Below are 115343 nucleotides of genomic sequence, written 5' to 3' on the forward strand. Positions count from 1 at the left end.
GGGTCAAGTCTGACATTTGGACACGGCCTCTGCCGTAAGCGCGCTTACGGCAGAGGCCGTGTCCAAATGTCAGACTTGACCCCGTACTAAGAGATACAAAATAAATGGAATCGTGGAGTTACATTCAATAGACGAGAAACCACTTTAATGTTATCTTCTATCCTCAGGAAATATTGCCGCATAGCTAGATTAGCACTGCGCTGTGTCAGCCTCTGACACCCGATACACTCCTCTCTCCCTAGAATACCTAACATGCTCAAGAAAATTGTCGCTGTATTGCTGAGTTCGTTTACCGTGGCTGCGCTCGCGGTACCGCTCGGCTCGCAGTCGGTGCTGGTCGTCGAAGACGGCACCGGCAAAGTGCTGCTCGAAAAGAATTCCAACGTTCAAGTACCGATCGCCTCGCTGACCAAGCTGATGACCGCGATGGTGGTGCTCGATTCCAAGCCGGACATGGATGCGCCCATCAGCATCGAAAAAACCGACGTGGACATGCTCAAGCACAGCACCTCCCGCCTGCCGGTCGGCGCCGAACTGGCCCGCCGCGACGTGCTGCAACTGGCCTTGATGTCGTCAGACAACCGCGCCGCTGCATCGCTGGCGCGCACCTTCCCGGGCGGCCCTGCCGCGTTCAAAACGGCGGTCAACGCCAAGATCAAAGCGCTGGGCCTGAGCCAGACCGTGATCGAAGAACCAACCGGTTTGTCGCCGAACAACCGCTCGACCGCGACTGACCTGGTTAAAATGGCAACCGCCGCCTCGACCTACCCGGACATCCGCCGCATCACCACCGACACCAAGGATGTGATCAATATCAAAGGCCGCCAGGTCGAATATCACAACACCAACCGCTTGGTCGGCGCCAAGGGTTGGGATGTCGGCCTGTCCAAAACCGGCTACACCGAAGAGGCTGGCCGTTGCCTCATCATGCGCTTCAAGTCGGCAGGCAAAAACGCCACTCTGGTGTTGCTCAACGCCAAAGCCAACTCGGCCCGTCTGATGGATGCGTTCAATATCCGCCGCTTCGTCGCCGGCCCGGATGGGGAACCAAAAGTCATGAAGGCTTCGGTCACCCGTCACAAAAAAGCCGCCAAGTCGGCCAAGCGCCACCGCCGCGCCGCCTGATTTTTTCAGCGCTGCGCAGCAACAGCCGGACCCGAGGGTCCGGTTTTTTTTGCCCCTGCAAGCCAGATTCTGGTGTTTTTAAGCCAATTTTTAGCTTGATTTAGCTATGACGATGCCTTGAGAAGACATCGTACAGAGGGAAGCGAAGGAGGTTAGTTGCCGAGCAGCGTACGCAGTCCGCTGGCGCGCTGGGTGCGCTGGGCGATGGCGTCGAGCAGCACCTGGCCGTTCGGCGTCAGTAACGTGAAGTAGTCGCGCGCGCGCGTGATGCCGGTGTAAATGAGCTCCCGTGCCAGCATGCCGCCGCTGTCCCGGGGCAACACCAACACCGTGTGCTGGAACTCGGAACCTTGTGATTTATGCACCGTCATCGCAAACGCGGTTTCGACGTTTCTTAGCCGTGTGGCAAGAACACTGCGCACTTTGTCACCTTCCGAGAAGTACACCCGCAAGGCTCCCGGACGCGCCGGATCCGGCAAAGTCAGGCCAATATCGCCATTGAAAACGCCGCTGCCGTAATCGTTGCGCGTCACCATCACCGGCCGGCCGACGTACCATTCGCCGCTACGGCGCAGCAAACCGGCCGTCTGCAATCTTTGTTCGATGACATCATTCAATCCAGCAACACCCCACTCGCCTTCACGCACCGCGCACAAAATCCGGAAGGTTTCGAAGCTGTTCAGTACGGATTTCACCCAGGCAAGATGTACGATCTCATCGCCTTCCGGGGCACCGGATTTGATCATTTTCAGATAAGCCTGATAGCCGCCGGGTGCCGTCGCACGACCCGCCAAAGCCAGTTGCAACAGATCGGAAGACTGCGCCGGATCGATCCAGGCGACCTTGCCATCCGTACCGTCACGCAATACTTGTAGCGATGCAGCAGCATTTCCAGCATTCACAGCCAGCGCCAGCGCGCCGATCGGGCCACCGAAACGACGACTTTCGCGCAGCATGACGGTCTGCTGGGCGATGGGTCCGCCGTTGCCGGCGTAGCTTTCCGGAATCTGCTGGCCGGTGCTGGATTGCACATACGACAAGGTTTCCGACTCGTAGCCGCCCGCCTCGGCGTTGTGGCACAGGTCGCCCAACACGGCGCCCGCCTCCACCGAAGCCAGTTGATCCTTATCACCAAGCAAGATCAGCGTAGCCGTACTCGGCAAGGCGGCGAGCAGCGCGGACATCATTTCCAGGTGGATCATTGATGCCTCATCAACAATCAACACATCGACCTCCAGCTGATTGCCGGCATTGTGCTGGAAGGCACGCGTGCCAGGACGCGCGCCAAGCAGGCTGTGCAGCGTGCGCGCCGCGCCCATGCGGGCGGCCAGTTCGTGCAGCGGCAACGCCGCGCCGACTTTTTCCGCCAGATCGTCGAGCGCCGAATCAATCGATTGCTTGAGTCGGGCCGCCGCCTTGCCGGTCGGCGCGGCCAGCGCCACGCGCAAGCCGGACTGGCGCGCGCCGGCGGTGGCGAACAGCAAAGCCAGCAATCGTGCCACCGTGTAAGTCTTGCCGGTGCCGGGGCCGCCGGTGATGATGCCGAGCTTGCCGCGCATGGCGACCGCGCAGGCGATCTTTTGCCAATCGGTGCCGCCGCCGCGCGCGGCATGCGGGAACAGCACATCGAGCCAATGCCGCACATCGGCTGTGCTGGCGTCCTCGTCGGACGCGATCACCCCGCCCAGCGCACGGCCGCGCACGGCTTCGGCGACCAAAGTTTCATCGCGCCAATAGCGCCGCAGATAGAGCCGCTCGCCGTCCAAGACCAGCGGCTGCTGGAAATCCAGGTCGCCCACCGGCCAGACCTGGTCGCAGCCCGCCAGCAGCGCCCGCCAGGCAGAGGCGTTCTTCGGCCAGACGCCGGCGGCGGCACGCAGCGCGCGCCATTCCTCGCCGGTCCAGCCCAGTTGGCCGGACGGATCGTCGGCCAGCTCATCGAGCATCAAACAGCTGTGGCCGCGCCCTTCAAGTTCGGACAACAGCACGCAAGCCACCATCAATTGCGGCGAACTGGCGCCAACCGAGGCGATAAAGCGCGCAAACGCACCGCTCAGGCGGCGCAGCTGGCCGTTTTCGGTCAAGGCATCGACCTGCTCGAACAGGGCTGCGGACGTTTCAATACTCATGCGGTGCCTCTGCTTGTGCTACGCCGGACTCATCCAGCAACCGGTCCAGCCCGTCCAGCAGCTCGGGATCGGGTTCTATCAGGTAACAACCGCGCGTTTGCGGATTCGCAATACCGCGCAGGAACAGGAAAATCGCGCCGCCCAGGTGCTCGGCCGGATCGTACTGCTCGCCCAGGCGGCTTTGCAGCAAGCGATGCAACGCCAGCATGTAGATCGCGCCCTGGATGTCGTAGCGGTGCTCGGCCATGGCCGCCACCAACGCCGGCTGGTGATAGGCCGCGTCGCCCGCGCCCAGCGCGTTCGATTTGTAGTCCAGCACCCAGAACCGGCCCTCGTGCTCGAACACCAGGTCGGCGAAGCCTTTCAGCATGCCGTGCAGCTGGCGTTCCGGCAACGCAGGCCGCGCCGCGCCGCCCAGCAGGAAGCGCGCGCAGAGGGCATCCAGCGCGCCGGTGCTCAGGCGCTCGCTCGGGAACCAGAACTCCATCTCCGGCAGCGGCGAAGCGATAGCGCTCAGTGGCGCATCCAGATACGGCAAGGTGGTGCCGGCGATCTCGCGCAGCCACGCCAGCGTGTCCTCCAGGCGATTGCCCCAGCCGGCGCGCTCCACCCGCCGCGTCAGCCGCGATTCGAAGTGCTCGTGATCGACGACGGCAAAGCCCTCCTGCCCCATCCACTCCAGCTGCTCGTGCAGGAAGTTACCCGGCACCGAGCCGCGCGGGAAACGATGCCACGGCGCGTCTTCCACGCGTGTCGGCAGCGCGAGCGTCGGCATGCCGGCTCCTTCCAGCAGGTTTTCCTGCAGACCGTCGCGCGGCACAGGCAAGGCGGGACCACCACTGCCGATGGTGCCGGTCGGCCCGGTGCGCCGCGCCAGCGAGCTGAAACTGCCCACCGACCAATCGCGTTCGAAACGGCCCGCATAATGCTGGGGCTCCAGCAACGGCGGGCGATCTTCGATGCGGCTCAGGCGCGTGAGCTGCTGCATCGCCATGTCCAGCGTCTCGATGCTGATGCCGTCGCAGCCTTTGCACGCATGCTCCCAGCGCTCCATCATCAAGTCCGACGGCAGCGCTTCGCCGCCGGTCAGCAGATAGCCGAGCGCCGATTCATGCAGCGTATTGTCGCCCGCCTTGCGCGCGGCCAGCGCCGTCACGCCCAGCCACAGGAAGTGGCGCGCACGGGTCAGCGCCACGTACAGCAGACGCAGGTCTTCCTGCAGCCGCGCGCGTTCCACCAGTTCCATCGCGGTGTCGGTCAGCGCCATGTCGATCTGGCGCACGCCGTCTTCGTCGCTGAATTCGAAGAAGCTGCGGTTGCGGCGCTCCACCTTGCGCGCCGTGACGGCAAACGGCAGGTACACCAGCGGATACTCCAGGCCTTTCGATTTGTGGACGGTGACGACCTTCACCAGTTCCGCATCGCTTTCCAAACGCAGCACGCGTTCATCGCCAGCGCCCTCGCCTCCTTCGATCTGCTCGGCGAGCCAGCGTATCAAGGCCTGTTCGCCGTCCAGCTGACGGCTGGCCGATTGCAGCAGTTCCGCCAGATGCAGCAGATTGGTCAGGCGCCGTTCGCCGCCCGGCTGCTGCAGCAAGGCCGCCGGCAGTTTCAGTTCGTGGATGAAGCGGCGCAGCATGGCCAGCACGCCCTGCCTCTGCCACACGATGTGCAGCGCCTTCAGTTGTTCGACGCGCTCCTCCCACGCCAGTTCGTCCGACGACAGCAGCGCCAGTTCCGCCAGCGGCAGGCCGGTGGTGCGGGTGGCGAAGGCGGCGCGCGCCAGCGCACCGTCCAGCGGACTGGCGACGGCCGACAGCCAGCGCAGCACATCGGCTGCTTCCTCGCTGTCGGTGACGGAATCCTTGTCCGACAAATAGACGCTGGCCACCTGGCGCCGTTGCAGCGCGCGGCGAATGGCGGCGGCTTCCTTGCGGTCGCGTACCAGCACGGCGATGTCGGCCGGTTGCAAGCGCACGAAACCTTTCGGGCCGTCGAAGCCCGCACGCTCGTCGTTGAGCTGCGCGACGATATGCTCGGCGCAGTGCCAGGCGAAGAATTCGCGGTAGCTGTCCGCCTTCAGATCCTGCGCGGCGCTGCATGCGATGACCAGCGCCGGCACGTCGCCCGCCGCGTTGACCATGCGTTCATTGCGTCCCTTGGCGCCTACCGCCTCGAACGGCAGCGGGTTCTCGCGTGTGCCGGGGTCGCGGAAGCGGAAGGCGCCGCGTCCGAAGCCGCCTTGCGCAGGCTCGCCCTCCGCGTACATGAACAGGTGATTGACGGCGTCCACCACCGGCTTGGTCGAGCGGTAGTTGGTGCCCAGCTGGTAGTGGCGGCCGGTGGTCGCCTTGCGCGCAGACAGGTAGCTGTGGATGTCGGCGCCACGGAAGCCGTAAATCGATTGTTTGGGATCGCCGATCAGGAACAGGCCCGTCTCGGGGTCGTTGTCTGCCACGCGGTACAGCAGGTTGAAGATCTGGTACTGGTTGGGCGCCGTGTCCTGGAACTCGTCGACCATCGCCACCGGATACTGGTCGGTGATGCGCTTGCGCAGCGCAGCGGCGTTCTCGCCTTGCAGCGCTGCGTTCAGGCGGTCCAGCATGTCGGCGAAGCCGAACTGGCGGCTGCGTTTTTTCAGCTCGTCCATGCGGTTGGCGACGGCGCCGGCTGCGTGGCGGTACAGCGCGTGCGACAGGGGTTCGATGTCCTCCAGCGCTTTCTTCAGCGGTTCTATGGTGTCGAAGTCGTCGGGGATCGTGGCGGTATAGCCTTTCGCGTAAGCGTCTTCAAGGCCGTACGGCGTCAGGCGCTTCCAGGCGGTGTCCGAGATGTCGGGCATGACCATGCTGGCGTCTTGCGCCCAGGCGCGCAGGCCGTTGAACCACGCCACCAACGAATCAGCGCGCATCTTGTTCCCGTTGAAGCACTTGGGCGAGAGCTCGCGTTCCTTGGCGATCCATTGTTCCATGCGGTTGGCGCGATCGACCCAGCCGGCCTTCAGGCCTGTCAGTTGCACCTGCTGCTCGCGCTGGACGGCGGCGATCAGCTCGGCCAGCGATCCGGCGCCGGGCGCGCTGCCGTCGCCGATGATGTCGGCGCGTTTGACCAGCTCCCGTATGGACTTCTTTAACGCGCCCACGTCACCCCAACACGACAGCAGCGCTTCCAGCGACACGGCGTTGAGCGGATAGACCTGCTGACGCCAGTAATCATGCGCGGCGTCTTCGAACAGTGCCTGCTCGTCGCTGACCAGTTCCTCGTCGAACAGGCTGCCGCTGTCGAACGCGTGCTCGCGCAGCATGCGCTGGCACCAGGCGTCGATGGTGAAGATCGCCGCTTCGTCCATCGTCTCCGCCGCCAGCATCAGGCGGTGCGCGGCCTGCTGCTGCTCGCTGTGGCCCGGATAAGATTCGAGGATGGCGTCCAGATAATCGTCGCGCTGCACGCCGCTGCCTGCGCCCAGCCCCATCGCCGAATAGCCGCGGAAGTAAGCAGCCGCCTCCACCAGCCGTTCGCGCACGCGGTTCGACAGCTCGCGCGTGGCGGCGCGGGTGAAGGTCATCACCAGGATATCGGCCGGCAGCAAGGGGCGGCGGTAAGCGTTGTCTTCGCCGTGGCCCAGCACCAGCCGTACGTACAGCGCGGCGATGGTCCAGGTCTTGCCGGTGCCGGCGCTGGCCTCGATCAGGCGCGAGCCGTGCAGCGGAAAGCTCAGCGGATCGAGCGAATTGGCGGCGTTCGTGTTCATGCTGTGTCCTCGCCGTCGATGGTGTCTATCGTGATGCAGTGTTCCAGCCAGTCCGCCAGCGGGCCATACAGCGCCTGCGACACATCGGCAAAATCCGGCTCGGCGCTCAGCGCCGCAAAGTCCGGCCACAGACGGGCCAGACACAGATCGTCGTTCTCGCCGGAGACTTCGAAGCCGCCGTTGTACACGGCGCCCGGATCGCCGCCCTGGGCCAGCGCCAGCGCGGTTTTGCAGGCCGTCGGCAGCGGACGGTTCATGCCGTCGCGCCACAGGCAGACCAGTTCCCGCAAGGCTTCCTGCGCCTCGGCCTGCGCCAGCGGCTTCATGCTGACGATGGCGTCGCGCGCCACCAGAAAGCCAGCGACCGGCATGCCGACCGCCGCCACCGCCAGTTGGCGCAGCCACATGGCGATCAATTTGTCGCCACGCGGCTTGCCCTGCTTGTCCGTCACCTTGGACGACATCTGCGCCAGCCACACGGTCTCGCTGCCGTTGCTGCGCAGCTGGTCGATCCAGTCGTCGATCTGCACGCCGGCCAGCTGGAGATTCAGCGCTACCTTGGACGCCGACTGCGGATAGCCTTCTCGCAACGTCAGCCAGGCGCAGCGCACCGGCACCAGTGCCTGCACCAGTTGGTGCTGATACTGCTGGCCGATCAAGCCTATCGGCAGATCGCCTTTCCGCGCCAGGCGTTCGGCGCTTTCGGTCATCTTGTCGGAGACCTGATGGAGTTCTTCCACCTCGGCGCCGTCCTCCAGCATCCTGTCTTCGAGCAGATAGCGTTCCAACGCGTTGAGCGAAAACGGTTCCTCGTCCTCGCCCACCAGCGCGGCGTCGCCGAACATCACGCCGAGGCGTTGGCGGAAGAAGAAACGTACCGGCTGGCGCATGAAATTGGTCAGCGTCGACAGCTTGAGGCGGTACTTGTCGTCGATTTCGTATGGCGGCAGTTCGGTGGCGGCGGCATCGCCGGCTTCCTCGCCATGCGCCTCGCGCCATTCGCGTGCATAGGTCAGCAGGCCGCCGTCTTCGAAATAGCGGCGGCTGAACGGTTGCAAGGCGTGCTCCGTGGTGCGCGCATGGGGATCCAGCTGCCAGCCATTGACCAGGTAATCGCGCAACTGCGACACCAGCACCGACGGCGGCTGCTCACTGTTGTCGCGCACATTGCGTCCGACCCAGCTGATATACAGCTTGTCGCGCGCGGCCAGCAACGCTTCCAGCATCAGGTAGCGGTCGTCATCGCGGCGCGAACGGTCGCCGGGACGCGCCATGCCCGGCTGCGCCAGCAAGTCGAAGTCGGCCTTGGGCGCGCGGCGCGGGAAGTCGCCGTCGTTCATGCCCAGCAGGCAGACCACGCGGAACGGCACTGCGCGCATCGGCATCAGCGTACAGAAGGTCACGCCGCCGGAGACGAATTGGTGGTTCAGCGTCGGCTCATCCAGAAGTCCGAGCCAGGCCTCGCGCAGCACGGCCAGCGGCACGGCCTCGTCATACTGCGCGCCTTCGCAGGTTTCCAGCCAGTTGTTGAGCGCATCGTCCAGCTGCGCCAGCGTCAGTCGATCCCCCTCCTCGCCCGCCTTGAAGAAGGCCGCCAGCAGCGCGCGCGCCTGCACGCCCCATTCGGCCGGCGAGCGCGATTGCGCCAGCACCTCGCGCCAGTGCAGCAACGCTTCGACCAGCTGCGCCAGCGATCCGGCCAGCGCCGCATCCAGCCCGCCCACTTCACCGTACGCCTCGATGCCGGCAAAGGCCGCATCCTCGCCGCTGGCGTAGCCCAACAACATGCGGCGCACGCCGAACAGCCAGGAATTCTGCTCGCCCGCCGCGCCCAGGCCGAGACCTGCGCGGTGCTCGGTGTCCAGCCCCCAGCGCACGCCGGCGCCTTCGATCCACAGGCCCAGCGTCGGCAGGTCGTCCTCGCCCAGGCCGAAACGCGCGGCCAGCGCCGGCACGTCGAGCAGGTCGCGCACCTCGCTCTGGCGGCAGCGCTGCTGCGGCAATCGCAGCAGCCACTCCAGCGCCACCAGCAGCGGATTGACGCTGCGGTCGTTGACGTCGCCGATTTCAAACGGAATGTAGCGCGGGTCGCTGCGGCGGTGCTGCGCGAACACGGCGTGGATGGCGGCCGTGAAGGTGTCGATGTCCGGCACCATCACCACCACGTCGCGCGGACGCAGGCCGCTGCCATCGGCGAACATCGCCAGCAGCTGGTCGTGCAGCACTTCCACCTCGCGCTGCACGCTGTGGGTGATGTGGAATTCGATGGAACGGTCGTCGTTCGGCGGCGCTATCTGCGGATGCTCGGACAGCGGCAGCAGGTCGCGGATGGCAGCCTGCACTTGCGACAGCAGCGTATCGCCCTCGCCGTCGCTGAACAGGTCGATGCGCAGCGGCGCCATGTCCCCGCCGTCGCTGGCGGCGGCTGCGGCGGCCGAGGCCTCGTCGAATTCGTCCAGCATGCGAATGAAGTCCCGGCCCTGCCGCCCCCAGCTGGCCAGCAGCGGGTGGCTGTGCGCGTGCAGCTCCTCCAGCGGTATCGCACCCAGATCCTGGCCGTTGCGCAGCTGCTGGCGGCGGTGCGCGGAGCGCAGCAGGTCGCGGCCTTCGATGATGTCGCCCCAATAAAACTGGCAGGGATTGGGCACGGCCAGCAGCACCTGCGTGTAGCGCGACAGCGACGCCAGCGCCTGCAGGCTTTGATACGGCAGCGCGGAAACGCCGAAGATGACGATGCGGCGCGGCAGTCGGCCCAGCGGCTGCTCGCCGGCGGCGCAGACGCGCACGAATTCGGTGTGGACGGTGGCGCGACCCAGCTCCCGCTCGTGCGGCTCGACGTCGGCGATCACCGCGCGCCACAACTGGCCCTGCCAGCGCTGGTCTTCGGGCAGCGGCTGCACTTCGCTGCGGGCGTTGCGCAGCTGGTCGCGGCCTTGCGCCCAATCGTCCAGCCAATCGGCGCGATAAACCTGGTATTGATCGAACAAGTCGGCCAGGCGCTCGGCCAGTTGCAGTCGGCGTTCGGCCTCGCCGTCGGCCAGGAAGTGGCGCAGCGGCGTGAAGACGGGATCGGCCAGCAAGGTAGGCAACAGGCGCATCAAACGCCAGGTCAGCGGGCCCTTGTCGAAGGCCGAGCGCACCGGCACCCGGTCGCGCCCCAGCATGCCACGGTAGGTCTCCCACAAAAAGCGCGCCGGCAGCGCCACGCGGGTGGCGGCGCAGACGCGCATTTCCTCGGCCAGCGCGATCTTCAGCCATTCGGCCACGCCGTTCGACTGCACCAGGATCGTCTCCGATTCCAGCGCGCCCAGCGGATGATTGCGCAGCCATTGGAACACCGCCGCGCGCAGCTGCTCCATTTGATTACCGTGCAAGATCAACAAGCCGGGGGTGATGCTCGAATGCATAGGGCTCTTCGTGGGATGGAAGCCCGTATTATCGCTCTAGCCGGGATCGTAGGCCAGCAGTTCCTGCTCCATGCGCTCGTTCAGCACTTCCAGCATGGCGTGCATCTGCGCCACCAGCTGGCGCGCGTTGGCGCAGTCGGCGTCGTGGCGCACCTTTTCCAGCGCCAGGCACAGGTTCCCGAAGCGCATCGCGCCGACCGCGCGCGCCGAGGACTTGATGCGGTGTCCCAGTTCGGACAGCTGGACCAGGTCTTCCCGCGCCAGCGCGGCATCGACTTCCAGCAATCCGTCACGGGCCGACTCCAGGAACAGCAGCGCGTACTTGCGCATCTTGTCGGCCTTGCCGCCGAAGGTCTGGGCCAGCGCGGCAACGTCGAACAGCTCCGCTTCTTCCGGCTCGGCCAAAGCTGCCGGCGCCGTGTGCGTTGCGGGCGCCGATGCCTCGACGCGCACGGTCAGCGGCGGCAGTCCCGACACCATCGTCTGCATCTGCGGCTGCAGCGGCGCGGTGACGGCGGCGCCGTCGGCCATCGTGAAGTAGGACGGCGGCGGTGGCGCCAGCGGCCGCGCCAGGCCGGCGGCGCGCGCCCGCTGGCTCATCCACTTGGACAGCATGTTGAACAACAGCTTGGGCGCGATCGGCTTGGTGACAAATTCGTCCATGCCCGCGCTCAGGCAGCGCTCCTGGTCGTCGCGGCCGGCGTTGGCCGTCATCGCGATAATCAGCGTGGCCGACAGCTTCGGATGGGCGCGGATCAGGCGCGTGGTTTCGTAACCGTCCATCACCGGCATCTGCACGTCCATCAGCACGCAGTCGAAGCGCTCCTTGAGCAGCAGGTCGATCGCTTCCTTGCCGTTGTTGGCCACGCAGACGGTGGCGCCGGCATCCTCCAGCAGTTCCTGGCCCACCTGCTGGCTGAAGATATTGTCCTCGACCAGCAGGATGGAAGCGCCGCGTATGCTGTCCAGCACATCCGGCTGCACCGAATCGTCGCTGGGCTGCAGCATGCTGACGCCCTTGTCCAGCCGCGCCGTGAACCAGAAGGTGCTGCCGGCGCCCGGCCGGCTGTCGACGCCGACGCCGCCGCCCATCAGCTCCGCCAGCTGCTTGCTGATGACCAGCCCCAGGCCCGTGCCGCCGTAGCGGCGCGTGGTCGAGGTGTCGGCCTGATGGAAGGACTGGAACAGCTGCTCCAGCTGTTCCGGCGACATGCCGATGCCGCTGTCTTCGACTTCGAAGCGCACCACGATATGGCCGTCGCGCTCTTCCAGCGGCCGCGCGCGCACAAACACCTTGCCGTTCTCGGAGAACTTGATGGCGTTGCTGGTGAAGTTGAGCAGCACCTGCTCCAGCCGCAGCGGATCGCCGCGCAGCTGCTGCGACAGGCCCGGCCAGATTTCATACACCAGCTCCAGCCCCTTGGCCGCCGCGCTTTCGCCCAACTGGCTGGACATATTCGACAGCAGCACATCCAGCGAAAAGTCCAGCACCTCCAGATCCATCTTGCCCGCTTCGATCTTGGAGAAGTCGAGGATGTCGTTGATGATGCCCAGCAGGTGCTGGCCCGAATGGTAGATCTTCTGCAGATAATCGCGCTGCTTCGGATGCGTGACCGATTTCAGCGCCAGGTGGGCCATGCCGATGATGCTGTTCATCGGCGTGCGGATCTCGTGGCTCATATTCGACAGGAAGTCGCTCTTGGCCTGGTTGGCGGTATCGGCTTCTTCCTTCAGCCTATGCAGCTCGGTGACATCGGTCGACAGGCCGATGACGGCCGTGACGGCGCGGTCCATCTCCACCGGCACCTTGACGGTCCACTGATGCTGCACCACGCCGTCGCGGCCCACGTACTGGGTCTCGCCGGAGCGCTTGACGTTGTCGGCGAATACCGGCCGCTCCTGCGCCCACGCGGCGTCGGCGACGGCGGTCGGCATCAGCTCGCGATCGAGTTTGCCGACGATGTCCTCCACCGGCAATCCCATCGAATCGGCCATCTTGGCGTTGACGTAGATGTAGCGGCGCTTCTGGTCCTTCATGTAGACGTGGGCGTCGACGTTGTTCAGCACCGTATCGAGCAGCACGCCCTGCTTGAGCGCGCGCCGGCGCGAGGAGTACAGCACGAAGAAGTAACCGTACAACAGCATGGTGCCGGCAAAACCGGTCAGCCCCGCGATCCACGGGAAATAGAGATCGAAGCCGGTCAGCAGTTCGGACTTCCTGACCTGGAACTGCGCCTTCCACAAGCTGCCGTTGAAATCGAGCGGCAGCACCGATTCAAAATAGTCGGCGCGCAGCGATACCGGAATGGCTTCCGCCTTCATCGTGCCGTTATCGTTGAACAGCAAGCGGTCGTTATGCTCGATCACCAGGCGGCGCTGCTCGACCTCCTTGCTGCCGTCGGCGTACAGCATCAGGTGCACCTGGCGCACCGTCATCTCGTCGATCGCGCCCTGCACCAGCTTGGGCACGCTGAAACCGATGCCCACCGATCCCAGATAGGCGGCGCGGCGGCCCGCCACGTCGGCCACCGGCATGTTGCGGCGGTAGACCGGCAGGCGGATGCCCAGGCCGATGTGCGGCGTCGGCCGCTGGATCACGATGGGCTGGCCGGACGCGCTGACCTGGCCACTGTCGCGCGAGGCCGCCACCAGCTTGTCGATCACCGGATTGACGACCACGTCGACGCCCATTTTTTCGTCCACCATCGACGCCGGTTCCAGATACGTCAGCACCGCGTAGTGCGGGCGCCGGCCCGGCGGCTTGATGTCGAAATTCGGATAGCCCTGCGGCGACAGGCTGCGGTCGGCGCGCACGCGGGCGACGAAGGCGTCGCGCTGTTCATCCGTCACCAGCGGCGCCCACGTCACGGCTTCGATGGCCGGGAAGTGGCGCGGAATCTCCAGGCTGGCCACGTACTGGTGAAATTGCAGACGCGTCAAATCGTCGCTGGTCTGGAACAGCGCCACCAGGCCGCGCGTCACATCGGAATACGATTTGATGCGGGCCGAAATACCGTATTGCGTGCTGCGCGCCAGGTTCTCGAAACGCTGGCGGGCATCGTCGTCGACGGCCTTGGCGGCGACGCCATACAGCGCCGCGCCGACGGCCAGCGCCAATGCGCCGCCCGCCAGCCAGAACAGCAGGCGGGGCTTGCGGACTGCTTGCGTCGCATTACCCGATTTGAGCATTCGCCATCACTTTAGGTCTATATATTCGCGGAAAAATTTGCATCACAGCAGCATACTATTAATGCCGCCCCGGAACCAGTGAAACAATTGGAGAGATTTCGCCACGATACGGCGCGAAATTCAAGGGAACCATATACAGCAAGGCGCGCTCTAAATGATGAGTCCGAAAACTACCGGCATTGCCGGAGGCCATCATGCGTGCATTGTCTATCATAACGGTATTTGCCTTCAGCATCATCTGCATGCCAACCAGCGGTCATGCGACGACTGTTGACCACCACGAATTCGAAGCCTGGCTGGAGGCGCCCTTCGTCGCCGGCAAGGACGGCACGCGCGCGCTGACGCTGCACTTTTCCGCACCCGATGCACGGCCGGGCCACACGCTGCATTGGCGGCTGGACTTGCTGGCGCCGAACGGGCGCGCGCTGCGCATGTGGCGCCGAACCCAGCCTTTGGAAGAGCCGGGGCGGAACGTGACGATACGCTGGCATGCGCCACCGACATTGCGCCAAGGCGTCTACCGGCTGCGGCTGCGCGCCCGCGCCGGCAACAATCCGGAAGTCGAGCAGGACTGGAACGTGGCGGTCGGCGCCCTGCCGGCGGCTCCGGCCGCGTCGCTGCAGGCAACCGATGCGGTGGAGGCGCTGCCCTACGCCATCTACCTGGGCAATCTGCACAGCCAGACCAACCACAGCGACGGCGGCGGCGCGCTCGACCACTGCACCGGCGCGCAAGCGCCGCAGAGCGCGGCGCTGGGGCCGGCGGATGCCTACGCCTACGCCCGGCAACACGGCCTGGATTTCCTGATGACTTCCGAGCACAACCACATGTACGACGGCTCGGACGGCACCAACATCGAGGCCGACCCGGCCGCCGCCACGGCCCTGTACCGCAGCGGCCTGCAAGCGGCGGCGCAGTGGAACCGAACCCATTCCGGCTTCCTCGCCATCTACGGCCAGGAATGGGGCGTCATCAGCCACGGCGGCCACCTCAATATTCTCAACAGCGGCGAACTGCTGGGCTGGGAACGCAACGCGCTGGGCGAGCTGCTGGCCGATACGGAAAGCCCCCGGAACGACTACGCCGCGCTGTACCGGCTGATGCGCGAACGGGGCTGGGCCGGCCAGTTCAACCATCCGCAACGCCATCAGTTCGCCATCGGCGGCAAGCCTCTGGCCTGGACCGAGGACGGCGACCAGGCCATGCTGCTATGCGAAGTCATGAACAGCAATGCCTTTTCAGCCCATACCGACGAGGCCGAACCGCGCCTGAGCACCTACGAAGCCGCCTGCAACCAGTTGCTGGAAGCCGGCTACCACCTGGCCTTCAGCAGCGACCAGGACAACCACTGCGCCAACTGGGGCGCCTCCTACAGCAACCGCACGGGCGTGCTGGTCGAGCGCGGCGCGCCGCTGGACGCCGCCAGCCTGCTGGCCGCCCTGCGCGCCCGTCGCGTGTTTGCCACGATGGATAAAAATGCCCGCCTGATCCTGACCGCCAACGGCCACCTGATGGGCGAACGCTTCGTCAATCGCGGCAAGCTGACCCTGCGGGCCAGTTACGCCAGCCTGAGCGGCCACCGCGCCGCCGCCATCGACATCTTCCACGGCGTGCCCGGGCGCAACGGGGCGGTCGCCGCGCTGGGCGGCACAGCCCGCACCGTCGTCACCCCGGCCGCCGGCGAGCATTTCTACTACGCCCGCGTGACCCAGGATGACGGAAAAATGCTGTGGAGCGCGCCAATTTGGGTCAGCCAGCAGCCCCGCAATCGTGCGCTGCGGAAAATTGAACTCCGATAATCTTATTGCTGGTAAAAAATATTCCACATATCGATTATCAGATTGATAAAATGAGGGTTTTCGCCATCTTGTAGCCGATTGCAATTTTACTTGACTACCAGATATTCAAGAGTATCTTTTACCTTCCAGACACAGTGCGACCGTCCGATACCTTAACTGATCAGCCAGCCGTGCCTATCCCAAAAGTCCTCCTCGTCAACGACGATCCAGCCAGCCTGTACGCGCTGGAGAGTCTGCTGTCCGAAGCTGCCGACCAGCATGTGTATGAGCTGATCACCGCAGGTTCCGGCAAGGAAGCACTGCGCCAGGTGCTGCTGCACGAATTCGCCGTCATCCTGCTCGATGTCAGCATGCCCGGCATGGACGGCTTTGAGACGGCCGAAGCCATTCATTCCCATCCGCGTTCGGCGGGCGTGCCCATCATTTTCATCACCGCGCATTACGCGGACGAAATCAACCGCCTCAAGGCCTATCAGAAAGGCGCGGCGGATTATCTGTTCACGCCCGTGATCCCGCAAATCCTGCAGGCCAAGGTGGCGGTGTTCGTCGAGATGACCAAGAAGAATATCCTGCTGCGCAAAAAGAGCGAGCAGCTGGCGCGCCTGAACCAGGACTTGCGCGTGCAGCGCCTGCAGGACCTGGAGCGCATCAACGGCGAGCTGGAGCAGGAAATCAAGGACCGCAAGCAGGCCGAGTTGCGCGCCCATGAGCTATCCACGCGCGACGCGCTGACCAACCTGGTCAACCGCCGCGCGCTGATCCAGCAGCTGGAGCACGCGGTGGCCACGTCGGACCGCAGCGGCGCCGGCTTCGCGCTGCTGTTCCTCGACCTCGACAAATTCAAGCAGATCAACGACAGCTACGGCCACGAAGCCGGCGACGAGCTGCTGCGCCAGGTCTCGGCGCGGCTGACGGCGGCCGTGCGCGTGGCCGACGTGGTGGCGCGGCTGGGCGGCGATGAATTCGTCGTGCTGATCGAAGGCCGGGCGGCGGCGGCCAACGCCGCGCGCGTGGCGCGCAAGATCGAACTGGCCTGCGCCCTGCCCTTCGACATCGGCAGCCATCGCCTGAAGACGGCGGCCAGCATCGGCATCGCCATCTATCCACAGGACGGCAACAACGCCCAGGCGCTGATGAAGAACGCCGACACCGCCATGTACCACGCCAAACAGAACGACGCCGGCCCGGTGCAGTTCTTCCACGAAGAGCTCAACGTGCGCGAGCGCGAACGCGAACAATGGACGCTGGAGCTGCGCAAGGCGCTGGCCTCCGGCCAGTTGGAGCTGCGCTACCAGCCGCAGGTCGATATCGCCACCGGCCGCACGTCCGGCGCCGAGGCGCAGCTGTACTGGCACCATCCAGTCAAAGGCATGCTCGATGCGTCGGTGTTCCTGCCGCAGGTGCAGGAACGCGGACTGCTGGACCGCATCGACGCCTGGGTGATAACGCAGGCCTGCGCCCAGGCCGCCCTGTGGCAGCGGGTGGCGTCGGCCGGCGCCAGCGCGCGCCATGGCACGCCGCTGTGCATCTGGATCAACCTGGCGACGCCGCAGCTGACGCCGGACCTGCTGCAAACGCTGCTGCCGGCGATCCGCAAGCAGCACCTGGCGCCAGGCAGCATCGGCGTGGAGCTGAACGAAAAACTGCTGCTGGGCGCGACAGAACCGCTGGCCCAGCTGCTGCAGCAACTGCAAAGCGGCGGCGTGCTGGCAGCGCTGGACGATTTCGGCAGCGCGCGTTCCTCGCTGGCCGCCTGCAAGCGCTGGCAGCTCGACGTGCTGAAGATAGACCGCAGCTTCATCCAGTCCATCGGCAACGACGAAGGCGGCAGCGATATCGTCGCCGCCGTCATCCACCTGGCGCGCGCCTTGTCCATGAAGGTCGTGGCGCTGGGCGTGGACGACCGCGAACAGCTCGAAGCGCTGCGCGCGCTGGGCTGCGACAGCTGCCAGGGCGAACTGTTTTTCACGCCGCTGCCCGCGGCGGGCCTGCTTGAACATGCCGGCGCCAAGCCGGTAGTATCCACCACCGAACCCCATCCCTCCTAAATAACGAGGACTAAGCCGATGAATAACATGACCGACATGGGCGAGCAGATCGACGCAAAAAAACTGCTCGCCACGCTGATGGCACTGAAAAAAGGCGACTTCACCGCCCGCATGCCATCCGACTGGACCGGCATGGCCGGCAAGATCGCCGATACGCTGAACGACATCATCGAGACCAAGGAAAAAATGGTGCAGGTGGTGACGGACGTGAGCCGCGTGGTGGGCCGCGAAGGCCGCCTGACGCAGCGCGCACAGGTGCCGAATATGTCCGGCGGCTGGGCCACCATCGTCAGCGCCGTCAACGCGCTGATCGACGATCTGGTGCGCCCGACCACCGAGATGGCGCGCGTGATCGGCGCCGTGGCGAAAGGCGACCTGTCGCAGACCATGGCGCTGGAAGTGGACGGCGTGCCGCTGAAGGGCCAGTACCTGCGGGCGGCAACCACCGCCAACACCATGGTGGAACAGCTGTCGTCGTTCTCCTCCGAGGTGACGCGGGTGGCGCGGGAGGTGGGTACCGAGGGTAAGCTGGGCGGCCAGGCGCAGGTGAAAGGCGTGGCCGGCACCTGGAAGGACTTGACCGACTCGGTGAACTCGATGGCGGGTAACTTGACGTCGCAGGTGCGTAACATCGCCGAGGTAACGACGGCGGTGGCCAACGGCGACTTGTCCAAGAAAATCACGGTGGACGTGCGCGGCGAGATTCTGCAACTGAAGGACACCATCAACGTGATGGTGGACCAGCTGCGTTCCTTCGCATCGGAAGTGACGCGGGTGGCGCGTGAGGTGGGCACCGAGGGTAAGCTGGGCGGACAGGCTTATGTGCCGGGCGTCGGCGGCACCTGGAAGGACTTGACCGACAACGTGAACTTCATGGCGTCCAATTTGACGGGCCAGGTGCGTAACATCGCGGCGGTGACAACGGCGGTGGCGAACGGCGACTTGTCCAAGAAGATCACTGTGGACGTGAAGGGCGAGATTCTCGAACTGAAAAACACCATCAACGTGATGGTGGACCAATTGTCCTCCTTCGCATCCGAAGTGACGCGGGTGGCGCGTGAAGTGGGTACCGAGGGTAAGCTCGGCGGCCAGGCGCAGGTAAAAGGCGTGGCCGGTACGTGGAAGGACTTGACCGACTCGGTGAACTCGATGGCGGGTAACTTGACCGGCCAGGTACGTAACATCGCCGACGTGACCACCGCCGTGGCCAACGGCGACTTGTCGAAGAAGATCACGGTGGACGTGAAGGGCGAGATTCTCGAACTGAAAAACACCATCAACGTGATGGTCGACCAATTGAACTCCTTCGCCTCCGAGGTGACGCGGGTGGCGCGGGAAGTGGGTACCGAAGGTAAGCTGGGCGGCCAGGCCAACGTGCCCGGCGTGGCCGGCACATGGAAAGACTTGACCGACGGCGTGAACTCGATGGCGGGTAACTTGACCGGCCAGGTGCGTAACATCGCCGACGTGACCACCGCCGTGGCCAACGGCGACCTGTCGAAAAAGATCACGGTGGACGTGAAGGGCGAGATTCTCGAACTGAAAAACACCATCAACGTGATGGTGGACCAATTGTCCTCCTTCGCATCGGAAGTGACGCGGGTGGCGCGTGAGGTGGGCACCGAGGGTAAGCTGGGCGGACAGGCATATGTGCCGGGCGTCGGCGGCACCTGGAAGGACTTGACCGATAACGTGAACTTCATGGCGTCCAACTTGACGGGCCAGGTGCGTAACATTGCGGCGGTGACCACCGCCGTTGCGCGTGGCGACTTGTCCAAGAAAATCACGGTGGACGTGAAGGGCGAGATTCTCGAACTGAAAGACACCATCAACGTGATGGTGGACCAACTGTCCTCCTTCGCATCCGAGGTGACGCGGGTGGCGCGTGAAGTGGGTACCGAGGGTAAGCTGGGCGGCCAGGCCAACGTGTCCGGCGTGGCCGGTACGTGGAAAGACTTGACCGAGAACGTCAACCAGCTGGCGGCAAACCTGACCAACCAGGTGCGGGCGATCGCGGAGGTGGCGACCGCCGTGACGCGAGGCGATTTGTCCCGTTCCATTCAGGTGGAGGCACGCGGCGAGGTGTCCTACCTGAAGGACAACATCAACGAGATGATCCGTAACCTGAAGGACACCACGCTGAAGAACGCGCAGCAGGATTGGCTGAAGACCAACCTGGCGCGCTTCACCCGCCTGCTGCAAGGCCAGCGCGATTTGCAGGCCGTGACCAAGCTAATTCTGTCCGAGCTGGCGCCACTGGTGTCGGCCCACCACGGCGTGTTCTACATGATGGACTCGCAGGAATCCGACGCCCGCCTGCGCATGATCGCCAGCTACGGCTACCGTTCCAGCCGCAAGCTGCCGACCTCCTTCCTGCCGGGCGAAGGCCTGGTGGGCCAGTGCGCGTTGGAGAAGGTCCGCATCTGGCTGACCGACGTGCCGCGCGATTATATCGTCGTCTCGTCCGGCCTGGGCGCGGCGCCGCCGACCAACATCGTCGTGCTGCCGATTCTGTTCGAGCAGCAGGTCAAGGCGGTGATCGAGATCGCCTCGCTGGACCGCTTCACCGAAACCCACCTGTCCTTCCTCGACCAGCTGATGGAATCGATCGGCGTGGTGCTGAACACCATCGAGGCCAACAGCCGTACCGAATCGCTGCTGACGCAATCGCAATCGCTGGCGCAGGAACTGCAACAGACCAACCAGGAGCTGGCTGAAAAAGCCCGCCTGCTGTCCGAGCAGAACATCGAGGTGGAACGTAAAAACCGCGAGGTGGAGCAAGCCAAGCTGGCGCTGGAAGAGAAAGCCACCCAGCTGGCGCTGTCCTCCAAATACAAATCCGAATTCCTGGCGAATATGTCGCACGAGCTGCGCACGCCTCTGAATTCGCTGCTGATCCTGGCGCAGCAGCTGGGCGACAACCCGGATGGCAACCTGTCCGGCAAACAGGTGGAATTCGCCAAGACCATCCACGGCTCCGGCTCCGACTTGCTGACGCTGATTAACGACATTCTGGATCTGTCGAAAATCGAATCCGGTACCGTCACGCTGGACGTGTCCGAGTACCGCTTCCAGAATCTGCGCAACTACGTCGACCGCACCTTCCGCCACATGGCCGAGGCCAAGCACCTGGGCTTCTCCGTGGAGCTGAAGGAAAACCTGCCGACCGCGATGATGACCGACACCACGCGCCTGCAGCAGGTGCTGAAAAACCTGCTGTCGAACGCGTTCAAGTTCACCACCCACGGCCAGGTCTCGCTCAGTATCAGCCTGGTGAGCAGCGGTTTCTCCAGCGACCACCCCAACCTGCTGCATGCGGACGCGGTGCTGGCCTTCGCCGTCTGCGACACCGGCGTCGGCATCGCCGCCGACAAGCTGCAGCTGATCTTCGAAGCATTCCAGCAGGCCGACGGCTCCACCGCCCGCAAATACGGCGGCACCGGCCTTGGCCTGTCGATCTCGCGCGAGCTGGCGCGCCTGCTGGGCGGCGAGATCCGCGTCGAATCGGCGGTCGGCAACGGCTCCACCTTCACGCTGTTCCTGCCGTATAACCGCGCAGGCTTCATCAACTACGACATGGGCCGCCAGCCGCAGGTGCGCCTGCCGTCGCCGGCCCCGCAGGTGGTGTACACGCCGCCGCACTACAGCGAACTGGCCCAGCCCGACCACGAGAACGGCACCGCCATCACCGACATCGACGCCGACATGGCCGATTACGGCAGCAGCGACGACCGCGGCCTGGTGGCGCCGGGCGATCCGTCGGTACTCATCATCGAGGACGACGAACGCTTCTCCAAGATCGTGCTGGACTTCGCCCGCGAGAAGAACTTCAAGGGCATCGTCACCATGCAGGGCGATTCGGCACTGAGCCTGGCGCGCGACTACCTGCCGTCCGCCATCCTGCTCGACCTCGACCTGCCGGACATCGACGGCTTCACGGTGCTGGACCGCCTGAAGCGCGACCCGAGCACCCGCCACATTCCGGTGCACGTGATGTCCAGCCTGCGCGAACGCGAACGCGCGCTGCGCCTGGGCGCGATCTCCTACCTGAACAAACCGGTCAGCAAGGCCGCGCTGCAGGAAGAGTTCAGCCGCATCCAGAAGTTCCTGTTGGGCGGCAAACGCAGCCTGCTGGTGGTGGACGATGAGCAGATGCAGCGCGACGCCATCGTCGCCCTGATCGGCGACGCCGACCTGCACATCGTCGCCGTCGACACCGGCCAGGCGGCGCTGGACGCGCTGCGCGAAGCCCGCTTCGACTGCATGGTGCTGGACCTGACGCTGCCCGACATCAGCGGCTTCGATCTGCTCGACATCATCGGCAAGGACGAATCGCTGCGCGACCTGCCTATCGTAATCAACACCGCCAAGGAGTTGAACCGCAAGGAAGTGGCCAAGCTGAAGCGCTACGCCAAGACCATCGTCATCAAGGACGCCCGCTCGCCGGAACGCCTGCTGGACGAAACCGCGCTGTTCCTGCACCGCTCGCAGGCCAGCCTGCCGGAGGCGCAGCGCCGCATGCTGGAAGAGATCCACGCGGCCGATGGCGGCCTGGCCGGCCGCAAGGTGCTGATCGTCGATGATGACTTGCGCAACATCTTCGCGCTGTCGTCGCTGCTGGAGCGCCAGCAGATGCAGGTGTCGTTCGCCGAGAACGGCCGCGACGGCATCGAGGTGCTGGAAAAAGATCCGACCATCGAGATCGTCCTGATGGACATCATGATGCCGGAGATGGACGGCTACGACACCATGCGCGCGATCCGCCGCATCCCCAAATTCAAATCGCTGCCCATCATCACGCTGACGGCGAAGGCGATGAAGGGCGACCGCGATAAATGTATCGCGGCCGGCGCGTCGGACTACATCACCAAGCCGGTGGACGTGGCGCAGCTGCTGTCGCTGATGCGGGTATGGCTGCACTGATGGCGGGCATGAACTCGTTATTTGCCTCGTTGCGGGCGGCCTTGCGGCCTGCGGATGCGGGCGGTTCGGACCATGTTACGCCGCCGGACCAGCACTCCCCGCCGGCCGCCGGGCCGCGCCGGCAGCCGCCGTCCACCGTCGAGGAACTGGAGCAGGAGCTGCTGTTGGAAGCCGTGTTCCAGGTCTACGGCTACGACTTCCGCGGCTACCAGCGCGATGTGGTGTCGCGCCGGCTGCAAGCGGCGATGTCGCAGAAGTCCGTCGCCACCATCTCGGCCATGCAGGCGCTGGTGCTGCACGATCCGCAAGCCTGGAACGCGCTGCTGCGCGAGCTGTCGGTGGAACCGGCGCTGATGTTCGACGATGCCTCCGAAGTGGCGCTGCTGCGCATGTCGCTGGGCGTGTGCCTGCACGGGGCCGCGCTGCCGCGCGTGTGGCTGGCCGACTGCGCCGGTGCGCAGCAGGCGTGGACGCTGGCCATTCTGCTGGAACAGGAACAGCTGGGCGCGCGCACCGAGATCTACGCCACCGTCTCCAGCGATGCGCTGCTGGCGGAAGCGCAGGCCGCCAGCCTGCCGATGGCGCGGCTGGGCGAGCTGCAAGCGAACTATGTGCGCAGCGGCGGTGTCGGCAAGCTGCTCGATTATTTCGAAGTCAGCGGCGATGGTCTGCATGCGGTGCTGATGCCGCAGCTGCGCAGCCGCATCACCTGGGCCCAGTACAACCTGGTGACGGATGCTTCGTTCAATGAATTCCAGATGATCGTGGGCCGACGCGCCCTGCCCGACTTCGGGCCGGCACTGCGCCAGCGCGTGCTGCAGCTGTTCGACGACAGCCTGGCGCAATCGGGCCTGCTGGTGCTGGACCGTCCGCTGGAAGCGGGCGATCCCTTGGCCAGCCATTACAAGCCGGTGTTTCCGCACCAGCCCTGGTACAAGCGGGTGGCTTAAGCGCGGCGTTAGTAAGGCGCGGCGGCGCTCGGCCGTTCGGCGATGCGGTCGCGCCAGGCCTGCAGGTGCTCCATGCCTTCCGCGCCGGGACGGAACTTCATCAAGCCACGGCCGAACTCCAGCGCGCAGAACGCCGTGATGTCGGCGATGGTGAAGCGCTGCCCGGCCACGAACGGCTGGGTCGCCAGCACGCCGTCCAGCCAGCGCGCGGTCTCGCGCATCTTCTCGCCCTGCGACGCGCCGAAGTCGGCAAACTGCGGCTGCTCCAGCATCGCCAGGCCCGGATGCGTATGGCGCACGCAGTTGGCGATGCCGAGGAACAGGTGCAGCTCGACGCGGCGGTCGGTCATCTCGATGAAGGCGCGCTCGTCGAAGCCGTCGCCCATCAGGTTGGGCTCCGGCGCATAGCCTTCCAGCCAGGTGCAGATGGCGCGCGTTTCGCACAAGACGCGACCGTCGTCCAGCTCCAGCGCGGGCAGGCGGCCGAAGGGATTCTTCTGCAGGTACTCGGCGCTGCGGTGCGCGCCGCTGAGCAGGTCGATCGACACATGCTCGATACCGCTCAGGCCCTTCTCAGCCATGAACATGGCGACCCGGCGCGGATTAGGCGTGCGCGGCGACGTGAAAAACTTCATATCCAACTCCTTTTTTCGCATGATGGGCATAGCGCATGATAGCCGCATTGGCGCCGTTGCGGCATCCCCGCGCTAGCGACTATCAAGATTGACATTCCAACCAGATCGCCGTAGATTGCTCGTTGGCCCACGAAGCCAATAACGGTTTATATCGTATGCCTATCGGCTCACCCTACTGAAGGACATTGCATGCAACGCAGTTTGATTTCGCTCGCCGTGATGGCGCTGCTCGGCCTCTCTTCCGGCCTGGCTCCAATGGCTATAGCTGCCACCTCCGCCGCGCCGGCCGCCAAGGCCGCCAAAGTCACCACCCAGCTTCCCCGCAACGCCGTGCCGACGCACTACGCCGTGTCGCTGGTGCCGGACGCCGCCAACAGCAGTTTCAGCGCCAGCGTCACCATCGCGCTCGATATCAAGCAAGCCAGCAGCAGCATCACCCTCAACGCCTCGGAGCTGAAGTTCAGCGCCGCCGCGATCAGCGCCGGTCCGGGCAAGCCGGTGCAGGCCGCCAGCAAGATCACGGTCGACGACGACAAGCAGACCGCCACCTTCCAGTTCGCCCAGCCGCTGGCCGTGGGCAGCCACCAGCTCAAGCTGGACTACACCGGCGTGATCGGCACCCAGCCGACCGGTATGTTCTCGCTGGACTACCAGAACGGCGGCGAAAAGAAGCGCGCCCTGTACACGCAATTTGAAAACTCCGAAGCGCGCCGCGTGATCCCGTCGTGGGACGAGCCCTTCTACAAAGCCACCTTCGCGCTGGAGGCCACCGTGCCGGCCGGCCAGATGGCGGTATCGAACATGCCTGTCACCGCCACCAGCAAGCTGGCCGACGGCCGCGAGCTGGTGCGCTTTGGCACCTCGCCTAAGATGTCGACCTATCTGCTGTTCTTCGGCCTGGGCGAGTTCGAACGCGCCACGGCGGTCGAAGGCGGCACCGAGTTGGGCGTCGTCACGCAAAAGGGTTCGATCGCGCAGGCGCAGTTCGCGCTCGATTCGTCGGTCGCCGTGCTGAAGGAGTACAACGACTACTTCGGCGTCAGATATCCGCTGCCTAAGCTGGACAACATCGCCGCGCCGGGCCGCAGCCAGTTCTTCAGCGCGATGGAAAACTGGGGCGCGATCTTCACCTTCGAATCCGCGATCCTGCTCGATCCGCGCACCGCCACGCAGTCGGACAAGGAAACCTCCTTCCTGGTGGCCGCGCACGAAATGGCGCACCAATGGTTCGGCGACCTGGTGACGATGGCATGGTGGGACGACCTGTGGCTCAATGAAGGCTTCGCCTCGTGGATGGAGTCGCGCACCACCACCCGTTTGCACCCTGAGTGGAAATGGGAACTGCGCGCCGTCGGCACCCGCGAGCAGGCCATGAACCGCGACGCGCTGGCCACCACCCATCCGGTGGTGCAGCACATCGGCACCGTCGAACAAGCCAGCCAGGCCTTCGACAGCATCACCTACCAGAAGGGCGAGTCGGTCATCCGCATGCTGGAGAACTACGTCGGCGACGACGCCTGGCGCGCCGGCGTACGCAGCTACATGGCCAAGCATGCTTACGGCAACACGGTGTCCGACGACCTGTGGCGCGAAGTGGAAAAGGCCGCGCACAAGCCGGTGACGGCGATCGCCCACGACTTCACGCTGAAGCCGGGCGTGCCGATGATACGCGTGGCCGACGCGGTCTGCAAAAACGGCCAGACCACCATCGCGCTGACGCAGGGTGAGTTCAGCAAGGACCAGACCAACAAGAAGCCGCTGAGCTGGCGCGTGCCTGTGATCGCCCAGACCGTGGGCGGCGCCACCGCCAGCACCATCGTCGCCGGCGGCAAGGCCAGCATGACGCTGCAAGGCTGCGGCGCGGTACTGGTCAACGCCGGCCAGAGCGGCTACTACCGCACGCTGTACGCACCGAAGGCCTTCGCCGCGCTGGCCGACCGCTTTGCCGGCCTGCAGACCATCGACCAACTGGGCCTGCTGTCGGACAGCTGGTCGCTGGGCATGGCGGGTTTGATGCCGGCCTCCAGCTTCCTCGACCTGGCCAGCCGCGCGCCGCTGGACGCCGCGCCGCAGGTGTGGGACCAGATCGCCGATTCGCTGGTCACCCTGCACTACAGCTACGAAGGCAAGCCTGAACAGCAGGCGGCGCTGGACCGCTACGCGCGCAAGCGCCTGGCGCCGGTGCTGGCCCGCATCGGCTGGAACAAGGCCGCCGATGAAGCGGCGCCGGTCGCCAATCTGCGCGAGACGCTGATCCACGTGCTGGGCGCCGTCGGCGACGAAGGCGTGGTGGCCGAAGCGCGCCGCCGTTACGCGGCCTCCGCCACCGACAAGGATGCGATGCCGGCAGCGCTGCGCCGCCCTATCCTGGGCGTGATCGCCGACAACGCCGACGCCGCCACCTGGGACAAGCTGCACGCCGCCGCACAGGAAGAGAAGTCGTCGATGATCAAGAGCGAGCTGTATGACCTGCTGGGCACCGCCAAGGACAAGGCCCTGGCCCAGCGCGCGCTGGAACTGGCGCTGACCGATGAAGGCGGCGCGACCGAAGGCGCGTCCATCCTGAACCACGTGGCCGGCCATCATCCGGACCTGGCTTACGATTTCGCCGTCAGCCACCACACGCAGATCGAGAAGAAGATCGACGCCAGCTCGCGCAGCCGCTACTTCCCGGGCCTGGGCGGGCGTTCGTCCGATCCGGCGATGATAGACAAGCTGCGCGCCTACGCCAAACAGTACCTCGCGGCAGACGCGCAGGGCGACACCAAGACCGCGATCGCTTCGATCCAGTACCGCGTGAAACTGCGCACCGCCCGCCTGCCGGAAATCGACGCCTGGCTGTCCAAGCACGGCTGATAGCAAAAAAAAACCAGCGTCATCGCGAGATGATGCTGGTTACGAAAACGCTCGAAAGCGTGGGGATGGCCGCTTGCCCGGCGGCGATAGTGCCGCCTGGGCGAATTCTGTGCCGGGCTTGATGGAGTCCGGCAACCGGGCGCGAGGCTTAAACCTCGCGCTACAGGTGTTACTTTGCCAGCTAACGCCTTGCATAGGCTTAGGGATTCATTAAGGTGAAACTTAAGGGGGGAAAGAGGCGGTGGTGCCGGTGTTTCAGGCCACCGGCGAGCCTGCTGAGTCATGCTTTGTGAAATCCCGTACCAGCTTGGGCACGGAGACCAGCTGGAGCACGCTGGGACCAGCGAGACGCATCATAATGGGGCATTATGACGGCCAAATGACCACACGCGCGGCTATGACAAAAATCTACAGGTATCAAAAAATCATCGCACTGGCGGCCTTGCTGGCCGCTTGTTCCCCGCTGCCGACCAGCTCGCCGCCTGCCCGGCCCGCGGCGCAGCCGCCCGTCGTGGAACCGGCCCAGTCCCCTGCCGCCAACGCCCTGACGATAGACGGCGCGCAATCGCTGATCGCCGTCACCGTGCGGCGCGGCGGGCTGCTGGCGCGGCTGGGACACGATCATCTGGTGGCCAGCCGGCACGTCAGCGGCACCGTGTCGCCGGCGCAGAACCGTGCCGACTTCCAGTTCCGCCTCGACCAGCTGACGGTCGACGACGCCGACCTGCGCACCGCCGCCGGCCTGGAAAAGCAGCCTTCGGCCGACGCCATCGACGGCACCCGCAACAATATGCTGACCCGCGTGCTGGACGCCGAGCGCTATCCGGTGGTGAGTGTGCACGCCGAGCGCGGCGCCGCCGGCCAGCCGCTGCAGGTGGCGATCACGCTGCACGGCGTCACCCGCATCATGGCGATCCCGGCGGACATCCGCGAAAACAACGGCGTCATGACCGTCACCGGCAGCGTCAACCTGAAACAAAGCGATTTCGGCATCACGCCGTTTTCCGTGATGGCGGGCGCGCTGGCCGTGCAAGACCAGCTGGAACTGCGCTTCACGCTGGCGGCAAAGTAAGCCTTTCTTGCAAATCGCCTCATTTGAGCTAAACTATCGTCTCAAAGGAGGCATACATGTCAGATTTCAAAACTCTTGAAAAACCAGCTCCAGTTCGGAAAGAACGCGGATCGATGACAAACTTCTATCAAGATGATCCACAAACGCGCATCGCCACGATCCGCTCAGGTATCCCAGCCTCGATAGTCGGTGAGCTGTCATCGACGATGGGGATGAGTAAAGAGCTGCTGCTTGGCAGCCTCGGCCTGTCCCGCGCAACCATCAGCCGCAAGGAGAAGGACGAGACGGCATTGTCGAAAGACGAATCCGAGCGTGTACTGGGCATAGCGACCTTGATCGGCAAAGTGCAGGCAATGGTGGAGGAGTCCGGCGATCCGACCGGTTTTAACGCGGCACATTGGGTTGCGGACTGGTTAGCCAAACCACTGCCGGCGCTTGGCGGCGCAACGCCGGCAAGCTACATGGACACGTTCGAAGGGCAGAAGCTTGTGACTGAATTGCTGTCCATGAGCCAGAGCGGAGCCTATGCATGACCATGGCCTTGTGGCGTATTGCCGTCGAGGCGCCAGCCTATACGGCCAACGACCTTAGCGGTACCGGCGCCAAGATTTCGGGCGGGCGCTGGAACAGCATCGGCACGCCGCTCATCTACAGCACGCCAAACATCGCCCTGGCGACAATAGAAACGGTCCTGCACATCCGCACTGGCGGCCTGCCATTCAACCGCTTCCTGGTGCGGATCGACGTTCCCGACGACGCCTGGAACGCGCGCATCGTGCTCGACCCGCTGCCCGGAGGCTGGGACGCCGTGCCGTCAGGAATGACCAGCCGGACGACTGGCGACGCCTGGGTTGCGTCATGCAGTTCCGCGTTGTTGCTTGTGCCATCGGTGAGTGTCCCCGATGAATACAATGTGCTGATTAATCCCCTGCACCCGGACGTCGCCACCATGACAGCGACAACCATTAAACGGTGGATTTACGATCCCCGCTTCTTTTCTTGAGCGCAAAAAAAAAGCCCGCAGCACAAAGAGGCGCGGGCCGAAAGTTTTCAAATCGGGAGAGACTTGAAAGAGCAAAGCCAGTATCGCAGTGCAGCATTACGTCCTGATGACATACGCACCCCGAACGGACTTTTTTTTGCTCTTTAGCGGGAAATAATCAATTTCAGGCCCAGACCGACGAAAATCGCGCCGGCCACGCGGTCCATCCACATGCCGGCACCCGGATGACGGTTGATCCACGCGCCCACGGCGCCGGAGAAATAACCCAGCAAACCAAACAGCAGCACGCCCTGCGCCGTGAACAGCAAACCCAGCTGCGCGGTCTGCCAGCTGACCTCGCCACGCTCGGCCACCACGAACTGCGGCAGGAAGGACAGGAAAAACAGCACGACCTTGGGATTGACGGCATTGGCGAACAGCCCCTTGGCAAACAATTTGCGCAGGCTTTCATCCGGCAAGGCCGAGCCGTCGACGCGGGCGCCGCCACGGCTGCGCAGCGCGCCTATGCCCAGCCAGATCAGATACGCCCCGCCCAGCAGTTTCAGCGCGCCGAACGCCAGCGGCGACGCCTTGATCAGCGCGCTCACGCCCAGCGTGGCCAGCAAAGTGTGGCTCAGGCAGCCCAGCGCGCAGCCCAGGCCGAACACCATGCCCTGGCGCCGCCCGCGCGACATGCCGACGCTGAGCACCATCAGATTGTCCGGCCCCGGCGATATCGTAATCAGCAAGGCGGCGCTGAGAAAACCTATGAATTGTTCTGGAGAAATAAGCACGGCGGCATTCCTGTGGCGCAAAGGCGCCATCTTACCCGTCCCGGCCACCATGCGCCAAGCATCGGTCTGTGCCATAGGTCAATTTTTGGATAAAAGAATAAGTTCTCGTTTAAAATGGAAAAAATCACTAATCGAGACCGGCGGCCATCGGAACACTAATGAGTAAAGCTTGCAAGATGTCTTACGGTCTGCCACGTGGTGCCATCCTCGTGCTGCTGGCGATGCTGGCATGGTGGCAACTGTTGTTTACTCCCGTCGCCGCCGCCGAGACGCTGCCAGCTGCGATCAGCGTCAATACCGCCAGTATCGATCTGATGACTACCGGCAAGCTCTATCTGGACGAAGGCCAGCCCTTTCCGGTCGACGCCACCGGCTTGCCCAAGCTGCTGGCCGGGCTCAAACCGGCCACCAAGGTCGACCTGCTGGGCGGCGGCTACTGGCTGTACGCCGAGCTGCGCAACGATAGCCACCAGCCGGCCTGGGTCATCGATCCCAACGATACGCTGATCGACATGGTCGACATCCAGGTGTTCGGCCCGGACGGCAGCGCGCGCCAGATGCTGACCGGCTACCGCCAGCCGCACGCCTACCTGCTGCACTACGGTAAAGACGTCGACCTGCAGCCGGGCCAGCGCTACCAGGTGCTGATACGCTTCGCCAGCCCCTACTATGCGCGCACGCCGGTGATGTCGGTGCTGCCGCGCACCGCCTACCAGCAGCTGGTGGCGCGCGAGAACGTGCTCATCATCGGCTCCATCGGCGCCCTGCTGGCGCTGACGGTGTTCAACTTCTTCATCTACTCGATCACCCGCGACAACTCCTCGCTGTACTACTCGCTGTACGTGCTGTGCTACGCCATCGCCTGGGGCATGACCTTCCACATGACGGCCGACCTGTTCGGCTGGCACAACCTGCAGTGGCATTACGTGCCCTTCTTCCTGCTGCCGGTGCTGAGCACGCAGTTCTACACCAACTTCCTGCGGCTCAAGGAGCATTCGCCGCTGCTGCACAAGCTCAGCCGCATCAACATCGTGCTGCCGCTGCTCACGCTGCCAAGCTGCTTCCTCTACCTCAGCTACGCCCACACCATCGCCACCATCGTCATCTCGATCTGGATGGCGATGGCGCTCACCAGCGGCATCGTGGTCTGGCGGCGCGGCTATTATCCGGCCCGTTTCTTCGTGCTCGGCTTCGTCGCGCTGATGGTGCCGGGCCTGTTCATCCTGCCCGCCAACCTCGGCCTGATCCCGGCCATGGTGACCAATGCCCAGCTGTTCACGCTGCTGGGCGGCACGCTGGACGGCGTGCTGCTGGCGTTCGCGCTGGCCGACCAGATCCGCCTGCTGCGCAACACGCTGGAGCAGCGCGTGCAGGAACGCACCGCCCAGCTGACCGAAGCCAAGGAGCATGCGGAAGTGGTCAGCCGCCACCGCATCGACTTCCTGTCGGCGATGAGCCACGATATCCGCACCCCGCTGGCCGGCGTGATCGGCATGATCAAGTTCGCCATGCGCGACCAGTCGGTACGCGGCCGCACCGAGGAATACCTGCGCATCGGCCTGCAGAACAGCGAATCGCTGCTGGCCATCCTCAACGACATCCTCGACTTCTCCAAGATCGACGCCGGCCGCCTGTCGATCGAGACGGTGGACTTCGACCTGATCGAACTGGTGGACGACGCCATCGGCATCCTGCAAGGCCAGGCCGACGCCAAGAGCCTGCTGCTGCGCTGCGACCTGGCGCTGGACATGCCGCGCTACGTGCGCGGCGACCCGACCCGTCTGCGCCAGATCCTGCTCAACCTGCTGGGCAACGCCATCAAGTTCACCGACCGCGGCGAAGTGCGGCTCGACGCTTCGGCGCTGCTGACCATAGACGGCCGCACCAGCGTCAGCTTCGACATCACCGACACCGGCCCCGGCATCCCGGCCGAAACGCTGCCACGGCTGTTCCAGAAATTCGAACAGGCCGACCACTCGACCACGCGCCGCTACGGCGGCACCGGCCTGGGTCTGGCGATCTGCAAGGAGCTGGTCGAACTGATGGGCGGCTCGATCGCCGCCGAAAGCCGGGTCGGCGTCGGCTCCACCTTCAGCTTCACGCTGCCGCTGGCGCTGGGCGCGGCGCCGGAGATCGATCCATCCAGCCTGCCGCGCAAGGAGCACCACGCCTACCGCCTGCGCGTGCTGTGCGCCGAGGATGTGCGCACCAACCAGATCATCGTCAGCACGCTGCTGGAGAACATGGGCCACGACATCCGCGTGGTGGAAAACGGCTTGCAGGCGCTGCATGCGCTGAGCAGCGCCGCCTACGACCTGGTGCTGATGGACGGCCGCATGCCGATGATGGACGGCGAACAGGCCGCGCGCCTGATCCGCAGCGGCGGCAGCGAAGACTACCGCGTGCTCGATCCGGGCATCCCGATCATCGCGCTGACCGCCAACGCCAGCGACCATGACCGCGCGCGCTACCTGGCGGTGGGCATGGACGGCTTCCTCAGCAAGCCGGTCGACGAGCGCCTGCTGTACGACCAGATCGAGAAGACCATCGCCCAGCACCTGAGCCGCGGCCGGCCGCTGCGGCCTACCGACGCCGCGCGCCTGACCGCCGTTCGCGCCGAATCGCTGGACGAGCAGTTCGGCGTGGCGCCGGCCGTCGAGAAGCGCATCGATCCGGCCACCGTGCAGATCATGCCGCTGGCCGGGCTGTCGCACTCGCATATGCAGCGCATCACCCAGGCCTTCCTCGACGAAGCGCCGCGCCGGCTGGAAAGCGCGCGCGCCGCCGTGGTGGCCGGCAACGCCAACGCGGCGGCGGCGGCGATCCACGCGCTCAAGGGCAGCGCCGGCTATCTGAGTTCGACCCATCTGCACACGCTGTGCCATGAGATGGAAGCGGCGGCCAGCGCCGGCAATCTGAACGAAGTGACCGACCGCTTGCCCGGCGTGGCGGCCGCGCTGGACCAGGCCTGCAACGACCTGCGCCGCGCCGCCAGCAATGACGTCAACATGTCGCAGCCCGCCTCCACCACCTGATCTGCCAGCCGTGAGCCACGCCGGCGCGGACGCTGCTACACTCTGGGCACACCATCCAGGAGCAGACAGCATGTCCAACCGCACCCTCAACCTGACCGATACGCTGTACGACTACGTGCTATCGCATTCGCTGCGCGAGCATCCGGCGCAGACCGCCTTGCGGGAAGCAACCCGCAGCCATGAACGCGCCACCATGCAGATCTCGCCCGAGCAGGGCCAGCTCATGGCCATGCTGGTCAAGCTGACCGGCGCCCGCAACACCATCGAGATCGGCGTGTTCACCGGCTACAGCGCGTTGAGCGTGGCGCTGGCGCTGCCGGCCGAGGGCCGCATCCTGGCCTGCGATATCAGCGACGACTACACCCGCATCGGCAAGCCGTTCTGGGCGCAGGCCGGCATCGCCGACAAGATCGACCTGCAACTGGGCCCGGCCCTGGCCACGCTGGACGCGCGCCTCAAGGATGGCGAAGCGGGCCTCTACGACTTCGCCTTCATCGACGCCGACAAGGTCAATTACGACGGCTACTACGAGCGCTGCCTGCAACTGGTGCGCCCCGGCGGCTTGATCGCCATCGACAACACGCTGTGGAGCGGCCGCGTGACCGAACGCGCCGACAGCGACGACACCGCCGCACTGCAGGCGCTGAACATCAAGCTGCACCACGACGAACGCATCGACCTGTCGCTGCTGCCGCTGGGCGACGGCCTGACATTGGCGCGCCGCCGCTAGCGCAGGCCGGCATGGGATTCCGTGCGCTGCCTTGCTTACGCAGTCCGACAGCGGCGCGGCGTGTACGCCTACTTTCAGCGCCGCCGGGCTGGCTTACGATAGGGGTTCGGAGCGGCCTCACGCTCCGCCCTATCAAAGGAGAGCGATCATGACCCATCCCAGCGACAAAGGCTTCAAACCCGGCGCCAACATGCCCCATGACGACTACGATCCGGAACACGAAGGCATGAGCGAGAGCGGCAACCATGCCACCGGCCATCCGGCCAACGACACGCCGCACGCCAGCCAGCAGCAGGGCCGCCAGCCGGCGCGCTCGGAACAGAGCATCCGCCAGGGGAACCTGAGCCGCAGCATGCCGCGCAGCCGCTGACGGCCCGCCCCCGCGCTAGAAGTCCGTCTCGCCCTCGATGACGGCCGGGTGGCCGCTGATCGCGCGCGAGGTCTGCATGCCGGCCATCGTCGCCGCCTCCACGCAGCCGGCGTTCAAACCGGTCTTGATCCAGTCGCCCGTCAGGTACAGATTGGAGTAGCCCGATTGGTCGGTTTGCAAGCGGTACTTGGTGCTGTTCACCACCGACATCACATACCGCTCCGACGGATCGACATTGGCCCGCCAGTACTGGCTGTCGAAGCGCGCCACGCCGGTGGCCTCGCTGCCATCGACCAGCCATTGCCACGGGAACGCGCCGGCCGGTCCCGCCGCCGGCCACAGCGCGGCGATCTGCCCGCTCAGTTGGCCGATCGCGCCCTGCTTCGCCAGCGCCGCCATGCGCGCCGGGAAGCCGGTGTCGCTCACCGGCGGGTAGCTGTCCACCGTCAGCGCGCTGCAGAAATAGGACACGTTGCGCGGCGCCAGCGGCGGCGCCCAGTCCTCGCGGCACAACAGCTGGTCCATCGGCGCCCAGGTGTCGTAAGGCTCGCTGAACCCGCTCAGCACCGGCTGCTGGCCATCGGGCTGATAGCTCCAGCCCATCTGCGCCAGATCCTTGTTCAGCCAGACCTGGTAAGCCTGCGTCGCCACCGTCTGCACCTTTTCGTAGGTGGTGTTGAGCGCGGGGCTGTGCGCCAGCAGCTGCGGGCACACAGCCTTCAGCGAGCCGACCGAAATGCCGAACACCACCTGGTCGAAATCGATGCCGCGCTTGAGCGTCAATACCGGCAGTTCCTTGTCGAAGTGCTGGTGGTACAGCCTGGGCCAGTCGCTCCAGCTGGATTCCAGGTTGACGTCGTGAGCCTGCAGCAGCGCGGCCTGCGCCGGATCGATCTGCTCGTAGTTGGGCGTGCCGGGCCAGCAGGCCAGGTTCTTCACGTCCACCAGCGGATCGTAGTCCGCGCCGGCCAGCGCCACCTGCTGCGTCATGCGGATGCTGCCGATCTGGCGGCCGTCCGGCACCAGCTCCTCGACCTTGTGGAAGAATTTGAATTTGACGCCACGCGCCAGCAAGGCCTGGTACAGCGGCGTAAACACCGTGTCGCCCATCCCGGCCTGCATCTTGAACATGATGCCGCCCTTGTAGGCCAGGCCGATACGCGCCATCGCGCGCAGCAGCGTGCCGGCTTCGATGTTCGGCTTGTCGAAGTCGCCGCCCTCGTAGGCGAACACCAGGTCGTAGAAGCCGCGCACCGGCGCCGAGTCCACGCACAGCACGTCGTCGCCGCCGTGCTTGCGCAGCCAGTCCTTGAAGTCGATATCGTTGATGACGTCGAAGCCGTTGCGGATCACGCCATCTTCAAACACGCCCTTCATCACCGTCACGCCGAGATCGAGGCAGATGAACAGGCGGCGGATGTCGTCGCTGGCGTCGCCCTCGCCGCTATCGACCAGGGCGCGGTAGCGCGCATGCAGCTTGCCGCGCACGCCCACCAGCGCGCCGGCCAGCGCCAGGTGCTGGCCTTCGGTGTGCTTGCCGACGTCGGGCGACATATTGGCCAGCATGCCGTACAAGGCGCTGCCCAGCAGCGACATGTCCTCCAGCAGCTCGTGCACCGACGACGTCACGCCTTCGGCCAGATGGTACAGCCAATCCGGGATGATGCCGGTGTGGTGCGGATGCGGCGGCAGGTTCATCGCGCGGGTCAGCTTGTCCAGGCCGTCGATCCATTTTTTAATCCAGGAGAACATGGCCTCGGCCATGGTCCACAGCGTGATCTGTTCGTCGCCCTCGCCCGGCTCACCCGGCAGCGGCGGGAATACGATGGACCAGTTGTGCCACTGCTCGCCGACCTGCTCGGACAGCGCCACATAATCGTGCTGCTTGAAGGCGTCGCGCCAGGTCGCCAGCGGTGCGCCGGGCGGGCGATCCAGGCTGGCGTAGGCCGCCTTGATCATCTTGAAGGCGTTGGCGTAGAAGCCGAACCAGATGTGCAGGCCGTGTTCCTCGATGCGCTGGCCGTACCTGGCATTGCGGCCGCTGGCGCCCTTGCCGCCCAGTCGCCAGCCCTGCTGGTAGACGGTGATGTCGTAGTTGTTCTGCCAGCCCGGCAGGTCGCTCAGGTACCAGGCCGCCGTCATCGAGCCGACGCCGCCGCCGAGGATGGCGATCTTCTGCGGCGCGATGGACGAGTTGTCGATCAATTCCTCGCCCGGCTGCGCGGTGAAGTCGAAGTGCAGCTTGTACGGCAGGATGGCTTGCTGCGCGCCCAGCTTCAGACCCAGCGTCTGCTGCAGCGGGAAGCTGTCGAAGGCGTGCAGCACGCACTCGTATTCATAGCCCAGCAGTGTGCCGCTGTGTATGCGGTCGATGGTGGCCGGCGCGGCCAGGATGGCCTGGTACACGGCCTTCAGGCCGGCGCTGTCGGGGAACTGCTTGAGGAAGATCTGGTCGATGCGCGGATTGCGCAGCAGCGAGATGATGTCGTCCCACCCCGCCACGTCGAGGTTGAAAAAATCGGGGATGGAGAGGAACAGCTCGATCGCCTGTTCGATCAGATCGAGCACGCTGGTGATGGGCTTTTCGATGCCGGTCTTCCGGGTCGCGTTCACCTCCAGCAGCGGGTGCATGGCGATCCTGGTTTCCGGCGCAAACGGCTGGAAGCCCTTGGCCGCGACCGCGCAGCGCAGCGGCTCGGCGTCGGCTTGCGGGATCTCGTACTCGCACAGGTATTTGGGATAGCCGAACAGCTCGCGGCCGTTAATCAGCGCCATCGCGTCGTCGACGAAGATGTGCGCGGGGTAGTAGTAGATGTGGGCCAGCTCGCCCTCGTCGTCCATGGCGCCGACCATGATCCAGGTGACGATGTCGATCTCGGTGATCCAGCCCTTGGCATGGTCGACCGGGGCCGCCGAATCGGCGTGGTTGACGCGGGTGAAGGTCAGCAGCACATACGGCGAAATCGCCTTGAAGCGCATGCGCTGGCCGGCCACCTGGTTCAGCGTGCCGTCCAGCGTGGCCTGCAAATTGGACAGCTCGCCCTTGACGAAGAAGCCGTACATCTCGGCGTTCTTCAATTGCAGCGGCGAGTGCATCATCACCGAGCCGCCCTGGTAGATGTATGAAGGTCTTGTCGCCATGAACTCATCCGTATCCGCAGTTCAACAATCGTCCAGTGTATTGCAAATCGACAGATAGTTGCCGAAAAAATCTGCGGCCGTGGGTGTACGATGTCGATTACGCCACAGAGAAGGAAAACCGCATGGGCCGCGACCATCACGAAAACCGCGCCTGGGTCCGCATGCCGTCGGAGCGCCGGCTGGATTTGCTCGATCCGACACCGTTCGACTGGGAAGACAGCGACCTCGCGCTGGGCCTGGCGCGCACCTATCGCTGGGGCGGGCATTCGGCATGGCCGCTGCCGCTGTCGGTGGCGCAGCATTCGCTGACGGTGATGCACCTGCGCGTCGCGGCCTGCAAGGCGGTCGGCCTGGAACTGGCGCCGCTGGCGGCGCTGCGCGAGCTGCTGCACGATGCCGAGGAAGGCTTGCTGGGATTCGATTGCGTCTCGCCGCTGAAGCCGTTTCTGGGCGAAGGCTTCAAGGCCCTGACGGTGCGGCTGGAGAGCGCCGTCTTCCTGCGCTACGGCCTGCCCCGCTGGACGCCGAAGGAACACGCCGCGCACAAGATGGCCGACCGTCTGGCGGCCGCCAGCGAGGCGGTGCATGTGGTGGGCTGGTCGGCCAGGGAAGTGCTGCACACGCTCAAGATCAGCGTGCCGCCATTGAACGACGATCCGCTGCAGGCGGTCTACGGCGGCACCGCGTGGGAACCATGGCCGCCCGCCGTCGCCAGCGACCGCTTCCTGGCCGAGCTCGACCGGTTGAAGGCGCTCAGCGCTTAAACCTTGGGGTCAAGTCTGACATTTGGACACGACCACGGCTGTAGGGTTCGATACGCTCCAGTTCGTGTCCAAATGTCAGACTTGACCCCACCTTTTAGCGCATGGCGACCCGCTCACGGGGGCGCTACACTAGAGCCTGAATTTCAACCCTGGAGAATTTATGGCATCAGCCGACAACGAACTGGCCAACAACGCCAAACTGACCGCGCTGGCGCGCGCGCTGCGCGACCTGCACAAGCAGCTGATCCACGTGGAGACCCAGTACTTCGGCGCGGTCGGCAGCGCGCTGGAACACTTGCAACTGGTGGCCAACCATCCGCATTTCGCCTGGCTGCAAAAGCTGTCCGGCCTGATGGCGCAGATGGATGAACGCCTGGACGAACCGGAAGCCGTCACGCTGGCCGAGGCGCGCACCTTCCGCAAGGCGATCGAAGCGCTGATCGGCCCGTCCGAAACCGGCGACATGGAGTTCCGCACCAAGTACAACACGCTGCTGCACGACGGCACGGACATCGTCATGGCCCACGGCGCCGTGCGCAAGCTGCTGGCCGCTATCGACGGCTGAGCGCCGCTAGGCAGTCTCCGCCGGCCCCGAGCCGATCAGGGTGGCGCCGCATGAAGTCTTCATGCCCTCCACCGCCACCTTCACGCCCATCATGGTGACGCTCACCATGCCCTCGGCGATCACCGGCGAGCCGGAACAGCGCGGACAGCTGACCCGATGGCCGACGCCGGCCACCGGCTTGCCATGGATGGTCAGCAGCGGGAAGCCTTCGAGGACGCGGCCGCCGTGCGAGGTGCGGTCGCCGAGGCGGATGATCGCTTTACCGGGCATGCCTGGTCCCCGCACTTATTGACGAAACAGGACGGACAGCTTGGCGTCCGTCTTCTTGCCGCAGCTGCCGCGCAGTTGCGCGTCGCTCAGCTCGTCGTCGAAGGACACTTGCTGCAACGCGCCCTTCAGCGGCAAGACCAGCGTGACGGCTTCGTCATAGAACATCAGGATCGGCGGCATGGCCTTGCCCTTGCCGTCCTCGGGATTGAAGACTTCCAGCACCGCCTTGCCGCCCTTTTCTTCGAAACCGGCAATCGCGTGGCCCGCCACCTTGAAGCGGCAGGCGCCGGCCTGCTGTTCATAGACGTAATCGAAAGAAGGCACGCCCTTGGCGTCGACCTTCCATTGGCTGAGCTTGAGCGTGTGCTCGACGCCGGCGCGCTTGGTGGTGAACGACGGCGCACCGTCGAAGGCTTGGCTCAGGCTGGAACACAGCAGCAGTGCCGCGAACAATACTTTATTGCGCATACATAAATCCTGTCTAGTGAGTGGAACTGGCGGTCATCGGGGCGTGGTCGCTTTCCACGTCGTGCAGCACATAATCGTCGTCGTAGTGCGGGTAGTCGGACGGATAGCGATAGACTACCACCATCGTCTTCGGACAGCGGCTGTGGCTGACTTCATGGTTCTCGCCCTGGTTGCCGCCCAGCGTGGCGATCTGGCGGCCGTTCGGACTGATGCCCGCCACAAAGGTGACGTGGTGGCCGCCGGTGGGGAATTTGATCAGCGCCACCGCGCCCAGCGCCGGCTTGTTGTCCTTGGTCGGCCGGCCCCATTTGGCGAACGACGCCGCCAGCGCGCTGCCGTTGCCCTTGTAGCCGGTGCGGCCCAGGCACCAGTTGACGAAGGCCGCGCAATACGGGGTTTCGTCGACCGAGGCCGAGCGTTTGTCCAGCGAGGGTGTCGCGGTGAAGTATTCGAGGATGCGGGCGTCGTTCTTCCCCTTGCCGGTGCGGCGCTTGACGCCTTTTTCGAATTCTTCCTGCGCGAACTTCATCCATGGCGCGCGGCTGGAGTGCATCAGGTCGGTCTGCGGACGCTCCTCCGCGTTGCGGAAGAACACCGTATGCAGACCGGTCGTCCCTCTCGACAAAGCCTGTCCCAGCGACGCCAGCGTGATGCCGCCGCTGCCGCCGTCGTGATCGTTGGCGGCCGGGGCAGCGGGCTGCTGCGGCTTGGCGGCGGGCTTGTCGTGCGCACCCTGCGCGGCGCCTTTGCCCGCGGCCGTGCCGTGGGCCGCAGGAGCGCCATGCGCGGCGGCCGGCGGCGCGGCATGACGTTTTTCCTGCTCGGCCAGCTGCGTCTTCACATCGGGCACGCGCAGGATCTGGTCGGGGCGGATGATGTACGGCGAGCTGATGCCGTTGGCTTCGGCAATCGCCTGGTAGCTGGTCTGGTGCGCGCTGGCGATCGAGGCCAGGCTGTCGCCCTTGAGGACTTTGTAGTCCTTGAACTTGGTGACGGCCGATGCCCCGGTCGCAGCCGGCTTGGCCGCAGGCGGCGCGGTGGCAGCCGGCGCAGCCGATGGCGCGGCGGCCGGCTTGGGCGACGCTTTCTTTTCATGCTCGCGCGTACTGGTCTGCGCGGTAAAGGTCGGCGCGATCAGGGTCGCGGTCTTGTCGGTGACGAGCTTGTCCAGCTTGACCGGGTCCACGTTGACCCAGGCGTTCTGATCCTTGTCGAACACCTTGAGCTGGATGTTGACGCTCTTGGGAGCAATGCGGATCACGAAACGGCCATGTCCATCGGTCACGACCTCGGCCTGCTTACCGTCCAGCAGCACCTGCACCTTGCTGTTCTTGATCGGCAGCTTGGCGCCATCGAGCAGGAATACTTCAACCATCGGCAGCACCGGGCCGCAGCCGCGCTCTTGCGCGCGGGCGATACCGCGCCGCATTGTCGGCCCTGAAAACACAGTCGCCAGCTGGTCCACGTAATCGGTCTCGGTGGCGTAGCCGGCTTTTTTCAACGCCTGCGCCTCCAGCATGAAGTTGCCTTTGACCTCGGGCTTGAACAGACCGCTCTTGGTGTAGATGGGATTTTCTCTTAAAAACTTGGTCCGGTCGCTCAGGCTCTCAAGCTTGGAAGCATACACGCGGAAAGGCGCATCCACCCACTCCGTCTTTTTATGGATCGTTTCCCGCACATGAAAGACCTTGGATTCGCCTTTCCAGCTGCTGTCCGCCTTGATGTTGAAGACATTGTTCGTGCCGGGCAAAACCTTCTCACCCCAACCAGTCTCCTGTGCCGCCTGAGCCAGAATCAGCTCCCACGAGCAACCCGTCTGATCGGCCACCACGCGTGCCGGACAATACAAGTCGGCGATGAAATTCAGTTTGTCTTCGTATGTGTATGCCATCATTGGGCTCCGTTCTCGGAGGAGTAGAAAAACAACTTGCCAGCCTGGTTTTTTGCGATCGCCGACCATAGCCGTCCAGCAGTCGCGACCTGGACAACCTGATCATCCATCCATTTCAATTCGATTTCCTTGCCGCTGAAAGGGTCAATTTCCAGCAGCGCCATTGTTGCCTTTCCGGCGTTGTCGTCACACGTTTCGCGCAACGCAATCAAGCTCCTCCCATACGCAGCAATCGCATGAGTGTCGCAATAGCGGCTTGGGTAGGTTCGCATTGGCAACGGCTTGCCGTCGGGCGACACGGTCAACAGCGTTGTGCTTCGACCAGCATTGCCAAGCACATGGATGGTGCCGTCTGCGGCCACGCCGGCACTCACAGCCGGGCGCGCATCCAACTGCGGGTGCGCACTCCACGCATAGCCGCCTGACAGCCGTATCCGCGACGCGGCGAAGTCGTCAATCACCTGGTTTTTCGCTATCTTGGCGGGTGCGAACATGCCAGCGGCATACACGCTGTCGCCAACGATGCGGACGCCGCGGTGGGACGTGTAGGCGCCAGTCTTGCGTATCACTGGCTCACCCTGTACTTGCAGCGCCAGATTGAGAACAGTCGTGTAGACCGAATAGTACTCAAAATCCTGATCCTCGCTTTTCAGATAGCCAGCGACCTTGATACCGTCCGAAGCCAGGTCCATCGCATAGCCATATTGGCCGCGGGCCGGATTGACCAAGCGGCGTCTGGCAAGCTGGAGGCCCTGGGCGTCGAAGCTGTACACATAGGTCAGCGTCTGCGTGATCGGGGGTGAACTCTTCGTATCCACGTTGGCCAGCAGATAGACCCTGTCGTTCGTGGGCAGGCACTGAACGGGGAACAGTCCCGCATAACCATCCGGAACCGGGAAGGTCTTTTGCCAGCGGATCGCATTCCTCCCACGGTCTATCGCGATCAGCCGGCCGGTCGAAGCGCCCAGGTCGTCGCTGTCGACACCGGCGATACAGACCTGTTCGCCATCGGCAGAGAACTCCATGCTATAAACGCTGAAGCTCTTGTCGCGCAACGCCAGTGCGAGCTTCTGCGGCGCCGCCTGCGAGCAGGCGCACAGCGTCCAACCTAGCGCTGCCCAGAAAAATTTCTTACGGCTCATTCAGCGGCCTTCACGGCGCCGGTGTACAAGACCGGCTTGCCGGACTTGTCCTTGCCCACCACCGCCCAGGAGTCCGGATCGGCGGTCAGGTACAGCGGTTCCTCGGCTAACCAGTCGAGCAACTTTTCAGTCTTGCTCTCCGGATTGATCGACACCATCACCGAGCGTCCGCCTATGCTGTTGCAGGGCTTGCGGATGGCAAGGTAGTCGTTGCCATATTCAACCAGCGCCCGTGTTTCGCAATATTTGCTGGCATAGCTGACTTCCGGCCCAAACTTGCCGTCCGGCGTCACCTGCAACAACGACGACGTCTCTTTTTGGTAAGCCAAGCGGAATACGCTGCCATTGGCGCCGACGCCGGTGTATCCCGAAAGAGAGTTCGCGGTAGGAGGACGCTGGCTCCACAGATAGCTGCCGTTCAAACGCAATTTCGACACCGCGTAATCGCCATCGCCCTCCTTCTTGGAGAGTTTGTATGGATAGAAATTCCCGGCGATGTGCAAGCTGTCGCCGACTATCCGCCCGCTCGGGAACGGCGCAAACGCTCCGGTCTTTTTGATCGAAGGCTTATCGGCTTTCAATGCCGCATCCATCCCCTGCGTGAACACAGAGTAGTATTCGAAGTCGTCGTCCTCGTCCTTGATATAGCCGGCCACCTTGATGCCGCCTGGCGTAGCCGCCATGGCATAGGCAAAGTGGTCGCTCCCTGGAAGGTCCAGCACTTTGTAGCCGGTCTGCTTGCCTTGCAAGTTAAAGCTGTACACATAGGCCAAGGTGTGCCGCAGCGATTTGACGCTATCCGTATCGACATTGGCCAGCAGATAAACCGCGCCGCCATCCTTCACGCACTGCACCGGATAGATGTCGGAATGGCCGTCCGGCGCAGGCAGCCGTTTCTGCCAGCGCACCGTACTGCTTGTGCGGTCGATCAGCAGAAGCTGGGCGGTCGCACGGCCGTTCTCATCCGTATTGGTGCCGGCCAGACACAGGTCTTTTCCATCGGCAGAAAATCCTATGTTGTGCGGCAAAAAGCGGGTGCCTGCCACAGGCAAAGGCAGTTGCAGGCGGACCGGCTGCGCCGCGTTCGCCACCGTCAAAAAGTTCAGTCCAGCCACCACTACGCACAAGCATTTTTTCATGTCATTTCTCATTTCGGTAAGAGCATCTCAAGCAGTCAGCGTATCGTCCTGACCTTCGATGGAAGCCTCGTCGACCGCACCTTCGGCATAGTGATCGAACACCACCTCGGGCGCATCCAGCGGCACGCTGATGGATGGATGACGGTCGAAGATCATCTGTTCCCACTTGCCGCCGTTGACGTCGATCTCGATGCGCGCCGGCTCGCCGGTGTCGGTGAACAGCGGCGTCGACTTGCCCTTGCCGTCGAGCGTGCCGCGTCCCAGCACCTGGTTGGTGCGCGACAGGAAGGTGTACTTCAGCGCCTTGACGCCGCTCGGCAAATTCCACAGCGCCTGATCGACAAACACCTGCTGGCTGAATTTCTTCGGTTCCGCTTTTTCAAACTCGGCCTGCTTGACCGCATTCATATTCTTCGGCCCCTCCATCGTGTGTTGGCCTGCCTGCGACAGCCACTGGCCGCCCGTGCCCTGCTCGATGCCCTGGGCGTTGATACGGATGAAGCTGCCGCCGGCGTTGAGCACGATTTCCTTGGCCGCCGTGATCTCGATATTCATCTTCGTGCTGATCAGCTTGAGCACCTGCTCGGCGATGATTTCCACATTGTCGCTCTGGGCCTGGATCTCGACCTTGCCCTTGGCGGCGAACAGCTTCATGCCGGCCTTGGAGACGAACAGGCTGATCTTCTCGCTCACGCTGGCGAACAGGCTCTTGCCCGCCGCGATGGACACGTGGCCGCCGCTGCTGATGGCGGCGTGCTGGCCGCTCTGGATATGCGTGCTTTCCGGCGTGCTGCTGGCGATGCCTGCCGGGCTGGACAATACCAGATGCGGCGCCGCGAACTCGCCCTGCGCCTTGCCGTCGCCGCGCACCGCCGCGTTCTGCGCGCGCACCGCGTCGCCGGCCTCGGTCTGGTCGACGCCGGTCTTCTGCGCCTCCTGATGCTGGGCCGCGTCCGCCATTTGCTGGTGCAGCGCCGCGCCCGAGCTCAGGCGCGCCACGGTCTCGCCCATGTCCTTGATGTGCGAGGCCGCCTGCGGCCGCGCCTCGGTGGTCAGCAGCATGCCCTTGCCGGCGCGCAGCGCGCCCCAGGCCTCGGTGGCCAGCTCGAAGCCTTCGCCACGCTCATCCTTGCGTCCGCTGTTGTCCTCGATGCGCGTGATATGGCCCAGCGACAGCTGGCTGTGCGCGTGGTCGCTCTTGAGCTGCGCCTGGATGGCGGCGTTGGTGTCGTCGAGGATCAGATGGTTGCTGCGTCCCGACGCGACATTGCCGCCGTTCGGCGTCAGCTCGCGGCTGCGCAGGCCGGTCAGCGCCTGCTGGCTGGGCAAGGCCCAGGGCGGCTGGTGCAGCTCGTTGAACACGGTGCCGGTGACGATGGGCCGGTCCGGCGATCCATCCAGCCATTGCACGATGACCTCGGTGCCGACGCGCGGCACCGCCGATGCGCCCAGCTCGCCGCCGCCCCAGGCGCTGGCCACGCGCACCCAGGCCGAACTCTGCTCGTCGTTGCGGCCGACGCGGTCCCAGTGGAACTGCACGCGCACGCGGCCGTACTGCTCGGTGTGGATGCTGTCCGGCCCGTTCGGGCCGACCACGGTGGCCGTCTGCGGCGCGGTGATGCGGGTGTCGACGCTGTTGTAGCCCCGTCCCGGCCGCCACGGCACGGCCTTGCGGATGCAGCTCACGCGGTTGCTGTACTGCGCGCCCTGGTCGTCGCCGGCCTGGCGCTGCAGATAATTGTTGGTCGCCAGGTGGCTGACGCCGACGACCAGGAACGTGTTTTTATCGGCATCGCCGGCATCGTCGAAGTGGCCGCTGAGCTCGAACGCGCGGCCCGGCTGCAGCAGCCTGCAATTGCCGAGGCCGTCGAAATGCTTGCCGGCCGCTTCCAGCTCCTCGATGCGCAGGCGCGCCAGCCGGGCCGCGCCGTCGCCATCGCTGAAGCCGTAGGCGCCCGCATATTCATAGCTTTCGACGTTCAGCACCGCGCCCTGCTGGTTGAGGGTGGGCAGGTTGAACTGGGCCGGAACCGGCTGCTTGAAATTGAAGGCGCTCAGCGCGACGCTGGCCGCGACGATCTGGCGCGCCGGCGACCATTCGCCCATGCCCTCTTCTTCGATCGCGCCGCCGTGGCGCTGGAACGGCACCGGCCGGCCGCCGTCGATGGCTTGCGAGGCCGTGCTGTCGTCGCTCAGCACCAGCGTGTGGCCGCTGGCCGTGTGCTCGTACCAGTAGCTCCAGCCCGCTTCTTCCCAGCGCCGATGCAGATAGTTGTGGTCGCTTTCGCCGAACTGGCAGGCGTCGGTCATCGGCGTTTCCTCGCCGGCGATGCGGCAATCCCACACCGGCAGCGGCGAGTAATCGGCAAAGATGCTGGCGCTCTGTTCGCGCAGCGTCTTGTTGTGGAACAGGTAGTTATCCTTGCGCAGCTTCAGGTAGGCCAGCCAGGGCGCCAGCGCCGCCTCGTAGTACGCCACGCCGCCATCGGTTTTGAGCAGGCGGAAACGGAACACATAGCCGGTGAAGTAGCGCAGGCTGCCGTCGCCGCGCACCAATTCCACGCACATCAGCTTGCCTTGCAGGTCTTTCAGCGACAGCGAGGCATTGTCGGACAGCAGCTCGACCCGGTAATCGAAGTCGCGCGACAGCGCTTCGTCCGCCTCCAGCTTGTTGGGCAGCAGCTGGGCGTCTGGACCGTCGCCCTGGGGGAACGACAGGCGTAAAATCCGCTTGTTCTGCCGTTGCGCGATCAAATCCTGCAAAAATTCACCTGCACCCAACATTGCCACCGCCATGTAAAAATTTATTGGCGAGAATGTTATCATGCAGATAAAGTTGACGACGTTCAATTGAATTTGCCGGCGGCGCCAATCCGCGTTGTTGCAATTCCTGAAGAAAAGCGGCTAAGCAGGTGGATTTAAAGCGCTTTTCACAGATATCCACACCAACTGTGGATAAGGTTGTGAATAACCGCCACTTGACAGCCGAGAACGCCTTTAACGGCGCGGGTTTCAACAAAATGCCTAATCCACAGGCAAAATTTTTACCTAATAAAATCAAATACTTACAGCAGCTAAAATTCAAGCCTCAAGCGCTTTTGAGGCCGCTTGAAAAATATTTTTCTGTGCATAAGTAGGTGTGGAGACACGCCGGCGGGGAATCCTTTGACAAAAGTACTGGCAAGGAATAGTGTCACTGTGAAGGTCCGCAATTCCCTTCTCCGACTCACCGTGGGATTGATGCATGAACCAGAACGACGACGACACCGATTGGATGATAGAAGACGAAGCACCGCCGGCCAGCCAGCCACAGGCAGGCAAACCGGGCGCTGCACAGGCGCCGCCGCCGTGGCGCGTGCTGATCGTGGACGACGACGTCGACGTTCACGTCGTCACCAAATTTTCGCTGAGCAACGCGTGCTTCCAGGGCCGCCGGCTCAGCTTCCTGCACGCCTACAGTGGCGAGGAAGCGCTGCACACGCTGCGCACCACGCCCGATATCGCGCTGGTGCTGCTGGACGTCATCATGGAAACCAGCGACGCCGGCCTGAACGTGGCCCGCCAGATCCGCGACACGCTGCACAACCAGCTGGTGCGCATCGTGCTGCGCACCGGCCAGCCGGGCCAGGCGCTGGAACACAGCATCATCCTCGATTACGACATCAACGATTTCTGGTGCAAGACCGACCTGACCACGCGCAAGCTGTTCACCACGGTGATCTCGTCGCTGCGCGCCTATTCCGGGCTGGAGCAGGCGCACCGCCACGCGCAGGCGCTGCAGCTGGAGCTGGACCAGGCCAGGCAGCTGCTGGCCGCCGTCGACCAGCATGCGGTGATGATGACGCTGGACCAGCGCGGCCGCATCGCCAGCGTCAACGATAAATTCTGCGCCGTCTTCCAGTACAGCCGGGAGGAACTGCAAGGGGCCGATCCGCGCCTGCTGCACGCCCCGCCCTATCCGCAGGACCAGCTGAGCGACGCGCTGCAAGCCTTGAAGGAAGGCGAAGCCTGGACCGACGTGGTCAGCGCCTGGCGCCGCGACGGCCAGGAAGTGCGGCTGCGCGCCACGGTGACGGCCAGCGCGGACACCCCGCCGCGCTACATCGTCGTCGCCAGCGTCCTGCAGGCATTGAAAGTTCCGCTCTAAGTCGCGGATTGTTAAAGCACTTTTCCGGATATCCACAGAGGCTGTGGATATCTATGTGGATATCACCCTCTTGACACCGCAGGGAGGCTTTACCTATGCGGTTTTCAACAAACTGCCCATCCAACAGGCAAAATAAACCCATTGAAAAATCAATGACTTAGCGCGTCAAGCATTGAGACAAGAAAATTTTTAAAGAAAATTCTTGTCAACATGATTTGTGCATAAGTAAACACCGGGGCGGTATAAGCTGGCGCGTCAATGAGGGGATTTTCGACGCTGTTCGGGGTGTAATAGCACCCGTTCGATCACCTGTGGCGCAACGTTGTGGGATTTCATGTATTCGATCGCGCAAACGGTGTTGAAGCTGGATTGCACCAGGATGCCGCGGTTGACTGCGGCACTGCATTGCTCATCACTGCGCTGCTGTAATAGCGAAACGTTCATCATGATCCTTGGCAAAGGTTGGAGGTGTAAACCCTGATCTGCGACATGCTAAAGGAGTATCGGCTAGCCTCCGCCAAAGTCAATGTCAGCTTCCTATCATTTCTGTATTTAAAGTGTTTGTGCGCGATAATAGTGCATGACTACCGATCAACCACGCTCCCGCCCCTCTTCGCAGTTCGATCTTTTCCTGTCCTTCACCATTTTGGCGCTGCAAGGTTTTGGCGGCGTGCTGGCGGTCGTGCAGCGCGAAATGGTCGAGCGCAAGCGCTGGCTGACGCAGGAAGAATTCATCGAGGAATGGGCGGTCGCGCAGATCATGCCCGGCCCCAACGTGGTCAACCTGGCGCTGATGATCGGCAGCCGCTACTACGGCTTGCGCGGCGGCCTGGTGGCGCTAGCCGGCATGCTGACCGTGCCGCTGCTGGTGGTGCTGGTGCTGGCCGTGCTGCACTCGCACTACGCGCAGCATCCCGGCGTGGCCGGCGCCTTGCGCGGCATGGCGGCGGTGTCGGCCGGCATGATCGCCGCGACCGGCCTCAAGCTCGCCTCCGCGCTCGGCAAGCATCCGCTGCCGATGTGGCTGACCGGCGCCATCGCGCTGCTGTGCGTGGTGTTCGTGGTGCTGCTGCATCTGCCGCTGGCCTACACCCTGCTGATACTGGGCAGCATCGGCGTCACGCTCACCTACCGCAAGCTGAAGGGAGGCCAGCCATGAACGACGCCCCGCTGCATCTCGTGCTGAGCCTGGCCGACTGGCTCAACCTGTTCGGCCATTACCTGCTGCTGTCGCTGATGTCGATAGGCGGCGCGATTTCCACCACGTCCGAGATGCACCGCTTCCTGGTCGAGGAGCACCATTGGCTGACGCAATCGCAGTTCAACGATTCGATCGCCATCGCCCAGGCCGCGCCGGGGCCGAACGTGCTGTTCGTGGCATTGATGGGTTGGAATGTGGGCCTCAACGCGGGCAGCTACGCGGCGGCGCTGGCCGGCGTGCTGGTGACGATGACAGGCATCATGCTGCCGAGTACCACGCTGACCTATCTGGCGGCGCGCTGGGGCCATCAGAACCGCGAGCTGCTGGGCGTGCGCGCCTTCAAGCAGGGCATGGCGCCGGTGGTGGTCGGGCTGATGGTGTCGGTCGGGATCATCCTCGGCAGCGCCCACCACAGCTGGGCTACCGACTGGCCCTTGTGGACGCTGTCGGTGGCGGCCGGCCTGGTGATCTGGCGCACCCGCATCCACCTGCTGTGGCTGCTGGCCGCGGGTGCGCTGGTCGGCTGGTTCCAGCTGGTCTGACTTATTTGTTCTGGTAGCCGCCGTAGTATTTCACGGGGCTCCAGTCCGGCTGCACCTCAGGCAAGGCCGGCGCGTACTGCTTGAACTCGCGCGTCGCATACACCACCTTGCCGTTGACGATGGTCAGGCTGCTTTCCAGGTTCTTGATCTGCTCGGCCGCCATCGAGAAATAATCCTGCGGCAGTATCACCAGATCGGCGTACTGGCCGGCGGCCAGCGTGCCCTTGAGCTTTTCCTCGCCGCTCATCCACGCGCTGCCCTGCGTCATCAGCTTGAGCGCCTGGTAGCGGCTCAGCACATCTTTGGGCTGCCATACGCTGAGCCCGCCCGCAGTCTTGCCCGTCACCGCCCAGTAGATCGACGGCCACGGGCCGTAGCTGCTGACGCGTGTGCCGTCCGTACCCAGGCCGACCGGGATTTTCATCTCCAGCATTTTTTTAATCGGCGGCATCTGGCGGGTTTGCGCGCCGTACTGCTTCCAGTACAGCTCGCCCTGGAAGTACATGCGGTTCTGCACCGCGATGCCGCCGCCCAGCGCCTTCACGCGCGCCAGTTGCTTGTCGCTGATGGTCTCGGCATGGTCGAAGAACCAGCGCAGGCCGCTCAGCGGCGTGTCCTTGTTGACCTTCTCGATCACGGCCAGGTCGCGGTCTATGCTCTCGTCATAGGTGGCGTGGATGCGGAACGGCCAGCGGTTCTTGATCAGCAGCCGCAGCACGGGTTCCAGTTCGCTCTCCATCTGCGGCGGCATGTCCGGGCGCGGTTCGAGGAAGTTCTCGAAGTCGGCCGCGCTCCACACCAGGTTCTCGCCGCCGCCTTCGGTGTTGTAGCCGTTGGCGTAGAACAGGTGGTCGTTGTGATCCGGCTTGGCCATGGCGAGCCAGCGCTGATAGTCTTCCAATTCCTTGCCCGGCTTTTGCGCGAACAGATAGTAGGAGGTGCGCACCGTCAGCTTGCCGCTCTTGGCCAGCTCCAGGCTGACGGCGTAATCGTCCGGATACGCCTGCCCGCCGCCGCCGGCGTCGATGGCGCTGGTCAGGCCCAGGCGGTTCAGTTCGGTGTAGTACTGCTGCGTGGAGTTGAGCTGCTGCGCGCGCGGCAGCACCGTGGTCTTGCCCAGCGTGGTGTAGAGGATCATTGCGTTGGGCTTGGCGATCAGCAGGCCGGTCGGCTTGCCATCCGCGCCCAGCTGCACTTCGCCATCCTTGAAGCGGGTGTTGGCGTCGTAGCCCAGCGTGGCGATGCCCTTCTGGTTGAGGAAGCCCAAGCCGTACAAGTAGAGCAGGAACACCGGCTTGTCCGGCACCGCCTCATTGATTTCCGCCAGCGTCGGCAAGCGTTTTTCTTCGAACTGGAATTCGTTCCAGCCGCCGACCACCTTGACCCACGCGCCCTCCGGCGTGCGCGCCGCCTGCTCCTTGAGCATTTGCAGCGCCGTCTTCAGCGAAGTCACGCCATCCCAGCGCAGCTCGGCGTTGTAGTTCAAGCCTTCGCGGATGATGTGCAGGTGGGAGTCGTTGAGGCCGGGGATGACGGTCTTGCCGCCGGCATCGATCAGCCGGGTGCCGGCCGATTTGAGTTGGAGTATGCGGGCATTGCTGCCGACGGCCTGGACCTTGCCGTCCTTGATGGCGATGGCCTGGGCGAATTCGCCCTCCTTGCTCATCGTGGCGATCTTGCCGTTGCTGATGATGAGGTCCGGCGCGGCCTGCGCGAGACCGGCGCAGGCCAAGGCGGCTGCGAGTGCGAACTGGTTCATTCTCATTGTCTGCTGCTCCTAAAAAAAATCGGGCCGGCGCGATGCATGCACCGCGCCGGCCCACATCAGAGACCAGGGAATTGAGCCAGGCTCAGTCCGATTAGTCCTTGATGGATTCGACTGCGAAAGTCAGGGTCACGTCGTCGCCGACGTAGGGTGCGTATTTACCGGCGTTGAATTCGGTGCGCTTGATGGTGGCGGTGGCGTTGGCGCCGCAAGCCAGTTTTTTCAGCATCGGGTGATCCATGCACTGCAGATGGGTCACGGTCAGCTTGACTGGCTTGGTCACGCCCTTGATGGTCAGGTTGCCGTCGATCGAAGCCAGCTTGTCGCCATCGAAGTTGAACTTGGTCGACTTGTAGGTGATGGTCGGGAACTTGGCGGTGTCGAGGAAGTCTTCGCCCTGGATGTGGCCGTCGAACAGTTTCGAACCGGTGTCCACCGATTTGGTGTCGATGGTCGCTTCAACCGAGCCGGTCTTGGCGGCGCGGTCCAGCACGATCTTCGCGGTCGTGTTGTTGAAGCGGCTTTGCTGGGTCGAGTAGCCGAAGTGGCTGTATTCGAAACGGGCAAAGGTGTGGTTCGCGTCGGAGGTGAAGTTTTCCGGCGCGGCGAAGGCGGACAGGGAAATACCGGCAGCAACCAGCAGGGCGAAGATTTTTTTCATTTGTAAGACTCCAGGATGTGGGAACAATATGTAAGAACTCGACCCGGCAAGCTGGTGCCTGCCCGGCGCATGTCTTCGAGTGAAGCGATTATGCTCGCCACATCTACCGTTGTAAAACGAAAAATTTACCGCGTTATTATCGATAAAATCGATCATAAAACCGGCTACTCATGTTGCAATGATAGAGCAGCGGCGATCGGATGGGCATCTGCCTAAAGGCCGAGGGGGGATGTCAGGCTGCGGAGGCGAGCGCCGCCGGCGGCTGCAGCATGCGTTGCTGCAAGCGTTGTTCCAATGAGGCAAACGCCGCGCCGCTGCGCACGCGCGGACGCGGCAAGTCCACCTGTACGTCCAGCGCGATGCGGCCGTGCTCGATCAGCACGACGCGGTCGGCCAGCGCCAGCGCTTCCTGCACATCGTGCGTGGCCAGCACGGCGGTGAAGCCGCGCGACTGCCACAGCGCCTCGATCAGTTGCTGCATCTCGGCGCGGCTCGGCGAATCGAGCGCGGACAGCGGTTCGTCCAGCAACAGCAGTTGCGGCTCGTGCAGCAGCGCACGCGCCAGCGCGGCGCGCTGCTGCTGGCCGTCCGACAACTGCCCCGGCCAATCGTCGGCGCGGCCGGCCAGGCCGACGATGGACAAGGTGGCCGCCGCCGCATTCAGCGAGCGCGGCTTGCCGATCGCCACATTCTCCAGCACCGACTTCCATGGCAGCAGCCGGGGTTCCTGGAACATGATGCGCACGCTGGGGTCCAGGCTGCCGTTGCCGACCGCGATGCTGCCGGCATCGGCGCCGTCCAGCCCGGCGATGGTGCGCAACAGCGTGGTCTTGCCGCAGCCGCTGCGTCCCAGCACGGCGACGAATTCACCGGCGCGCAGCGACAGCCGCAGTTCGTTCAGCACCGGACGGGCGCCGAAAGCCACGCTGACGTCTTCCAGCGCCAGCGCCACGCCCTGGCGCGGGAGCGGCGGCTTCGGCGCTGCGCGGCGGACGGTATCGCTAATGTCGAACAAGGCGGTCGAAATATACATACGGTTTACTCCATTAACGGTAGGCGGGATGCCAGCTCAGGAAATGCCGTGCCATCGCGCGCACCAGCAGGTCGGCCACGCCGCCCAGAACAAGGTACAGCAGGATGCGCGTGCCGGATTGCGCAGAGACGGCCTCGGCAACGATCAATAGCAGCCAGACCAGCCCGAGGCCGACGCGTGCCGTTCGCAGGATCGAAGGCAGCGCCGCCGGCAAGGTCACGTCGCGAAACAGCGGCCAGCCCGAAAGGCCGTAGCTGCGCGCCATCTCGATCAGGGCCGGGTCGGCAGCTGTAGTTGTCCGATGCTTAATATTTCCCATTGCCGGCTCCACGAATATTCATGCCGGCCAGATTAATTCCGCAACAACGAAATCAGAACGAATAGTTTTACGTTTTGATATGCACTTTCTTCTTTATAGGTTTTTGATATATAGAAAGGAAAAAATAGTCGTTTGCCGCATGAAGCGCCGATGAGATACTTGCATTACTGCATCTCCCAAGCTTATTCCCCATGACTACACCCCTGATTCGCATTACCCATGCGAGCAAAACCTTTGCGCTGCCGGACGGCGGCCACTTTCACGCGGTGCGCGACGTATCGCTGGAAGTCAACAAAGGCGATATCTTTGGCCTGATCGGCAAGAGCGGCGCCGGCAAATCCACGCTGCTGCGCCTGTTCAACCTGCTGGAACAGCCGGACAGCGGCGCCGTCTTCGTCGACGGCCGCGAACTGACCGCGCTGTCGAAACGCGACCTGCGCGATGCGCGCCGCAATATCGGCATGATCTTCCAGCAGTTCAACCTGCTGCAAAACGCCACCGTGTTCGACAACGTCGCCTTCCCGCTGCGCATCCACGGCGGCCTGACGGCGGCGCAGATCACCGCGCGCGTCAACGAATGCCTGGAACTGGTGGAGTTGGGCGGCAAGACGGCCAGCTACCCTGCCCAGCTGTCCGGCGGCCAGAAACAGCGCGTCGCCATCGCCCGCGCATTGGCCAGCGGCCCGGCCGTGCTGCTGTGCGACGAACCGACCTCCGCGCTGGACGCCGAAACGACGCGCGCGCTGCTGGCCACGCTGCGCGACATCAACCGCCGCCTCAACGTCACCATCGTCATCGTCAGCCATGAGCTGTCGGTGCTGGGCGAGATCTGCAACCGCGTGGCCGTGATCGAAGACGGCGCCATCGCCGAACAATTCGCGCTCGACGACGCCGCCAGCCTGGCCGAACCGCGCAAGACCGCGCTGGGCCGCGAACTGGCGCAGCACGGCGCCGCCAGCATCCTCGCTGCGCGCCCCACCCCAAGCAACGCCAACACGGAGGCCGCCCATGTCTGAATACCTCGCCTCCCTCGACGCCATCCTCGCCATGCTGCCAGAGATGTGGACCGCGCTCGGCCAGACCCTGACCATGCTCGGCATCGGCCTGACCGCCGCCGTGGTGCTTGGCGGCCCGCTGGGCATCCTGCTGTTCCTGGTGGCCGACGGCCAGTCGCTGCAAAACCGTCCCGCCGCGCTGGTGCTGGGCTGGCTGGTGAACACGGTGCGCTCCTTCCCGTTCATCATCCTGCTGGTGGCGCTGGTGCCGTTCACGCGCATCATCGCCGGCACTTCGATCGGCCCGCTGGCCGCCGCCGTGCCGCTGTCGTTCGCGGCCGTGCCCTACTTCGCCCGCATGGTCGAGCAGAACCTGCGTGAAGTGCCGCGCGGCGTGATCGAAGCCGCCCACGCCATCGGCGCCTCGGAACTGCAGATCGTGCTGCGCGTGCTGCTGGTGGAGGCCCGCTCCGGCCTGGTGCTGGCGCTGACGGTACTGTCGATCAGCTTCCTATCCTATTCCGCCGTGGCCGGCGTGGTGGGCGGCGGCGGCATCGGCGACCTCGCCATCCGCTACGGCTACTACCGCTTCGAAACCGACATCATGGTCGCCACCGTCGCCATCCTGATCGCCATGGTGCAACTGATCCAGTTCACCGGCAACCGCATCGCCAAACGCCTCGACAAACGCTAAACTAAGGACTACACATGCAAGCACCTCGCCGCAACCTGCTGCTGGCCGCACTGGCCCTCGCCCTCGGCATCGCCGCTCCAAGCTACGCCAAGGATCCGAAAGAACTGGTGATCGGCACCAGCGCCGGCCCGTACGCGGACCAGATCAAGCTGGGCATCAAGCCTATCCTGGAAAAACAGGGTTACAAGATCAAACTGGTGGAGTTCAACGACTACATCCAGCCGAACTTCGCGCTGGCCGAAGGTTCGCTGGACGCCAACGTATTCCAGCATATCGTTTATCTGAATGAGTTCGCGGCCAAGAACAAGCTGCCGCTGGCCGATCTGGTGAAGATCCCGACCGCGCCTATCGCCATCTACAGCAAGAAGCACAAGGCACTGAGCGAAGTGAAGGAAGGCGCGACAGTCGCCATGCCGAACGACCCGACCAACCAGGCGCGCGCGCTGGTGCTGCTGGACCAGCTGGGCTGGATCAAGCTGCGCGACAAGTTCGATCCGGTGAAGGCGTCGGAGCGTGACATCGCCGTCAACGTCAAGAAGATCAAGCTGATCTCGCTGGAAGCGGCGCAGCTGCCGCGTTCGCTGCAGGACACCGACTACTCCTTCGTCAACGGCAACTACGCGCTGGCGGCGGGCATGAAGCTGAAAGAGGCGTTGTTGACCGAGAAGATCTCGGCCAACTACATCAACCTGGTGGCGATCCGCAGCGCGGACAAGGACAAGCAGTTCGCCAAGGATCTCGCGGCCGCTTATCGTTCGCGCGAGTTCCTGGCGGTGACCAACAAATACTTCCCGGACTACTCGAAGACCGAAGACCAGCTGGCGCTGGAAGCGGCCGGCGCGAGCAAGCCGGGCAAATAAGGCTACAGAATCAGCCGCGCTGCTGTTTCCTGCGCGCGGCGATTCCCGCTACCAGTCCGAGGCCGGCCAGCAGCATGGCGTAGGACTCGGGCTCCGGCACGGCCGATACCCGGTTCACGCTGGTCAGCATGCCGGTCATGTCGATGTATCCGCTACCGGTGTTCCAAAGTAAGGTGGCTTCAGCCGAATACCAATCGGCCACATTGAAACTGGTCGGAATTGCCAGATTGCTCAAGTTTCCCTTACCAGAGAAATTAAAACCAATGTTTTGGTAGCTTGAGTCACGGGTGCCATACGAGACGCCAGCGTCAATGGACACATAATCGGAAGTGCCATCATGGCTTACATAAACTCTGCCTGCGGCATAAGGCGAGGAGGCGGTGGTGCCGCTCTTGTCAAAAGTGATGCTGGTAGTCCCTGGCATTCCCGCCCAATTGTAGTATATCGTAGTCGTTGCACTCGACATGGCCACTGCGGAGTTCGTGTCGATAGAGTATGTGCCATGGAAATCATTACCTACACGGACACCTCCAGGTATCTTGTTGCTCGACACAACAGCACGGCTATCGCCATTGCCGATGGTTTCGCGCAAAGTGTTGATCACCCCCGTATATTCGAACGTAATGATTTCGGCTGAGGCCGAGGCGCTCAGAAAGAGGCTGACTAAAACGAGTGCAATGCGGCGCATGGAAATTTCCGTTAAGTTATGGAAATAACATTATATTGCGGAAATATCAATTGCGCCACAGATGTTTTAAATAATGCAACCCATTTAATCAAGGTCTTTCGCGTCGTGCCGCTCGGGCACCTGCTCTTCCGGCTCGCCGAACGTGCGGTTGACCTTGCGGCCACGGATCACTGCGGGCCGCGCCGCGATGTCGTCGGCCCAGCGCTTGACGTTCTTGTACTCGTGCACCGACAGGAACTCGCCTGCGCCGTAAATCTTCCCCAGCACCAGAACGCCGTACCACGGCCAGATCGCCATGTCGGCGATGGTGTATTCATCGCCCGCGATATAGCGGTGCTCGGCCAGCTGGCGATCGAGCACATCGAGCTGGCGCTTGGCTTCCATCGCATAGCGGTTGATCGCGTATTCGATTTTTTCCGGCGCGTAGGCGTAGAAGTGGCCGAAGCCCCCGCCCAGGAACGGCGCGGAACCCATCTGCCAGAACAGCCAGTTCAAGGTCTCGGTGCGCGCCGCCAGCTCCTTGGGCAGGAAGGCATCGAACTTCTCGGCCAGATAAACGAGGATGGAACCGGATTCGAACACGCGCAACGGCTTCTCGCCGCTGCGGTCGACCAGCGCCGGAATCTTCGAATTCGGATTGATGCCGACAAAGCCGCTGGAGAACTGGTCGCCGTCGTTGATGCGGATGAGCCATGCATCGTATTCGGCGCCGCTATGGCCGAGCGCCAGCAGTTCTTCCAGCAGGATCGTCACCTTGACGCCATTCGGCGTTCCCAGCGAATACAGCTGCAGCGGATGCTTGCCGACCGGGAGTTCCTTGTCGTGCGTGGCGCCCGCCACCGGACGGTTGATGCTTGCGAACGTGCCGCCCGAAGGAGCCGCGGCAGTCCAGACTTTAGGTGGTACGTACTTCGATTGATCCGTCATTCAAAACTCCATGCATATTCAGTAAAACGTCATTCAGAATATCACGGGCGACGCAAACGCGTTGCCCGCCCCCCACGCCGCGATCAGGGCTTGCTGGCACGCGTCGCCAGGAAGGTTGGCAGATAGCGGTCGATCACAAAGCGCGGCTGCGGTTGATGGTCTTCATGGAAGCCGGTTAGCACGAAGCCCGCCTCCATCTGGCCGCCGATTTGCTCGCCCAGGCTATGGCCGAACACCAGCGCATCGCCGCGCCGGCGCTTCTCCGCCAGCGCCTCCGCACTCAGATGATCGACATCGGAATACGGCAGCACGAAGCGCGGACATATCAAACCCTGCTCCGCATAACGCGGGGCGCGGTCGCCGACAAACACCACCGGGTTGTAGAAACTGCTCAGCAAACTTCCGCCGCTGCGCAGCACGCGGAAGCACTCGCGCCAGACCGGCCGGACGTCCGGCACATACAGGTTGGAGATCGGATGAAAAATCAGATCGAAGGACGCATCGTCAAACACCGACAGATCGCGCATATCGCCTTGCACCACATGGAGTTCCAGGCCGTCGCGCTGCGCCACCATGCGGTCCTGCTGCAATTGCAGATCTGAGGCATCGAATACTGTGACGATGGCGCCGGCCGCCGCCAGCACCGGCGCCTGTTGCCCGCCGCCCGAGGCCAGGCACAATAAGCGCAGGCCGCGCACATCGCCCAGCCAGCCGGCGGGCAAAGGCCCCGGTGTCAGCCTGACTTGCCAGCTGCCGTTGCGGGCTGCGGCGATTTCATCCGCCCCGACAGGCTGCGACCACTCGCAGTGCTGCGCCGCCTGGCGGTCCCACGAAGCGCGATTGTGGCTGAATACATCGATAGAATTGTTAACGGTATGAGGCATGAGTTTTCCTTGAACAGATGGAGAAACTGCCCTCGATACTGCGACCGCAGGATGGCGTAACGAACTGGCGCGGCCCGATGGAACGGGCGCGCGCGGAGGCAACGCTGGAAATGAACGTACAGTAAGCGGCAGGCAGATCGCGTATAGGCAGCGATAAGTCAGTTGGCATTACTTGTTCATGTCGGCGCGCTCCGGTGGAATGGAAGAGCGCCGATTCTAGCATGGTTAATCGTTGCGCATCTGCGCTTGGGACACGTTGCTCCCCGCCGGCACGCTCTGCGTCAGCCAGACATTGCCGCCGATGGTGGAGCCGGCGCCGATGGTGATGCGGCCCAGGATGGTGGCGCCGGCGTAGATCACCACGTCGTCCTCCACCACCGGATGGCGCGGCACGCCTTTGATTAGCGTGCCCTTCTCGTCCGCCGGGAAGCGCTTGGCGCCCAGCGTCACGTGCTGGTACAGGCGCACGCCCTGGCCGATGATGGCCGTCTCGCCGATCACCACGCCGGTGCCGTGGTCGATGAAGAAGCTGCCGCCGATCTGCGCGCCGGGGTGGATGTCGATCCCGGTCAGCGAATGGCCGATGTCCGAAATCAGCCGCGCCAGGAACGGAGAGCCCAGGCGGTGCAGGCTGTGCGCCAGCCGGTAGTACAAGATGGCGATGGTGCCCGGATAGCACAGCATGATCTCGGCCACCGAGGTCGCCGCCGGATCGCCGGAGAACGCCGCCTGCACATCGGACACCAGCAGGCCGCGTATGGCCGGCAGGCCCGCCGCGAACTCGCGCGTGATGGCGTTGGCCTGGCGCGTCAGCTCATCGTCATCCGGCACGGCGTCCGCCAGCGAGAACTGCAACCCTCGCCGCACCTGCTCCGTCAACCGGTTCAGGGTAGTGTTGAGGGTGTCGCCGACGAAGTAGTCGATGCTCTCGTCGGTCAGGTTGGGACGGCCGTAGTGCGTGGGGAACAGCGCCGCCGACAGGCCGTTGACGATGATCGTCAGCGCCTCGCGCGACGGCAGCTCGCGTACTTTGCCATGGTGGCGGATATTGTGCGTGGCCTCGCGCGACACGCGCAGCTGCTCGATCACGCTGCCCAGGTTCCAGTGCGACGGCTTGACGCTGGTGCCGTCATAGGTATCGATAGTCATAATGTCTCGAATAATTAAAAACGCGGGCAGCATCTGCCCATCGTCGCAGCATAATCGTCCATCAGCACCGGGCGAAGGAATGATTTCGCCCTTGGATATGCGATGACCGCATATCGCGTAAAATGCCGGCTCCACCGAACAATACGCCTCAAATGAATATTTTGCTGACACTGCTGCTGGCCGGCCTTTCCATGGTCGGGCCGCTGGCCATCGACACCTACCTGCCGTCGTTCCCGGCGATCGCCCAGAACTTTGACGCCAGCCCGATGCTGATCCAGCAGACACTGAGCATGTTCCTGTTCTGCTTCGCCTTCATGATGCTGTTCTACGGCACGCTGTCGGACTCCTTCGGCCGCCGTCCGGTGATCCTGGTATCGCTGGTGGCCTACATCGCCGCCTCCATCGTCGGCGCGATGGCGCCGTCCATTGGCGTGCTGCTGGCCTGCCGCATCGTGCAGGGCCTGGCGGCCGGCGCGGGTTCGGTGGTCGGCCGCGCCATCGTGCAGGACCGCTTCTCCGGCGCCGCCGCGCAGAAGATCCTGTCGCACATCATGATGGTGTTCGGCCTGGCGCCGGCCATCGCGCCCGTATTGGGCGGCTGGCTGCAGGTCAGCTTCGGCTGGCGTTCGATCTTCTGGTTCCTGAGCGGCTTCGGCATCCTGATGTTCATCGCCGTCCAGCGCGCGCTGCCGGAAAGCCTGGCCGTCAAGGACCGCCACCCATTCCACCTGGGCGTCATCGCCTCCAACTACTGGAAAGTGCTGTGCCACCACCACTTCCTGCTGCTGTCGATCGCGGTCGGCATGAGCTTTGCGGGCGTGGCGCTGTATATCGGCTCGGCCGCCTACTTCGTGATGAACATCCTGCATCTGCCGGAGACCGCGTTCGCATGGATGTTCGTACCGCTCATCAGCGGCATGGTGGTCGGCTCGGCGCTGTCGGGCAAGTTCGCCCACAAGTTCGCGCGCACCACGCAGGTGTGGATGGGTTTTGCGGTCATGATCGCGGCCGGCATCATCAACGTCGCCTACAACAGCGTCTTCGTCGCCGCCGTGCCTTATGCCGTGATGCCGCTGTTTATCTACTCCTTCGGCCTGGCGCTGGCGATGACGCCGTTGTCGCTGATCGCGCTGGAGTACTTCCCGAACAACAGCGGGCTGGCGTCGTCGATGCAGTCGTTTATTCAGATGCTGCTGTTCGCGCTGGTGTCCGGCCTGGTGGCGCCGCTGCTGTTCGACAGCGCGCTGAAGCTGGCCTGGGGCGTGCTCGCCAGCCTGGTCGTCAGCCTGATCGCCTGGCTGCTGGCCTTGACCGGCAAGCCGGTCACGCACTAACCATACATTCAGGGCCAGGGCGTGGGATTCACATCCACGTACTGCGCCCCGCCCTGCTCCGGTTCGCGGGCATCGCCCTGGGCGGCCGACGATGCAGGCCGGCCCGGCGCCTGCGCCGGATTGCGCAGGCCCAGAAGCTCCTTGCGTGTCTCGACAAAATCTGCGCTGGACAAGGGGTGCTCCCGGTCCGGCCAATTCTCTTCCGCCCATTGCTGCAATTGTTCATAGCGTTGCCAGAGTTCGTTGACGAACTGGCGGCGCGCGGCTTCCTTATCCATGCTTCCCCCTGTGTGTCATGCCAGTCTGTGGCAAACTGCCGGTATCGTCCGTTAGGCGCCGCACCAACACACCATGGAACTCCACATCGTCATCGAAGGCAGGAAGGATTTAAGCGGGCAGCTGTACCGTCAGCTGAGCGACTCGATCCGCAGCGGAAGGCTGGCCGACGGCCAGCAGCTGCCGCCCACCCGCCTGCTGGCCGAACAGCTGGGCCTCTCCCGCAAGACCGTCTCCGATGTCTACACCCGCCTGACGCAGGAACGGCTGGTGCTGGGCCAGGTCGGCAAGGGCAGCTTCGTCAGCGCGCCGGCCGAGGCCAGGCCGCGCCGGCAAGCGGCCAACAACCTGGCCAGCGCCGCCATCGTCGCCCGCTGGGACGCCATGCACACGCCGCTGCGCAACCCGTTCCCCGAAGGCCGCTCGCGCTATGAGTTCATCGGCGGCTGCATCACGCCCAGCCTGTTCCCGGTCGACGAATGGCGCCGCTGCGTGATGCACGGCCTGCGCCAGGACGTCAAGGGCAGCGGCATGTACCGCCAGGCGGAAGGCATCGCCGAACTGCGCGCCGCCATCGCCCACCATGCGGCCTTTGCGCGCGGCGTGGTCTGCACCGCCAACAATGTCGTGGTGACCAACGGCGCCCAGCAGGCGCTGGACCTGCTGGGCCGCGTGCTGCTGGAACCGGGCTGCGTGGTGGCGGTCGAAGAACCGGGCTATCCGGCGGCGCGCATGCTGTTCGCCAGCCAGGGCGCGCACATCGTCGGCATCGGCGTCGACCACGAGGGCATGCTGGTCGACCAGATCCCGCAAGGCACGCGGCTGATCTACACCACGCCGGCCCACCAGTTCCCGCTGGGGATGCCGATGAGCGTGGCCCGCCGCGAGGCCCTGCTGGCGCGGGCGCTGGAGATCGGCGCCATCATCATCGAGGACGACTACGACAGCGAGTTCCGCTACGAAGGCCGCCCCACCGATTCGCTGCAAAGCATGGACAGGCACGGCGTCGTGGCCTTCGTCGGCAGCTTCTCCAAGGTGATGCTGCCGGAACTGCGGCTGGGCTACGCGATCCTGCCGGAGGCGGTGCTGAACGCCGTCCTCACGGTCAAGCACCTGAACGACTGGCATACCGCCACCGCCAGCCAGCACGCGCTGGCGAAGTTCATCGGCGACGGCTACCTGTCGCGCCACATCCGTCGCTGCGCCGCCATCTACGCGACGCGCCGCCAGCGCCTGCAAGCGCTGTTTGCCGACGCGCTGTCGCCGTGGTTCGAGCTGGTGCCGGCCAGCGCCGGCTTCCACCTGGCGGCGCTGTGCAAAAAGCCGCTCGACCTGGACCTGCTGCTGCGGCTGGCGCGGCGCGCCGACGTCGGCCTTTACCCGCTGTCGAACTTCTACGCTTCCACGCCGCCCAAGGCCGGCCTGTTCCTCGGCTACGGCGGTATCGAGACGCTGGATATCGATGTCGCCCTGCTGCGCGTGCGCGACATCCTTCAGCAAATGGAGTAAAGCCGGATCAGCATGTAGAATAGTGGACGAACCGTAACGACGACCTCCAGCTATGCGCCTCACATCATTTACCGATTACTCCCTGCGTACCCTGCTCTACCTGTGCGCGCACCGGGACCAGCTGGTGACGATCCAGGACATCGCCGACATGCACTCGATCTCGAAGAACCACCTGATGAAGGTGGTGTACCAGCTGGGCCAGTCCGGCCTGGTGGAGACTGTGCGAGGCCGCAACGGCGGCCTGCGTCTGGCCAAGGATCCCAAGGACATCAACATCGGCGCCCTGGTGCGGATGACCGAGACCGACTTCTTCATGGCCGAATGCTTCGACCGCGAGCACGACACCTGCCCGTTGACGCCCAACTGCGCGCTGAAGCACACGCTGAACGACGCCACCCGCGCCTTCCTGTCCGTGCTGGATCAGCAAACGCTGCAAGACATGCTGCCGCAGCAGGCCGAAGCCGGCGCCGCCAAGCCGGTACGCATCGTCCGCGGCGCGGCCGCCTAGCAGCCTGGCGCTATGCCGCGCCCTGCCGCAACTGCGGCAGCGACGCCATCAAATCCGAGAAACGCTGCCCCTGTATCATCACATGCTCGCGCAGCAGATGCGCGGCCAGCTCGCCGTCGCCATTGACGATGGCCTGCACCACGCCGTCGTGCTCATGATAGGAATTGTGCAGACGGTCGCGCACCCGCAGTTGCAAGCGGCGGTAAGGCCGCAGGCGCCGGTACAGATTGCGCGTCTGCTCGATCAGGAACTGGTTATGGCTGCCGGCGTAGATCGCCTCGTGGAATAACTCATTCTTGTAGTAGTAGACGTCCGGCTCCTGCGCATCCCGCGCATCCTGGCAGGCCTGGTGCGCCACCAGCAGCGACTGCTGCTCCTCGCGCGTCATGCGCCGCGCCGCCAGCCGGCCGCAGGTCGCCTCCAGCTCCGACATCACCTCGAACATCTCCACCAACTGCTGCGGCCCCAGCTCGGCGACGATGGCGCCCCGCCGCGGCCGTATCACCACCAGCCCCATGGACGCCAGCTGTATCAACGTCTCGCGCACCGGCGTGCGGGAGACGCCGAAGCGGGCGGCCAGTTCGGTCTCGTCCAGATGCTGGCCGGGCTTGAGCTCACCGACGGCAATCATCTCTTCTATTTCTTCGCGCAACGTGGCGGAATGGGTGGTCATGGTGTTTGTAGCCTTGTTGGATCAGAGCTTATGTATAACAAGCTTCATTATAAGCAGTGAATATAGCTTGACAATGTATTCGAACGAGATATTCTTGTATACACAAAAAAGATCGTTGCATATTTGACCCACCTTGGAGGAATTATGAGCGTTATCACCCGCAGGACCGTCCTGGCCGCCCTGGCCGCCAGCCCTTTGCTGCTGCAACCGGCGTGGGCGCAGAACGCCACCCTGAAGATTTCGCACCAATTCCCCGGCGGCACCGTCACCGAAGGCGATTTCCGCGACCGCCTGACCCGCATGTTCGCCGCCGAGGTGGAAAAACGCAGCAAGGGCAGCCTCAAATTCGAGATCTACCCCGGCTCTTCGCTGATGAAGACCAACGCCCAGTTCTCCGCCATGCGCAAGGGCGCGCTGGACATGTCGCTGGTGCCGCTGTCGTACGCGGGCGGCGAAGTCCCGGAAGTGAACATCGGCCTGATGCCCGGCCTGGTCACGTCCTACGAGCAGGCCTACGGCTGGAAGAACGCCGAAGTGGGCAAGGAGTTGAGCCGCATCCTGAATGAAAAAGGCATCGTGCTGATTAGCTGGATCTGGCAGGCCGGCGGCGTGGCTTCACGCACCAAGCCGGTGATCGATCCGGACGACGCCAAGGGCATGAAGATACGCGGCGGCTCGCGCGAGATGGACCTGATCCTCAAGGCCGCCGGCGCCGCCGTGGTCTCGCTGCCGTCGAACGAAATCTACGCCGCCATGCAGACCGGCGCCATGGAAGCGGCGCTGACCTCCTCCACCTCGCTGATCTCGTTCCGGCTGGAGGAAGTGTCGAAGGCGCTGACCACCGGCCGCGCCGGCGCCTACTGGTTCATGTTCGAGCCGCTGATGATGTCCAAGGCCGTCTTCGACCGCTTGAGCAAGGACCAGCAGGCCACTATCATGGCGGTCGGCGCCGAGATGGAAGCCTTCGCGCTGAACTCCGCCAAGGCCGACGACCAGGCCGTGGCCGATGTCTACGCCAAAGCCAAGGCCAAGGTGGTGGACCTGAATCCGGCCGCGCTGAAGAAATGGCAGACCATCGCCCGCGCCACCGCATGGAAGGACTATGGCGAACGCAATGAAAACTGCGCCAAGCTGCTGAAACTGGCGGAGAAGACGCTGTGAGCCACGGCATAGAGCTGGAGCCGCCGCGTGCAGCCGCTCCGCCGGACAACGCCGTCGTCGCGGCGGCGACCGCACTGCTGAACAAGCTCAATCACGGGCTGATGATGGCGTCCATGGTGGCGCTGGTGCTGACGGCCTTCGTGCTGACCTACTCCGTGGTGTCGCGCTACTTCTTCCACGCGCCCACCGACTGGCAGGACGAGGCCTCGGTGTTCATGCTGGTCGGCGTCACCTTCTTCTGCACCGCCTACGTGCAGTCGCAGCGCGGCCATATCGGCATCGAGGCGCTGGCCACGCTGCTGCCGCCACGCGTGAATGCGGCGCGGCTGTTCATGGTGGACCTGGTGTCGGCGCTGTTCTGCGCCTTCTTCTCGTGGAAATCGTGGACGCTGTTCCATGAAGCCTGGGTCGACGGCCAAACCACCTCGTCGACCTTCGCGCCGCCGCTGTGGATCCCCTACGCCATGATGGCCGCCGGGATGACCATCCTGACGCTGCAAATCGTGCTGCAAACGCTGGCACGCATGACCAACAAAACGGAGCGCGCAGCATGAGCGACCTGACTCTTGGCGCCCTGTACGGCGCCGTCACCCTGGTGGTGATGTTCTCCGGGATGCCGATCGCCTTCGCGCTGGGCGTGGTGGCCACCGGCTTCATGTACTTCTGCATGCCGCCCTCCTCGCTCGACACCATCACCCAGAACGTGTACGAGGAAATGGCGTCGATCACGCTGCTGTCCATCCCCCTGTTCATCCTGAAGGGCGCGGCCATCGGCAAATCCCCCGCCGGCAAAGACCTGTACTCGGCGATACACACATGGATGCACAAGATACCGGGCGGCCTGGGGATCGCCAACGTGTTCGCCTGCGCGCTGTTCGCGGCGATGGCCGGTTCCTCGCCCGCCACCTGCTCGGCCATCGGCTCGGCCGGCATCCCCGAGATGCGCCGCCGCGGCTACTCGCCCGGTTTCGCGGCGGGTATCATCGCCGCCGGCGGCACGCTGGGCATCCTGCTGCCGCCATCGATCACCATGATCCTGTACGCGGTCGCCGCCGAGCAGTCGCTGGGCCGTCTGTTCCTGGCCGGCATAGGCCCGGGCGTGCTGCTGGTGCTGCTGTTTGCCGGCTACGCCGTCTACCGCGCACACAAGGAATACAAGGCCGCGCTGGTCATCTACGAACAGGGTGGCGCCAAGTCGGCCTACCTCGAAGACGAGCATTTCACGCTGGCGCAAAAGGTCGAGATGCTGCCGCGCGTGCTGCCCTTCCTGGTCCTGCTGATCGGCGTGATGATCGCGCTGTACGGCGGCTTCGCCACCCCGTCCGAAACGGCGGGCCTGGGTGCGCTGCTGGCGCTGGTGCTGCTGGCCGTGATCTACGGCGCGTGGAAGCCCAAGGACTTGTCGCCCATCCTCAGCTCCTCGATCAAGGAATCGACGATGCTGCTGCTGATTATCGGCATGTCGCTGTTCTATTCGTATGTGATGAGCTATCTGCACATCAGCCAATCGGCCGCCGCGTGGGTGGTGAGCCTGCACCTGTCGAAATGGCTGCTGCTGGCGGTGATCCTGCTGATGGTGATCGTATTCGGCTTCTTCCTGCCGCCGGTTTCGATTATCCTGATGACCGCGCCCATCATCCTGCCGCCGCTGAAGGCCGCCGGTTTCGATCTGATCTGGTTCGGCATCGTCATGACGGTGGTGATGGAGATGGGCCTGATCCATCCGCCGGTGGGACTGAACATCTTCGTCATCAAGAACATCGCACCCGATATCCCGCTCAAGGATGTGGTGTGGGGCGTGTTCCCGTTCCTGATCCTGATGTTCGTGGCGGTGCTGTTGTTGTGCGTCTTCCCGTCCATCTCGACCGGACTGCCAGACATGATAATGGGAGCAAAATAAATGAACTGGAATACCCTGCAGCAGAACCGCGCCGCGCGCTTGCAGCGGGCCAGCGCCGCCCTGGGCAATCAGCTGGACGGCAAAAGCCTGCCGGCTGCGCGCATCGCGGACCTGCTGCATTCGGTGCTGGAGTGCGGCGATCGCGTCTGCCTCGAAGGGAACAACCAGAAGCAGGCCGACTTCCTCGGCCATGCGCTGGCCCACCTGAATCCGGAGCGCGTCAACAACCTGCACATGCTGCAATCGGTGCTGGCGCTGCCGGAGCACCTGGACGTGTTCGAGCGCGGCGTCGCTTCAAAGCTGGACTTCTCGTTCTCCGGCCCTCAGGCGACGCGGGTGGCGCGGCTGGCTTCCGCCGGCAAACTGAATATCGGCGCCATCCACACCTACCTTGAGCTGTTCAGCCGCTACTTCATCGACCTGCCGCCGCGCGTCTGCCTGATCGCGGCGGAGGCGGCCGACCGCCACGGCAACCTGTACACCGGCCCGAACACCGAGGACACACCGGCCATCGTCGAAGCCACGGCGTTCAAACAAGGCATCGTCATCGTGCAGGTCAACCGCATCGTCGACACCGTGCCGCGTGTGGACGTGCCGGGCGACTGGGTCGATTTCGTCGTGCAGTCGCCGCGCCCCTACTACATCGAGCCGCTGTTCACACGCGATCCGGCGCAGATCTCCGAGATCCAAGTGCTGATGGCGATGATGGCGATCAAGGGCATCTACGCCGAATACGAAGTGCAGCGGCTGAACCACGGCATCGGCTTCGACACCGCCGCCATCGAGCTGCTGCTGCCGACCTACGCCGAGTCGCTGGGCCTGCGCGGCAAGATCGGCAAGCACTGGGCGCTCAATCCACATCCGGCGCTGATACCGGCGATCGAGGCCGGCTTCGTGCAGTCGGTGCACTCCTTCGGTTCGGAACTGGGCATGGAGGACTACATCCATGCGCGGCCGGACGTCTTCGCCATCGGCCCGGACGGCACCATGCGCAGCAACCGCGCCATGTGCCAGGCCGCCGGCCACTATGCCTGCGACATGTTCATCGGCTCGACGCTGCAAATCGATTTGCAGGGCAATTCGTCGACCGCCACCGCCGGCCGCATTTCTGGCTTCGGCGGCGCCTCCAACATGGGCGCCGATGCACGCGGGCGGCGCCACGCCAGCCCTGCGTGGCTGAAGGCAGGCCAGCAGGCACGCGAAGGCCGCAACACCATCCCGCGTGGCCAGAAGCTGGTGGTGCAGATGGTGGAGACCTTCCGCGAGCATATGCAGCCGGCCTTCGTCGAGAAGCTCGACGCCTGGGAGCTGATGGAACAGGCGAAGATGGCGATCCCGCCGGTGATGATCTACGGCGACGACGTCAGCCACATCCTGACCGAGGAAGGCATCGCCAACCTGCTGCTGTGCCGCACAGACGAGGAACGCGAGCAGGCCATACGCGGCGTGGCGGGCTACACGCCGGTCGGTTTGGCGCGGGACCGGAGGATGGTTGAGAACCTGCGGGATCGCGGTATCATCCAGCGCGCCGAGGATCTCGGCATCGACAAGCGCATGGCCACGCGCGATCTGCTGGCCGCCCGCAATATGAAAGACCTGGTGCGCGCATCGGGCGGCTTGTACCAGCCGCCCAAGCGTTTCCGCAACTGGTAAGGAGCCTCAAGATGGAAACACTGAACTACCGATTCGAACAAGGCACGCAGAGGCTGAAGGCCTCGCCGCAAGTGGTGGGCGTGGTCGGTTCCGGCAACCTGGAAGTGCTGATCGAAGCGGCCGACCTGGCCGGCGCCTGCGCCATCGAGATCACCACCGCAGCCGTCGGCTTCGGGCCGATCTGGGAAGCGGTGATGCGCGATTTCCACCAGCGCTGGCTGCTGGCCGACACCCGCATCTCCATCAACGACATGGGCGCCACGCCCGCCGTGGTCAGCCTGCGCATGGACCAGGCGGTGCAGACCATGCTGGGAGAGCCGCGATGAGCCGTCCCGCAAGCTACCAGGAAGCGACCGCGCGCGAACGCCTGCAACAGCTGTTCGACCCTGACAGTTTTGAAGAATTCCTGCCGCCGTCGGAGCGCGTCGTCAGCCCTCACCTGGGTCAGTTGAACGCGCCGGTGGCTTTCGATGACGGCGTCGCCGTCGGCAGGGCGAAGCTGGGCGGCGTCACCATCTACGCGGCGGCGCAGGAAGGTGGCTTCATGGGCGGCGCGGTCGGCGAGGTGCACGGCGCCAAGCTGGTCGGCCTGTTGCGGCGCGCCGTGCGCGACCAGGCCACGGCCGTGGTGCTGCTGGTCGAATCGGGCGGTGTGCGTCTGCACGAGGCCAATGCCGGATTGATCGCCGTGTCGGAAGTGATGCGCGCCCTGCTCGATGCGCGCGCCGCAGGCATACCGGTGATCGTGCTGGTGGGCGGTTCGAACGGCGCCTTTGGCGGCATGGGCATCGTCTCGCGCTGCGCCAACGTGGTGGTGATGTCGGAGGAAGGACGGCTGGCGATGTCCGGCCCGGAGGTGATCGAAACCGCCAGCGGCGTCGAGGAATTCGATTCGCGCGACCGGGCGCTGGTCTGGCGCACCAGCGGCGGCAAGCACCGTTATCTGATGGGCGATTGCCAGCGCATCGTGGCCGACGATATCGCCGCCTTCCGCGCAGCCGCGCGCGATGCGGTGGCCGCGCTGACCGGCAAGCAGGTAGAGCTGACGCTGGAGGCGCTGGAAGCCGAGCAGCAGATGCTGGACGAGCGCATCGCCCGCTTCGGCACGCTGCAGGATCCGGTCGATATCTGGAGCGCGATGCAGATCGCCGATGCGGCCAATATTCCGATGCTGGATGTGGACAGTTTTATCGCGGCCGCCGCCAAGCACCGCATGGGAGCCTGAGGTGGAGCGTCAACACATGGACTGGAAAAAACTGGCGGACACGCTGTTCCCGCAAGGGCATGCCATCGTCGAGCAGAACGATTTCCTGTGCGGTAGCGCGCAGGTGGATGGACAGGCGCTGGCGGTGATCGGCACCACCGGCCATACGCCGATCGGCGTGGAGATCGCGCTGGCGCAGGCCAAGGCGATCCTGCGCACGGTGCGCGAATTTCCCGGCATGCCGATACTGATGCTGATCGATACGCAGGGCCAGCGCCTGCGCCATCGCGATGAGATGTTGGGCATCAACAGCTACATGGCGCACTTGGGCAAATGCGTGGATCTGGCGCGGCGCAAGGGTCACAAGATTATCGGTCTGGTGTACGACCAGGCGCTGTCCGGCGGCTTTATCACCAGCGGCCTGATGGCGGACGCCTGCTATGCCCTGCCCGATGCGACCATCCGCGTGATGGGTTTGCCGGCGATGGCGCGCATCACCAAGGTGTCGGAAGAGAGATTGACGGAGCTGGCGCAGAGTAATCCGGTGTTTGCGCCGGGGCCGGAAAACTATCTGCGCATGGGTGGCCTGGAGGCGATCTGGGAAGGCGATCTGGCGGCGCATCTGTGTACCGCGCTTGCTGCTGCGCCGGATGGCGATCAGCGCAGCGCGCTGGGTTTGCAGCGTGGCGGGCGGCGTTGGGCGCAGCCGGTGATCGAGGCTGTGATGACGGATGGTCATGTCCGCGTCGACTAAATCGGCGCCTGTGCCGCAGCCGGGGATCGCCGTGCGCGGTCTTGAGCGGCATATGCTGGCCTGGCTTTCCGAGCAGGGATGGCTGGCAGTGCTGCGCGCGGCGCAGCCGCAACATCGGGCCGCGCTGACGCTGTGGCAGGGCCAGGATTGGCCGGCTGTGGTGCGGCGCTTCGATGTCGGCGCGCAGCCGAGCGACGTTTGCCTCGGCCTGCCGCTGCCGCCGGACGAGCGCACCGGCGGAAAAGTGCGCATCTCCCTGTCCGCACCGGCGCTGGAGATCAGCCGGACATCGGCTGCGGTGGAACTGCGCTCGGCATTGCGCTACGCCGGGCCGTGGCGCGAGGCGCTGACGGCGCTGGAGAAGGAGGCCAAGCATCTGCATCTGCGCATCTATGGATCGTTGGCGATGCAGGTGCTGACTGGGCTGCTGTATCTGACGCCCGCTTCCGATATCGATATCCTGTTCCATCCACGCAGCCCCAAGCAGCTGGAGGACGGCGTGACGCTGCTGTCGCGGCATGGCGCGCATTTGCCGCTTGATGGCGAGATCGTCTTTCCCGGTGGTTTGGCGGTGTCGTGGAAGGAGTGGCAGATGGCGATGACCAATCCGGCCCGTGTGATCGTCAAGGAGCTGCATGCGGTGCGGCTGATGGATACCGCGTCGCTGCTGGCGACATTGGAGCAGGCATGATGCGTACCACGTCCCGCCTGATCGCAACCCCTGCCCGCGCCGCGATGCGTATGCGGGCAGGCGTTCCCGCCGCCTTGGGGCGCGCAGCACAGCGGGACTTCGCCTGCGAGGTCGCTCGGCTTGCGGTTCGCAGCCTGTACGCGGAGCTTTGCCTGTACCCCAAGCCTGGGCTGGTGTCGCTGGTGGATACAGGCAGTCATGACGACATGAACGCGCTGACCTTCATGCGCAGCCTGTTCTCGTTGCGGCACTACTTCAAGAAAATCTGTCTGGCAGGATGGCATGATGCGCCGTTCGCGCGGCTCAAGCAGCTGGGCATTGAAGCGGAGGCCTCGATGCTTGAGGCGACGTGTGGCATCAACACGCATCGCGGTGCGATCTTCAGCCTGGGTCTGTTGTGCGCAACCGCCGGCCGCGCCCGCGCGCAAGGCACACCCATGACGCCAGTCGCCCTGCGCGCAGCCATGCTGATACGCTGGGGCGAGGAACTGGCCATGCATGCCGCGCCAACCGATGCACGGGCCGATGCGCCAGCGGCGGGCCTCAGCAACGGCCTGCGGGTCGCGGCGCGCTATGCCGTCAGCGGTGCGCGGGAAGAAGGTGCGCTTGGCTTGCCTTCGGTGTTCGAGATCGGCGTGCCGGCGCTGCTGGCCGCGCGCGCTCGCGGCGCCAGCATGACGCATGCCCGCATCGACACCCTGTTCACGCTGATGGCCCGCATCAACGACAGCAACGTCTACCACCGCGCCGGCCCGCAAGGCGCGCAGACCGTGCGCGCACACGCCCAGCGCTTTATCGACCTTGGCGGTACAGCCAACGCCGACTGGTGCACAGAGGCGCTGGACAGTCACCAGGCATTCGTCCAACAGCGCCTTTCGCCAGGCGGTGCGGCCGACCTGCTGGCCGCCAGCTGCCTGGTGCAAGCCATTACCGCGATGGACTGCGGCCAGCGATGACGATGTCCTATGGCGTCCAATCCCGCCTGCTGCTGCTCTGCCCCGGCCAGGGCGGACAGCACGCCGCGATGTTCGACCTGGCGCGCAGCAGCCCGGCAGGTCACGACGCCAGCGCGCAGCTGGCCAGCCTCGCGTTGGCCGCCCCGGCGCGGCCCGACAGGCCGTCGGCCAACCAGCCGCCAACAGACCTGACGCTGGCCAGCGGCGTGGACATCTACGCCAACCGCAACGCCCAGCCGCTGATCGTAGCGGCCACGCTGTCGATGTGGGCGGCGATACGCGAGTTCGCGCCGACACCGGCGCTGGTGGCAGGCTACAGTATCGGCGAGCTGTCCGCATACGGCATCGCAGGCGCCTGGACGCCCGAGACGGCAGTGCGGCTAGCCGCAGAACGCGCACAACTGATGGACGACTGCGCACAAGCGCTGCCAGGTCAAACGCTGACGGCAATCTCCGGCCTGGCGCTATCCCGCACCGCATCCCTCCTTGCCGAACACGCCTTTTACATGAGCATAGAAAACGGCGACGACACCTGCATCGCCGGCGGCCCGGCCAACCGCGTACAAGCGCTTGAGCAAGCGGTGCACGCAGCCGGCGGCCGCAGCACCCGCCTGCCGGTGGAGGTGGCCTCGCACACGCCGTACATGCAGGCCGCAGTCGCGCCCTTCGCCGCAGCCTTGCAACGAACAGAATTCCAAACCATGAGCGCGCCCGTACTGGCAGGCATAGCCGCGATAACCGTCAACACCAAAACGCAAGCGGTGGACCAGCTCTCGCGCCAACTGGCCGAAACCATCCACTGGTCCGCCTGCATGGACGCCGCCGCCGAAGCCGGCATCACCTACGCGCTGGAAATGGGCCCCGGCGCCGCGCTATCGCGCATGCTGCAAAGCCGCCACCCGCATATCAACACCCGCTCCGTGGCCGACTTCCGCACGCTGGACGGCATCCGCAAATGGCTGGAACGCGCAGCCGAATAACGAACGGCGATAGAACTCAAGCGCGATTATTCTGCATCGCCCAGGCGACGATATTGGACGCATCCATCGCGCCCGGTTGCCGCGCCACCTCGCGCCCGCCCTTGAACAAGGCCAGCGTCGGAATGCTGCGGATCGCATAGCGCGCCGCCAGTTCCTGCGCTTCCTCCGTGTTCAGTTTCACCACACGGAACTGCGGCTCCAGCCGCTGCGTCGCCTGCGCGTAGAACGGCGCCATCGTCCTGCACGGCCCGCACCATGGCGCCCAAAAATCCACCAGCACAGGAATATCGCTGCGTTCGATATGCTTGAGGAAGCGCGCGGCCGACAAATCCAGCGGCTGCCCGGTGAACAGCTCCTTCTGGCACTTGCCGCACACAGGCTGTTGCGCCAGCTTGGCGGCAGGCACCCGGTTCACGGCGTCGCAATGAGGGCAAACAATGTGCAGCGACTCAGGCTGCGCGGCGGTGGTATTCGTCATCTTTATCTCCAGACAGCATCAAACCGCCCATGATAAAGCAAGGACAAAAAAAATGCCGCCCACCGCGAGTCGAATCGCGGCGGCGGCGAAGATCACATGCTATCGGCTTCGTTGCCCGGTTCAGGTTTCTTTGCGGGTGCTGGTTTGCTTGCCGGCTTGCGCTGCCTGAGCGGCAGTCTGCGACTGGGAGGCTTGCCCACCCTGCATGCTGCCTTCGCGGCTTTCGGTGCCGTTGGTGCCGGCGCTTTGCATGGTCGAGCTGCCGCGCATTTCGTTGCCGCGGGATTGACGCATGCCGTCCGCATGGCTGGCGAACGGATCGCTGAAGCGTTCCACCGCATCCTGATGGCTGCGCAGCGTTTTTTCCGCTTCTTCCGACGTCACGCGGGCCACTTCATCGGCCAACGCCTTGGCGGTGCGGCTGGTTTCCTGCACATGCTCTTCCGCCACCTTGGACAGATCGACCTGGGTGTCCGCAGCGATGCGCGACAGATGCTGCTGATAGGCGCGCAGCTTTTCCGCCGCAGGCTGTGCATGCGCGGCGACAGCGGCAAACGCTTCCGTCGGGCGATGCGCGGTGATGACGTGCTGGCCCGCCGTCGTGCTTTCTTCCAGCATGGTTTGAGCCAGTTGAATATTCAGATCACTGTACTGCTGAACGGTACGGAACAGGGATTTCGACATGTCGTTGAAGAACGACAATTGGGCTTCCATATGGTTTTTGGCTGCTGGGGTAACAATTTGGGAAAATGGATACATAAATGCCTCGAAAAGAAAGTAAGGATGGCCTGGGGGTGTCGAACCGGTTTCGACGACGCGTCTGCAGCGCGAATGCCAAGGCTACGTTAGACAGTCCGGCGACCTCTGATCTAGATCAAAGGTGTGCCATCCCTCTTCTCTTCAGTCCCGCGCTCTCCGCCACCGTTGATAGCCGAGACCGCCTATGGTCAGCAGTACGCCAAGCAGCAACTGCACGCTCACCGTTTGCACGCTGGCCACGCCGTTGAAACCGACCACATCCAGCGCAGGCACCTTAGCCGCCTGCGTGGCCACATACAGGCCGAACAGGAACAAGGCCAGGAAGGCGCGCGCGGTGCCGCTCAGGCTGCCCAAGATGCTGGCCGTGCCGGCCAGCGTCACCACGCCGGTCAGCAGCGCGGCAGCGCGCAGCGGCTCCGCCATCGACCAGCGCACCAGCACCGGTGCCGCGAACAGCAGCGCCAGCAGGCAGGAAGCCAGCAACTGCGCGCCGTAACGCCGGCCGCTGCCGCCCGGCGCCGCGCCGCTCATCGCCGCCACATCATGCTGGTGGTCGCGCACGCTGATGTCGCTGGCCAGGATGCCCCAGATGGCGATGGCCGCGATCGTCACGCCGCCCAGGGCGAGGGCCGGCACGAAGCTGCCCACGATCAGCAGCACCAGCGCCGCCAGGATGGCCGCAGGATTGGACATCAGCGTCAGCGCCAGCACGGCCAGCGCCTGGCCGGCCAGGCCCGGCACGCGGGACGCCAGCGCAAACAGCGGCCGCACCAGCCGCGTCAACGGCCGCAGCATGCGGTTGGCCAGCGCCAGCGGCGACCAGCCGCCGCCCGCCGCCCGCACCTTGACGCGGTCCGGCGAGAAGCGGTGGAACAGCCAGAAGGCCGGCAGCAATGGCAGCATGGCCAGCAGCGCGCAGCCCAGCCGCGTGAACACCAGCTGCGCCGACCATAGCCACGTCGGCAGATACACCGGCGGCAGCGTCGCATCGAAGCTGCCGCCGCCAAGCGCGAAACTGGAACTGTGGATGGTCTCCCTGATCATCAGCACCGTGGCCCCCAGGCCGGAGAAATCCAGCAGCAGCAAAGGCGTCCAGCCGTAGCGGCCTTCGGCCGAAACTGCGATCGGCAGCGCCATCTGCGTCAGATACAGGAGGAAGTACAGCACGTCGCCGCGCTTGCCCATCAGCGGCGCCCAGGCGTCGCACAGCAGCGCCATCGCGGCGGTGAAGAACACCAGCGGCAGCATCACCAGCGCGAACATCTGGCCGTAGACCAGCAGCTGTATCGGTCCCTCGCCCCGCACCATGTGCAGCACCAGCATGGTCAGCATGAAGATGACCAGCAGGCCGCACAGGTAAGCCACGCTGCCCAGCCAGCGGCCGAGCAGGAACACGACGCTGCTCACCGGCGTGGCCGCCAGCACCGAACCCGCGCCGCTGCGCACGTCCTCGCTCATGCGTCCGCGCGCGAGATAAAAGCCCGCCAGGCCGAAGAACAAGCCGCCCAGCCCCGCGCTGCCCAAGGCCAGACTGGTGCTGGTGTAGGCCACGCGCGCATTGTCGGCCACCAGCATCACCTGGCTGCCAGCGGGATCGCCGACCATCAGCCAGGTCAGGACGATCAGCGCCAGCACGGCCACCAGCGTGCCGGTGCGGCGCATGCGCAGCCGCACTTCGGTCAGCAGCAACAGCTTCAATGCCAGCGCGTTCATGCCACCGCTTCCTGCACGGCGTAGCGCCGCGTCATCAGCGCCTCTTCCAGCGTCGGCTCGGCCGGCACCGCGCCCGCGCACGGCGACGAGGGATGGGAGATGCGCAAGTGGATGCCCTGCTCGTTGCGCTGCGCCTGCAGCACCTGCACCTCGGCGCGCAAGGCTTCGTAGTGCTGCGCCTCCACCGTCACCGACCATACCTGGGCGCGCGCGGTCTGCACGAAACTGTCCGGCGTATCGTAGGCCACCAGCTTCCCTTTGTTCATGATGGCCAGGTGACTGGCCATGTTCTCGATGTCGGACACGATGTGGGTCGACACGATCACCAGCTTGCGGAAGCCGATCTCCGACAGCAGATGGCGGAAGCGCAGCCGCTCTTCGGGATCGAGGCCGGCGGTCGGTTCGTCGACGATCAGCACATCGGGATCGTTGAGCAGCGCCTGCGCGATGCCGAGCCGCCGCCGCATGCCGCCCGAGAAGCCGGCCGCCTGGCGGTGCGCATGCTCGTGCAGGTTGACCATCTCCAGCAGCATCCGCAAGCGCGCCGGATCGCGCACGCCCTTCAGCGCCGCGAAGTACTGCAGGAATTCCAGCGCGGTCAGGTTCGGGTACACGCCGAAGTCCTGCGGCAGGAAGCCGAGCCGCCCGCGTATCGCGTCCGGCTGCTTGACGATGTCGGCGCCGTCGAACAGGATCTGGCCGCTGGTCGGTTTGGTCAGGGTGGCGATCATCTGCATCAGCGAGGTCTTGCCCGCGCCATTGTGGCCGATCAGACCGACCACGCCGGCCGGCAGATTCAAACTGACGTCGTCGACTGCCCGCACGTTCTTCGTATAACTTTTGACGACATTGCGCAATTCAAGCATGTACAAAGGGCTCCTGGAAATGAAAGCGGGGCCGGCCCAGCACAATGCTGGAGCCGGCCCCGCAGACGGACGCCCTATTCTACTGTGTTATTTAAATAACACGGCAGCTTTTTGCACCGTCAGCCATACGCCGATCGCCAGCGGAATGCCGACCGCCAGCCAGCCGAAGGCCACCGCCACCGGGCTGGTGACGCCGTTCGACGCGACGGCGTTGCCGGTCGATGCGGCCGCGTCGCGCTCGTGCGCCAGCTTCTTTTCGGCGGCCAGTTCGGCCTCGGTCATGAAGTGCTTGTCGGCCACCGGGCGCACCATCAGGTTGCACAGCAGGCCAATCACCAGCAGGCCCGCCAGCAGATACATGGTGATGTCGTAGGCCTGCGCCTTCGGCACGCCCTGGGCGATCTGGTACTCGCGGATGTAGGTCACCAGCAGAGGACCGAACACGCCGGCCACCGACCATGCGGTCAGCAGGCGGCCGTGGATCGCGCCCACCATCTGGGTGCCGAACAAGTCGGCCAGGTAGGCCGGCACGGTGGCGAAGCCGCCGCCGTACATCGACAGGATGATGCAGAAGAAGCCGACGAACAGCGCCAGCTGCGCGCCATGCGCCATCGATGGAATCAGGCCGTACAGCGCGATGCCCAGCACGAAGAAGATGCCGTAGGTGGCTTTGCGGCCCAGGAAGTCCGAGCACGAAGCCCAGACGAAACGGCCGCCGATGTTAAACAGCGACAGCAGGCCGGTGAAGCCGGCGGCGATCGCGGCGATCTGGCCTTTCTGCGCCAGCGTCAGGTCGTTGAACGCGACGTTCACGCCCAGCAGCTGGCCGGCGAAGATCTCCTGCAGCAGCGGCGAGGCCATGCCCAGGATGCCGATACCGGCCGTCACGTTCAGACACAGCACCAGCCACACCAGCCAGAATTGCGGTATGCCCCACACCTTGCTGGCGTGGACGTGGCGGGTGGTAATCATGGTGTTGGCGCTGGCCTTGGCCGGCGGCGTCCAGCCGGCCGGTTTCCAGCCGGTCGGCGGCACGCGGTACGACAGCGCGCCGGCCATCATGAAGACGAAGTAGATCGCCGCCATCACCAGGAAGGTCTGCCACACGCCGACCGAGTCTGGCGTGGCGAAGAACTTCATCAGCTTGTCGGCCAGTGGCGCACCGATCATCGCGCCGCCGCCGAAGCCCATGATGGCCATGCCGGTCGCCATGCCGCGGCGGTCCGGGAACCACTTGATCAGCGTCGACACCGGCGAGATGTAGCCGAGGCCCAGGCCGATGCCGCCGATCACGCCGGAGCCCAGCCACATCAGCCAGATCTGGTGCTGGTAAACGCCCAGCGCCGAGATCACCAGGCCGCCGCACCAGCACACCGCCGATACCACGCCGGCCTTGCGCGGGCCCGCATGTTCCAGCCAGCCGCCGAACAGCCACGCGGCCAGGCCGAGGAAGACGAAGAACATCGTGTACATCCAGCCCAGCATCGAGATCTGCCAATCGCAGCTCGACGACAGGATCTTGGCGATCAAGTCCATGTCGGCCGGACAGGCCAGCGACTCCTTGATGCCCAGCGCGCGCGACAGCGGCAGCCAGAACACGGAAAAGCCGTAAGCCATGCCGATGCACAGGTGGATGGCCAGCGCCGCAGGCGGCACCAGCCAACGATTGAAACCGGACCCAGCTACCGTCCGCTCCTTATCCAGAAAATCAAAAAATGCCATGTGTAACTCCCATATTTCATGTAACTGAAGTACATGTTTCCCCAAAACAACTAAGGGCGGGAGGGTAGCACAAAGCAAGTGGGTTTGTCTTACGGGTAGCGTTTCAAATCGTCTAACGTGAACCACAATTCCTTGCGGTTCAGCGGGGTTTGCGGGGTCAGCAGCGGGTTGGGAAGGTGGATCACCAGCCGATGCTCGAAGCGGGCGTTGCGCAGCAGGCGGCCGTAGTGCAGATAAAACAACTGTTCAAAGCTGCCATCGGCCAGCGCCGCCTCCAGCCCCGTCCGCACGGCCTCGGCCAGGGCCGGATTGCTGCGGTTGACGAAGAAATAGTCGGCGGTCGGATAGTGGACCACGATGTAGGGATCGATCGCCAGCTCGGGATGGCGGGCGGCCTCGGCCCAGATCTCGTTGGCCGAACGCGGCGCCCAGTCGATGCGGCCGGCGTTCAGCATGCCGAACAGGCCGCTATAGACGGCCACCGGATGCACTTTCAGCCCGCTGTGACGCAGGATCTGCAGGTCCGGCCAGTCGTGGCCCTGGGCGGTGGTGTAGCGCTTCAGGTCGTCGATCGTGCGTACATCGCGCAGCAAGTCCTTGTGGTCGGCGCGCACCAGGCCGATGCGCCAGCCGATCAGGCCGCGCGTCATCGGTATCCGCACCGGCAGCAGCGCCTCCTCGCGTTCGGCCGAGGTCATGGTGCCGACGATGTCGATACGGCCCGAGCCGGATTGCAGCTCCACCAGCGCCCGGTTCTGCTGCATGCGCGTCGGCGACAGCTCGACGCGGTAGCTGCCGCCGGACTTGGCCAGCGCCAGCTCCAGCAGCGCCAGGCCGTACTCGCCGCGCTCGTCGTCGATGCTCTCGGCGCGCGGGTAATGGACCACGATGGGCTCAGCCATCGCGGCCGCCGCAGCCAGGAGCAGGCAGGCACATAGCAGGCGACGCAGGATAGGCATGTATTTCGCTCGGAAAGTGTCTGTATATCAATACTCACCCAGTTGCCCGGCGGCGTCAAGTCTGCTGAAATTTTAATCAAATCTGTGCACGGCGCAGCAGAACGGTGTACACTTTCGTTACTTGCCGAAGGGAAATATCATGGCCATCGCCGCACTCAGCTCAGGAATCACCGGTCTCAACGCCTCCGAACGCGCGTTGGGCAACAGCGCGCACGCGATCGCCAACATCGGCACGCAAGGCTTCCAGCCGACGCATGCGACGTTCCAGGAAAACGCCCCGGCCGGCAGCGGCGTCTCGATCTCCTTCCAGGCGCAGCAGTTGCAGGCGACGGACGCGCCCAGCGGCACCAACCTCGCCACCGAAACCACCAACTCGCTGATCTACAAGGCGCAGTTCGACCTGTCGGCCAAGGTGATCCAGGCCGCCGACCAGAATCTCGGCACCTTAATCAATACCAAAGCTTGACAGGGTCTGGCCGAATCGGCACATTGAAGTCTTCCGAAGAGGGAGACCATGATAAGAGACCAGGAAACGCTCAACATCCTGCTGGATAGTATCCGCCGCTTCGTGCGCGAACAACTGGTGCCGAACGAGCAGCTCGTGGCCGACACCGACCAAATCCCTTCAACGCTGGTGGCGCAGATGCGCGAACTGGGCCTGTTCGGCCTCTCCATCCCCGAAGCATACGGCGGCCTGGGTCTGACCATGGAAGAGGAAGTGCTGGCCGCATTTGAAATCGCCCGCACCTCGCCCGCCTTCCGCTCGCTGTTCGGCACCAACAACGGCATCGGCTCGCAGGGCATACTGATCGACGGCACCGAAGAACAAAAGAACGCCTGGCTGCCGCGCATGGCATCCGGCGAAATCGTCGGCGCCTTCGCGCTGACGGAACCCGGCCACGGCTCGGACGCCGGCGCGCTTGAGACCTCCGCCGTGCGCGACGGCGACCACTACATCATCAACGGCACCAAGCGCTACATCACCAACGCACCGGAAGCCGGCGTGTTCACCGTGATGGCGCGCACCGACAGCAACCGCAAGGGCCCTAGCGGCGTCTCGGCCTTCATCGTCGAACGCGACACGCCCGGCATCTCGCTCGGCAAGACGGACAAGAAGATGGGCCAGCGCGGCGCCCACACCTGCGACGTGATCTTCGAAAACTGCCGCGTGCCCGCCGCCAGCATCATCGGCGGCAAGGAAGGCCAGGGCTTCAAGACCGCCATGAAGGTGCTGGACAAGGGCCGCCTGCACATCTCGGCGATCTGCGTCGGCGTGGCCGAGCGCATGCTGGACGACGCGCTGCGCTATGCGATGGAGCGCCAGCAGTTCGGCCAGCCGATCGCCGAGTTCCAGCTGATCCAGGCGATGCTGGCCGACAGCAAGGCCGAAATCTACGCCGCCCGCAGCATGGTGCTGGACGCCGCCCGCCGCCGCGACAACCACGAGGACATCTCCACCGAAGCCTCGTGCTGCAAGCTGTTCGCCTCCGAGATGTGCGGCCGCGTGGCCGACCGCTCGGTGCAGATCCACGGTGGCGCGGGCTATATGTCCGACTACGCGGCCGAGCGCTTCTACCGCGACGTGCGGCTGTTCCGCATCTACGAAGGCACCTCGCAGATCCAGCAACTGGTCATTGCCCGCAACATGATCAAGGCGGCCGAGGGCTGATGGACGCCATCGACACCGCCCGGATACTGGCCACGCTGCCGCAACGCCTGAGCGTCATCCCGCGCAGCTGGGCGGAGCACGCGCCGCAAGCCTGGGCGCTGCACGACGGCGCGCGCCACTGGACCTACGCCGAGCTGACGGCCGCCATCGACGCCACCGTGGCGCAGCTGCGCGCCCTGCAGATACGGCCCGGCGACCGATTGATGGTGGTCGGCGAAAACTGCGCGGCGCAGGTGGCGCTGATCTTCGCCGCCGCCGAGGTGGACGCGTGGATCGTCAACGTCAACGGCCGCCTGTCCGCTCGCGAGGTGGACCAGATCCGCGATCACAGCGGTGCGCGACGCGTGATCTACACGTCGGCGCCGGACGCCGCATCGGAGACTGCGGCGCATGGCCTGCGCCATGGCGCCGTGAGCGCGCCCTCGCCGTTCGGTCCGTGGATGATCGGCGCCCTCAATCCCGACTGCGCGCCGGAGCCGGTGCATGCCTCGTCGGCGCAACAGGTGGCGGCGCTGATCTACACCACCGGCACCACCGGCCAGCCGAAAGGCGTGATGCTCACGCACCGCAATCTGCTGTTCATCGCCGCCGTCTCCAGCACCCTGCGCGGCCTGACGCCGACCGATCGGGCCTACGGCGTGCTGCCCATCACCCACGTCTACGGCCTGGCCTCGGTCATGCTGGGCACTTTGTACGCGGGCGCCTGCCTCTACCTGTGCCCGCGCTTCACACCGGGCGCTGTACTGAAAGCGATCCGCGACGATGGCCTGACGATACTGCAGGGCGTGCCCGCCATGTACGCGCGCCTGCTGGAGACGCAAGGCGGCTCCGGCCTGCAGCTGGCGTCACGGCTGCGCTTCATCTACGCCGGCGGCTCGCCGCTGGCGCCCAGCCTGAAGGCGCAGGTGGAACAGCTGTTCGGCCTGACGCTGCATAACGGCTACGGCATGACCGAAACCTCTCCCACCATCAGCCAGACGCGCCTGGACCAGCCGCGCGGCGACGACTCGGTGGGCCACGCTATCCCCGGCGTTGAAGTGCGCCTGGTCGATGCCGGCGGCGCCGACACGATGGACGGCGCCGCCGGTGAACTGTGGGTGCGCGGCCCCAACATCATGGCAGGCTACTACCGCGAGCCGGAACTGACAGAGGCAACGATGCGCGACGGCGGCTGGATCAACACCGGCGACGTCGCCCGCCGCGATGCCGATGGCGCCTTGTTCATCATAGGCCGCACCAAGGAGTTAATCATCCGTTCCGGCTTCAACGTCTATCCGCTGGAAGTGGAGACGGTGCTGAACGCACATCCGGCGGTAACGCAATCGGCCGTGGTGGGGCGTGGCGCGGCCGATGGCAATGAGGAAGTGGTGGCCTTCGTCGAAATCGATCCGCGCCGCCACGTCACGCCAGAAGAATTACAGCAGTACCTGGCGGGCCAGCTGTCGCCGTATAAATGCCCGTCCGAGATCATCGTCATGCCCGCCTTGCCTGCGGCGGCCACCGGAAAAATATTAAAAGGGCAGCTGCGGCAACTGGCACAAAGATAACCATACCAAGGGGGAGACCGGCATGAAACACATCACAATCGCGGCACTGATCGCGATGGCAATGGCAGGCGGCGCAAGCGCCGAGGAATTCACGGTCGGCGCGGAGCTGCCGCTGACCGGCACGCTGGCCCGCGTCGGCTCCGGCATGCAGGAAGGCGTGATGGTCGCCGCCGAAGTGTTCAACAAGACCAACGGCAAACACAAGATCAAGATCATCACCATCGACGACGAATCGGCGCCGGCCAAGGCGGTAGCGGCGGTGGAGAAGCTGGCCAGCCAGGGCGCGGTGGCGATCACCGGCGGCTACGGCTCCAACAACATTTCCCCCGCCTCCGACGCGGCCAACAAACTGGGACTGGTCTACATCACCTCCGGCGGCGTGGACGATAGCCTGGTCAACAGCGGCCGCAAGAACTTCTTCCGCATCAATAACACCGCCGGCTATGAAAAAGCCGTGCAGGGACTGCTGGCGGACATGGGCGTGAAATCGGTGTCCATCGTGTTCTCGACCAAGGAAGCCACGTCCGACCTGGCCAACTCGGTGCAGAAGGTGTTGACGGCCAAAGGCGTCAAGGCCGTCACCCATTCCTTCGATCCGGCCATCACCGACTTCAAGCCGATCATCAACAAGATCAAGCTGCAGGACAAATCGGAAGCGATACTGATGGTCGGCTACGAGAACGACTACGTCGGCATCCTGCGCGCCGCGCGCGTGCTCAAGCCGTCCGTCAAGGCGATGATAGGCGTGTGGTCGCTGGCGACGCCGAAGATGGCGTCCGAGTTTCCGGACCTGATGCCCAATGTGTACGGCACCGCCCTGTTGCCCTTCCCCGCCCACTTCGACACGGCGGACGGCAAGGCCTTCGCCGAGGCCTACAAGGCCTTGTACAAGAAGGAGCCGGACTATCTCGGCCAGTTCGGCTATGTGCAATCGATGCTGCTGTTCGAAGCCATCGCGCGCGCCGCCGACAAAGGCACGGTGAAGAAAGGCGGCGTGGCCGAAGAGCTGCGCAGGACCGACCGCGACACGCTGATCGGCCGGGTGCAGTTCGGCGCCAACGGTGACAACCCCAACTTCGTGCACCGCATGGGCCAGCACCAGGGCAAGAACATCGTCATCGTCTGGCCCAAGGAGACGGCGACCGGCAGCATGGTGTATCCCGGCCTGCCCTGGTAAGCCGTCGTGACGGAACTGATACTCCAGGCGCTGTATTCCGGCCTGCTGCAGGGCGGCTCCTACGCACTGATCGCGCTGGGCCTGGCGCTGGTGTTCGGCACCATGCGGGTGATTAACCTGGCCCACGGAGAGCTGGTGCTACTGGCGGCCTACATCGCCTACTCGGTGGAGTCTGGGCTGGGGCTCAATCCGGCATGGGCGATACCGATAGCGCTGCTGGTGGTCAGCGCGACGTCGGCCGGCGTGTACTGGATCGTCAGCCGCATCAAGCAGGACCGCGAGATCAACTCGCTGATACTCACCTTCGGCATCGGCGTAATCCTGACCAACCTGATACTGCTGATCTGGAAGGCCGATGTGCGCTCGACCAGTTCCAGCTGGTTGCAGGAGGCCTTCGTGGTCGGGCCGCTGTACAGCATGCGCAGTGAATTGATCTTCTTCGTGGTCAGCCTGCTGCTGATGGGCGGCTTGTGGTGGTGGCTGTCGCGCAGCTGGTACGGGCGCGCGCTGCGGGCCGTGTCCAGCAATCGCGACGCGGCCAAATTGATGGGCATCGCACCGGGCCGCACGGAGCTGGTGTCGTTCATCGTGGCCGGCATGCTGGCCGGGTTTGCAGGCGTGGCGCTGTACAGCTACGGCGTGATCCAGCCAGCGTATGGCGGCGCGCTGACGGTCAAGGCCTTCATCATCACCGTGCTGGCAGGCGTGGGTTCCATCCCCGGCGTGCTGATAGGCGCCGTGTTGCTTGGCGTGGCCGAAGCGCTGACCGTCACTCTGGCCAGTTCGGCCCTTCAGGAATTGGCCGGCATGACCTTGTTCCTGCTGGTGCTGTTCGTGATGCCGAATGGTCTGATGGGCGCGACAAGGAGACGCGGATGAGCAACCTCCCGTCGTCCCCGCGGAAGCGGGGACCCATGCAGCGCTGGCAAACCTGGGCCATGCTGCCGGCCTGCGGCGCCGTGCCCATGCTGCTTGGCGCCGACAACTACATCATGAGCCTGATCGTCGCCGCCATGGTGATCGGCTGCGTCGCCCTATCCTGGGCGCTGCTGGGCAACCTGGGCGGCATGGTCAGCTTCGGCCACAGCGCCTTCTTCGGCGTGGGCGCCTACGTCTCGGCCATCGTCACCGTCAAACTGGGCGTGCCGGTGCTGGCCGGGATCGCGCTGGGCGGCATCGGCGCACTGCTCGCCTCCGTCGTGATGCTGCCGGTGCTGCGGCTGCGCGGCCCCTACTTCGCGCTGGCGATTCTGGCCTACGCCCACATCTTCCGCATCCTCGCCACCGAATGGACCTCGCTCACCGGCGGCTCCGGCGGCATCGCCAACATCCCCGGCCTGCCGACCATCCTCGGCTACGACATGAGCGGCAAGACCGGCGCCTATCTGACGATACTGACCATCGTGCTGGCGTTCGCGCTGGCCTACCGCGCCATCCGCGCCAGCCACTACGGCACCGCCCTGCGCGCCATGCACGACAGCGAGGACGCCACCCGCGTGGTCGGCGTCAACAGCACCTTGCTCAAAGGCCTGATGCTGATGGTATCCGCCTTCATGGCCGGCGTGGCGGGCGCGTTCAACGCCCATTACATCAACTTCCTCGAACCCGACTACGCCTTCAACGGCCTGTGGGTAACGCTGCCCATCGTCGCCGCTATCTTCGGCGGCTACCGCACCATCGCAGGGCCGGTGGTCGGCGCGCTGGTGGTGTACCTGCTGGACCAACTGGTGTTCAAGACCCTGATCCCGACCGGGCATCAACTGGTGCTGGGCGGACTGCTGGTAGCGATGATTATCTTCAGTCCCACCGGCCTGCTCGCCCTGCTGCGGAGGAAAGACCATGCTTGAGCTGAACAATCTCTCGGTACGCTTTGGCGGCCTCACGGCGGTCAACGCCGTCACCCTGGCGGTCGGCACGCACGACGTGGTCGGCCTGGTCGGCCCCAACGGCGCCGGCAAGACCACGCTGTTTAACGCCATCTCCGGCCTGGTGCGGCCGACGGGAGGCACGATACGCTTCGACCGCCAGGACGTGATCCGCACACCGATCTACCGGCGCGCGCGGCTGGGCATAGGCCGCACCTTCCAGATCCCGCAGCCCATGCACGAGTTGACGGTGCGCGAGAATCTGGTGGTGGCGCAGCGCTTCGGCACCGGCAAGATCGACGACGACAAGATCGATGAGATCCTGGAGTTCACCAGCCTGGCCGACAAGGCGCACCGCGATGCCGCCACCGAGCTGGCGCTGACCGAGTTGAAAGCGCTGGAGGTGGCGAAGGCGCTGGCCACCACGCCCAAGCTGCTGTTGCTGGACGAAGTGCTGGCGGGCCTGGAGACCAGCGGCAAGCGGCGCTTCATGGGCATGCTGAAGGAGATGCACGAGCGCTTCGGCGTGGGGATCGTCATCATCGAGCACGATATCGAGACCATCAACTCCTTGTGCCAGCGGGTGGTGGTGCTCAACTTCGGCCAGTTGATCGCGGACGGTACGCCGGAAGCCGTGTTCAACGATCCGGAAGTTATTCGAAGCTACACCGGAGCGGCGCATGCTTGAACTGGACCAGGTACGCGCAGGCTATGGCGCGATCAACGTGTTGTGGGATGTGTCGCTGAAAGCGGAAGCGGGCAAGCTCACCACCATCATCGGCCCCAATGGCGCCGGCAAGACCACGCTGCTGCGCGCGATCATGGGACTGGTGCCAGTGACCGCCGGCGAGATCCGCTTGAACGGAGAGCGCTTGAACGGAACGCCGACGTGGGAAATGGCGGACCATAGCATCGCCATGATCCCCGAAGGCCGCATGGTCTTCCGCGACATGAGCGTGGAAGAGAATCTGATCATGGGCGCCTTCCACAAATCGCACCGCCAGCATGTGAAGCGGCGATTGGAAGAAGCCTACGAGATGTTCCCGCGCCTGCGCGAACGGCGCACGCAACTGGCCGGCTCGTTGTCCGGCGGCGAAGCGCAAATGCTGGCAATGGCACGCGGCCTGATGTCCGATCCGCGCCTGCTGATTATCGACGAACCTTCGCTAGGCCTGGCACCGTTGATCGTCAACGAACTGTTCGAGATACTGGAACGCCTCAAAGCCGGCGGCCGCACCATCGTGCTGGTCGAACAAAATACCGAGCGCGCGGTGGCCGTAGCAGATCATGTCTACCTGATGCAAAGCGGACGCGTAGCCCTGTCCCAATCGGCATCCGAGGTCAAGCTCCAGCACCTCCACGACCTTTACTTTGCGCGCTGAAATGCAGGCCACTTAAAGGCTAGCACGTGATTTCAATTAAACCCGTGAACAACGCGACGATCAGGCCGATGATTCCTCCAATCCCCACCCCAGCGATGACGAGGACACTCTTGAAAAGAATATTGCCAATCGACGAAGCAGGAACTTGTGCAGTGTCATTCATCGTTTTTCACCCGATATAGATGGGCGCTCAGAAATCCGCCGCATGATGTCTTGCTCAAGGTCGTCTGCCGACTGACCGCCCTGCTTAACGGCAGCCATGATGGAATTTACGTCCATCCCACCTGCTCTTGATGCCTCGACCAGGCTCCAGGTTCTTACCGCTCGTTTTCCACTTCTGCAGTACATCAGAATGGGCTTCGGAGCGTTTCTCAGCGCTTCTGCAAGCTGTGCAACGGACTGTTGTGGAATCTCGCCGTGTGGCACAGGCACGTAGTAAAACTTGATGTTGTTGGCCTTCGCCGCAACCGACATCGCCGTCGACGTAGGCTGATCAACGGCCTCCCCATCTGGGCGCAAATCAATTATCGTGGCAAAGCCACGCTCCTTGAGCTTGCCTATCGCCTGCTGTTTGATCTGTTCCGTCACGGAGATGTCTGGCGTGAGTTGGTTAACCGGCGCAAGCGGCGAATTTTTCAAATGGAAATAGCCTGCCAAGCACAATACAATTCCAATGCCGGCCAAGACGGAAAAAAGAAAAGTTTTCATCGTTTAAATTGTGCACCAATGAACTGAAAACAGTTATTTTAAATGCAATCTGATGCGTTCGGAAAAATCTGTCGCCTTGTCCGCCGCGCGCGCCTTGGCGGTGATGTGGGCTTGCTGCCGCAGCGAGTCGAAGCCACCCTGCCCTGCCAGCGCGCCGATATCGAACAGGTAGCGGTCCAGATAGCCCGACGCCAGCAAGCGCCAGTCCAGCGGCAAGCCGGGATCGATGCGTCGCGCCATCTCGAAGACGATGGTGGTGCAGTTGGCGATCAGCGTGTTGTAGAAGCGCGGCTCACGCTTGAGCAGCGCGCCTTCGTCCAGATAGGACAGGAACAAGGAACGCATCGCCTCCGGCGGCATCTTCAGCCGGTACAGATACATGTCCTCACCGCGCACGTTGGTACGCACGCGCAGGATGTCGCGCTCGTCGGCGGCGATCAGCACCGTCTCGAAGCGCTTGAAGAATCCGGCGATGGCGTCGAAGCTCTCGCCGCGCTCCTTGCGGATCTCGATGGAGAACGTCAGATAGCGCCCGTCAGCAAAGCCGAACGACACCAGCGTGTGTGCAATGGCCGGCCCCATCCAGTACGACAGCGCCACATCGACCGACTGCAACTGGCTCAGATCATACTGCCGCTGCTCCCAACGCTGCGTGTAGTCCGCATCGCTGCGCCAGTCGAAATTGCGCACCTGGTCCAGCGTGACGACACTGCCCTGCACCTTCCCCGTGACCATGCGCGCCACATCATCAGCCCACACGCGTTCATGGCTGGGCTTGATGGTGCTCCACCATCCCATCATCAACACGACCGCCGCCAGCCATGGCAGCAGCATGCGCGCATTCCGGCGCCACCACCACAGCACCAGCGTTACCATGCTGGCAGCGGCCCAGATCAGCGCCACAGCAGGCGCGGCCTGGAACCACAACGCGCCGACGCCCCACAGCGACAGGCACAGCGCCACGAACGCGGCGCACAGCTTGCCGGCGAGAGTCAGGTATTTTTTTATCATCCCCGATTATAGGGGCTTAATCCTCTTTATCGTCGACACTGCTCCCGCAGCCGATCTGGACGCATATTACTTTTAATGCAATACTCACGACCACGCCAATTATTCCGATAAGTACCAACATGGCGGTTCCCGTAAAGGTAGAAGAGACGCTTCACTTTAACGGCGCCGCGCATATCAATCCAATATCAAATACGGCGGCCATCTATCTCGAAACGGCATAACGGTGATTTCACTTAAACAGTTTAAATATTTTGTAGAGATCGTGGAGGCCGGCAGCTACTCGCGCGCGGCGGAGAAGCTGTACATCGCGCAGTCGGCGCTGAGCCGGCAGATCAAGGAGCTGGAGGACGAGCTGCAAACCCAGCTGCTCACGCGCGATTCGCGCCATATCGAGCTGACGCCGGCCGGCCAGCTGTTCTTCGAACGCAGCAAGCGCATCCTCGACGATATCGACCATACGGTGGTGCAGGCGCGCCAGGTGGGCCTGGGCGCGCAAGGCCTGATCCGCTTGCAGCATTCCAGTTCGGTGATCCTGACGCCGGCGCTGACGGGCGCGCTGAGCCGCCTGCTGGCGGAGTTCCCAGGCGTGACGCTGGAAATCTCGATGGCGCCGTCGGAAGACCAGACCATGGATATCGAGGAAGGCCGCGCCGATATCGGCCTGATCCGCATGCCGACCTTACGCAAGTATCCGCACATCCAGGTGCGCGAGCTGGCGACGGAGCGGCTGGTGGTGGCGGTGTCGCAGCATTCGCCGCTGGCGGCGCTGGACAATATCGAGCTGGCCGACCTGCACGACGAAGCCTTCATTTCGATCCCGCACAAGAGCCGGGGCGGCCTGAGCTATCTGGTGGCGAATCTGTGCCTGGACCAGGGGTTCTTTCCGAAGCAGGCGCGGGTGCTGTCGCGCAAGTCCTCGCAACTGAGCCTGATCGAGGCCAACCTCGGCATCGCCATCGTGCCCGAGTGCATGCGCTTGATGGCGCCGGCCGGCGTGCGCTTCATTCCGCTGTCGGGCGGCGGCCTGTTGACCAAGGTTGGCCTGGCCAGCCGGCGTCAGGCCGAGCCGCTGGTGTCGGCCTTCGCCGACGCTCTCGTCCGCGAACTCCATCCGGCGTCGTAGCGGGCGACTGATGGCGCCGGCATGTGGCACACTGGACGCCTGTAGATAGTCAACGAGGATGGCATGAGCGCGGGACCGGACGACAACGATCAAGCACAAGCGTCGCAGCACCGTCGCAGCACCGATCACGACCGGCGCGCGCCGCGCCCGGATGTCGGCACGCCGCGTTATCTGGACCCGGGCGACACTGTCTTCACCCTGTGGGGCCGCGTGCTAATGGCGCGCTACCGCCGCATCGCGGCTGCCGCCACGCGTCACATCATTCAACGGCCGCTGCACATCGGCGTGTCGGCCCGCATCTTCCACCCCGAGCCTGGCGCCACCGGCCTGCGCAGCAAGAACCTGCAATATCTGGAAGAGTCGATCGCGCAGTGGGTGATGTCGCGCGATGTGCTGGTGTTCATGATCCCGACCGTCAATACCGACGGCCTGCTGCACCCGTCCAACATCCGCCTGCGCGACTACGCCAAGCATCTGGACGGCTTGGTGCTGCAAGGCGGGGCCGATGTCTCGCCGCAAAGCTATTCGGAAACGCCGACCCGTCCCGAATGGGGCGGCGACCGCGCGCGCGATATGTATGAGCTGGAATTGCTGCATGAATTCGTCGAAGCGGGCAAGCCGGTGCTGGGCATCTGCCGCGGCTGCCAGTTAATCAACGTGGCCTTCGGCGGCACGCTGTACCAGGACATCGCTTCCGACGTGCCCGATTCGCTGGCCCACGTCAACGACGACTACGACCGCAACCGCCACGAAGTCGCCTTCCCGGCCGGCTCTTCGCTGTCCAAGCTGTTCAAGGGCAAGAGCGCCGGCCTGGTCAACTCCATCCACCATCAGGCCGTCAAGACGCTGGGGCGCGATATGGCGGTGGAAGCCTTGTCCGTGCCGGACAATATGGTCGAGGCCATCCGCTACCGCAAGGCGCCGTTTGTGATGGGCTTGCAGTGGCATCCGGAATTCCATCAGGCCGGCGGCGTCGAGTTGCTCGACTGTACCGCCATCCTCGACAACTTCCTGCGCGTGGCGCGCGAGACACGCTTCTAGGCCGCCGCAAAATTGCTGGCCGGGGCTGCTTGCCGGGTGTAAACTCATGACTTACACCGATGAGGTCTTCCATGACGGGTTCGCGTAGCGCCACCATGATCGCTGTCAGCTGCCTGCTGCTGCCTTTGGGCTGCGCTGCAGAAAACACCATCAACGTCGGCTATAGCGAACGCCCGCCCTACATGATCCCGATGGCGGACGGCGCCCCCAGCGGCCTGACCGGCGCACCCACCGCCAAAGCCTTCAAGACCGCCGGCATCCCGGTGGTCTGGCACAACGTGCCGACCAACCGCCAACTGATCATGGTCCACGACGCCAGCGCGCTGAACTGCGCGGTCGGCTGGTTCTGGACGGCGGAGCGGGATGGTTTCGCCAAATTCACCAAGCCGATCTACCGCGACAAGGATTGGATGGTGCTGGCCAACGCGGCCCTGGCGGCGCGCGGCGATACGACCTTGCGCGCATTGTTGCAGCGGCCGGAAACCCGCATCCTGGTCAAGGATAACTATTCCTACGGCACCGAGCTGGACAAGCTGCTGGCGCCGCGCAGTGCCAGCCTGGCGATCTCCACAGCCGCCTCAGGCAAGATGGTGCAGTCGATCGCCAAGGGTGTGGTGGACATGATGTTCGTCTCCGAAGATGAAGGCCATTACATCATGGCCCACCATCCTAGCGAACAGACCCGCAACCTGCGCCTGCTGCATTTCAAGGACATGCCGCACGGCCCCGAACGCCACATCATGTGCAGCAAGGCTGTGCCGGACGATGTCATCAACCGCCTCAACAAGGCGATCACGCTTAAATAGTTTCCATCAATCGTTTAAAACGGGAAGCAGTTTGCAGAAGATCTAATACCCGCTCAAAACAGGGGGTACAGTATGAGGCTTGCCATACCATGGTTTTCACTCATGCCCCTCCCTGACCAACTCACCATGCCGCCGGCCCGCATCGAAAGCCGCATCCAGCTCATTCGCGGCCAGAAAGTCATGATCGATGTCGACTTGGCAGAGTTGTATGGCGTGCCGACCAAAGCGCTCAACCAGGCGGTTAAGCGCAATACTCAACGCTTCCCGGTAGACTTCATGTTCCAGCTCACCGCCGCCGAAAAACAGGAGGTGGTCACAAACTGTGACCACCTCTCCAAACTAAAATTTTCGAAATCGCTGCCGTATGCATTCACCGAACACGGTGCCATCCAGGCCGCCAATGTGCTCGCATCTCCACAGGCCATCGAGATGGGCGTCTACGTGGTGCGAGCCTTTGTGCATCTGCGCGAGCTGGTGGTCTCGAACAAGGAACTGGCGCTTCGACTGGATGAATTGGAGAAAAGGACTAACCTGATCTCGTTCAAGCAAGAAGCCTTCGAACACAATACCCGCGTTCAACTCAAGCAGATCATCGACACGCTGCGCGAACTGATGACGCCTCCGCCGACGGTGCCCAAGCGCCTCATCGGCTTCGTCACCCCCGACGATAGGCCGGTGAAGAGGAAGAAATAGATTCTCCCTTCACCGATCACAAGCCCCGGAAACGCTGGATCGCCGCGTCCACCATACCTTCGGCGCTGCCGCTGCGGTCAAACTGCTGGCGCAGGTAGTGGGCGTCGCTACCCTCGTGCGTGACTTGCATCAGATGCTGCAAGCCCGCCGTGCCGCCCAGCGCGGCGCCGTGCGGCTCCATCTTGCGCAGCGTGGTCAGGATGTCTTCGCGCAGCGACAGGCTCTCATACGTCTTCGGATGCACCAGCGTGCCGTCCAGGCCGAAGCGGCAGGCCTGGAAGCGGTTGTAGTTGTAGACCAGATAGTCATCCTCGGCCGGCGCCTCTTCGCGCCGCTCCAGCAGGTAGCGGCACAGCGCCTGCAGATACACGGCCAGCGCCGCCGCCCGCTCCACCGTCAGCGGCGTGTCGCACACGCGCAGTTCGATGGTGCCGAACTCCGGCTTGGGCCGGATATCCCAGTAAAAGTCCTTCATGCTCTTGATGACGCCGGTGTGCTCCATCTTCGAGAAGTACTCATGCTCGAAGGTCGACCAGCGCTGCATGAACGGCGCCCGCCCGCTCATCGGAAAGGCAAACACGGAATTCAAACGCGCCGAGTTGAACAGCGTGTCATTCCCCTGCACATACGGCGACGACGACGACAGCGCGATAAAGTGCGGCACGTAGCGGCTCAGCGAATGCAGCAGGAACAGCGCATCGTCGCCCGAGGCGCAGCCGATGTGCACGTGCTGGCCGAAAATCGTAAACTGTTTAGCCAGATATCCGTACAGCTCCGATACTTCCTTGAAGCGCGGCTTGGCAAAGATGCGGCGGTCCGACCATTTCTGGAACGGGTGCGTGCCGCCGCCGCAGATGCCGATGTTGAGCTGTTCGCCGGCCTGCACCAGCGTGTCGCGTATCACCTGCAGCTGCGACACCAGCTCACCGTGGTTGGTGTGCACGTCGCTGTTAATCTCGATCATGCTCTCGGTGATTTCCGGCGTGACGTTGCCGGGGAAAGGCTTGCGGCTCAACAGGTGCAGCAGGTCCGGGCTGGACGCCGTCAGGTCGAAGTCCGACAGGCTCACCAGTTGCAGCTCCAGCTCCACGCCCATGGTGAGCGGCTGCGATGATTTGAATGGTTCCAATGGCATGTTAGTGCTCCTCTTCAGCCGGGGTTTCGTTGGCCCAGATCAGCGCCCGCTGGGTGACGATGGGGCCTACCACTTCCAACAACAGCGTCATCGCCGCCAGCGCGGCCAGTTCATCGACCAGCACGATACCCATGTATTTAGTCTGCTCCAGCAGCAGCGTGACGAACACCGACATCGGCGACAGCGCGATCCCGGTCAGCAGCCCCTTGCGCCACGAAATGCCGCCAGCGTGCGAGAACGCCGCCACGGCAGCCGCCTTGACCACGAAGCGCGCCAGCAGCAGCACCACGCCCAGGCCCAGGCCGGCGACCACGCGCTCCCACTCCAGCGTGGACACGGCGAACACGAACAGCAGCACCGTCAGCAGTTCGCCGATGCCGCCGAAGTTGCGCTCGGTGCGGCTGAAGGCCACGCGGCTGTGGCGCGCGGCCAGGCCGAAGGTCAGCGTCGCCAGCACCGGCGAGACGTCGAAGGCGCGCGCCATCGCCACCAGCAGGATCACGCCCAGCGCGAAGGCGATGGTGCCATCCTGCCCGATCGCGCCCAGGCGCCGCAGCACGGCCGGCACGATGAAGCCCAGCACCGCGCCCATGGCGGCCGACACCAGCAACTCGATCAGGCTGTGCGATACGGCCTGCGTCAGGCTGCCGGACGTCTGGAACACCCAGAAGCCGACCACCACCTTGAACACGAACACCGCCAGCACGCAGTTGATGGCGACCAGATGCAGCACGCGCTCGGTCACCTGGCCGGCGCTGTCTTCCTCGTTAATCACGCGCAGCACGCCGGCCGGCGAGGTCGACATGGCCAGCGACGCCAGCAGCAGCGAGGTCAACGACGGCATGCCGGTCAGATGGGAGATCAGGTAGACCACGCCGAAGGTGGCGGCCGATTCGGCCAGGCCGCTGACGGCGATCCAGGGATTGATGCGCAACCAGTTCAGGTTGATGCGATAACCGAATTCAAACAGTATCAGTCCGAAGGCCAGATTGGCCAACATGGTCACATTGCTCGATGCGCCACTGCTCAGCGCGGCCGGCAAGGCCTGCGCCATGAAAAAACCTACCAGACCGTAGACGCTGATGCGCGGCAAACGGGTCCAGCGGTGCATGAGTTCTCCCGACAGCCAGGCCAATGCAATTGCCAAGGGCCAGCCTAGTTCGGTCATGATGACCTGAATATCCGGCATGTACTTCTCCTTTTTAAAGATACTTGTACAATTCTGAACAATTACGGCGATTCTCACCGTGCGCTAAGGAACATATAGGATCAACATGCTTGAATTAATCAGTGAACATGCCTGCTACGGCGGCGTACAGCGCTTCTACCGCCACGATGCACGCGAGATCGGCCTGCCGATGCGCTTTTCCGTGTTCATCCCCGTCCAGGCCGCCGAGGGCCCCGTGCCGGCGCTGTTCTACCTCGCCGGCCTCACCTGCAATGAAGAGACTTTCATGACCAAGGCCGGCGCCCAGCGCGCCGCCGCCGAAGCGGGCCTGATGCTGATCGCGCCGGACACCAGCCCGCGCGGCGCCAACATCGCAGGCGAAACGGACAGCTGGGATTTCGGCGCCGGCGCCGGCTTCTATCTCGATGCGACGCAAGAGCCCTGGGCCAGGCACTACCGCATGTACAGCTACATCCACGAACTGCGCGAACTGGTGGTACAGGAACTGCCGGTGGACGCCAAACGCATCGGCATCTTCGGCCACTCGATGGGCGGCCACGGCGCGCTGACGATGGCGCTGAAGCGGCCGGACGTGTTCCGTTCCGTGTCCGCCTTCGCGCCCATCGCTGCGCCGTCGATGTGCCCGTGGGGTAAGAAGGCCTTCAGCGGCTACCTCGGCGACGACACCAGCAGCTGGGAACAGTACGACGCTAGCCTGCTGATGGCGCGCTCGCACACGCCCTTCCCGGCCGGCATCCTGATCGACCAGGGCCTGGGCGATAAATTCCTGGCTGAGCAGCTGTATCCCGAGGTATTCGAAGCGGCCTGCCGCAGCGCGGCGCAGCCGCTGGAACTGCGGCGGCATGCGCGCTACGACCACGGTTACTACTTCATCAGCACCTTCATGGAAGACCACATCCGCTTCCACGCGCGTTGCCTGGCCGCGCTGTAACTTGCGCCGTAACTTGATCTAGAGCTTGATTTCCGTGCCCAGCCGCTGAAGGAACTGGCCCAGCCACGCAGGGTGTGCGGGCCATGCGGGCGCGGTGACGAAGTTGCCGTCGGTGACAGCCTGGTCGACGGGAATGTCGGCGTAGCTGGCGCCGGCCAGCTTGACTTCCGGCGAGCAGGCCGGATAGGCCGAGATGGTCTTGCCGCGGATGACGTCGGCGGCCGCCAGCAGCTGCGCGCCGTGGCAAACGGCGGCGATCGGTTTCGACGCGGCGGCGAACTGCTGCACGATCTCGATCACGCGCGGATTGAGCCGCAGGTATTCCGGTGCGCGGCCGCCGGCGATCATCAGCGCATCGTACTTGGCTACGTCGACATCGTCGAAGCTGGCGTTCAGCGCGAACAGGTGGCCCGGTTTTTCCGTGTAAGTCTGGTCGCCCTCGAAATCGTGGATGGCGGTCTTGATGGTCTCGCCGGCGCGCTTGTCGGGGCACACCGCGTGCACCGTGTGGCCCACCATCTGCAGCGCCTGGAACGGCACCATGGTTTCGTAATCCTCTGCAAAGTCGCCCGTCAGAAACAGAATTTTCTTAGCTGCCACGGTATATCCTTTCGAGAAATGAACACAAAAAAAGGGCCGCGACGTTGTCGTCGCGGCCCTTCGATACTACCCTTGTTTCGGCTTGCGTGCTTACACGCCCGCCTTGCCCAGCACGGTACGGATGGTGCCTGCCAGATCCTCGGCCGAGAACTTGGCCACGTATGCATCGGCGCCCACGCCCTTGACGTGATCTTCGTTGGTCTTGCCCGACAACGAGGAATGGATCACGACAGGAATCTTGGAGAAGCGCGCATCCTGCTTGACCAGGCGGGTCAGCGTGAAGCCGTCCATCTCCGGCATTTCCAGGTCGGTCAGGATCATGGCGACGCGATCGGTGATCGGCACGCCTTCGGCCTTGGCGCCGTCGGAAATGTGCTGCAGGCGATCCCACGCTTCCTTGCCGGACTTGGTCATGATGAAGTGTGCCCCCATCGCTTCCAGGCCCTTCTCGATCAGGTTGCGCGCGACCACGGAATCGTCCGCCGCCAGGATGACTGCGCCCGGCTTGAGGATGACTTTCGGGCCGATGGTTTCCGGATCGACGTCCTTGCCTTCGGACGGCACCAGCTCGCGCAGGATGGTTTCCACGTCCAGCACCTGCGCCAGGCGGGTGTTCTGCACGTCGCCGTCGACGCGGGCGATACTGGTGACCTTGCCGCCGGCGGTGCCTTCGGCGGTCAGCACCTGGCTCCAGTCCAGGCGCACGATTTCATCCACCGATTCCACGGCGAAGGCTTGGGTAGTGCGGGCGAACTCCGTCACCAACATGATGTTCAGACCGGTTTTTGGGGTCACACCGACGATGCCTGGCAAATCCAGCACCGTGATGATTTGTCCGCGCAGATTGACGACGCCCAGCATATGTGGCGGGGATCCGGCCACTGCGGTTACTTCCGGCATCGCGACGATTTCGCGGATTTTGAAGACGTTAATACCGAACAACTCGGAATGTTCACCGTTGGCGTCGGCGCCAAGGCGGAACAGCAGCAGTTCGAATTTATTGGAGTTGGTCAGGTTACTGCGCTCATCAACTTCCTGTTGAACTGATTTCATAGATTTCGTCTCCGTCGGTGTTAGCTCCGTAGGAAGTATAACGTTTGCAACTGCCCTCGTCACATTTTGAAAGAGGAGATATTGATTTACAGCACGATATACAACGGTTGGCGCGGGGACGGACGTAAAAAAAGGAAGCCCGCAGGCTTCCTTTTAATGTGCTACCGAATTCTGGAGCGGGAGAAGAGTCTCGAACTCTCGACCTCAACCTTGGCAAGGTTGCGCTCTACCAACTGAGCTACTCCCGCAGAAGACGAAATTATGACAGAAAGATTTCAACTTTACTAGTGCCCTGACTCAACTTTTTAGAAAACCATCGATGGTGTAAGCTTGGTAGCGTTTTGCAATGAGTATCGTATCAATAATAAGGAATGAGGAATGGATTCAATTGAAGTCGTGCTGGTGATGCTGCTGGCGGTGGTGGCCAGCGCCTACCTCACGCGCCTGCTGCCGCGCGCCGTGCCGCTGCCGCTGGTGCAGATCGCGCTGGGCGCGCTGATCGCCGCCAAGTCCACGCGCGGCGTGGACCTGGAGCCGGACCTGTTCTTCCTTGTCTTCCTGCCGCCGCTGCTGTTCCTCGACGGCTGGCGCATCCCCAAGAGCGGCCTGCTGCGCGACAAGGGCACCATCCTGGAGCTGGCGCTGGGCCTGGTGGTGTTCACCGTGCTCGGCGCCGGCCTGCTGATCCACTGGCTGATCCCGGCCATGCCGCTGCCGGTGGCCTTCGCGCTGGCCGCCATCATTTCGCCGACCGATCCGATCGCCGTCAGCTCGATCGCCGCCACCACGCCGATTCCGAAACGGCTGATGCACATCCTGGAAGGCGAATCGCTGTTGAACGACGCATCCGGCCTGGTGTGCTTCCGCTTCGCCGTGGCCGCCGCGATGACCGGCGCCTTCTCGGTCAGCACCGCCGGCCTCACCTTCGTCTGGCTGGTGGGGGCCGGCATAGGCGCCGGCGTCGGCGTGACGATGCTGGTGACGTGGGCGCAGCGCTGGCTGACCTGCCGCTTCGGCGAACCGGTCGGCTCGCCCATCCTGGTCAACCTGCTGCTGCCGTTCGGCGCCTACCTGGTGGCCGAGCGCATGCACGCCTCCGGCATTCTGGCGGCGGTGGCGGCCGGCATCACCATGAGCTATGTGGAGCTGAACGGCCACGCGCTGGCCAACACCCGCATCCAGCGTTCGGCCGTGTGGGACACGGTGCAGTTCGCGCTGAACGGCATCATGTTCGTGCTGCTGGGCGAGCAGTTGCCCGACATCTTCCGCGGCGCCAGCGCCACCATCGAAGAGAGCGGCCACCTGAATCCGTGGTGGCTGGCGGTGTACGCGGTGGCCATCAACGTCGGCCTGCTGATGCTGCGCATGCTGTGGGTGTGGGCTTCGCTGCGGCTGACCATCTTCAAGCAGAAGATACGCCACCAGCCGCGCATGAAGATCAATCCGCGCCTGCTGCTGGCGACCACGCTGGCCGGGGCGCGCGGCGCCATCACGCTGGCCGGCGTGCTGACGCTGCCGCTGGCGCTGCCGGACGGCTCGCCCTTCCCTGCCCGCTCGCTGACCATCTTCCTGGCCTGCTCGGTGATCCTGGTGTCGCTGCTGGTCGCCAGCCTAGGGTTGCCACGCCTGCTGGCAGGCATGACCTTCCCGCCCGAGCCGGAAGAGCAGCGCGAAGAAGACCTGGCGCGGCGCGCGGCGGCCAACGCCGCCATCGTCGCCATCGAGCACACGCAGGTGGTGCTGATGGAGGCGGAGTCGTGCATCGATCCGGAGGCGTATCCGCAGGCGGCGGCGCGGGTGATCGCGTTCTACGAGCACAAGCTGAAGGAAGTCGATCCCGAGAACGACGCGGCCTGGCGCAAGACCGACCACGCCGAGAAGGAATTGCGGCTGGCGGCGCTGGACGCCGAGCGCACCACCATCTACGACCTGGCGCGGCACGACCGCATCTCCGACGATATCTCGCGCAAGCTGGTGCGCGAGATCGACTTGATGGAAGCGCGCTATCGGTAGTAACGAACGAACCCGTTGTGCAGTGATAACCAAGGTTAGGACAGTCTTGAAACGAGCGCTATTCATTTGCAGCCAAAACCGGCTTCGCAGCCCAACAGCCGAGCAGATATTCTCCAGTTGGCCTGAAGTCGAAACCGACTCCGCCGGCTTGGGCGGCGACGCGACGGTACCGTTGTCGTCCGATCAAATCGCTTGGGCCAACATCATCTTCGTCATGGAGAAGGCACATCGGAATCGCTTGTCGACTAAATTCCGATCCTTCTTGAACGGCAAGCGTATCATCTGCCTGGACATCCCTGACGACTACGAATACATGCAGCCTGAACTCATCAAGCTGCTGGAAGCGAAGGCCGGTAAATTTTTGCGTTCCTCGTCTTAGCCCGAGGGATTTCCGTGTTTGACACCCCGATCCTGATAACTATGGAGATAGAAAAATGTTAGTGGCGAAACCGTGTACCGAGTGTGGCAATGACGAACATTTTTCAAAGGAAGTCGCACCAGGTGCGACAGGCGAGCTACTACCGGTGGGCAGTCTACATGGGGCTAAATACCGGATCGTCGTCTGCGGTGCTTGCGGATACACCCGGTGGTTTGTCGCGGAACGATTTCTGCCGCTGGTGAGAGAAAAATTTGAAACGTTACGGTAATTCACGTTAAATTCAATCCACTAGTCCCGGTGCCTTTAAATGCCAAGATACAGCGATCAATACCTGTCCCAATTGCTTGCACGGCGTGATTACGGGGCGTTAGTAGACCTGCAGGGAATCGCATTAGGATGGGATGGGTACGACGCAAAGCTCCCGTCATTTGGCTGGCCCCAACCCATCTTCGTGGTCTTCGAGATACTTACATGGTTGGCCCAAGCCGATCGATCAGGCGCCTGGACCTATTATGAAGCGACGCCCCCCGAGCGTCAGGCTTGTGCCTTAGCCACGCTCGAAATACTCAAAGCTGTAACGCTACAGCAGCAATACGCATATGGAAAAATGCACTGGCAAGACAGTGAAGCAAGTGGAAAGCTAGATGACTGGATTCGCGAGAACGAGCAACGCATCATCGAGTGGGCTTTTGTCACTCTGGCGGAACATCCAGCTGCGTTGGCCTTGGTCAGCTCCTGAATTCGAACTTTCGGCACGACTATGCATGTACATACTCCCACGGGTAAGCGCGATGAGTTGACGTATCAATAAGAATCAGCAATCATCTGGGCCATGTTTAAAAAACGTTCACACATCGCGCTCGCCATTGCCTGGTTTTTGTTCTGGCTGCTGATGAACATCACCGCCGTGCAGGACTACCTGCATGACGGATATCACGACATCTGGAAGCCGATCCTGTGGGAGACCTCGTCCGCGGTGACGGCCACGCTGTTGCTGCTGGCGCAGCGCTACTTCACCAGCAAGTACGATGCGCTGGTGGCGCAGCCGCTGCGCTGGTTCGGACTACAGTTGCTGTCGCTGCCGGTGTACTGGGCGACCTTCGTGCCCGCCGCCTTCGGCATCCGCCACGCCGTGTACGCCATGGCCGGCCAGGTCTACAGCCACACACCATGGCCCGAGACCTTCCTCTACGAAGACATCAAGATCACGGTATTCTTCAGCCTCTTCACCGCCATCACCTTCGGCGTGTTGTCATACCACGCCATGCAGGACGAAAAGCTGCGCGCAGAACGCATGAACAACTCGCTGCGCGAGGCACAGCTGCTGCGGCTTACCCAGCAGATGCAACCGCACTTCCTGTTCAACGCCCTGAACACCATCTCCTCGCTGATGCACAGCGACGTGGCGCGCGCCGATGCGATGCTGATCCAGCTGGCCGACGTGCTGCGCGCAACGCTGGATGTCAGCGAGCAGCACCAGGTCACGCTGGAGATGGAGCTGCGCCTGCTGCGCGGCTACGCGGCCCTGATGAGCGAACGCTTCTCCGACCGCGTCCGCATCGACTGGCACATCGACGACGCGCTGCTGGACTGCCAGGTGCCGGTGATGAGCATGCAACCGCTGCTGGAGAATATTTTCAAGCACACCGTCGAACGCCGCCGCCAGGCCACCGCCATCACGATCTCGGTCAGCCGAGATCAGGGCGCCATGCTGCTGCGGCTGGAGGATGACGGCGGCACGCTGGCCAGCGCCGCCATGCCAGGCCCCACGCCCGCCAGCGGCATCGGCGTGCGCAATCTGCGCGAACGGCTGGCGGCCCTGTACGGCGCCGGCGCGTCCTTCGACCTGATCCAACTATCGCCCGCCGGTGTGCGGGCAGAAATGCGATTGCCATGCGCGTCCTGATCGTCGACGACGAGCGCCCCGCGCGCGACAAGATGCGCCGCCTGCTGGAGCAGGAGGCCGACATCACCGCCATCGACGAAGCCCGCGACGGCATCGACGCGCTGGAGCGCCTGCCAGCCTTCGCGCCCGACCTGCTGCTGCTCGACATCCAGATGCCCGAGATCACCGGCCTGGATGTCGCCGCCTCGCTGCCGGCGCCCGCGCCGCTGGTGGTGTTCGTCACCGCCTACGACGAATACGCGATCCGCGCCTTCGACGCCAACGCCATCGATTACCTGCTTAAACCCTACGACCAGCAGCGTCTGCAACGCGCCCTCCAGCGCGTGCGCGAACGTCTCGCGCAGCAGCGCGCAGCCGCCCTGACCGTATCATCCATGCCATTGAACCTCAACGAAGAAGCCATTTCTGCACCACCCGCGCCGCAGCCCGCGCTGCCCGCCATCCGCCAGTTGCTGATCCCCGAACGCGGCGGCACCCGCATCGTCCGGGTCGAGCAGATCCAGTGGATAGAAACCGCCGACAACTACGTCGTGCTGCACACCGACGACGGCCAGCCGCTGATGCGCCAGACGCTGGCCGGCCTGGTCGACAAGCTCGGCCCGCGCTTCCAGCGCTGCCACCGCCGCGCCGCCGTGCAGCTGGACTGGGTCGCCAGCGTGCAGCACCTCGACAAGGGCGACGGCGAACTGGTGCTGCGCAGCGGCGCCCGCGTGCCCTGCTCGCGCCAGTACCGCGCCGAAGTGATGGAGCGCCTGCAGACGACAGCTAGCCGTGCGCCGGAGCAGCCGCCATCCTGCTAGCCTGTTCCGGCAAGGGCCAGCCTGCGCCCGGACAGCAGGCGTCGTCGTCAACCAGAATCAGGAGACCACCATGCACAGCATCCAGAAGATCACTCCCTTCCTGTGGTTCTCGGGCCGCGCCGAGGAAGCCGCCGAGTACTACGTCGGCATATTCCGCAACTCCCGCATCTGTCAGGTCATCCGCTATACCGAGGCCGGCCAGGAGCAACACAAGCAGCAGCCCGGCAGCGCCATGACGGTCGCCCTGAAGCTGGACGGCCAGGACTTCACGCTGCTGAACGGCGGGCCGATCTTCCAGTTCACGCCGGCGATCTCCTTCGTGGTCAACTGCGAGAGCCAGGAAGAAATCGATTACTTCTGGGAGCGCCTGTCCGCAGGCGGCGCGCCGGAAGCGCGGCAATGCGGCTGGCTGGCCGACAAATTCGGCCTGTCGTGGCAGATCGTGCCGACCACGCTGCCGACGATGCTGCAGGATGCCGACGCCGAAAAATCCGGCCGCGTCATGTCGGCCCTGATGGGCATGAAAAAGATCGACCTCGCCGGGCTGAAAAAGGCCTACGCCGGCCAATAGCTTGTGTGGCCGGCCGGCCCGCCCCGCCGGCATCCCGTTTCGCCCCATCGCGCTGGACGCTAGCCATGGGGCGAATCTAGACTGGCTCCATTAAAACAAGGAGCCAGCCATGCAGCAGAACGACCATCAGCGCCTGTACTTTCTCGACTGGATACGCATCTTCGCCTTCTTCGTCCTGATCTTCTACCACACCGGCATGTACTACGTGAGCTGGGGCTGGCACGTCAAGAGCCCTTACGCCAGCACCGCCATCGAGCCGCTGATGCTGCTGTCGTCGCCATGGCGCCTCGGCCTGCTGTTCATGATCTCCGGCGTCGCCACCGCCTTCATGCTGAAGAAAATCCGCGTCGGCGCCCTGCTCAAGCAGCGCAGCTGGCGCCTGCTGGTGCCGCTGGTGTTCGGCATGCTGGTGATCGTGCCGCCGCAATCCTATTTTGAAGTGATCGAAAAGCTCAACTACGCCGGCAGCTACGGCGACTTCATGCGCCTGTACGTCAGCGGCTACCACGGCTTCTGCAAGGAGGGCAGCTGCCTCGACCTGCCGACCTGGAACCATCTGTGGTTCGTGGTCTATCTGTGGGCCTACACACTGCTGATCGGCGCCGTGGCCGCGATGGCCGGCGCCGCGCGCCTTCGCTCATGGTCCGACGCGTTAGGTCGCCGCCTGACCGGCTGGAAGATCATCGCATTGCCGGTGCTGGCGCTGTACGCGGCCCGCTACGCGCTGGCCGAGTACTTCCCGGAGACCCACGCGCTGGTCAACGACTGGTACAACCACGCCCACTACTTTTTCCTGTTCGGGCTGGGCGTGATGCTGGCGTTGCAAAGCGGATTCTGGGCCAATGTGGACCGGCTGCGCTGGACCAGCCTGGGACTGTGGCTATTCAGCTGGGCCGTGATGGTGTGCCTGCACACGATGCCCGACGCGATCGGCGACCTGCCGGTCATCACGCAACTGAAACCGCTGCTGCGCCTGATCTTCTGCGTCGGCCAGTGGGCGCCCATCGCCGCCATCTGCGGTTTCGGCCACCGCCACCTGAACTTCGACAGCGCCAAGCGCCGCTACCTGACGGAGGCCGTGTTCCCGGTCTACATCCTGCACCAGACGCTGATCGTCTCGATGGCGCACTGGCTCAAGCCGGTGAAAATGGCGCCGGGTACCGAAGGCGCGGTGCTGGTCGTGCTGACCTTCGTCCTCAGCTTCGGCATCTTTGAAGTGGTGCGCCGCGTCGCCGTGCTGCGCCCGCTGTTCGGACTCGGTCGCGCTACTTCACAAAAGCCAGCGTATGCACCGCAGGACCAGGCAGCAACGGTGTCGCACGCCCTGTAACCCAGTCGTTGCGGCCATCCAGGAAGTACGGCGACAGCGGATGGCCGCTTTGCCCGCCGGGCATGTTGAAGACGCCCTGCTCCTCATGGCCCGGCGACACCGTCAGCCGTTCCGACTGGCCGAAGGTCCGCCCCGCCACGCGCGGCATATGCTCGTCGCCCGGCAGCATGTCCGGCGCCACTTTCAGGTATTTGCCCAGCACCGGCACCACGGACGCAAACGGATGCGCGCTGGCCGCCGTGTTGCGCGCGCCCCAGGTGGCGCTGGCCAGCGGCTTGCCATCCTTGGTCAGATCGGAGATCACGGTATCCAAGGCATCCAGCTCCAAGGCCTGCCAGCTGGCGTACTGCGGCGGCAGCCAGCCGGCCGGCTGCTGGTCCAGCAAGCGCGCCATCACCACCGGCCAACGCGACGTCACCATCGCCATGTTGGCTTTAACGTCGACCTTTTTCATTTCCCCGTTGGCGGTCTCGAACAGAATATCGTACAGCATGAACATATAGGCGCGCGTGATGCGATAGCCTACCGAATCCACGCTGGCCTTGCCGGTCCAGCTGTCCTTGAGCATCTTCAGCGCTTCGGCGCGTTCGGGATGGCCTTCAAGGGCCTTGCTGTCCAGCGCCGCGATGGCGCGTTCGCGCCAGGCCGTCATGAAGATGGCGCGGTCGTCCAGCGTGATGGCGTAGACTTTTTTCACATCGGTCTTGGGGCCCAGCGCGGTCAGATCGTCGCGTACCTGGTGGGTGCGCGCGCCAAGATCGAAGCCGCCGTCGCCCAGCAATTCCGCACCGGCATTGGCCAGCTGGCGGCTGTTGGCGGTGGCCAGCTGGCCGCCGGCCGGATTGACGACCTTGGGATATTCCTCCGGCTTCAACCAGCCGGTCCAGACGCCGGCCTGGTCGTCCGCCGACATCGGATAGGTGGCGGCCACGCCGGCCGGCGCGCGGCGCGGCAGCGGGCCGGCGATGGTCCAGCCGATATTGCCCTTGTCGTCGCCGCCGACGAAGTTCTGCGCTGGGATGCCCATCGTCGGCGCGATCGCCATCGCCTGCTCCAGCGTATCGGCGAACTCCAGGTTCCTGGCGTTGACGTTGACGGCGGCCGCCGTGTGCGCGACCCAGTGGACGGCGTAACTGCGGCCTCCGGCCTCGCGGACAGGACCGAGGCTGGTGTCACGCACGGCCAGTTTGGCGGCCGGTTCGTCTTTGATTAATATCGTTTCCTCATGCACCACCGGGGTCTCCCAGCCGGTCTGGGTACGCACCTGGCCAGGCTTGGCCGGGTCGGTTTCGAGCGCGATCAGATCGAGATAGTCGCCATAGCTGTTGGTGAAACCCCAGGCCACATGGCCGTTACTGCCGACCACCACTACCGGCGCACCCGGCAGCGTCACGCCGACCACGCGGCGCTGGCCGCCTTTCCCGTCGGGGAACTGCAAGGCGGCGCGGTACCAGATCGCCGGCAGCTGGATGCCGAGGTGCATATCGTTCGACACGATGGCGCCGCCGGTGTCGCTGCGGGCGCCGGCCACGGCCCAGTTGTTGCTGCCCACGGTGTTGAGGAATTCCGCCCCCGCCACCTTGGGACCGGTGCGCGCCGCGTCGTCTTCGGGCTTGGGCTTGCCCCACCATTCCGGCGGTGCGGCCGGGATCGCGATGTCCGCGGCGGCGATGGTCTGCGCGTCAAGCGGTGCATCCCATTGCGTCGATTCCGGCGACAGGAAGGCACGCTGTTCGTCCGTCGTATGGTCGCGGAACCAGCCGCGCGCCAGTTCACGCGGCTCCAGGCTGCCCTGCAGGTCGAAGTACATGGCCCAGATCACCAGCAGCGAATCGGCCGGCGCCCAGGCGCGCGGCGGCATGCCGATCAGCGAATATTCGAATGGCTTGACGCTCAGTTTATCAAGACCCGCATTGACGCCGGCCACATAGCGGTCCAGCAGCGCGCGGTCGGCCGCCGGCATGGTTTTCAGCACCAGCTCGGCGCGGGCGCGGAAACGGTGCAGGCGATGGGATTTATCGAGCGCCAGCGCGCGGCTGCCGAACAGCTCCGACAGTTCGCCGGCCGCCACGCGGCGCAGCAGGTCCATCTGGAAGTAGCGCTCCTGCGCGTGCACGAAGCCGGTGGCATAGGCCACATCGAGCCGGCTGCCGCCGCTAATCAGCGGCACGCCATGTTCGTCGCGCGCCACCGTGGCGCCGCTCTCCAGCCCCGCCGTCTTCAGCGAGCCGTCCAACTGCGCCAGACTGGCGCGCAAATACAGCCAGGCCGCCGCAACGACCAGCAAAACCAGCACCACCACTCCGACTACGACACGCTTGGACCACACCGCCAGCCTGCTCTTTTGCATAGGTTCCCCACGATAGATTAACTTGCCATGTTGGGAATAGTGCCAGAGAACCGGGCGGGCAGGCAATCAAGTGCTTGACGATATTGAAGCGGTCAGAGGTCCAGCTCCCAGGTTTCGTTGACCATCTGTTGGCCGAATGCGAACACCGGCTCTTCCGCCACCAGCACGTAACCCTTGCCGAGGTAGATCTGGCGGGCTTCCTTCTGCTGGTCGGTGGTCCACAGGCGCATCTTGCGGTAGCCGGCGGCGCGGGCGTAGCGGTGGCACTCGTCCACCAGCCGCGAACCGAGGCCGTAGCCGCGCGCCGGCTCATCCACCAGCAGCAGCCGCAGTTTGCCCACGCCGTCCTCGCCGCTGCGCGCCAGCGCGATCGAGCCGACCGGCTGGCCCGCCATCTCGGCGATCCAGCACTGCTCCAGCGCCGGATCGAAATGGCGTTCGAAGTCGGCGCAGATTTCGCCGACCAGCGTTTCGAAGCTGTCGTCCCAGCCCTGCTCCGACGTGTACAGCGCGCCGTGGCGGCGCGTGATCCACGCCATGTCGCCGGCGCGGTGCGGGCGCAGCACGAAAGGCTGGGCGTATTTCAGGCCGCTGCTTTCGTCCAGCAGCTGCTGGATGGTCTGCATCGCATCGAGCATGCGCAGTTGATCGGACTCGCCGAAGCGGGCCAGCAGGTCGCCCACCTCCTCGCGCGAGCGGCGGTCCAGTGGCTCGTAGACGGCGCGGCCGCGCGCCGTCATGTGCAGCAGCTTGGTGCGGCCGTCGGTGGCGGACGGCACGCGGGAGACCAGCCCCGCGCTCTCGAACTTGGCCAGGATGCGGCTCAGATAACCGCGGTCCAGCCCCAGGTCGCGGCCCAGCACCGCGGCCGGCTGGTCGCCGTGGTGCGCCAGTTCGTACAGCACGCGCATCTCGGTCAGCGTGTATTCGCTGTGCAGCAGGCCTTCGCGCAGCACGCCGATCTGGCGCGTGAAGAAGCGGTTGAAGGAACGGACCGCGGCAACGCGGTCATCGGCAACAGGGACGGGCATACGCACTCCGACAAAAATGACACGCCGATTTTGCGACACATCGTTGACTGAGTCAACAATAAATTTCTCCACCGCCGCCGCAACAGTGCTAAAGTCATCACACCCCGATTTCGCGAGCGTGATGCCTATGCTAGCTGCCCCGATCCCCGAGAACGACGCCGAGCGCCTGGCGGCGCTGCGCGAGCTGCTGATACTGGACACGCCGCCGGAGCAGCGCTTCGACAAGGTGGTGCAGTTCGCCGCCGAGGAATTCGACATGCCGATCGCGCTGCTGTCGCTGATCGACGAAAACCGCCAATGGTTCAAGGCCAACGTGGGCCTGGACGTTTGCGAAACCGCGCGCGATATCTCCTTCTGCGGCCACGCGATCCTGCAATCCGATATCTTCGTCATCCCCGACGCCCGCGCCGACGCGCGCTTTGCCGACAACCCCATCGTCACCGGCGAGCCTTACGTGATTTTCTACGCCGGCGCGCCGCTGCGCATGCCGTCCGGTTTCACCATCGGCACGCTGTGCATCATCGACCACAAACCGCGCACGCTGGACGCCACCGAACTGGCGATCCTGACCACGCTGCGCGACCTGCTGCTGGAAGAACTCAACGGATCTGCGGAGGCCACGCATGCCTGACAAAGCGATCAAAAGCCTGAACATGCTGCTGGTGGAAGAGCAGACGCTGTTGCGCCGTACGGTCTCGCTGACCGCGCGTTCGCTGGGCATGGGCACCATCCATGAAGCGGCAAGCCAGGACGCGGCCGAACGGCTGCTGCGCGAGCGCAGTTTCCAGGGCGCGGTGATCTCCATCGACTGCGGCACCCTGCCCGGCTGCGAATACAACCTGACGCTGCTCGACCGCGTCCGCCACGGCATGTACGCCAGCGATAGCACCATCCCGATCGCGGTGATGGCGGAACACGCCACCGCGGAACTGCTGAAGGATCTGCGCGACCGCAACGTCAACCGCGTGATCCTCAAACCCTTCCGCGCCAAGGTGCTGCTGGACGCCTTCGCCAGCTTCGAGCAGGTGCATGCGCCCAAGCCCTAGTCACTCTGCATTTCGTGCACCAGCGCCGCCTTGCCTTTGATCGCCTCGCTCCCCATCAGTGAAAACCCTGTCGTGCGGCCGCTATCGCGGTCGCGGCAGATTGCGCGCACGGCCAGAGGCTGCGCGGCCTCCAGCGTCCACTGCCCCTGACGGCTGTCCTGCGGCACCGCCACCACGGTGGGGATGGCCGGCGTCTTGACGCTGATCGGCATGACGGGAAACTCCACCGGTGTCGGCGTGCCACTGAGCGTGCGCGCCAACGCCCGCGCCGCGTGCATGATCGGCAGCACATAGGGCTGCACACGGCCCTCGATCGACGCGCAGTCGCCCAGCGCATACACGTTTGCAGCGCTGGTGCGGCACAGCGCATCGGTGCGGATGCCGAGGTCAGTCGCGATATCCGCCGCCACCGCCAACTCCGTGCGGGGCATCAGGCCGATGGCCGACAACACCAGGTCCGCTTCGATCAAGCCGCCGTCCTCCAGCATCACCTGATATCCTTCGGTCCGCAGTTCCACCGACACCGCCGTGCGTCCCAGATGGAAGCGCACGCCGTGCCTGCGCAAGCCGTCGGCAAAGACAGCGCCGACTTCCGCCGGCACCAGCCTTGACAACGGCGTGCCGGCCGGATCGATGACCGACACCTCGTACCCCGCCAGCGCCAGGTCGTTGGCGAATTCGCAGCCGATCAGGCCCGCGCCGAGTATCACCACCTTGCGGCTGCCTTCCAGCGCATCGCGAAACCGCGCATAGTCGCGCAGGTCGTTGACCGACATGATGCCGGCCGCGCCGGTGCCGGCCAATGCCGTCCGGCGCGGCTCAGCGCCCAGCGCCAGCACCAGCTGGCTGTAACGCCGCCGTTCGCCGCACACCGAAATCGCGACTTCGTTCTGCAAGGGATGAATCGACGCGATCGCGCGATTGGTCAAGATCGTGGCGTCGAGCTGCTTTTCCATCGACAGGGCGTCGAAATTGGCCAATACGCCGGCGGATTTTTTCATCGCCAGCGCGTTCGACAGCATGGGCTTCGAATAGGCGCTGCCGTCGTCCTGCGTGATGAACAGTAGCGGCGTGGTGCTGTCATATTTTCTGAATTCCCGCGCCACGGTGTAGCCGGCCAGTCCTGTGCCGAGAATGATAATTGGATCCATGGTGTTCTTTCGTAGGCTTAGGTGGTGACGAGCTGCATCTCAAAATCGTGCTTGCCGGTGCCGCAGTCGGGGCAGATCCAGTCGTCGGGCACGTCGTCCCAACGGGTGGCCGGCGCGATGCCCGCCTCCGGCAAACCGGCTGCCTCGTCGTAGCGAAAACCGCAGATGATGCATTCAAAAACGCGCATATCGGTCTCCCCTCAATTCTGGCGCAGGCCGATTTCGGCCATGGCCACGCGGTAGGCGCCCGATGAGCGGTCGGCCAGGATGGGCGCTTCGGCTGCGCGGTCGATCGGCAGGTCTTCGGGCCGCTGCCGTTCGACGATGGCGCGGTCTTCCTCGAACACCTGCAGATTGAAATCGTAGACATCCTGCAGCGGCATATGCTGGTCGAAGTTGCGCACGATGGGCACGAACAGGCGCGTCTTGCGCGCGGAAACGGGACTGGCCGCGTTCAGTATGTGCAGCTGCCCGCCCTCCGGAAACTGCACGCGCAAACGGGCGAAGAATGGCGCATCGACCTCGAACCGCCGGCGCCAGATAAAGCCCTCCGGCGCGCGGTGCTGCAGCGCCTTGGGGAAGTTGCTGACGGTGCTGGAGTATTCGGCGATGAAGCCGCGCTGCTTGCGCGTCACCGTATATTGCGGCACCACCGGATTGGCGCGGTCGGCGAAGCTGCCGTGGTGTATCCACGCGAAATGGGCGACGTCGATAAAGCCTTCGGTCTGGCGGCCGGCCGACGCGTTGATGTCGATCGACGGCGGCAGGATCTGCTGGTAGCCCGCCTCGTTCCAGGCCGGGAAATCGGGCAGCGCCTCATGTCCGCCGCCCAGCGACACCCAGATCAGGCCATACGCCTCCCGGGTCGGATAGGTGAGCAGGCGCAGGCGGTCCGGAATATGGCCGTCTCCCTGCGAGGGGATGTGCTTGCAACGGCCGTCGGCGCCGTACTGCAGGCCATGGTAGGGGCAGACCAGATTGCCGTTCTCGACCCAGCCCAGGCTCAGTGGCGCGCCGCGATGGGGACAGACGTCGCGCGCCGCCACCACGCCGTCAGCGGATCGGAACAGCACCAGCTCTTCATCGAGCAGCACGGCGGCGAAAGGCCGGTCGATGGCGACGTCGCCGCCGAAGGCGACCGGGTGCCAATATTGGCTCAGCACCTGCCAATCATGCGCATCGAAAGTGCAGTGGCGCGGCAGGCATGGCGACGCCTGGAATGTGAGCGGACTGGTTGTGGCGGTACTCAAGATGATCTCCTCATTGTTGTTGGCATGCGGCCTTCGGGAGCCGCGTACAAAAAACAATATAGAAAATCGCCACAGACGCCCATGGCGCCGCGCGCATCTAGTCTATGCGGCATCCGGCATAGACTGCCTCGCCGCGCCGGTCAGCTCCCCCACCGCCTGCGTCACCAATGCGCGCAGCCATTTCGACTCCAGCGCGCGGTGGGTCCGCTCGTGCCAGAGCTGGTAGTAGCGCAGCGGCGGTGCGGCGATCGGCAGGGACTCCACGCGCAGCGGCAGCAGCTCCGCATAGTGGCGGGCGAAGGACATCGTGGTGGTGAAAATCAGGTCGGATTTGACCAGCACATAGGGCGCGATACCGAAATACGGCAAGGTGATGACGATGTTGCGTCGCGGGCCAGCCTTCTGCAGCGCGATATCGATGGTGCCCGGCCCGCTGCCGCTGTGGGTGGTGACGGCCAGATGTCCGGCGTGCGCATAGGCCTCCTGATCGAGCCTGCCCGGCCGCACGGGATGACCTTCCCGCATCAGGCACACCAGCCTGTCGTCGCACAAGGGCTGCAGATGCAAATGATCGGGAGGCGTTTGCCAATTGCCGATCGCCAGATCCACAAAGCCGCTTTCCAGTCCGCGTTCGTAGCCGCCGTCAGCCAGCAAATGGGTGAACTCCAGCTTCGCATTCGGCGCGGCGGCCTGGAAGCGCTCGACGATGGCCGGTACGAAGAACACGTCCAGATAGTCGGGCGATGCAATGCGAAAGGTCTGGATGGCCACGCCGGGGTCGAAGCTTTGCGCAGGATGCAGGATTTCGTCGATGCCGCTCAAGACCCGCGCCACCGGCGCCATCAGCGCCAGGCCGCGAGCGGTCGGCACCATGTGGCTGCCGCTGCGCACCATCAGCGGATCGCCGGTGAGTTCACGCAAACGCCGCAGCGCCACGCTGATGGCGGGCTGCGTCTGCCCCAGCACATTGGCCGCGCGCGACACGCTGCCCTGTTCCAGCAAGGTATGAAGAACCCGAATCAGATGGGAATCGATGATTTCTTTGGACATGGTGATGCGAGGCTAGCAGAGTCCCGCATGCCATCGCTATCCGATTTTTTGGATACTATCTATTGCACCCGTACTAGTACATCTCCTTCGCCACTTCGCGCACGATCTTCAGCAGCAGGCTGGCGCCGGGCGACATGATGTGGCCATCCACCGTGATGATGCCGTAGCCGTCCATGCGGCACGGCAGTTCTATCGGCAGGATGTTGAGCACATTCTGCGACTCGTAATACTTGGCGACGGCGACCGGCATCACGTTGAGCGCGTCCGTCTGCTGCAGCAGCGGTTTAATCAGCAGCATGGCGGTGGTGTCCACCACGTTGGACGGCACTTCGAGGCCGGCGCGGCGGAACATCAACTCGCAGCGGGCGCGCAGGATGCTGCCTTGCGGCGGCAGTATCCACGCCTGGCTGGCGATATCGCGCAGCGACAGGTTGCGCGCCTTTAGCAGCGGATGGCCGGGTCGCACCACCGCGCACGCCGGCTCGTCGCCCAGCTCCTCGTAGCTCAAGCCCTCCGCGCTCTGTCGCTCGGGGATGCGGCCGATCATGAAGTCCAGACGGCCGCGCTGCAACTGCTCCAGCAGGATGTTGGACTGCTCCATCTCCACGCCGATGCGCAGCTTTGGCGCCTGCACCTTGGTGCGCGTGATCGCCTGCGGCAGCAGCGCGATCCCCGGCGTCATGATGGTGCCGATGTCCACCTGCCCGGACAGGCCGGCCTTGATGGCGACGATGTCCTCGTGCGCCAGCGAGAGGCTGGTCAGCGCCATGCGGGCGTGGCGTATCATGGTCTCGCCGTAGATGGTCGGCTCCATGCCGCGCGGCAGACGGTCGAACAGCTGCACGCCCAGCATCTCCTCCAGGTCTTTCAGCTGCTTGGAGGCGGCCGGCTGCGTCATGTGCAGCTCTTCCGAGGCACGGTGGATATTGCGTTGTTCGTCGAGCGCGATCAGCAGCAGCAGCTGGCGCGTCTTCAGACGCGCGCGCAAGAACCAGTTCGGGTTAGTTTCCATGGAAAAATGATATCACAATCGGTATTGATATTGATGGCATACCGACTGTTGCGATATCACTTGCATGCAGCGGAAGGATTGGCGGCGGGGCCTTCCCTGGTTTGTTTGATGAACGGGATGGTGCCGTCGGCGTTGTACTGGAACTCCTCCACCGCGACCGAACGGCGGTACTCGCTGCCGCCCGGCAGTTTGGCATTGTGGTAGAAGATGTAGGACTTGCCGTTGAAATCGATGATGGCCTGGTGGATGGTCTTGACCTTGGCGTTCTTCGACATGATCACGCCGCGATAGTGCCATGGGCCGGTCGCGCTTGGGCCGGTCATGTACGCCGTCTCTTCCGGGAAGTTGCGGGAATAGGATAAATAGTATGTACCGTTATGCTTGTGCAGGTAGGAGGCCTCGGTGAACATGTCCATGCCGACGGTCTGGATCGGGCCATCGAATTCGATCATGTTCGGTTTCAGCTTGGCGTACTTCAGCACCGTGTTGCCCCAGTAGAGATAGGCCTGGCCGTCATCATCCTGGAACACGGCGGGGTCGATGTCGTCCCAGGCGATCGGCGATTGCAGTGTCATGTCGTTCGTCACCAGCGCCGAGCCGCGCGCATCGACGAAGGGGCCGGTCGGGCTGTCGGAGACGGCGACGCCGATGGCGTGACCGGGAATCGTCGCGTGATCGACGGTCGAATAGAAGTAGTACTTGCCATCGCGCTTGGTGATGTCGGCGGCCCAGGCGTGGCCGCGCGCCCACTTGAAGGTGGAGGCCTGCACTGGCGAACCGCGGTCGGTCCAGTTCTTCATATCGCAGCTGGTGTAGACGCGCCATTCGTTGAGCACATAGTCCGGGCTTTTCGGCGTAGCTTCGTCGTGGCCGACGTAAAGATAGACGGTGCCGTTTTCCACATAGGCCGACGGATCGGCGGTGAACAGCTTGGTGAACAGCGGGTTGGCCGCCTGCGCGGCGCCCATCGCCAGGCCTGCCAGCGCGACGGCGGCGAATGTAGTCAGTTTGTTTTTCAAAGGTCTCTCCAGTTATTTTTTATGTTTTGCGCCCAGCGCCCAACGCCATGAGCCGCTGCACCACGCAGAAGACGAACAACAGGCCGCCGATCACGATCCTGGTCCACCATGAACTGAGGGTGCCGTCGAAGGCGATCAATGTCTGTATGGTGCCCAGCACCAGCACGCCGGACAGCGAACCTGCCACGTAACCGTAGCCGCCGCTGAGCAGCGTACCGCCTATGACCACCGCAGCTATCGCGTCCAGCTCCGTCCCTTGCGCATGCAGGCCGTAGCCGGACAACATGTAGAACGAGAACAGCACACCGGCCAGCGCCGCGCAGAAGCCGCTGAAGGCATAGATCAGCACTTTGGTGCGCCCTACCCTCAGCCCCATCATCAACGCCGACTGTTCGCTGCCGCCGACCGCGTAGATGGCGCGGCCGAACGGCGTACAGTGCGCGACGTAGACGGCGGCGGCCAGCGTCAGCAAGGCGATCAGCGCGCCAGGCGAGATAAAGCCGCCCAGCACCGGCAACTGCGTCTGCGACATGGCGACGTACAGCGGATCGTCGATGGTGATCGAGTTAATGCTGATCAGGTAGCACAGGCCGCGCGCCAGGAACATGCCGGCCAGCGTGACGATGAACGGTTGCAGCTTGAAGTAATGGATCATCGCGCCCATGGCCGCGCCGAAGCCCGCGCCCAGCGCCAGCGCGATGGCGATCACCAGCAGCGGCGGCAGGTGCCAGCTTTGCAGCAGCCAGGCGGAGATCATCGTGGTCAGCGCCAGCACCGAGCCCACCGACAGGTCGATGCCGCCGGACAGGATGACGAAGCTCATGCCGACTGCGATCACCAGCAGGAAGGCGTTGTCGATCAGGAGATTGAACAGCACCTGCAATGACAGGAAGCCGGGATAGGCAACGCCGCCAGCCGCCAGCAGCACGGCCAGCAGCACCACCGTCACCAGCGACGTGAAATACGGCGACGCCATCCAGGCCCGCCCGCGAAGTATCATGCTGCTCATGCCGCGCCACCTTGTGTTTTGGCGCGCAGGGCACGCCACATGTTCTTGAATTCCGCCGACTGCGACAGGCAGACCAGGAAGACCACCACGGACTTGACGACCATGTTGACTTCCGGCGGCAAGCCGAGGGAGTAGATGGTGTAGGTCAGCGTCTGGATAATCAACGCGCCGATAACGCTGCCCGCCAGACTGAATTTTCCGCCGGCCAGCGAGGTGCCGCCGAGCGTGACGGCGAGAATGGCGTCCAGCTCCAGCAGCAGGCCGGCGTTGTTGGCGTCCGCGCTCTTGATGTTCGCGCTGACCATCAGCCCCGCCAGGCCGGCGCAGGCGCTGCAGAATACGTAGACGAAGAAGATCAGC

102 protein-coding genes and 1 tRNA gene (1 of these 103 running past the window's edge) are annotated in these 115343 nt (G+C 64.1%); 56 read left to right on the forward strand and 47 right to left on the reverse strand.

Going from position 1 to position 115343, the window contains the following annotated elements:
• Positions 1-252 precede the first annotated feature (252 nt).
• On the forward strand, positions 253-1125 hold the full coding sequence (locus GEV02_RS21835; RefSeq protein ID WP_152840081.1) for a serine hydrolase: 873 nt from the start codon (positions 253-255) through the stop codon (positions 1123-1125).
• Positions 1126-1277: 152 nt separating this feature from the next.
• Here the strand turns inward: GEV02_RS21835 and recD are convergent, their stop codons facing one another.
• The 4 genes from recD to GEV02_RS21855 are packed head-to-tail and all read right to left on the reverse strand — an operon-like array spanning position 1278 to position 13601.
• A complete protein-coding gene (gene recD, locus GEV02_RS21840) occupies positions 1278-3254 on the reverse strand; it encodes an exodeoxyribonuclease V subunit alpha (RefSeq protein ID WP_152840082.1) in 1977 nt (658 codons plus the stop codon).
• A complete protein-coding gene (gene recB / locus GEV02_RS21845; protein ID WP_152840083.1) occupies positions 3244-7005 on the reverse strand; it encodes an exodeoxyribonuclease V subunit beta in 3762 nt (1253 codons plus the stop codon). The genes recD and recB overlap by 11 nt, the downstream gene beginning before the upstream one ends.
• Positions 7002-10412 (reverse strand): exodeoxyribonuclease V subunit gamma, encoded by a 3411-nt coding sequence (recC, locus tag GEV02_RS21850; protein ID WP_152840084.1) that lies wholly within the window; start codon positions 10410-10412, stop codon positions 7002-7004. The genes recB and recC overlap by 4 nt, the downstream gene beginning before the upstream one ends.
• A 36-nt stretch (positions 10413-10448) precedes the next feature.
• Entirely contained in the window at positions 10449-13601 is a 3153-nt protein-coding gene (locus tag GEV02_RS21855) for a CHASE domain-containing protein (protein ID WP_152840085.1), read from the reverse strand.
• Positions 13602-13795: 194 nt separating this feature from the next.
• Between GEV02_RS21855 and GEV02_RS21860 the strand changes: the two genes are divergently transcribed.
• The 4 genes from GEV02_RS21860 (at position 13796) to GEV02_RS21875 (ending at position 23321) form a co-directional block, all read left to right on the forward strand.
• Complete coding sequence (locus GEV02_RS21860; protein ID WP_152840086.1) at positions 13796-15400, forward strand: CehA/McbA family metallohydrolase; 1605 nt, start codon at positions 13796-13798, stop codon at positions 15398-15400.
• A 170-nt stretch (positions 15401-15570) separates the two neighbouring features.
• The gene (locus GEV02_RS21865) at positions 15571-17448 is read left to right on the forward strand and encodes a putative bifunctional diguanylate cyclase/phosphodiesterase (RefSeq protein ID WP_328595885.1); all 1878 of its coding nucleotides are present in this window, start codon (positions 15571-15573) and stop codon (positions 17446-17448) included.
• Positions 17449-17466: 18 nt separating this feature from the next.
• Positions 17467-22371: a hybrid sensor histidine kinase/response regulator gene (locus GEV02_RS21870; protein ID WP_152840087.1), complete on the forward strand. Its 4905-nt coding sequence runs from the start codon at positions 17467-17469 to the stop codon at positions 22369-22371.
• Between the two features lie 8 nt (positions 22372-22379).
• Positions 22380-23321, forward strand: a complete 942-nt coding sequence (locus GEV02_RS21875; protein WP_235922875.1) for a CheR family methyltransferase — start codon at positions 22380-22382, stop codon at positions 23319-23321.
• An 8-nt stretch (positions 23322-23329) separates the two neighbouring features.
• Here the strand turns inward: GEV02_RS21875 and GEV02_RS21880 are convergent, their stop codons facing one another.
• Complete coding sequence (locus tag GEV02_RS21880) at positions 23330-23956, reverse strand: glutathione S-transferase family protein (protein WP_152840088.1); 627 nt, start codon at positions 23954-23956, stop codon at positions 23330-23332.
• 189 nt (positions 23957-24145) lie between these two features.
• Between GEV02_RS21880 and GEV02_RS21885 the strand changes: the two genes are divergently transcribed.
• The 4 genes from GEV02_RS21885 to GEV02_RS21900 all read left to right on the forward strand — a co-directional run bounded on the left by GEV02_RS21885 (position 24146) and on the right by GEV02_RS21900 (position 28887).
• The gene (locus GEV02_RS21885) at positions 24146-26812 is read left to right on the forward strand and encodes a M1 family metallopeptidase (RefSeq protein ID WP_152840089.1); all 2667 of its coding nucleotides are present in this window, start codon (positions 24146-24148) and stop codon (positions 26810-26812) included.
• A 397-nt stretch (positions 26813-27209) separates the two neighbouring features.
• Positions 27210-27884 carry a YceI family protein gene (locus GEV02_RS21890; protein ID WP_152840090.1) on the forward strand — a complete coding sequence of 225 codons (675 nt, stop codon included), beginning with the start codon at positions 27210-27212 and terminating at the stop codon, positions 27882-27884.
• A 56-nt stretch (positions 27885-27940) separates the two neighbouring features.
• Positions 27941-28417, forward strand: coding sequence for a type II RES/Xre toxin-antitoxin system antitoxin (gene parS / locus GEV02_RS21895; protein ID WP_235922876.1), 477 nt, complete (start codon positions 27941-27943; stop codon positions 28415-28417).
• Positions 28414-28887 carry an RES family NAD+ phosphorylase gene (locus GEV02_RS21900; RefSeq protein ID WP_152840091.1) on the forward strand — a complete coding sequence of 158 codons (474 nt, stop codon included), beginning with the start codon at positions 28414-28416 and terminating at the stop codon, positions 28885-28887. The genes parS and GEV02_RS21900 overlap by 4 nt, the downstream gene beginning before the upstream one ends.
• 143 nt (positions 28888-29030) lie before the next feature.
• Here the strand turns inward: GEV02_RS21900 and GEV02_RS21905 are convergent, their stop codons facing one another.
• Entirely contained in the window at positions 29031-29660 is a 630-nt protein-coding gene (locus GEV02_RS21905) for a LysE family translocator (RefSeq protein WP_328595886.1), read from the reverse strand.
• Between the two features lie 158 nt (positions 29661-29818).
• On the opposite strand from GEV02_RS21905, the gene GEV02_RS21910 reads away from it, so the two are divergent.
• The 3 genes from GEV02_RS21910 (at position 29819) to GEV02_RS21920 (ending at position 33795) form a co-directional block, all read left to right on the forward strand.
• Positions 29819-32695, forward strand: a complete 2877-nt coding sequence (locus tag GEV02_RS21910; RefSeq protein WP_152840092.1) for a hybrid sensor histidine kinase/response regulator — start codon at positions 29819-29821, stop codon at positions 32693-32695.
• Positions 32696-32765: 70 nt separating this feature from the next.
• On the forward strand, positions 32766-33425 hold the full coding sequence (locus GEV02_RS21915; RefSeq protein ID WP_152840093.1) for a class I SAM-dependent methyltransferase: 660 nt from the start codon (positions 32766-32768) through the stop codon (positions 33423-33425).
• A 148-nt stretch (positions 33426-33573) separates the two neighbouring features.
• The gene (locus tag GEV02_RS21920; protein WP_152840094.1) at positions 33574-33795 is read left to right on the forward strand and encodes a hypothetical protein; all 222 of its coding nucleotides are present in this window, start codon (positions 33574-33576) and stop codon (positions 33793-33795) included.
• 15 nt (positions 33796-33810) lie between these two features.
• Here GEV02_RS21920 and GEV02_RS21925 read toward each other — a convergent pair whose 3' ends face one another.
• Positions 33811-36936, reverse strand: a complete 3126-nt coding sequence (locus GEV02_RS21925) for an NAD(P)-binding protein (RefSeq protein ID WP_152840095.1) — start codon at positions 36934-36936, stop codon at positions 33811-33813.
• A gap of 122 nt (positions 36937-37058) precedes the next feature.
• Here GEV02_RS21925 and GEV02_RS21930 point away from each other — a divergent pair, with 122 nt between their 5' ends.
• Together GEV02_RS21930 and GEV02_RS21935 are read left to right on the forward strand one after the other, a co-directional pair.
• Positions 37059-37700, forward strand: a complete 642-nt coding sequence (locus tag GEV02_RS21930; RefSeq protein ID WP_152840096.1) for a phosphohydrolase — start codon at positions 37059-37061, stop codon at positions 37698-37700.
• A 160-nt stretch (positions 37701-37860) separates the two neighbouring features.
• A complete protein-coding gene (locus GEV02_RS21935) occupies positions 37861-38265 on the forward strand; it encodes a hypothetical protein (RefSeq protein ID WP_152840097.1) in 405 nt (134 codons plus the stop codon).
• Between the two features lie 6 nt (positions 38266-38271).
• Here GEV02_RS21935 and GEV02_RS21940 read toward each other — a convergent pair whose 3' ends face one another.
• From GEV02_RS21940 to GEV02_RS21965, 6 genes are read right to left on the reverse strand one after another with little or no spacing between them, the layout of a single operon-like run.
• The gene (locus GEV02_RS21940; RefSeq protein WP_152840098.1) at positions 38272-38535 is read right to left on the reverse strand and encodes a PAAR domain-containing protein; all 264 of its coding nucleotides are present in this window, start codon (positions 38533-38535) and stop codon (positions 38272-38274) included.
• 15 nt (positions 38536-38550) lie between these two features.
• Entirely contained in the window at positions 38551-39003 is a 453-nt protein-coding gene (locus GEV02_RS21945) for a hypothetical protein (RefSeq protein WP_152840099.1), read from the reverse strand.
• Positions 39004-39016: 13 nt separating this feature from the next.
• Complete coding sequence (locus GEV02_RS21950; protein ID WP_152840100.1) at positions 39017-40897, reverse strand: TIGR02594 family protein; 1881 nt, start codon at positions 40895-40897, stop codon at positions 39017-39019.
• Positions 40894-42036 (reverse strand): hypothetical protein, encoded by a 1143-nt coding sequence (locus GEV02_RS21955; RefSeq protein ID WP_152840101.1) that lies wholly within the window; start codon positions 42034-42036, stop codon positions 40894-40896. Before GEV02_RS21955 ends, GEV02_RS21950 begins: the two co-directional genes overlap by 4 nt.
• Complete coding sequence (locus GEV02_RS21960; protein ID WP_152840102.1) at positions 42033-43175, reverse strand: hypothetical protein; 1143 nt, start codon at positions 43173-43175, stop codon at positions 42033-42035. Before GEV02_RS21960 ends, GEV02_RS21955 begins: the two co-directional genes overlap by 4 nt.
• A gap of 27 nt (positions 43176-43202) precedes the next feature.
• Positions 43203-45938, reverse strand: a complete 2736-nt coding sequence (locus tag GEV02_RS21965) for a type VI secretion system Vgr family protein (RefSeq protein ID WP_328595887.1) — start codon at positions 45936-45938, stop codon at positions 43203-43205.
• 200 nt (positions 45939-46138) lie between these two features.
• On the opposite strand from GEV02_RS21965, the gene GEV02_RS33015 reads away from it, so the two are divergent.
• A complete protein-coding gene (locus GEV02_RS33015; RefSeq protein ID WP_174999271.1) occupies positions 46139-46312 on the forward strand; it encodes a hypothetical protein in 174 nt (57 codons plus the stop codon).
• A 107-nt stretch (positions 46313-46419) separates the two neighbouring features.
• Positions 46420-47322, forward strand: coding sequence for a PAS domain S-box protein (locus GEV02_RS21970; RefSeq protein ID WP_152840104.1), 903 nt, complete (start codon positions 46420-46422; stop codon positions 47320-47322).
• Positions 47323-47577: 255 nt separating this feature from the next.
• Here GEV02_RS21970 and GEV02_RS21975 read toward each other — a convergent pair whose 3' ends face one another.
• The gene (locus GEV02_RS21975; RefSeq protein WP_235922877.1) at positions 47578-47769 is read right to left on the reverse strand and encodes a hypothetical protein; all 192 of its coding nucleotides are present in this window, start codon (positions 47767-47769) and stop codon (positions 47578-47580) included.
• 133 nt (positions 47770-47902) lie between these two features.
• Between GEV02_RS21975 and GEV02_RS21980 the strand changes: the two genes are divergently transcribed.
• Both GEV02_RS21980 and GEV02_RS21985 read left to right on the forward strand, forming a co-directional pair.
• Positions 47903-48481: a chromate transporter gene (locus GEV02_RS21980; RefSeq protein WP_152840105.1), complete on the forward strand. Its 579-nt coding sequence runs from the start codon at positions 47903-47905 to the stop codon at positions 48479-48481.
• A complete protein-coding gene (locus GEV02_RS21985; RefSeq protein ID WP_152840106.1) occupies positions 48478-49065 on the forward strand; it encodes a chromate transporter in 588 nt (195 codons plus the stop codon). Before GEV02_RS21980 ends, GEV02_RS21985 begins: the two co-directional genes overlap by 4 nt.
• A gap of 1 nt (position 49066) precedes the next feature.
• On the opposite strand, the gene GEV02_RS21990 is transcribed toward GEV02_RS21985, so the two are convergent.
• From GEV02_RS21990 to GEV02_RS22005, 4 genes are all read right to left on the reverse strand, one after another.
• Positions 49067-50824, reverse strand: a complete 1758-nt coding sequence (locus GEV02_RS21990; RefSeq protein WP_235922878.1) for an amidohydrolase — start codon at positions 50822-50824, stop codon at positions 49067-49069.
• Positions 50825-50924: 100 nt separating this feature from the next.
• Positions 50925-51491, reverse strand: a complete 567-nt coding sequence (locus GEV02_RS21995) for a YceI family protein (protein WP_008449570.1) — start codon at positions 51489-51491, stop codon at positions 50925-50927.
• 232 nt (positions 51492-51723) lie between these two features.
• Positions 51724-52524 (reverse strand): ATP-binding cassette domain-containing protein, encoded by an 801-nt coding sequence (locus GEV02_RS22000; protein WP_152840108.1) that lies wholly within the window; start codon positions 52522-52524, stop codon positions 51724-51726.
• Positions 52525-52537: 13 nt separating this feature from the next.
• Positions 52538-52843 (reverse strand): ABC transporter permease subunit, encoded by a 306-nt coding sequence (locus tag GEV02_RS22005; RefSeq protein ID WP_152840109.1) that lies wholly within the window; start codon positions 52841-52843, stop codon positions 52538-52540.
• Between the two features lie 191 nt (positions 52844-53034).
• On the opposite strand from GEV02_RS22005, the gene GEV02_RS22010 reads away from it, so the two are divergent.
• Genes GEV02_RS22010 through GEV02_RS22020 form a run of 3 tightly spaced genes read left to right on the forward strand, consistent with a single transcriptional unit; the run spans position 53035 to position 55392 of the window.
• Entirely contained in the window at positions 53035-53859 is an 825-nt protein-coding gene (locus GEV02_RS22010) for a methionine ABC transporter ATP-binding protein (protein WP_152840110.1), read from the forward strand.
• On the forward strand, positions 53852-54532 hold the full coding sequence (locus tag GEV02_RS22015) for a methionine ABC transporter permease (RefSeq protein WP_008449578.1): 681 nt from the start codon (positions 53852-53854) through the stop codon (positions 54530-54532). Before GEV02_RS22010 ends, GEV02_RS22015 begins: the two co-directional genes overlap by 8 nt.
• 14 nt (positions 54533-54546) lie before the next feature.
• Positions 54547-55392, forward strand: a complete 846-nt coding sequence (locus tag GEV02_RS22020; protein ID WP_152840111.1) for a MetQ/NlpA family ABC transporter substrate-binding protein — start codon at positions 54547-54549, stop codon at positions 55390-55392.
• Positions 55393-55402: 10 nt separating this feature from the next.
• Here the strand turns inward: GEV02_RS22020 and GEV02_RS22025 are convergent, their stop codons facing one another.
• The 4 genes from GEV02_RS22025 to epsC form a co-directional block, all read right to left on the reverse strand.
• Positions 55403-56080 carry a PEP-CTERM sorting domain-containing protein gene (locus GEV02_RS22025; protein WP_152840112.1) on the reverse strand — a complete coding sequence of 226 codons (678 nt, stop codon included), beginning with the start codon at positions 56078-56080 and terminating at the stop codon, positions 55403-55405.
• Between the two features lie 84 nt (positions 56081-56164).
• Positions 56165-57007, reverse strand: a complete 843-nt coding sequence (yghU, locus tag GEV02_RS22030; RefSeq protein WP_152840113.1) for a glutathione-dependent disulfide-bond oxidoreductase — start codon at positions 57005-57007, stop codon at positions 56165-56167.
• Positions 57008-57090: 83 nt separating this feature from the next.
• The gene (locus GEV02_RS22035; protein WP_152840114.1) at positions 57091-57891 is read right to left on the reverse strand and encodes a class I SAM-dependent methyltransferase; all 801 of its coding nucleotides are present in this window, start codon (positions 57889-57891) and stop codon (positions 57091-57093) included.
• Positions 57892-58116: 225 nt separating this feature from the next.
• Positions 58117-59040 (reverse strand): serine O-acetyltransferase EpsC, encoded by a 924-nt coding sequence (gene epsC, locus GEV02_RS22040; protein WP_152840115.1) that lies wholly within the window; start codon positions 59038-59040, stop codon positions 58117-58119.
• 152 nt (positions 59041-59192) lie between these two features.
• Here epsC and GEV02_RS22045 point away from each other — a divergent pair, with 152 nt between their 5' ends.
• A complete protein-coding gene (locus GEV02_RS22045; RefSeq protein WP_152840116.1) occupies positions 59193-60374 on the forward strand; it encodes a multidrug effflux MFS transporter in 1182 nt (393 codons plus the stop codon).
• Between the two features lie 8 nt (positions 60375-60382).
• Here GEV02_RS22045 and GEV02_RS22050 read toward each other — a convergent pair whose 3' ends face one another.
• Entirely contained in the window at positions 60383-60652 is a 270-nt protein-coding gene (locus GEV02_RS22050; protein ID WP_008449585.1) for a hypothetical protein, read from the reverse strand.
• 73 nt (positions 60653-60725) lie between these two features.
• Here GEV02_RS22050 and pdxR point away from each other — a divergent pair, with 73 nt between their 5' ends.
• Together pdxR and GEV02_RS22060 are read left to right on the forward strand one after the other, a co-directional pair.
• Positions 60726-62159, forward strand: coding sequence for a MocR-like pyridoxine biosynthesis transcription factor PdxR (pdxR, locus tag GEV02_RS22055; protein ID WP_152840117.1), 1434 nt, complete (start codon positions 60726-60728; stop codon positions 62157-62159).
• Between the two features lie 52 nt (positions 62160-62211).
• Positions 62212-62667, forward strand: coding sequence for an RrF2 family transcriptional regulator (locus tag GEV02_RS22060; protein ID WP_152840118.1), 456 nt, complete (start codon positions 62212-62214; stop codon positions 62665-62667).
• A 10-nt stretch (positions 62668-62677) separates the two neighbouring features.
• On the opposite strand, the gene GEV02_RS22065 is transcribed toward GEV02_RS22060, so the two are convergent.
• Positions 62678-63340 carry a GntR family transcriptional regulator gene (locus GEV02_RS22065; protein WP_152840119.1) on the reverse strand — a complete coding sequence of 221 codons (663 nt, stop codon included), beginning with the start codon at positions 63338-63340 and terminating at the stop codon, positions 62678-62680.
• 144 nt (positions 63341-63484) lie between these two features.
• Between GEV02_RS22065 and GEV02_RS22070 the strand changes: the two genes are divergently transcribed.
• From GEV02_RS22070 to GEV02_RS22115, 10 genes are read left to right on the forward strand one after another with little or no spacing between them, the layout of a single operon-like run.
• Positions 63485-64501: a TRAP transporter substrate-binding protein gene (locus tag GEV02_RS22070; protein ID WP_152840120.1), complete on the forward strand. Its 1017-nt coding sequence runs from the start codon at positions 63485-63487 to the stop codon at positions 64499-64501.
• Positions 64498-65055 (forward strand): TRAP transporter small permease, encoded by a 558-nt coding sequence (locus tag GEV02_RS22075; protein WP_328595888.1) that lies wholly within the window; start codon positions 64498-64500, stop codon positions 65053-65055. Before GEV02_RS22070 ends, GEV02_RS22075 begins: the two co-directional genes overlap by 4 nt.
• Entirely contained in the window at positions 65052-66401 is a 1350-nt protein-coding gene (locus GEV02_RS22080) for a TRAP transporter large permease (protein WP_152840121.1), read from the forward strand. The genes GEV02_RS22075 and GEV02_RS22080 overlap by 4 nt, the downstream gene beginning before the upstream one ends.
• Positions 66402-68054 carry a malonate decarboxylase subunit alpha gene (gene mdcA / locus GEV02_RS22085; protein ID WP_152840122.1) on the forward strand — a complete coding sequence of 551 codons (1653 nt, stop codon included), beginning with the start codon at positions 66402-66404 and terminating at the stop codon, positions 68052-68054.
• Positions 68055-68065: 11 nt separating this feature from the next.
• Positions 68066-68380: a malonate decarboxylase acyl carrier protein gene (gene mdcC / locus GEV02_RS22090; RefSeq protein WP_070271277.1), complete on the forward strand. Its 315-nt coding sequence runs from the start codon at positions 68066-68068 to the stop codon at positions 68378-68380.
• Positions 68377-69279 (forward strand): biotin-independent malonate decarboxylase subunit beta, encoded by a 903-nt coding sequence (locus tag GEV02_RS22095; protein ID WP_152840123.1) that lies wholly within the window; start codon positions 68377-68379, stop codon positions 69277-69279. Before mdcC ends, GEV02_RS22095 begins: the two co-directional genes overlap by 4 nt.
• Before the next feature lie 16 nt (positions 69280-69295).
• Positions 69296-70012, forward strand: coding sequence for a biotin-independent malonate decarboxylase subunit gamma (mdcE, locus tag GEV02_RS22100; protein ID WP_152840124.1), 717 nt, complete (start codon positions 69296-69298; stop codon positions 70010-70012).
• Entirely contained in the window at positions 69996-70703 is a 708-nt protein-coding gene (mdcG, locus tag GEV02_RS22105; protein ID WP_235922879.1) for a malonate decarboxylase holo-[acyl-carrier-protein] synthase, read from the forward strand. The genes mdcE and mdcG overlap by 17 nt, the downstream gene beginning before the upstream one ends.
• Positions 70700-71659: a triphosphoribosyl-dephospho-CoA synthase MdcB gene (gene mdcB / locus GEV02_RS22110; RefSeq protein ID WP_152840125.1), complete on the forward strand. Its 960-nt coding sequence runs from the start codon at positions 70700-70702 to the stop codon at positions 71657-71659. Before mdcG ends, mdcB begins: the two co-directional genes overlap by 4 nt.
• Positions 71656-72639, forward strand: coding sequence for an ACP S-malonyltransferase (locus tag GEV02_RS22115; protein WP_152840126.1), 984 nt, complete (start codon positions 71656-71658; stop codon positions 72637-72639). The genes mdcB and GEV02_RS22115 overlap by 4 nt, the downstream gene beginning before the upstream one ends.
• A 16-nt stretch (positions 72640-72655) precedes the next feature.
• On the opposite strand, the gene trxC is transcribed toward GEV02_RS22115, so the two are convergent.
• The 6 genes from trxC to GEV02_RS22145 form a co-directional block, all read right to left on the reverse strand.
• Positions 72656-73117, reverse strand: a complete 462-nt coding sequence (trxC, locus tag GEV02_RS22120; protein ID WP_152840127.1) for a thioredoxin TrxC — start codon at positions 73115-73117, stop codon at positions 72656-72658.
• Positions 73118-73237: 120 nt separating this feature from the next.
• Positions 73238-73831, reverse strand: a complete 594-nt coding sequence (locus GEV02_RS22125) for a phasin family protein (RefSeq protein WP_235922880.1) — start codon at positions 73829-73831, stop codon at positions 73238-73240.
• Positions 73832-74017: 186 nt separating this feature from the next.
• A complete protein-coding gene (locus tag GEV02_RS22130) occupies positions 74018-75589 on the reverse strand; it encodes a hypothetical protein (protein WP_152840129.1) in 1572 nt (523 codons plus the stop codon).
• Complete coding sequence (locus tag GEV02_RS22135; RefSeq protein ID WP_152840130.1) at positions 75586-76455, reverse strand: ABC transporter ATP-binding protein; 870 nt, start codon at positions 76453-76455, stop codon at positions 75586-75588. Before GEV02_RS22135 ends, GEV02_RS22130 begins: the two co-directional genes overlap by 4 nt.
• An 87-nt stretch (positions 76456-76542) precedes the next feature.
• The gene (locus GEV02_RS22140; RefSeq protein WP_152840131.1) at positions 76543-78177 is read right to left on the reverse strand and encodes an OFA family MFS transporter; all 1635 of its coding nucleotides are present in this window, start codon (positions 78175-78177) and stop codon (positions 76543-76545) included.
• Between the two features lie 89 nt (positions 78178-78266).
• Positions 78267-79136 carry a substrate-binding periplasmic protein gene (locus GEV02_RS22145; protein ID WP_152840132.1) on the reverse strand — a complete coding sequence of 290 codons (870 nt, stop codon included), beginning with the start codon at positions 79134-79136 and terminating at the stop codon, positions 78267-78269.
• 139 nt (positions 79137-79275) lie between these two features.
• Between GEV02_RS22145 and GEV02_RS22150 the strand changes: the two genes are divergently transcribed.
• The 8 genes from GEV02_RS22150 to GEV02_RS22185 are packed head-to-tail and all read left to right on the forward strand — an operon-like array spanning position 79276 to position 86776.
• Positions 79276-79602, forward strand: a complete 327-nt coding sequence (locus tag GEV02_RS22150; protein WP_152840133.1) for a flagellar basal body rod C-terminal domain-containing protein — start codon at positions 79276-79278, stop codon at positions 79600-79602.
• Positions 79603-79650: 48 nt separating this feature from the next.
• Positions 79651-80805, forward strand: coding sequence for an acyl-CoA dehydrogenase family protein (locus GEV02_RS22155; protein ID WP_152840134.1), 1155 nt, complete (start codon positions 79651-79653; stop codon positions 80803-80805).
• Positions 80805-82352, forward strand: a complete 1548-nt coding sequence (locus GEV02_RS22160; RefSeq protein ID WP_152840135.1) for a class I adenylate-forming enzyme family protein — start codon at positions 80805-80807, stop codon at positions 82350-82352. Before GEV02_RS22155 ends, GEV02_RS22160 begins: the two co-directional genes overlap by 1 nt.
• A gap of 22 nt (positions 82353-82374) precedes the next feature.
• Positions 82375-83529: an ABC transporter substrate-binding protein gene (locus GEV02_RS22165; RefSeq protein WP_152840136.1), complete on the forward strand. Its 1155-nt coding sequence runs from the start codon at positions 82375-82377 to the stop codon at positions 83527-83529.
• Between the two features lie 6 nt (positions 83530-83535).
• Complete coding sequence (locus GEV02_RS22170; RefSeq protein WP_328595889.1) at positions 83536-84408, forward strand: branched-chain amino acid ABC transporter permease; 873 nt, start codon at positions 83536-83538, stop codon at positions 84406-84408.
• 35 nt (positions 84409-84443) lie between these two features.
• Positions 84444-85376: a branched-chain amino acid ABC transporter permease gene (locus GEV02_RS22175; protein ID WP_152840137.1), complete on the forward strand. Its 933-nt coding sequence runs from the start codon at positions 84444-84446 to the stop codon at positions 85374-85376.
• Positions 85369-86082 (forward strand): ABC transporter ATP-binding protein, encoded by a 714-nt coding sequence (locus GEV02_RS22180; RefSeq protein WP_152840138.1) that lies wholly within the window; start codon positions 85369-85371, stop codon positions 86080-86082. The genes GEV02_RS22175 and GEV02_RS22180 overlap by 8 nt, the downstream gene beginning before the upstream one ends.
• The gene (locus GEV02_RS22185) at positions 86075-86776 is read left to right on the forward strand and encodes an ABC transporter ATP-binding protein (RefSeq protein ID WP_152840139.1); all 702 of its coding nucleotides are present in this window, start codon (positions 86075-86077) and stop codon (positions 86774-86776) included. Before GEV02_RS22180 ends, GEV02_RS22185 begins: the two co-directional genes overlap by 8 nt.
• A 159-nt stretch (positions 86777-86935) precedes the next feature.
• Here the strand turns inward: GEV02_RS22185 and GEV02_RS22190 are convergent, their stop codons facing one another.
• Positions 86936-87484 carry a TIGR01244 family sulfur transferase gene (locus GEV02_RS22190; RefSeq protein WP_152840140.1) on the reverse strand — a complete coding sequence of 183 codons (549 nt, stop codon included), beginning with the start codon at positions 87482-87484 and terminating at the stop codon, positions 86936-86938.
• Positions 87485-87517: 33 nt separating this feature from the next.
• Positions 87518-88495, reverse strand: coding sequence for an Lnb N-terminal periplasmic domain-containing protein (locus GEV02_RS22195; RefSeq protein WP_152840141.1), 978 nt, complete (start codon positions 88493-88495; stop codon positions 87518-87520).
• A gap of 223 nt (positions 88496-88718) precedes the next feature.
• Here GEV02_RS22195 and GEV02_RS22200 point away from each other — a divergent pair, with 223 nt between their 5' ends.
• From GEV02_RS22200 to GEV02_RS22215, 4 genes are all read left to right on the forward strand, one after another.
• The gene (locus tag GEV02_RS22200) at positions 88719-89618 is read left to right on the forward strand and encodes a LysR family transcriptional regulator (RefSeq protein WP_328595890.1); all 900 of its coding nucleotides are present in this window, start codon (positions 88719-88721) and stop codon (positions 89616-89618) included.
• 63 nt (positions 89619-89681) lie between these two features.
• The gene (locus GEV02_RS22205) at positions 89682-90659 is read left to right on the forward strand and encodes a gamma-glutamyl-gamma-aminobutyrate hydrolase family protein (RefSeq protein ID WP_152840142.1); all 978 of its coding nucleotides are present in this window, start codon (positions 89682-89684) and stop codon (positions 90657-90659) included.
• 71 nt (positions 90660-90730) lie between these two features.
• The gene (locus GEV02_RS22210) at positions 90731-91465 is read left to right on the forward strand and encodes a transporter substrate-binding domain-containing protein (RefSeq protein ID WP_152840143.1); all 735 of its coding nucleotides are present in this window, start codon (positions 90731-90733) and stop codon (positions 91463-91465) included.
• Positions 91466-91567: 102 nt separating this feature from the next.
• Positions 91568-92158: an ORF6N domain-containing protein gene (locus GEV02_RS22215; RefSeq protein ID WP_235922881.1), complete on the forward strand. Its 591-nt coding sequence runs from the start codon at positions 91568-91570 to the stop codon at positions 92156-92158.
• A 16-nt stretch (positions 92159-92174) separates the two neighbouring features.
• On the opposite strand, the gene GEV02_RS22220 is transcribed toward GEV02_RS22215, so the two are convergent.
• A complete protein-coding gene (locus tag GEV02_RS22220) occupies positions 92175-93293 on the reverse strand; it encodes a YbdK family carboxylate-amine ligase (protein ID WP_152840144.1) in 1119 nt (372 codons plus the stop codon).
• 1 nt (position 93294) lies between these two features.
• Positions 93295-94482 (reverse strand): cation:proton antiporter, encoded by a 1188-nt coding sequence (locus GEV02_RS22225; RefSeq protein ID WP_152840145.1) that lies wholly within the window; start codon positions 94480-94482, stop codon positions 93295-93297.
• An 85-nt stretch (positions 94483-94567) separates the two neighbouring features.
• Between GEV02_RS22225 and fghA the strand changes: the two genes are divergently transcribed.
• Positions 94568-95413: an S-formylglutathione hydrolase gene (gene fghA / locus GEV02_RS22230; protein ID WP_152840146.1), complete on the forward strand. Its 846-nt coding sequence runs from the start codon at positions 94568-94570 to the stop codon at positions 95411-95413.
• Between the two features lie 18 nt (positions 95414-95431).
• Here the strand turns inward: fghA and GEV02_RS22235 are convergent, their stop codons facing one another.
• The 3 genes from GEV02_RS22235 to GEV02_RS22245 form a co-directional block, all read right to left on the reverse strand.
• Positions 95432-96013, reverse strand: coding sequence for a DJ-1/PfpI family protein (locus GEV02_RS22235; protein WP_328595891.1), 582 nt, complete (start codon positions 96011-96013; stop codon positions 95432-95434).
• Positions 96014-96103: 90 nt separating this feature from the next.
• On the reverse strand, positions 96104-97066 hold the full coding sequence (locus GEV02_RS22240) for a chemotaxis protein (RefSeq protein ID WP_008449653.1): 963 nt from the start codon (positions 97064-97066) through the stop codon (positions 96104-96106).
• Between the two features lie 172 nt (positions 97067-97238).
• Positions 97239-97314, reverse strand: a tRNA-Gly gene (locus GEV02_RS22245).
• Between the two features lie 130 nt (positions 97315-97444).
• Between GEV02_RS22245 and GEV02_RS22250 the strand changes: the two genes are divergently transcribed.
• The 7 genes from GEV02_RS22250 (at position 97445) to GEV02_RS22285 (ending at position 104065) form a co-directional block, all read left to right on the forward strand.
• Positions 97445-99079: a Na+/H+ antiporter gene (locus GEV02_RS22250; protein ID WP_152840147.1), complete on the forward strand. Its 1635-nt coding sequence runs from the start codon at positions 97445-97447 to the stop codon at positions 99077-99079.
• Positions 99080-99125: 46 nt separating this feature from the next.
• Positions 99126-99458: a low molecular weight protein tyrosine phosphatase family protein gene (locus GEV02_RS22255; protein WP_152840148.1), complete on the forward strand. Its 333-nt coding sequence runs from the start codon at positions 99126-99128 to the stop codon at positions 99456-99458.
• Between the two features lie 307 nt (positions 99459-99765).
• Positions 99766-100197, forward strand: a complete 432-nt coding sequence (locus GEV02_RS22265; protein ID WP_152840150.1) for a hypothetical protein — start codon at positions 99766-99768, stop codon at positions 100195-100197.
• 153 nt (positions 100198-100350) lie between these two features.
• Positions 100351-101364 (forward strand): sensor histidine kinase, encoded by a 1014-nt coding sequence (locus GEV02_RS22270; RefSeq protein WP_235922882.1) that lies wholly within the window; start codon positions 100351-100353, stop codon positions 101362-101364.
• Positions 101352-102164: a LytR/AlgR family response regulator transcription factor gene (locus GEV02_RS22275; RefSeq protein ID WP_152840152.1), complete on the forward strand. Its 813-nt coding sequence runs from the start codon at positions 101352-101354 to the stop codon at positions 102162-102164. The genes GEV02_RS22270 and GEV02_RS22275 overlap by 13 nt, the downstream gene beginning before the upstream one ends.
• Before the next feature lie 70 nt (positions 102165-102234).
• On the forward strand, positions 102235-102735 hold the full coding sequence (locus GEV02_RS22280; RefSeq protein ID WP_152840153.1) for a VOC family protein: 501 nt from the start codon (positions 102235-102237) through the stop codon (positions 102733-102735).
• Positions 102736-102844: 109 nt separating this feature from the next.
• The gene (locus tag GEV02_RS22285; protein ID WP_152840154.1) at positions 102845-104065 is read left to right on the forward strand and encodes an acyltransferase family protein; all 1221 of its coding nucleotides are present in this window, start codon (positions 102845-102847) and stop codon (positions 104063-104065) included.
• Here the strand turns inward: GEV02_RS22285 and GEV02_RS22290 are convergent.
• Positions 104001-106415 (reverse strand): penicillin acylase family protein, encoded by a 2415-nt coding sequence (locus GEV02_RS22290; RefSeq protein ID WP_152840155.1) that lies wholly within the window; start codon positions 106413-106415, stop codon positions 104001-104003. The genes GEV02_RS22285 and GEV02_RS22290 overlap by 65 nt on opposite strands.
• 92 nt (positions 106416-106507) lie before the next feature.
• The gene (locus GEV02_RS22295; protein WP_152840156.1) at positions 106508-107446 is read right to left on the reverse strand and encodes a bifunctional helix-turn-helix transcriptional regulator/GNAT family N-acetyltransferase; all 939 of its coding nucleotides are present in this window, start codon (positions 107444-107446) and stop codon (positions 106508-106510) included.
• Positions 107447-107573: 127 nt separating this feature from the next.
• On the opposite strand from GEV02_RS22295, the gene GEV02_RS22300 reads away from it, so the two are divergent.
• Positions 107574-108077, forward strand: a complete 504-nt coding sequence (locus GEV02_RS22300) for a GAF domain-containing protein (RefSeq protein ID WP_152840265.1) — start codon at positions 107574-107576, stop codon at positions 108075-108077.
• Positions 108070-108492, forward strand: a complete 423-nt coding sequence (locus GEV02_RS22305) for a response regulator (protein WP_152840157.1) — start codon at positions 108070-108072, stop codon at positions 108490-108492. The genes GEV02_RS22300 and GEV02_RS22305 overlap by 8 nt, the downstream gene beginning before the upstream one ends.
• On the opposite strand, the gene GEV02_RS22310 is transcribed toward GEV02_RS22305, so the two are convergent.
• From GEV02_RS22310 to GEV02_RS22345, 8 genes are all read right to left on the reverse strand, one after another.
• Complete coding sequence (locus GEV02_RS22310; RefSeq protein WP_152840158.1) at positions 108489-109643, reverse strand: FAD-dependent oxidoreductase; 1155 nt, start codon at positions 109641-109643, stop codon at positions 108489-108491. The genes GEV02_RS22305 and GEV02_RS22310 overlap by 4 nt on opposite strands.
• A 17-nt stretch (positions 109644-109660) precedes the next feature.
• Entirely contained in the window at positions 109661-109831 is a 171-nt protein-coding gene (locus tag GEV02_RS22315; protein WP_152840159.1) for a rubredoxin, read from the reverse strand.
• 12 nt (positions 109832-109843) lie between these two features.
• Complete coding sequence (locus GEV02_RS22320; protein WP_235922883.1) at positions 109844-110893, reverse strand: aromatic ring-hydroxylating oxygenase subunit alpha; 1050 nt, start codon at positions 110891-110893, stop codon at positions 109844-109846.
• Between the two features lie 102 nt (positions 110894-110995).
• On the reverse strand, positions 110996-111949 hold the full coding sequence (locus GEV02_RS22325; protein WP_328595895.1) for a LysR family transcriptional regulator: 954 nt from the start codon (positions 111947-111949) through the stop codon (positions 110996-110998).
• 67 nt (positions 111950-112016) lie between these two features.
• Positions 112017-112955: a LysR family transcriptional regulator gene (locus GEV02_RS22330; RefSeq protein WP_152840161.1), complete on the reverse strand. Its 939-nt coding sequence runs from the start codon at positions 112953-112955 to the stop codon at positions 112017-112019.
• A 56-nt stretch (positions 112956-113011) separates the two neighbouring features.
• Positions 113012-113974 (reverse strand): glycoside hydrolase family 43 protein, encoded by a 963-nt coding sequence (locus GEV02_RS22335; RefSeq protein ID WP_152840162.1) that lies wholly within the window; start codon positions 113972-113974, stop codon positions 113012-113014.
• Positions 113975-113993: 19 nt separating this feature from the next.
• Positions 113994-114983: a galactofuranose ABC transporter, permease protein YjfF gene (yjfF, locus tag GEV02_RS22340; RefSeq protein WP_174999273.1), complete on the reverse strand. Its 990-nt coding sequence runs from the start codon at positions 114981-114983 to the stop codon at positions 113994-113996.
• Positions 114980-115343, reverse strand: partial view of an ABC transporter permease gene (locus tag GEV02_RS22345; RefSeq protein WP_152840163.1) — the end only. 728 nt of this gene lie beyond the right edge of the window; 364 of the gene's 1092 nt are visible here — the last part of the coding sequence; the start codon falls outside the window, past its right edge; the stop codon is at positions 114980-114982. Before GEV02_RS22345 ends, yjfF begins: the two co-directional genes overlap by 4 nt.

Source organism: Rugamonas aquatica, assembly GCF_009380215.1.
GTDB lineage: Bacteria > Pseudomonadota > Gammaproteobacteria > Burkholderiales > Burkholderiaceae_D > Rugamonas > Rugamonas aquatica_B.

Excerpts from the sequence above, each read along its gene's own strand:
- GEV02_RS21835 (WP_152840081.1), top strand. The coding sequence starts at position 253 with ATGCTCAAGAAAATTGTCGCTGTATTGCTGAGTTCGTTTACCGTGGCT.
- recD (WP_152840082.1), bottom strand. The coding sequence starts at position 3,254 with ATGAGTATTGAAACGTCCGCAGCCCTGTTCGAGCAGGTCGATGCCTTG.
- recB (WP_152840083.1), bottom strand. The coding sequence starts at position 7,005 with ATGAACACGAACGCCGCCAATTCGCTCGATCCGCTGAGCTTTCCGCTG.
- recC (WP_152840084.1), bottom strand. The coding sequence starts at position 10,412 with ATGCATTCGAGCATCACCCCCGGCTTGTTGATCTTGCACGGTAATCAA.
- GEV02_RS21855 (WP_152840085.1), bottom strand. The coding sequence starts at position 13,601 with ATGCTCAAATCGGGTAATGCGACGCAAGCAGTCCGCAAGCCCCGCCTG.
- GEV02_RS21860 (WP_152840086.1), top strand. The coding sequence starts at position 13,796 with ATGCGTGCATTGTCTATCATAACGGTATTTGCCTTCAGCATCATCTGC.
- GEV02_RS21870 (WP_152840087.1), top strand. The coding sequence starts at position 17,467 with ATGAATAACATGACCGACATGGGCGAGCAGATCGACGCAAAAAAACTG.
- GEV02_RS21875 (WP_235922875.1), top strand. The coding sequence starts at position 22,380 with ATGAACTCGTTATTTGCCTCGTTGCGGGCGGCCTTGCGGCCTGCGGAT.
- GEV02_RS21880 (WP_152840088.1), bottom strand. The coding sequence starts at position 23,956 with ATGAAGTTTTTCACGTCGCCGCGCACGCCTAATCCGCGCCGGGTCGCC.
- GEV02_RS21885 (WP_152840089.1), top strand. The coding sequence starts at position 24,146 with ATGCAACGCAGTTTGATTTCGCTCGCCGTGATGGCGCTGCTCGGCCTC.
- GEV02_RS21890 (WP_152840090.1), top strand. The coding sequence starts at position 27,210 with ATGACAAAAATCTACAGGTATCAAAAAATCATCGCACTGGCGGCCTTG.
- parS (WP_235922876.1), top strand. The coding sequence starts at position 27,941 with ATGTCAGATTTCAAAACTCTTGAAAAACCAGCTCCAGTTCGGAAAGAA.
- GEV02_RS21900 (WP_152840091.1), top strand. The coding sequence starts at position 28,414 with ATGACCATGGCCTTGTGGCGTATTGCCGTCGAGGCGCCAGCCTATACG.
- GEV02_RS21910 (WP_152840092.1), top strand. The coding sequence starts at position 29,819 with ATGAGTAAAGCTTGCAAGATGTCTTACGGTCTGCCACGTGGTGCCATC.
- GEV02_RS21915 (WP_152840093.1), top strand. The coding sequence starts at position 32,766 with ATGTCCAACCGCACCCTCAACCTGACCGATACGCTGTACGACTACGTG.
- GEV02_RS21920 (WP_152840094.1), top strand. The coding sequence starts at position 33,574 with ATGACCCATCCCAGCGACAAAGGCTTCAAACCCGGCGCCAACATGCCC.
- GEV02_RS21925 (WP_152840095.1), bottom strand. The coding sequence starts at position 36,936 with ATGGCGACAAGACCTTCATACATCTACCAGGGCGGCTCGGTGATGATG.
- GEV02_RS21930 (WP_152840096.1), top strand. The coding sequence starts at position 37,059 with ATGGGCCGCGACCATCACGAAAACCGCGCCTGGGTCCGCATGCCGTCG.
- GEV02_RS21935 (WP_152840097.1), top strand. The coding sequence starts at position 37,861 with ATGGCATCAGCCGACAACGAACTGGCCAACAACGCCAAACTGACCGCG.
- GEV02_RS21940 (WP_152840098.1), bottom strand. The coding sequence starts at position 38,535 with ATGCCCGGTAAAGCGATCATCCGCCTCGGCGACCGCACCTCGCACGGC.
- GEV02_RS21945 (WP_152840099.1), bottom strand. The coding sequence starts at position 39,003 with ATGCGCAATAAAGTATTGTTCGCGGCACTGCTGCTGTGTTCCAGCCTG.
- GEV02_RS21950 (WP_152840100.1), bottom strand. The coding sequence starts at position 40,897 with ATGATGGCATACACATACGAAGACAAACTGAATTTCATCGCCGACTTG.
- GEV02_RS21955 (WP_152840101.1), bottom strand. The coding sequence starts at position 42,036 with ATGAGCCGTAAGAAATTTTTCTGGGCAGCGCTAGGTTGGACGCTGTGC.
- GEV02_RS21960 (WP_152840102.1), bottom strand. The coding sequence starts at position 43,175 with ATGAAAAAATGCTTGTGCGTAGTGGTGGCTGGACTGAACTTTTTGACG.
- GEV02_RS21970 (WP_152840104.1), top strand. The coding sequence starts at position 46,420 with ATGAACCAGAACGACGACGACACCGATTGGATGATAGAAGACGAAGCA.
- GEV02_RS21975 (WP_235922877.1), bottom strand. The coding sequence starts at position 47,769 with ATGATGAACGTTTCGCTATTACAGCAGCGCAGTGATGAGCAATGCAGT.
- GEV02_RS21980 (WP_152840105.1), top strand. The coding sequence starts at position 47,903 with ATGACTACCGATCAACCACGCTCCCGCCCCTCTTCGCAGTTCGATCTT.
- GEV02_RS21985 (WP_152840106.1), top strand. The coding sequence starts at position 48,478 with ATGAACGACGCCCCGCTGCATCTCGTGCTGAGCCTGGCCGACTGGCTC.
- GEV02_RS21990 (WP_235922878.1), bottom strand. The coding sequence starts at position 50,824 with ATGAACCAGTTCGCACTCGCAGCCGCCTTGGCCTGCGCCGGTCTCGCG.
- GEV02_RS21995 (WP_008449570.1), bottom strand. The coding sequence starts at position 51,491 with ATGAAAAAAATCTTCGCCCTGCTGGTTGCTGCCGGTATTTCCCTGTCC.
- GEV02_RS22000 (WP_152840108.1), bottom strand. The coding sequence starts at position 52,524 with ATGTATATTTCGACCGCCTTGTTCGACATTAGCGATACCGTCCGCCGC.
- GEV02_RS22005 (WP_152840109.1), bottom strand. The coding sequence starts at position 52,843 with ATGGGAAATATTAAGCATCGGACAACTACAGCTGCCGACCCGGCCCTG.
- GEV02_RS22010 (WP_152840110.1), top strand. The coding sequence starts at position 53,035 with ATGACTACACCCCTGATTCGCATTACCCATGCGAGCAAAACCTTTGCG.
- GEV02_RS22015 (WP_008449578.1), top strand. The coding sequence starts at position 53,852 with ATGTCTGAATACCTCGCCTCCCTCGACGCCATCCTCGCCATGCTGCCA.
- GEV02_RS22020 (WP_152840111.1), top strand. The coding sequence starts at position 54,547 with ATGCAAGCACCTCGCCGCAACCTGCTGCTGGCCGCACTGGCCCTCGCC.
- GEV02_RS22025 (WP_152840112.1), bottom strand. The coding sequence starts at position 56,080 with ATGCGCCGCATTGCACTCGTTTTAGTCAGCCTCTTTCTGAGCGCCTCG.
- yghU (WP_152840113.1), bottom strand. The coding sequence starts at position 57,007 with ATGACGGATCAATCGAAGTACGTACCACCTAAAGTCTGGACTGCCGCG.
- GEV02_RS22035 (WP_152840114.1), bottom strand. The coding sequence starts at position 57,891 with ATGCCTCATACCGTTAACAATTCTATCGATGTATTCAGCCACAATCGC.
- epsC (WP_152840115.1), bottom strand. The coding sequence starts at position 59,040 with ATGACTATCGATACCTATGACGGCACCAGCGTCAAGCCGTCGCACTGG.
- GEV02_RS22045 (WP_152840116.1), top strand. The coding sequence starts at position 59,193 with ATGAATATTTTGCTGACACTGCTGCTGGCCGGCCTTTCCATGGTCGGG.
- GEV02_RS22050 (WP_008449585.1), bottom strand. The coding sequence starts at position 60,652 with ATGGATAAGGAAGCCGCGCGCCGCCAGTTCGTCAACGAACTCTGGCAA.
- pdxR (WP_152840117.1), top strand. The coding sequence starts at position 60,726 with ATGGAACTCCACATCGTCATCGAAGGCAGGAAGGATTTAAGCGGGCAG.
- GEV02_RS22060 (WP_152840118.1), top strand. The coding sequence starts at position 62,212 with ATGCGCCTCACATCATTTACCGATTACTCCCTGCGTACCCTGCTCTAC.
- GEV02_RS22065 (WP_152840119.1), bottom strand. The coding sequence starts at position 63,340 with ATGACCACCCATTCCGCCACGTTGCGCGAAGAAATAGAAGAGATGATT.
- GEV02_RS22070 (WP_152840120.1), top strand. The coding sequence starts at position 63,485 with ATGAGCGTTATCACCCGCAGGACCGTCCTGGCCGCCCTGGCCGCCAGC.
- GEV02_RS22080 (WP_152840121.1), top strand. The coding sequence starts at position 65,052 with ATGAGCGACCTGACTCTTGGCGCCCTGTACGGCGCCGTCACCCTGGTG.
- mdcA (WP_152840122.1), top strand. The coding sequence starts at position 66,402 with ATGAACTGGAATACCCTGCAGCAGAACCGCGCCGCGCGCTTGCAGCGG.
- mdcC (WP_070271277.1), top strand. The coding sequence starts at position 68,066 with ATGGAAACACTGAACTACCGATTCGAACAAGGCACGCAGAGGCTGAAG.
- GEV02_RS22095 (WP_152840123.1), top strand. The coding sequence starts at position 68,377 with ATGAGCCGTCCCGCAAGCTACCAGGAAGCGACCGCGCGCGAACGCCTG.
- mdcE (WP_152840124.1), top strand. The coding sequence starts at position 69,296 with ATGGACTGGAAAAAACTGGCGGACACGCTGTTCCCGCAAGGGCATGCC.
- mdcG (WP_235922879.1), top strand. The coding sequence starts at position 69,996 with ATGTCCGCGTCGACTAAATCGGCGCCTGTGCCGCAGCCGGGGATCGCC.
- mdcB (WP_152840125.1), top strand. The coding sequence starts at position 70,700 with ATGATGCGTACCACGTCCCGCCTGATCGCAACCCCTGCCCGCGCCGCG.
- GEV02_RS22115 (WP_152840126.1), top strand. The coding sequence starts at position 71,656 with ATGACGATGTCCTATGGCGTCCAATCCCGCCTGCTGCTGCTCTGCCCC.
- trxC (WP_152840127.1), bottom strand. The coding sequence starts at position 73,117 with ATGACGAATACCACCGCCGCGCAGCCTGAGTCGCTGCACATTGTTTGC.
- GEV02_RS22125 (WP_235922880.1), bottom strand. The coding sequence starts at position 73,831 with ATGGAAGCCCAATTGTCGTTCTTCAACGACATGTCGAAATCCCTGTTC.
- GEV02_RS22130 (WP_152840129.1), bottom strand. The coding sequence starts at position 75,589 with ATGAACGCGCTGGCATTGAAGCTGTTGCTGCTGACCGAAGTGCGGCTG.
- GEV02_RS22135 (WP_152840130.1), bottom strand. The coding sequence starts at position 76,455 with ATGCTTGAATTGCGCAATGTCGTCAAAAGTTATACGAAGAACGTGCGG.
- GEV02_RS22140 (WP_152840131.1), bottom strand. The coding sequence starts at position 78,177 with ATGGCATTTTTTGATTTTCTGGATAAGGAGCGGACGGTAGCTGGGTCC.
- GEV02_RS22145 (WP_152840132.1), bottom strand. The coding sequence starts at position 79,136 with ATGCCTATCCTGCGTCGCCTGCTATGTGCCTGCCTGCTCCTGGCTGCG.
- GEV02_RS22150 (WP_152840133.1), top strand. The coding sequence starts at position 79,276 with ATGGCCATCGCCGCACTCAGCTCAGGAATCACCGGTCTCAACGCCTCC.
- GEV02_RS22155 (WP_152840134.1), top strand. The coding sequence starts at position 79,651 with ATGATAAGAGACCAGGAAACGCTCAACATCCTGCTGGATAGTATCCGC.
- GEV02_RS22160 (WP_152840135.1), top strand. The coding sequence starts at position 80,805 with ATGGACGCCATCGACACCGCCCGGATACTGGCCACGCTGCCGCAACGC.
- GEV02_RS22165 (WP_152840136.1), top strand. The coding sequence starts at position 82,375 with ATGAAACACATCACAATCGCGGCACTGATCGCGATGGCAATGGCAGGC.
- GEV02_RS22175 (WP_152840137.1), top strand. The coding sequence starts at position 84,444 with ATGCAGCGCTGGCAAACCTGGGCCATGCTGCCGGCCTGCGGCGCCGTG.
- GEV02_RS22180 (WP_152840138.1), top strand. The coding sequence starts at position 85,369 with ATGCTTGAGCTGAACAATCTCTCGGTACGCTTTGGCGGCCTCACGGCG.
- GEV02_RS22185 (WP_152840139.1), top strand. The coding sequence starts at position 86,075 with ATGCTTGAACTGGACCAGGTACGCGCAGGCTATGGCGCGATCAACGTG.
- GEV02_RS22190 (WP_152840140.1), bottom strand. The coding sequence starts at position 87,484 with ATGAAAACTTTTCTTTTTTCCGTCTTGGCCGGCATTGGAATTGTATTG.
- GEV02_RS22195 (WP_152840141.1), bottom strand. The coding sequence starts at position 88,495 with ATGATAAAAAAATACCTGACTCTCGCCGGCAAGCTGTGCGCCGCGTTC.
- GEV02_RS22205 (WP_152840142.1), top strand. The coding sequence starts at position 89,682 with ATGAGCGCGGGACCGGACGACAACGATCAAGCACAAGCGTCGCAGCAC.
- GEV02_RS22210 (WP_152840143.1), top strand. The coding sequence starts at position 90,731 with ATGACGGGTTCGCGTAGCGCCACCATGATCGCTGTCAGCTGCCTGCTG.
- GEV02_RS22215 (WP_235922881.1), top strand. The coding sequence starts at position 91,568 with ATGCCCCTCCCTGACCAACTCACCATGCCGCCGGCCCGCATCGAAAGC.
- GEV02_RS22220 (WP_152840144.1), bottom strand. The coding sequence starts at position 93,293 with ATGCCATTGGAACCATTCAAATCATCGCAGCCGCTCACCATGGGCGTG.
- GEV02_RS22225 (WP_152840145.1), bottom strand. The coding sequence starts at position 94,482 with ATGCCGGATATTCAGGTCATCATGACCGAACTAGGCTGGCCCTTGGCA.
- fghA (WP_152840146.1), top strand. The coding sequence starts at position 94,568 with ATGCTTGAATTAATCAGTGAACATGCCTGCTACGGCGGCGTACAGCGC.
- GEV02_RS22240 (WP_008449653.1), bottom strand. The coding sequence starts at position 97,066 with ATGAAATCAGTTCAACAGGAAGTTGATGAGCGCAGTAACCTGACCAAC.
- GEV02_RS22250 (WP_152840147.1), top strand. The coding sequence starts at position 97,445 with ATGGATTCAATTGAAGTCGTGCTGGTGATGCTGCTGGCGGTGGTGGCC.
- GEV02_RS22265 (WP_152840150.1), top strand. The coding sequence starts at position 99,766 with ATGCCAAGATACAGCGATCAATACCTGTCCCAATTGCTTGCACGGCGT.
- GEV02_RS22270 (WP_235922882.1), top strand. The coding sequence starts at position 100,351 with ATGAACATCACCGCCGTGCAGGACTACCTGCATGACGGATATCACGAC.
- GEV02_RS22275 (WP_152840152.1), top strand. The coding sequence starts at position 101,352 with ATGCGCGTCCTGATCGTCGACGACGAGCGCCCCGCGCGCGACAAGATG.
- GEV02_RS22280 (WP_152840153.1), top strand. The coding sequence starts at position 102,235 with ATGCACAGCATCCAGAAGATCACTCCCTTCCTGTGGTTCTCGGGCCGC.
- GEV02_RS22285 (WP_152840154.1), top strand. The coding sequence starts at position 102,845 with ATGCAGCAGAACGACCATCAGCGCCTGTACTTTCTCGACTGGATACGC.
- GEV02_RS22290 (WP_152840155.1), bottom strand. The coding sequence starts at position 106,415 with ATGCAAAAGAGCAGGCTGGCGGTGTGGTCCAAGCGTGTCGTAGTCGGA.
- GEV02_RS22295 (WP_152840156.1), bottom strand. The coding sequence starts at position 107,446 with ATGCCCGTCCCTGTTGCCGATGACCGCGTTGCCGCGGTCCGTTCCTTC.
- GEV02_RS22300 (WP_152840265.1), top strand. The coding sequence starts at position 107,574 with ATGCTAGCTGCCCCGATCCCCGAGAACGACGCCGAGCGCCTGGCGGCG.
- GEV02_RS22305 (WP_152840157.1), top strand. The coding sequence starts at position 108,070 with ATGCCTGACAAAGCGATCAAAAGCCTGAACATGCTGCTGGTGGAAGAG.
- GEV02_RS22310 (WP_152840158.1), bottom strand. The coding sequence starts at position 109,643 with ATGGATCCAATTATCATTCTCGGCACAGGACTGGCCGGCTACACCGTG.
- GEV02_RS22315 (WP_152840159.1), bottom strand. The coding sequence starts at position 109,831 with ATGCGCGTTTTTGAATGCATCATCTGCGGTTTTCGCTACGACGAGGCA.
- GEV02_RS22330 (WP_152840161.1), bottom strand. The coding sequence starts at position 112,955 with ATGGAAACTAACCCGAACTGGTTCTTGCGCGCGCGTCTGAAGACGCGC.
- yjfF (WP_174999273.1), bottom strand. The coding sequence starts at position 114,983 with ATGAGCAGCATGATACTTCGCGGGCGGGCCTGGATGGCGTCGCCGTAT.